This is a genomic window from Microbacterium sp. CnD16-F, from assembly GCF_024124465.1.
GTDB lineage: Bacteria > Actinomycetota > Actinomycetes > Actinomycetales > Microbacteriaceae > Microbacterium > Microbacterium gawkjiense.
In genome coordinates this window covers 1-115343 of the sequence record NZ_JAMXSA010000001.1, presented here as the reverse complement: position 1 = coordinate 115343, position 115343 = coordinate 1, and the positions used below count along the sequence as shown (strand labels likewise).

Annotated in this window: 111 protein-coding genes, 2 tRNA genes, 1 pseudogene and 2 riboswitches (1 of these 116 running past the window's edge); of the genes and pseudogenes, 71 read left to right on the top strand and 43 right to left on the bottom strand. The window is 71.1% G+C overall.

The features are described from left to right. The 3 genes in view from NH287_RS00570 to NH287_RS00560 are tightly spaced (at most 36 nt apart) and all read left to right on the top strand, a layout consistent with a single transcriptional unit that may run on beyond the window. On the top strand, positions 1-699 hold the 3' portion of the coding sequence (locus NH287_RS00570) for a 4-(cytidine 5'-diphospho)-2-C-methyl-D-erythritol kinase (RefSeq protein WP_253034034.1). Its footprint begins 228 nt before the window's first position; only the last 699 of its 927 coding nucleotides appear in the window; its start codon lies off the left edge, out of view; it ends in the stop codon at positions 697-699. Between the two features lie 33 nt (positions 700-732). Further along, the gene (locus tag NH287_RS00565) at positions 733-2043 is read left to right on the top strand and encodes a GNAT family N-acetyltransferase (protein ID WP_253034033.1); all 1311 of its coding nucleotides are present in this window, start codon (positions 733-735) and stop codon (positions 2041-2043) included. Between the two features lie 36 nt (positions 2044-2079). Beyond that, the gene (locus tag NH287_RS00560) at positions 2080-3888 is read left to right on the top strand and encodes an ABC-F family ATP-binding cassette domain-containing protein (RefSeq protein WP_253034032.1); all 1809 of its coding nucleotides are present in this window, start codon (positions 2080-2082) and stop codon (positions 3886-3888) included. Here the strand turns inward: NH287_RS00560 and NH287_RS00555 are convergent, their stop codons facing one another. After that, entirely contained in the window at positions 3889-4803 is a 915-nt protein-coding gene (locus NH287_RS00555; protein WP_253034051.1) for a pseudouridine synthase, read from the bottom strand. It lies immediately after the preceding gene. Between the two features lie 12 nt (positions 4804-4815). Then, positions 4816-5313, bottom strand: a complete 498-nt coding sequence (locus NH287_RS00550; protein WP_253034031.1) for a MarR family winged helix-turn-helix transcriptional regulator — start codon at positions 5311-5313, stop codon at positions 4816-4818. 103 nt (positions 5314-5416) lie between these two features. On the opposite strand from NH287_RS00550, the gene NH287_RS00545 reads away from it, so the two are divergent. The 6 genes from NH287_RS00545 to NH287_RS00520 all read left to right on the top strand — a co-directional run bounded on the left by NH287_RS00545 (position 5417) and on the right by NH287_RS00520 (position 10971). Next, positions 5417-5488: transfer RNA gene (locus NH287_RS00545), tRNA-Gln, on the top strand. A gap of 1 nt (position 5489) precedes the next feature. Further along, positions 5490-6965 (top strand): bifunctional UDP-N-acetylglucosamine diphosphorylase/glucosamine-1-phosphate N-acetyltransferase GlmU, encoded by a 1476-nt coding sequence (gene glmU, locus NH287_RS00540; protein ID WP_253034030.1) that lies wholly within the window; start codon positions 5490-5492, stop codon positions 6963-6965. Then, entirely contained in the window at positions 6937-7974 is a 1038-nt protein-coding gene (locus NH287_RS00535) for a ribose-phosphate diphosphokinase (RefSeq protein WP_253034029.1), read from the top strand. Before glmU ends, NH287_RS00535 begins: the two co-directional genes overlap by 29 nt. A 128-nt stretch (positions 7975-8102) precedes the next feature. Beyond that, positions 8103-8558, top strand: a complete 456-nt coding sequence (locus NH287_RS00530; RefSeq protein ID WP_253034028.1) for an FMN-binding protein — start codon at positions 8103-8105, stop codon at positions 8556-8558. Next, entirely contained in the window at positions 8555-9421 is an 867-nt protein-coding gene (locus tag NH287_RS00525) for an FAD:protein FMN transferase (protein ID WP_253034027.1), read from the top strand. The genes NH287_RS00530 and NH287_RS00525 overlap by 4 nt, the downstream gene beginning before the upstream one ends. After that, complete coding sequence (locus tag NH287_RS00520) at positions 9418-10971, top strand: flavodoxin reductase (protein ID WP_253034026.1); 1554 nt, start codon at positions 9418-9420, stop codon at positions 10969-10971. The genes NH287_RS00525 and NH287_RS00520 overlap by 4 nt, the downstream gene beginning before the upstream one ends. Here NH287_RS00520 and NH287_RS00515 read toward each other — a convergent pair. From NH287_RS00515 to gndA, 4 genes are read right to left on the bottom strand one after another with little or no spacing between them, the layout of a single operon-like run. Continuing rightward, a complete protein-coding gene (locus NH287_RS00515; RefSeq protein ID WP_253034025.1) occupies positions 10965-12434 on the bottom strand; it encodes an ATP-binding protein in 1470 nt (489 codons plus the stop codon). The genes NH287_RS00520 and NH287_RS00515 overlap by 7 nt on opposite strands. Then, positions 12431-13156 carry a response regulator transcription factor gene (locus NH287_RS00510; protein WP_217530405.1) on the bottom strand — a complete coding sequence of 242 codons (726 nt, stop codon included), beginning with the start codon at positions 13154-13156 and terminating at the stop codon, positions 12431-12433. The genes NH287_RS00515 and NH287_RS00510 overlap by 4 nt, the downstream gene beginning before the upstream one ends. A gap of 49 nt (positions 13157-13205) precedes the next feature. Next, positions 13206-13625, bottom strand: a complete 420-nt coding sequence (locus NH287_RS00505) for a VanZ family protein (RefSeq protein ID WP_374209346.1) — start codon at positions 13623-13625, stop codon at positions 13206-13208. Positions 13626-13684: 59 nt separating this feature from the next. Then, complete coding sequence (gene gndA / locus NH287_RS00500) at positions 13685-15274, bottom strand: NADP-dependent phosphogluconate dehydrogenase (protein ID WP_253034024.1); 1590 nt, start codon at positions 15272-15274, stop codon at positions 13685-13687. Between the two features lie 484 nt (positions 15275-15758). Here gndA and NH287_RS00495 point away from each other — a divergent pair, with 484 nt between their 5' ends. The 3 genes from NH287_RS00495 (at position 15759) to NH287_RS00485 (ending at position 17491) form a co-directional block, all read left to right on the top strand. After that, positions 15759-16391, top strand: coding sequence for a 50S ribosomal protein L25/general stress protein Ctc (locus NH287_RS00495; protein ID WP_253034023.1), 633 nt, complete (start codon positions 15759-15761; stop codon positions 16389-16391). A 66-nt stretch (positions 16392-16457) separates the two neighbouring features. Beyond that, positions 16458-17042 carry an aminoacyl-tRNA hydrolase gene (gene pth / locus NH287_RS00490; protein WP_253034022.1) on the top strand — a complete coding sequence of 195 codons (585 nt, stop codon included), beginning with the start codon at positions 16458-16460 and terminating at the stop codon, positions 17040-17042. Positions 17043-17059: 17 nt separating this feature from the next. Next, positions 17060-17491: an SRPBCC domain-containing protein gene (locus NH287_RS00485; RefSeq protein WP_253034021.1), complete on the top strand. Its 432-nt coding sequence runs from the start codon at positions 17060-17062 to the stop codon at positions 17489-17491. Positions 17492-17551: 60 nt separating this feature from the next. Here the strand turns inward: NH287_RS00485 and NH287_RS00480 are convergent. Then, a pseudogene (locus NH287_RS00480) lies at positions 17552-18943 on the bottom strand (DUF222 domain-containing protein). 157 nt (positions 18944-19100) lie between these two features. Between NH287_RS00480 and mfd the strand changes: the two are divergent. Then, positions 19101-22691, top strand: a complete 3591-nt coding sequence (gene mfd, locus NH287_RS00475) for a transcription-repair coupling factor (RefSeq protein WP_253034020.1) — start codon at positions 19101-19103, stop codon at positions 22689-22691. A 69-nt stretch (positions 22692-22760) separates the two neighbouring features. Here mfd and NH287_RS00470 read toward each other — a convergent pair whose 3' ends face one another. Both NH287_RS00470 and NH287_RS00465 read right to left on the bottom strand, forming a co-directional pair. After that, entirely contained in the window at positions 22761-25433 is a 2673-nt protein-coding gene (locus tag NH287_RS00470) for a phosphoenolpyruvate carboxylase (protein ID WP_253034019.1), read from the bottom strand. A gap of 68 nt (positions 25434-25501) precedes the next feature. After that, positions 25502-26938, bottom strand: a complete 1437-nt coding sequence (locus NH287_RS00465; protein ID WP_308210376.1) for a basic amino acid/polyamine antiporter — start codon at positions 26936-26938, stop codon at positions 25502-25504. An 85-nt stretch (positions 26939-27023) separates the two neighbouring features. Between NH287_RS00465 and NH287_RS00460 the strand changes: the two genes are divergently transcribed. The 4 genes from NH287_RS00460 (at position 27024) to NH287_RS00445 (ending at position 30432) form a co-directional block, all read left to right on the top strand. Further along, a complete protein-coding gene (locus tag NH287_RS00460) occupies positions 27024-27677 on the top strand; it encodes a MazG family protein (protein ID WP_253034018.1) in 654 nt (217 codons plus the stop codon). An 83-nt stretch (positions 27678-27760) separates the two neighbouring features. Next, a complete protein-coding gene (locus NH287_RS00455; RefSeq protein WP_253034048.1) occupies positions 27761-29017 on the top strand; it encodes a HisS family protein in 1257 nt (418 codons plus the stop codon). 32 nt (positions 29018-29049) lie between these two features. Then, the gene (locus tag NH287_RS00450) at positions 29050-29502 is read left to right on the top strand and encodes a YdeI/OmpD-associated family protein (RefSeq protein ID WP_253034017.1); all 453 of its coding nucleotides are present in this window, start codon (positions 29050-29052) and stop codon (positions 29500-29502) included. 57 nt (positions 29503-29559) lie between these two features. Beyond that, entirely contained in the window at positions 29560-30432 is an 873-nt protein-coding gene (locus tag NH287_RS00445; RefSeq protein WP_253034016.1) for an SGNH/GDSL hydrolase family protein, read from the top strand. Here the strand turns inward: NH287_RS00445 and NH287_RS00440 are convergent. Beyond that, a complete protein-coding gene (locus NH287_RS00440; RefSeq protein ID WP_253034015.1) occupies positions 30341-31588 on the bottom strand; it encodes an APC family permease in 1248 nt (415 codons plus the stop codon). The genes NH287_RS00445 and NH287_RS00440 overlap by 92 nt on opposite strands. Positions 31589-31650: 62 nt before the next feature. On the opposite strand from NH287_RS00440, the gene NH287_RS00435 reads away from it, so the two are divergent. The 9 genes from NH287_RS00435 to NH287_RS00395 all read left to right on the top strand — a co-directional run bounded on the left by NH287_RS00435 (position 31651) and on the right by NH287_RS00395 (position 39029). Next, positions 31651-32007, top strand: a complete 357-nt coding sequence (locus NH287_RS00435) for a GntR family transcriptional regulator (protein WP_253034014.1) — start codon at positions 31651-31653, stop codon at positions 32005-32007. After that, positions 31997-33007: a DUF1648 domain-containing protein gene (locus tag NH287_RS00430; RefSeq protein ID WP_253034013.1), complete on the top strand. Its 1011-nt coding sequence runs from the start codon at positions 31997-31999 to the stop codon at positions 33005-33007. Before NH287_RS00435 ends, NH287_RS00430 begins: the two co-directional genes overlap by 11 nt. Positions 33008-33015: 8 nt before the next feature. After that, positions 33016-33696, top strand: a complete 681-nt coding sequence (locus NH287_RS00425) for an O-methyltransferase (protein ID WP_253034012.1) — start codon at positions 33016-33018, stop codon at positions 33694-33696. Positions 33697-33790: 94 nt separating this feature from the next. Then, the gene (eno, locus tag NH287_RS00420) at positions 33791-35071 is read left to right on the top strand and encodes a phosphopyruvate hydratase (RefSeq protein WP_217530374.1); all 1281 of its coding nucleotides are present in this window, start codon (positions 33791-33793) and stop codon (positions 35069-35071) included. Between the two features lie 36 nt (positions 35072-35107). Beyond that, positions 35108-35614: a septum formation initiator family protein gene (locus tag NH287_RS00415; protein ID WP_253034011.1), complete on the top strand. Its 507-nt coding sequence runs from the start codon at positions 35108-35110 to the stop codon at positions 35612-35614. Between the two features lie 87 nt (positions 35615-35701). Then, entirely contained in the window at positions 35702-36172 is a 471-nt protein-coding gene (locus tag NH287_RS00410) for a DUF501 domain-containing protein (RefSeq protein ID WP_064001748.1), read from the top strand. Then, positions 36169-37452 (top strand): S8 family serine peptidase, encoded by a 1284-nt coding sequence (locus NH287_RS00405; RefSeq protein ID WP_253034010.1) that lies wholly within the window; start codon positions 36169-36171, stop codon positions 37450-37452. Before NH287_RS00410 ends, NH287_RS00405 begins: the two co-directional genes overlap by 4 nt. 32 nt (positions 37453-37484) lie before the next feature. Further along, entirely contained in the window at positions 37485-38879 is a 1395-nt protein-coding gene (locus NH287_RS00400; protein WP_253034009.1) for an FAD-dependent oxidoreductase, read from the top strand. A gap of 77 nt (positions 38880-38956) precedes the next feature. Continuing rightward, positions 38957-39029 (top strand) — tRNA-Leu (locus NH287_RS00395). On the opposite strand, the gene NH287_RS00390 is transcribed toward NH287_RS00395, so the two are convergent. Then, positions 39000-39839: a hypothetical protein gene (locus tag NH287_RS00390; protein WP_253034008.1), complete on the bottom strand. Its 840-nt coding sequence runs from the start codon at positions 39837-39839 to the stop codon at positions 39000-39002. The two genes, NH287_RS00395 and NH287_RS00390, sit on opposite strands and share 30 nt — an antisense overlap. A 112-nt stretch (positions 39840-39951) precedes the next feature. Between NH287_RS00390 and NH287_RS00385 the strand changes: the two genes are divergently transcribed. Genes NH287_RS00385 through ilvA form a run of 3 tightly spaced genes read left to right on the top strand, consistent with a single transcriptional unit; the run spans position 39952 to position 42990 of the window. After that, positions 39952-40518 (top strand): LemA family protein, encoded by a 567-nt coding sequence (locus tag NH287_RS00385; protein ID WP_064001751.1) that lies wholly within the window; start codon positions 39952-39954, stop codon positions 40516-40518. 40 nt (positions 40519-40558) lie between these two features. Next, entirely contained in the window at positions 40559-41746 is a 1188-nt protein-coding gene (locus NH287_RS00380) for an AI-2E family transporter (RefSeq protein WP_253034007.1), read from the top strand. Beyond that, positions 41743-42990, top strand: coding sequence for a threonine ammonia-lyase (gene ilvA, locus NH287_RS00375; protein WP_253034006.1), 1248 nt, complete (start codon positions 41743-41745; stop codon positions 42988-42990). The genes NH287_RS00380 and ilvA overlap by 4 nt, the downstream gene beginning before the upstream one ends. A gap of 36 nt (positions 42991-43026) precedes the next feature. Here the strand turns inward: ilvA and greA are convergent, their stop codons facing one another. Both greA and NH287_RS00365 read right to left on the bottom strand, forming a co-directional pair. After that, a complete protein-coding gene (gene greA / locus NH287_RS00370; RefSeq protein WP_064001754.1) occupies positions 43027-43506 on the bottom strand; it encodes a transcription elongation factor GreA in 480 nt (159 codons plus the stop codon). Between the two features lie 71 nt (positions 43507-43577). Continuing rightward, positions 43578-43982 (bottom strand): DUF4307 domain-containing protein, encoded by a 405-nt coding sequence (locus NH287_RS00365; RefSeq protein ID WP_253034005.1) that lies wholly within the window; start codon positions 43980-43982, stop codon positions 43578-43580. A 60-nt stretch (positions 43983-44042) separates the two neighbouring features. On the opposite strand from NH287_RS00365, the gene NH287_RS00360 reads away from it, so the two are divergent. Further along, complete coding sequence (locus NH287_RS00360; RefSeq protein ID WP_064001756.1) at positions 44043-44330, top strand: hypothetical protein; 288 nt, start codon at positions 44043-44045, stop codon at positions 44328-44330. On the opposite strand, the gene NH287_RS00355 is transcribed toward NH287_RS00360, so the two are convergent. Further along, positions 44302-45006: a hemolysin III family protein gene (locus tag NH287_RS00355; RefSeq protein ID WP_253034047.1), complete on the bottom strand. Its 705-nt coding sequence runs from the start codon at positions 45004-45006 to the stop codon at positions 44302-44304. The genes NH287_RS00360 and NH287_RS00355 overlap by 29 nt on opposite strands. A gap of 119 nt (positions 45007-45125) precedes the next feature. Here NH287_RS00355 and NH287_RS00350 point away from each other — a divergent pair, with 119 nt between their 5' ends. The 3 genes from NH287_RS00350 to NH287_RS00340 all read left to right on the top strand — a co-directional run bounded on the left by NH287_RS00350 (position 45126) and on the right by NH287_RS00340 (position 48628). Further along, complete coding sequence (locus NH287_RS00350) at positions 45126-45911, top strand: isoprenyl transferase (RefSeq protein ID WP_253034004.1); 786 nt, start codon at positions 45126-45128, stop codon at positions 45909-45911. 34 nt (positions 45912-45945) lie between these two features. Further along, complete coding sequence (locus NH287_RS00345) at positions 45946-47094, top strand: aminotransferase class V-fold PLP-dependent enzyme (RefSeq protein WP_253034003.1); 1149 nt, start codon at positions 45946-45948, stop codon at positions 47092-47094. Between the two features lie 178 nt (positions 47095-47272). Beyond that, complete coding sequence (locus NH287_RS00340) at positions 47273-48628, top strand: PhoH family protein (protein ID WP_253034002.1); 1356 nt, start codon at positions 47273-47275, stop codon at positions 48626-48628. 60 nt (positions 48629-48688) lie between these two features. Here NH287_RS00340 and NH287_RS00335 read toward each other — a convergent pair whose 3' ends face one another. From NH287_RS00335 to xseA, 7 genes are read right to left on the bottom strand one after another with little or no spacing between them, the layout of a single operon-like run. Further along, a complete protein-coding gene (locus NH287_RS00335) occupies positions 48689-49345 on the bottom strand; it encodes a response regulator transcription factor (RefSeq protein ID WP_253034001.1) in 657 nt (218 codons plus the stop codon). After that, positions 49342-50322 carry a HAMP domain-containing sensor histidine kinase gene (locus tag NH287_RS00330; RefSeq protein WP_253034000.1) on the bottom strand — a complete coding sequence of 327 codons (981 nt, stop codon included), beginning with the start codon at positions 50320-50322 and terminating at the stop codon, positions 49342-49344. Before NH287_RS00330 ends, NH287_RS00335 begins: the two co-directional genes overlap by 4 nt. A gap of 10 nt (positions 50323-50332) precedes the next feature. Then, positions 50333-51730, bottom strand: coding sequence for an aspartate ammonia-lyase (locus NH287_RS00325; protein ID WP_253033999.1), 1398 nt, complete (start codon positions 51728-51730; stop codon positions 50333-50335). Between the two features lie 47 nt (positions 51731-51777). Then, entirely contained in the window at positions 51778-52377 is a 600-nt protein-coding gene (locus NH287_RS00320) for a carbonic anhydrase (RefSeq protein WP_253034046.1), read from the bottom strand. Positions 52378-52409: 32 nt separating this feature from the next. Continuing rightward, positions 52410-53033, bottom strand: coding sequence for a DUF4245 domain-containing protein (locus NH287_RS00315; protein WP_253033998.1), 624 nt, complete (start codon positions 53031-53033; stop codon positions 52410-52412). Beyond that, positions 53033-53254 (bottom strand): exodeoxyribonuclease VII small subunit, encoded by a 222-nt coding sequence (locus tag NH287_RS00310; protein ID WP_064001765.1) that lies wholly within the window; start codon positions 53252-53254, stop codon positions 53033-53035. Before NH287_RS00310 ends, NH287_RS00315 begins: the two co-directional genes overlap by 1 nt. Positions 53255-53264: 10 nt before the next feature. Then, entirely contained in the window at positions 53265-54560 is a 1296-nt protein-coding gene (gene xseA / locus NH287_RS00305) for an exodeoxyribonuclease VII large subunit (RefSeq protein WP_217530342.1), read from the bottom strand. A gap of 85 nt (positions 54561-54645) precedes the next feature. On the opposite strand from xseA, the gene NH287_RS00300 reads away from it, so the two are divergent. From NH287_RS00300 to NH287_RS15135, 3 genes are all read left to right on the top strand, one after another. Continuing rightward, entirely contained in the window at positions 54646-55680 is a 1035-nt protein-coding gene (locus NH287_RS00300) for a 4-hydroxy-3-methylbut-2-enyl diphosphate reductase (protein ID WP_217530565.1), read from the top strand. Next, a complete protein-coding gene (locus NH287_RS00295; RefSeq protein WP_253033997.1) occupies positions 55677-56201 on the top strand; it encodes a DUF6264 family protein in 525 nt (174 codons plus the stop codon). The genes NH287_RS00300 and NH287_RS00295 overlap by 4 nt, the downstream gene beginning before the upstream one ends. Positions 56202-56264: 63 nt before the next feature. Further along, on the top strand, positions 56265-58004 hold the full coding sequence (locus tag NH287_RS15135) for a peptidoglycan DD-metalloendopeptidase family protein (RefSeq protein ID WP_308210375.1): 1740 nt from the start codon (positions 56265-56267) through the stop codon (positions 58002-58004). Positions 58005-58065: 61 nt separating this feature from the next. Here NH287_RS15135 and fbaA read toward each other — a convergent pair whose 3' ends face one another. Further along, on the bottom strand, positions 58066-59097 hold the full coding sequence (gene fbaA, locus NH287_RS00285; protein ID WP_217530338.1) for a class II fructose-bisphosphate aldolase: 1032 nt from the start codon (positions 59095-59097) through the stop codon (positions 58066-58068). Between the two features lie 189 nt (positions 59098-59286). Here fbaA and glpX point away from each other — a divergent pair, with 189 nt between their 5' ends. Together glpX and NH287_RS00275 are read left to right on the top strand one after the other, a co-directional pair. Then, positions 59287-60276, top strand: a complete 990-nt coding sequence (gene glpX, locus NH287_RS00280) for a class II fructose-bisphosphatase (protein ID WP_217530336.1) — start codon at positions 59287-59289, stop codon at positions 60274-60276. A 133-nt stretch (positions 60277-60409) separates the two neighbouring features. Continuing rightward, a complete protein-coding gene (locus NH287_RS00275; RefSeq protein ID WP_253033996.1) occupies positions 60410-60691 on the top strand; it encodes a hypothetical protein in 282 nt (93 codons plus the stop codon). A 4-nt stretch (positions 60692-60695) separates the two neighbouring features. On the opposite strand, the gene NH287_RS00270 is transcribed toward NH287_RS00275, so the two are convergent. Together NH287_RS00270 and NH287_RS00265 are read right to left on the bottom strand one after the other, a co-directional pair. Beyond that, entirely contained in the window at positions 60696-61958 is a 1263-nt protein-coding gene (locus NH287_RS00270) for a DNA recombination protein RmuC (RefSeq protein WP_253033995.1), read from the bottom strand. A gap of 57 nt (positions 61959-62015) precedes the next feature. Continuing rightward, complete coding sequence (locus tag NH287_RS00265; protein WP_253033994.1) at positions 62016-62606, bottom strand: 3'-5' exonuclease; 591 nt, start codon at positions 62604-62606, stop codon at positions 62016-62018. Positions 62607-62711: 105 nt separating this feature from the next. Here NH287_RS00265 and ychF point away from each other — a divergent pair, with 105 nt between their 5' ends. Together ychF and NH287_RS00255 are read left to right on the top strand one after the other, a co-directional pair. After that, positions 62712-63785: a redox-regulated ATPase YchF gene (gene ychF, locus NH287_RS00260; protein ID WP_064001774.1), complete on the top strand. Its 1074-nt coding sequence runs from the start codon at positions 62712-62714 to the stop codon at positions 63783-63785. 12 nt (positions 63786-63797) lie between these two features. Next, the gene (locus NH287_RS00255; RefSeq protein ID WP_064001775.1) at positions 63798-64571 is read left to right on the top strand and encodes an alpha/beta fold hydrolase; all 774 of its coding nucleotides are present in this window, start codon (positions 63798-63800) and stop codon (positions 64569-64571) included. Here the strand turns inward: NH287_RS00255 and NH287_RS00250 are convergent, their stop codons facing one another. The 3 genes from NH287_RS00250 to NH287_RS00240 form a co-directional block, all read right to left on the bottom strand. Next, complete coding sequence (locus NH287_RS00250) at positions 64572-64889, bottom strand: helix-turn-helix domain-containing protein (RefSeq protein ID WP_253033993.1); 318 nt, start codon at positions 64887-64889, stop codon at positions 64572-64574. A 165-nt stretch (positions 64890-65054) separates the two neighbouring features. Continuing rightward, positions 65055-65450, bottom strand: a complete 396-nt coding sequence (locus NH287_RS00245; protein WP_253033992.1) for a hypothetical protein — start codon at positions 65448-65450, stop codon at positions 65055-65057. A gap of 93 nt (positions 65451-65543) precedes the next feature. Beyond that, positions 65544-65882, bottom strand: a complete 339-nt coding sequence (locus NH287_RS00240) for an ATP-dependent DNA ligase (RefSeq protein ID WP_253033991.1) — start codon at positions 65880-65882, stop codon at positions 65544-65546. Between the two features lie 128 nt (positions 65883-66010). Here NH287_RS00240 and NH287_RS00235 point away from each other — a divergent pair, with 128 nt between their 5' ends. Next, positions 66011-66931 (top strand): helix-turn-helix domain-containing protein, encoded by a 921-nt coding sequence (locus NH287_RS00235; RefSeq protein ID WP_253033990.1) that lies wholly within the window; start codon positions 66011-66013, stop codon positions 66929-66931. Between the two features lie 10 nt (positions 66932-66941). On the opposite strand, the gene NH287_RS00230 is transcribed toward NH287_RS00235, so the two are convergent. Next, positions 66942-67112, bottom strand: a complete 171-nt coding sequence (locus tag NH287_RS00230) for a hypothetical protein (RefSeq protein WP_253033989.1) — start codon at positions 67110-67112, stop codon at positions 66942-66944. Between the two features lie 138 nt (positions 67113-67250). Here NH287_RS00230 and NH287_RS00225 point away from each other — a divergent pair, with 138 nt between their 5' ends. Beyond that, positions 67251-67802 carry a copper resistance CopC family protein gene (locus NH287_RS00225; protein ID WP_253033988.1) on the top strand — a complete coding sequence of 184 codons (552 nt, stop codon included), beginning with the start codon at positions 67251-67253 and terminating at the stop codon, positions 67800-67802. A 51-nt stretch (positions 67803-67853) separates the two neighbouring features. Here NH287_RS00225 and NH287_RS00220 read toward each other — a convergent pair whose 3' ends face one another. Next, positions 67854-68414 carry a type 1 glutamine amidotransferase domain-containing protein gene (locus tag NH287_RS00220; RefSeq protein WP_253033987.1) on the bottom strand — a complete coding sequence of 187 codons (561 nt, stop codon included), beginning with the start codon at positions 68412-68414 and terminating at the stop codon, positions 67854-67856. Between the two features lie 86 nt (positions 68415-68500). Here NH287_RS00220 and NH287_RS00215 point away from each other — a divergent pair, with 86 nt between their 5' ends. Beyond that, on the top strand, positions 68501-68638 hold the full coding sequence (locus tag NH287_RS00215) for a hypothetical protein (RefSeq protein ID WP_217530317.1): 138 nt from the start codon (positions 68501-68503) through the stop codon (positions 68636-68638). A 37-nt stretch (positions 68639-68675) separates the two neighbouring features. Here the strand turns inward: NH287_RS00215 and NH287_RS00210 are convergent, their stop codons facing one another. Further along, positions 68676-70151 carry an MDR family MFS transporter gene (locus tag NH287_RS00210; RefSeq protein WP_253033986.1) on the bottom strand — a complete coding sequence of 492 codons (1476 nt, stop codon included), beginning with the start codon at positions 70149-70151 and terminating at the stop codon, positions 68676-68678. Between the two features lie 136 nt (positions 70152-70287). Here NH287_RS00210 and NH287_RS00205 point away from each other — a divergent pair, with 136 nt between their 5' ends. Further along, complete coding sequence (locus NH287_RS00205) at positions 70288-72165, top strand: ABC transporter ATP-binding protein (RefSeq protein ID WP_374209345.1); 1878 nt, start codon at positions 70288-70290, stop codon at positions 72163-72165. 19 nt (positions 72166-72184) lie between these two features. Here the strand turns inward: NH287_RS00205 and NH287_RS00200 are convergent, their stop codons facing one another. Genes NH287_RS00200 through NH287_RS00175 form a run of 6 tightly spaced genes read right to left on the bottom strand, consistent with a single transcriptional unit; the run spans position 72185 to position 78707 of the window. After that, positions 72185-73147, bottom strand: coding sequence for a glycosyltransferase family 2 protein (locus NH287_RS00200; RefSeq protein WP_253033984.1), 963 nt, complete (start codon positions 73145-73147; stop codon positions 72185-72187). Next, positions 73147-74286, bottom strand: coding sequence for a cysteine desulfurase family protein (locus NH287_RS00195; protein ID WP_253033983.1), 1140 nt, complete (start codon positions 74284-74286; stop codon positions 73147-73149). Before NH287_RS00195 ends, NH287_RS00200 begins: the two co-directional genes overlap by 1 nt. Before the next feature lies 1 nt (position 74287). Beyond that, positions 74288-75145: a carboxylating nicotinate-nucleotide diphosphorylase gene (nadC, locus tag NH287_RS00190; protein WP_253033982.1), complete on the bottom strand. Its 858-nt coding sequence runs from the start codon at positions 75143-75145 to the stop codon at positions 74288-74290. After that, a complete protein-coding gene (gene nadB, locus NH287_RS00185) occupies positions 75145-76689 on the bottom strand; it encodes an L-aspartate oxidase (RefSeq protein WP_253033981.1) in 1545 nt (514 codons plus the stop codon). Before nadB ends, nadC begins: the two co-directional genes overlap by 1 nt. Then, positions 76686-78014, bottom strand: coding sequence for a quinolinate synthase NadA (nadA, locus tag NH287_RS00180; protein ID WP_253033980.1), 1329 nt, complete (start codon positions 78012-78014; stop codon positions 76686-76688). The genes nadB and nadA overlap by 4 nt, the downstream gene beginning before the upstream one ends. Before the next feature lie 15 nt (positions 78015-78029). Then, entirely contained in the window at positions 78030-78707 is a 678-nt protein-coding gene (locus tag NH287_RS00175) for an NUDIX domain-containing protein (protein WP_253033979.1), read from the bottom strand. 141 nt (positions 78708-78848) lie between these two features. Here NH287_RS00175 and NH287_RS00170 point away from each other — a divergent pair, with 141 nt between their 5' ends. From NH287_RS00170 to gcvP, 5 genes are all read left to right on the top strand, one after another. Then, entirely contained in the window at positions 78849-80021 is a 1173-nt protein-coding gene (locus NH287_RS00170; protein WP_253033978.1) for a MarP family serine protease, read from the top strand. A gap of 65 nt (positions 80022-80086) precedes the next feature. Further along, a riboswitch (glycine riboswitch) is annotated at positions 80087-80172 on the top strand. Continuing rightward, a riboswitch (glycine riboswitch) is annotated at positions 80173-80266 on the top strand. It abuts the riboswitch before it with no gap. Between the two features lie 74 nt (positions 80267-80340). Continuing rightward, positions 80341-81705 carry an L-serine ammonia-lyase gene (locus NH287_RS00165; RefSeq protein ID WP_253033977.1) on the top strand — a complete coding sequence of 455 codons (1365 nt, stop codon included), beginning with the start codon at positions 80341-80343 and terminating at the stop codon, positions 81703-81705. Positions 81706-81716: 11 nt separating this feature from the next. Continuing rightward, on the top strand, positions 81717-82835 hold the full coding sequence (gene gcvT / locus NH287_RS00160; RefSeq protein ID WP_253033976.1) for a glycine cleavage system aminomethyltransferase GcvT: 1119 nt from the start codon (positions 81717-81719) through the stop codon (positions 82833-82835). Then, positions 82832-83212: a glycine cleavage system protein GcvH gene (gene gcvH, locus NH287_RS00155; protein WP_064001792.1), complete on the top strand. Its 381-nt coding sequence runs from the start codon at positions 82832-82834 to the stop codon at positions 83210-83212. The genes gcvT and gcvH overlap by 4 nt, the downstream gene beginning before the upstream one ends. Before the next feature lie 53 nt (positions 83213-83265). Further along, complete coding sequence (gene gcvP, locus NH287_RS00150) at positions 83266-86055, top strand: aminomethyl-transferring glycine dehydrogenase (protein WP_374209344.1); 2790 nt, start codon at positions 83266-83268, stop codon at positions 86053-86055. 50 nt (positions 86056-86105) lie between these two features. Here the strand turns inward: gcvP and NH287_RS00145 are convergent, their stop codons facing one another. Together NH287_RS00145 and NH287_RS00140 are read right to left on the bottom strand one after the other, a co-directional pair. Next, the gene (locus NH287_RS00145) at positions 86106-87128 is read right to left on the bottom strand and encodes a hypothetical protein (protein WP_253033974.1); all 1023 of its coding nucleotides are present in this window, start codon (positions 87126-87128) and stop codon (positions 86106-86108) included. 214 nt (positions 87129-87342) lie between these two features. Next, entirely contained in the window at positions 87343-88140 is a 798-nt protein-coding gene (locus NH287_RS00140) for a CPBP family intramembrane glutamic endopeptidase (protein WP_253033973.1), read from the bottom strand. 195 nt (positions 88141-88335) lie between these two features. Here NH287_RS00140 and NH287_RS00135 point away from each other — a divergent pair, with 195 nt between their 5' ends. The 17 genes from NH287_RS00135 to NH287_RS00055 all read left to right on the top strand — a co-directional run bounded on the left by NH287_RS00135 (position 88336) and on the right by NH287_RS00055 (position 107074). Beyond that, on the top strand, positions 88336-89976 hold the full coding sequence (locus NH287_RS00135; protein ID WP_253033972.1) for an ABC transporter substrate-binding protein: 1641 nt from the start codon (positions 88336-88338) through the stop codon (positions 89974-89976). Positions 89977-90161: 185 nt separating this feature from the next. After that, entirely contained in the window at positions 90162-91091 is a 930-nt protein-coding gene (locus tag NH287_RS00130) for an ABC transporter permease (RefSeq protein ID WP_251580251.1), read from the top strand. Next, the gene (locus tag NH287_RS00125; protein ID WP_253033971.1) at positions 91081-92016 is read left to right on the top strand and encodes an ABC transporter permease; all 936 of its coding nucleotides are present in this window, start codon (positions 91081-91083) and stop codon (positions 92014-92016) included. The genes NH287_RS00130 and NH287_RS00125 overlap by 11 nt, the downstream gene beginning before the upstream one ends. Next, positions 92013-93734 carry an ABC transporter ATP-binding protein gene (locus NH287_RS00120; RefSeq protein ID WP_253033970.1) on the top strand — a complete coding sequence of 574 codons (1722 nt, stop codon included), beginning with the start codon at positions 92013-92015 and terminating at the stop codon, positions 93732-93734. The genes NH287_RS00125 and NH287_RS00120 overlap by 4 nt, the downstream gene beginning before the upstream one ends. Further along, positions 93731-94297: a hypothetical protein gene (locus NH287_RS00115; RefSeq protein ID WP_253033969.1), complete on the top strand. Its 567-nt coding sequence runs from the start codon at positions 93731-93733 to the stop codon at positions 94295-94297. The genes NH287_RS00120 and NH287_RS00115 overlap by 4 nt, the downstream gene beginning before the upstream one ends. A gap of 141 nt (positions 94298-94438) precedes the next feature. After that, the gene (locus NH287_RS00110; RefSeq protein WP_253033968.1) at positions 94439-95422 is read left to right on the top strand and encodes an ABC transporter permease; all 984 of its coding nucleotides are present in this window, start codon (positions 94439-94441) and stop codon (positions 95420-95422) included. Between the two features lie 2 nt (positions 95423-95424). Then, positions 95425-96351 (top strand): ABC transporter permease, encoded by a 927-nt coding sequence (locus tag NH287_RS00105; RefSeq protein ID WP_253033967.1) that lies wholly within the window; start codon positions 95425-95427, stop codon positions 96349-96351. Continuing rightward, positions 96344-98458, top strand: coding sequence for a dipeptide ABC transporter ATP-binding protein (locus NH287_RS00100; RefSeq protein WP_253033966.1), 2115 nt, complete (start codon positions 96344-96346; stop codon positions 98456-98458). Before NH287_RS00105 ends, NH287_RS00100 begins: the two co-directional genes overlap by 8 nt. A gap of 49 nt (positions 98459-98507) precedes the next feature. Next, positions 98508-100196: an ABC transporter family substrate-binding protein gene (locus tag NH287_RS00095; RefSeq protein WP_253033965.1), complete on the top strand. Its 1689-nt coding sequence runs from the start codon at positions 98508-98510 to the stop codon at positions 100194-100196. 141 nt (positions 100197-100337) lie between these two features. Continuing rightward, complete coding sequence (gene typA / locus NH287_RS00090) at positions 100338-102251, top strand: translational GTPase TypA (RefSeq protein ID WP_253033964.1); 1914 nt, start codon at positions 100338-100340, stop codon at positions 102249-102251. Positions 102252-102255: 4 nt separating this feature from the next. Continuing rightward, positions 102256-102960, top strand: a complete 705-nt coding sequence (locus NH287_RS00085) for an AzlC family ABC transporter permease (protein ID WP_253033963.1) — start codon at positions 102256-102258, stop codon at positions 102958-102960. Further along, positions 102957-103271 carry an AzlD domain-containing protein gene (locus NH287_RS00080; protein WP_253033962.1) on the top strand — a complete coding sequence of 105 codons (315 nt, stop codon included), beginning with the start codon at positions 102957-102959 and terminating at the stop codon, positions 103269-103271. Before NH287_RS00085 ends, NH287_RS00080 begins: the two co-directional genes overlap by 4 nt. A gap of 31 nt (positions 103272-103302) precedes the next feature. Next, positions 103303-103689: a DUF6113 family protein gene (locus tag NH287_RS00075; protein WP_217530258.1), complete on the top strand. Its 387-nt coding sequence runs from the start codon at positions 103303-103305 to the stop codon at positions 103687-103689. A gap of 9 nt (positions 103690-103698) precedes the next feature. Next, positions 103699-104019, top strand: coding sequence for a ferredoxin (gene fdxA, locus NH287_RS00070; protein ID WP_064001806.1), 321 nt, complete (start codon positions 103699-103701; stop codon positions 104017-104019). Between the two features lie 6 nt (positions 104020-104025). Beyond that, a complete protein-coding gene (dapC, locus tag NH287_RS00065) occupies positions 104026-105141 on the top strand; it encodes a succinyldiaminopimelate transaminase (RefSeq protein ID WP_253033961.1) in 1116 nt (371 codons plus the stop codon). A 111-nt stretch (positions 105142-105252) separates the two neighbouring features. After that, positions 105253-106548, top strand: a complete 1296-nt coding sequence (locus tag NH287_RS00060; RefSeq protein WP_064001808.1) for a citrate synthase — start codon at positions 105253-105255, stop codon at positions 106546-106548. Positions 106549-106579: 31 nt separating this feature from the next. Beyond that, a complete protein-coding gene (locus NH287_RS00055) occupies positions 106580-107074 on the top strand; it encodes an SHOCT domain-containing protein (RefSeq protein ID WP_253033960.1) in 495 nt (164 codons plus the stop codon). A 4-nt stretch (positions 107075-107078) separates the two neighbouring features. On the opposite strand, the gene dapD is transcribed toward NH287_RS00055, so the two are convergent. Next, positions 107079-108023 (bottom strand): 2,3,4,5-tetrahydropyridine-2,6-dicarboxylate N-succinyltransferase, encoded by a 945-nt coding sequence (gene dapD / locus NH287_RS00050; protein ID WP_253033959.1) that lies wholly within the window; start codon positions 108021-108023, stop codon positions 107079-107081. A gap of 37 nt (positions 108024-108060) precedes the next feature. Here dapD and dapE point away from each other — a divergent pair, with 37 nt between their 5' ends. The 3 genes from dapE (at position 108061) to NH287_RS00035 (ending at position 110585) form a co-directional block, all read left to right on the top strand. Continuing rightward, positions 108061-109137, top strand: coding sequence for a succinyl-diaminopimelate desuccinylase (gene dapE / locus NH287_RS00045; RefSeq protein ID WP_253033958.1), 1077 nt, complete (start codon positions 108061-108063; stop codon positions 109135-109137). Next, complete coding sequence (locus NH287_RS00040; protein ID WP_253033957.1) at positions 109119-110318, top strand: hypothetical protein; 1200 nt, start codon at positions 109119-109121, stop codon at positions 110316-110318. Before dapE ends, NH287_RS00040 begins: the two co-directional genes overlap by 19 nt. Before the next feature lie 93 nt (positions 110319-110411). Then, positions 110412-110585, top strand: a complete 174-nt coding sequence (locus NH287_RS00035) for a DUF3117 domain-containing protein (RefSeq protein WP_064506455.1) — start codon at positions 110412-110414, stop codon at positions 110583-110585. 69 nt (positions 110586-110654) lie between these two features. On the opposite strand, the gene NH287_RS00030 is transcribed toward NH287_RS00035, so the two are convergent. Next, the gene (locus tag NH287_RS00030; RefSeq protein ID WP_253033956.1) at positions 110655-111293 is read right to left on the bottom strand and encodes an O-methyltransferase; all 639 of its coding nucleotides are present in this window, start codon (positions 111291-111293) and stop codon (positions 110655-110657) included. Positions 111294-111368: 75 nt separating this feature from the next. Between NH287_RS00030 and NH287_RS00025 the strand changes: the two genes are divergently transcribed. Continuing rightward, entirely contained in the window at positions 111369-111755 is a 387-nt protein-coding gene (locus NH287_RS00025; protein WP_064001812.1) for a hypothetical protein, read from the top strand. Between the two features lie 20 nt (positions 111756-111775). Here the strand turns inward: NH287_RS00025 and NH287_RS00020 are convergent, their stop codons facing one another. The 3 genes from NH287_RS00020 to NH287_RS00010 are packed head-to-tail and all read right to left on the bottom strand — an operon-like array spanning position 111776 to position 114701. Beyond that, positions 111776-112912: an Mrp/NBP35 family ATP-binding protein gene (locus tag NH287_RS00020; protein WP_253033955.1), complete on the bottom strand. Its 1137-nt coding sequence runs from the start codon at positions 112910-112912 to the stop codon at positions 111776-111778. After that, positions 112909-113439, bottom strand: a complete 531-nt coding sequence (locus NH287_RS00015; protein ID WP_217530247.1) for a DUF1003 domain-containing protein — start codon at positions 113437-113439, stop codon at positions 112909-112911. Before NH287_RS00015 ends, NH287_RS00020 begins: the two co-directional genes overlap by 4 nt. Further along, positions 113439-114701 carry a magnesium transporter MgtE N-terminal domain-containing protein gene (locus NH287_RS00010; protein WP_217530245.1) on the bottom strand — a complete coding sequence of 421 codons (1263 nt, stop codon included), beginning with the start codon at positions 114699-114701 and terminating at the stop codon, positions 113439-113441. The genes NH287_RS00015 and NH287_RS00010 overlap by 1 nt, the downstream gene beginning before the upstream one ends. A gap of 72 nt (positions 114702-114773) precedes the next feature. On the opposite strand from NH287_RS00010, the gene NH287_RS00005 reads away from it, so the two are divergent. Next, on the top strand, positions 114774-115343 hold a 570-nt coding region (locus NH287_RS00005; RefSeq protein WP_253033954.1), incomplete at its 3' end, for a general stress protein.

Below are 115343 nucleotides of genomic sequence, written 5' to 3'. Positions count from 1 at the left end.
CTCGCGCTCCGCGCGGCGCGCGCCGTGACCGAGGCGGTCGGCTGGGAGGGCGGCATCCGTCTGCAGATCCACAAGGGCGTCCCGGTGGCGGGCGGCATGGGCGGAGGGTCGGCGGATGCCGCCGCCGCCCTCGTCGCCGTCAACGAGCTGATCGACGCCGGCCTGTCGACCGCCGAGCTCCACGCGCTCGGCGCGCGACTCGGCGCGGACGTGCCTTTCGCGCTGCTGGGCGGCACCGCCGTCGGCACCGGGCGCGGCGACGAGCTCGCCCCGGCGCTCGGCCGCGGCCGCTTCGCGTGGGTGCTCGTCACCGACGGCGACGGGCTCTCGACCCCCGAGGTCTACGGCACCCTCGACCGGCTGCGCGAGACGGCCGACATCCGCCCCGGGCGCCTCATGCCGGAGGTCGATCCCGCGGTGCTGCGCGCCCTGCGGTCGGGGGATGCCGCGGCCCTGGCGGCCGTCATCCGCAACGACCTGCAGCTCGCCGCCGTGCACCTGCGCCCGGCACTGGCCGAGGTGCTCGACGCGGGCCTGACCGCCGGGGCCCTCGGCGGACTGGTCTCGGGTTCGGGCCCGACGGTCGCGTTCCTCGCGTCCGACGACGCGCACGCGGACGGGATCGCGGCCCACCTGGCCGAGCAGGGGCACACCTCCCACGCGGTCACGGGACCGGTCGCCGGCACGCGGATCCTCTGACGCGCGTCGGCGGCTCCCCGTAGCCTGGGACGCATGACCTCCCTCGGCGACGCCTTCCACTCCGCTCCGCTCGACGAGACCCTCCGCGCGGCGATCGAGGCCGACGGCCTCCGCATCGACCGCGTCGGCGACGACGACCGTGCCGCGTCGGACAGGTGGACGGATGCCGTGGCCCGCGGCTTCCTCGACGGCGAACGCAACGACCTGCAGCGCGGCGAGGCGTTCGCGCGCAGCCGCTACCGTCGCAAGATCGGTGTGTACGACCCCGGCGCCGTCCAGCCCGACGAGCCGGTCACGACGTTCGCGTCGTGGATCGCCGAGCTCACCCTGCCAGGCGGTGCCGCCATCCCGATGTGCGCAATCAGCGCCGTCACCGTCGCGCCCACGCACCGCCGCCGGCGTCTGCTCTCGCGGGTCATGGCGGGGGAGCTGCGCACCGCCGTGGTGCAGGGCGCGCCGATAGCGGGCCTGACGGTGAGCGAGTCGGGCATCTACGGCCGGTTCGGGTTCGCCCCCGCCGCGGCGTCGACCTCGTGGGAGATCCGGACGCGCCGCGCCGGGTGGATCGGTCCCGTCGCACCGGGCCGGCTCGACTACGTCACGCGCGAGCAGGCGAGGGATGCCGCCGCCGCGCTGCACGAGCGCACGCGGTTCGCCTCGCCCGGCGAGATCGCGATGCCGGGCGGGCACTGGGACCGCACATACGGCACGCGGCCCGACGCCGAGAAGGCGGAGCGACTCCGCGCCGTGCAGTACCGCTCGCCGGAGGGCGAGGTCGAGGGTGTCGCGCTGTACTCCGTCAGCGAGAACGACGACGACTGGTCCGCCTCGATCGCGACCGTCCATCAGCTCCTCGCGGTGACGGATGCCGCGTACGCGGGCCTCTGGCGCTTCCTCCTCTCGCTCGATCTCATCGGTACCGTCCGAGCCAGCGAGCTTTCGCTCGACGAGCCGCTCTGGTGGATGATCGCCGACCAGCGCGCCGCCCGCATCACCATCGCGGACCACCACTACCTGCGCATCCTCGACGTCCCGACGGTGCTCGCGGCCCGCGGGTACGACGTCGACGACGTGGTGGCGCTCGAGGTCACCGATCCGCTCGGAATCGCCGACGGCACGTTCGTCCTGTCGGCGGGGGCGGAGCCGGGCGTCGACGTGGTCGACGAGGCGCCCCTCGGCATCCCGCGGGCGACTCTGGGGATCGCAGAGCTGTCGGCGATCCTGCTCGGCGGCGTCTCGCCCGTGACGCTCGCGCGCGCGGGACGCATCGAGACGGACGATCCGCACCGCCTCGCCCGCGTGTTCGCCTCGACCACCACGCCGCGACTGAGCTTCTGGTACTGAGCAAGCACCCACCGCGCGCCGCGTAGCCTGGAGGCGATGGCACATCTTCTCGGGGCCGAGGCCCTGCACCTGGAGTACCCGACCAAGGTCGTCTTCGACGGCGTCTCGCTCGGTGTCGACGAGGGTGACCGCATCGGCATCGTCGGCCGCAACGGCGACGGCAAATCGAGTCTCATGGCGATGCTGGCGGGGCGGCGCGAGCCGGACTCCGGCCGCGTGACGGTGCGCGGCGGGGTGACGATCGGTGTGCTCGAGCAGACCGACGTGCTGCCCGACGACCTCACCGTGGGTCGCGCGGTGGTCGGCGACGGACCCGAGCACGAGTGGGCCGGCGACCCGCGGGTGCGCGACGTCATCGCGGGTCTCCTCTCGGACCTCGACTGGGATGCCGCCATCGGCACGCTCTCGGGCGGTCAGCGCCGTCGTGTCGCCCTCGCGCAGTTGCTCACCGGTGACTGGGACGTCCTGGCGCTCGACGAACCCACGAACCATCTCGACGTCGAGGGCATCGCCTGGCTCGCCGAGCACCTGAAGCGACGGTGGTCGGCGGCCTCGGGTGCGCTCATGGTCGTCACCCACGACCGGTGGTTCCTCGACGAGGTCTGCACGAAGACGTGGGAGGTGCACGACCGCATCGTCGAGCCCTTCGACGGCGGCTACGCGGCCTACATCCTGCAGCGCGTCGAGCGCGACCGGCAGGCCGCCGCGGTCGAGGCGCGCCGGCAGAACCTCGCCCGCAAAGAGCTCGCCTGGCTGCGCCGGGGTGCCCCCGCGCGCACGAGCAAACCGAAGTTCCGCATCGACGCCGCCAACGAGCTCATCGCCGACGTCCCCGAGATCCGCGATCGTGTCTCGCTGCAATCGCTGGCCGTCGCACGGCTCGGCAAGGACGTCGTGGACCTGCTCGACGCGGGGGTCAGCTACGACGGCCGCGAGATCCTGCGCGACGTCGAGTGGCGCATCGCGCCGGGGGAGCGCACCGGCATCCTGGGTGTCAACGGCGCCGGCAAGTCGACGCTCCTGGGGCTCGTCTCCGGTGCCGTCCAGCCGACCGCCGGACGCGTCACGCACGGCAAGACGGTCAAGGTCGCCACCCTCACGCAGCGGATGGACGAGCTCGACCCGCATCTCGACGAGCCCGTCCGCGTCGTCGTCTCGCGCCTGCGGACGACGTACACGTTCGGGGCCGGGTCGAAGGCGCAGGAGCTCACGCCGGGTCAGCTGCTCGAGCGCATGGGCTTCTCGTCGGCTCAGCTCTCCACGCCGGTCAGAGATCTCTCCGGCGGGCAGAAGCGCCGACTCCAGCTCCTCCTGATCCTCCTCGACCAGCCGAACGTCCTCATTCTCGACGAGCCGACGAACGACCTCGACACCGACATGCTCGCCGCCATCGAAGACCTCCTCGACTCGTGGGCCGGCACCCTCATCGTCGTCTCGCACGACCGCTACTTCATGGAGCGCGTCACCGATCAGCAGTACGCCGTCATGGGCGGCACACTCCGGCACCTGCCCGGCGGCATCGAGGAGTACCTGCGCCTGCGCGCCGCCCAGCCGCAGGCGACGGGCGCGGCGCCCACCGCGGGACGTCAGGCGGATGCCGCGGCACCACCGGCATCCGCTCTCAGCGGAGCCGAGCGACGCGCGGCCGAGAAGGAGGCCGCGAGCCTCGAGCGACGTATCGCGAAGCTGAGCGACCAGATCGCGGCGGCGCGCACGGCGCTGGCCGATCACGACCAGGCCGACTACGTCGGGCTCGGCGAGAAGATGCAGCGCATCACCGCCATGGAGGCCGAGGTCGCCGAGGCCGAGGAGCGCTGGTTCGAGCTGAGCGAGCAGCTCGGCTGATCAGGCGGGCGGCGCCTCGCGCAGGCGGAGCCCGGTCGTGAACTCGCGCGGACGGCCCGACAGTGGGTCGACGAAGCGCAGTTCGCGTGCCAGCAGCTGCAGCGGGCGGTCGGGGTCGTCGGGTGCCTCGTCGAGCAGGTCGGGGTAGAACCGGTCGCCGAGGATGCCGAGACCGATCCCGGCGAGGTGCGACCGGAGCTGATGCATGCGCCCGGTCCGGGGATGCAGCCGCAGGTGCGCCCGGTCGGCAGTGACCCGGATCGCCTCGACGCGCGTCTCGGCGTTCGGCTCACGGTCCTCGCGCACGATCGCCCGCAGGCTCCCGCGGGAGCTCGTGAGGTGCGAACGGATGACGAGGGGGAGCTCCGGCATCCCGCCGGCGGGGACGGCGGTGACGGCCTCGTAGACCTTGTCGACGGCCCGGTCGGCGAACAGGGTCTGGTAAGCGCCGCGGGTCGCGGGGCGCACGGAGAACATGACGAGACCGGCGGTGGCACGGTCGAGGCGGTGGATCGGCGTCAGATCCGGGTTATCGAACCGCTGTCGCAGTCGGACGAGCGCCGAATTGCGCAGGAAGCCGCCGCCGGGCGTCGTCGGGAGGAAGTGCGGCTTGTCCACGACGAGCAGATCGTCGTCGAGGTGGCGCACCGTCACCTCGTACGGGATGTCGGGCTCGTCGGGCGGCTCCCGGTAGTACCAGATGAAGTCCTCCGCACCGAGCGGGGTCTCCCGCGTGAGCCGCGTGCCGTCGAAGGCGACCACCTCGCCCCGGTCGAAGCGGCTGAGGAGGATCTCGGGGTCGATGTGCGCGAACCGGCCCGTCACGTAGTCCGCGATGGTCGCCCAGGGCCCGGTCCGCGGCACGCGCAGACGCGTGGGACCGACCCCGTCACGGACGGGAAGGGGTGCGCGCATCGCCATCGCGGATCAGACGTCGAATCCGAGGCTCAGCTTGCGCAGGAGCGCGGCGAGCCGGTCCCGGTCGGCGCGCGAGAGCTGGCCGAGGAGTTCGGCCTCGGCGTCGACGAGGCGGGTGATCGCAGCATCCACCCGATTGCGGCCCTCCTCGGTGAGGGTGACCAGCACGCCGCGGCCGTCACCGGGGTCGGCCGCGCGCACGACGAGGCGGCGGTCGACGAGCCGGTCGATACGGTTGGTCATCGTGCCGCTCGAGACGAGCGTCTGCTGCAGCAACTGCTTGGGGCTGAGGGTGTACGGCTCGCCCGCGCGGCGGAGAGCCGACAGCACGTCCCACTCCCACGGCTCCAGGTCGCTGCGGTGGAAGGCCTCGCGACGGGCGCGGTCGAGGTGGCGCGACAGCCGGTCCACCCGCGAGAGCACCTCGAGCGGCGAGAAGTCCAGATCGGGTCGCTGCGCTATCCAGGCGCTCACGATCCGGTCGACCTCGTCGTGTTCGGGAGCCATCCCCTCATCATCGCAGAGCGGCTGCGGCGCCCGTGTCCGAGGCGGCCGCCCGCACTCGCATGGCAGACTTGTCGGGCGGCCCCCGGACCCCGGAGCGCCGCGGTCCGCCGTGGTGTAATGGCAGCACGACAGCCTTTGGAGCTGTGAGGTCTAGGTTCGAGTCCTGGCGGCGGAGCATGACCGAGAACTCGTTGGACTCCGGCCTCGCCGTCGTCATCCTCGCCGCCGGGCAGGGGACGCGGATGAAGTCCTCACTCCCGAAGGTGCTGCACCGCATCAGCGGCCGTCCGCTCGTCGGACACGTGCTGGACACCGCGCGCGACCTCGCCCCGGCGCACGTCGTCGTGGTCGTCCGTCACGAGCGCGACCAGGTCGCGGCGGCCGTCCTCGGTGTCGCTCCCGAGGTCGTCGTGGTCGACCAGGACGAGATCCCCGGCACCGGCCGCGCCGTCGAGATCGCCCTCGACGCCCTCGTCGGCTTCGAGGGCGACGTCCTGGTGCTGAGCGGAGACTGCCCCCTCGCCGACGCCGACACCCTCGGTGCCTTCGTGTCCGAGCACCGCACCGCGCAGGCCGACGCGACCCTCATGACCGCCGTCGTCGACGATCCCACCGGGTACGGCCGCATCATCCGCGAGAGCGACGGCAGCGTGGCGCGCATCGTCGAGCAGAAGGATGCCTCGCCCGATGAAGCAGCCGTCAGCGAGGTCAACGCGGGGATGTACGTCTTCGCCGCCGCCTCGCTCCGCGAGCACCTGCCGCAGGTGGGGACGGCGAACGCGCAGAACGAGAAGTACCTCACCGACACCGTCGCGCTGCTGCGCCGCGCGGGGCGGCGGGTCGCGGCATCCGTCGCGAAGGACCCGACCGTCACCTACGGCGTGAATGACCGCGTGCAGCTGTCCGAGGTGGGCCGACTGCTGAACGCGCGGACCGTCCGTCGCTGGCAGCTCGCGGGGGTCACCGTCCTCGATCCCGCCACGACGTGGATCGACGTCACGGCGACCCTCGCGCCCGACGTGACCGTCCTCCCCAACACCCACATCCTGCGCGCGACGAGCATCGCCGAGGGCGCGACCGTCGGCCCCGACACGAGCCTCGTCGACTGCGAGGTCGGGCGCGGCGCGACCGTCACCCGCACCGACGCGACCCTCGCCGTCATCGGCGCGGAGGCGACCGTGGGACCCTTCGCTTACGTCCGGCCCGGCACCGAGCTGGGGGAGCGCGGCAAGATCGGCACGTTCGTCGAGACGAAGAACTCCACGATCGGCGAGGGCAGCAAGGTCCCGCACCTCTCGTACGTCGGCGACACGACGATCGGCCGCAACGTCAACCTCGGCGCGGGCGCCATCACCGCCAACTACGACGACCTCACGAAGCACCGCACCGAGATCGCCGACGAGGTGCACGCCGGCTCGCACAACGTGTTCGTCGCGCCCGTTAGGATCGGTGAAGGCGCGAAGACGGGTGCGGGAGCCGTGATCCGCAAGGATGTTCCGGCCGGCGCCCTCGCGCTCAGCATCGCCCCCCAGCGGAACGTCGCCGGGTGGGTCGAGAACAATCGACCGGGAACGGGAGCGGCAGAAGCCGCCGCTCGCGCCCGGTCCGCACAGGAAGCTGGCGATGGGTCGCAAGAAGCAGCAGACGGTTGACCTCGATACCGAGCGCGGGATCGCCCCGGGCCTGGTGGCCAAGACCAAGAAGCGGCTCGTCGTCGCCTCGGGTCGCTCCCACGAGGAGCTCTCCGCCGAGGTCGCCACAGCGCTCGGCACCCAGCTCGTGCCGACCGAGCACCGCACGTTCGCCTCGGGGGAGATCCTCACGCGCTTCGAGGTGTCGATCCGCGGCTGCGACTTCTTCCTGATCCAGAGCTTCGGGCCGCCGGTCAACGAGTGGCTGATGGAGACGCTCATCATGCTGGATGCCGCCAAGCGCGCATCCGCAAAGCGGATCACCGTCGTCGCGCCGTACTTCCCCTACTCCCGTCAGGACAAGAAGGGTCGCGGGCGTGAGCCGATCAGCGCCCGCCTCGTCGCCGACCTGTTCAAGACGGCCGGCGCCGACCGCGTCATGAGCGTCGACCTGCACGCCGCGCAGATCCAGGGCTTCTTCGACGGTCCCGTCGACCACCTGTTCGCCAAGCCCGTGCTGCTGGAGTACTTCCAGAACACGCTGTCGGCCGAGGACCGCGCCAAGCTCACGGTCGTCTCGCCTGACACCGGCCGCGTGCGCGTCGCCGACACCTGGTCCGATAGCCTGGGCGCACCGCTCGCCATCATCCACAAGCGGCGCGACCCGAACGTCGCCAACCAGGTCACGGTCAACGAGATCGTCGGTCAGGTCGAGGGCCGGGTCTGCCTGCTCGTCGACGACATGATTGACACCGGCGGCACGATCGTCAAGGCGGCCCAGGCGCTCAAGGCCAACGGGGCGGAGCGTGTCATCGTCGCGGCGACGCACGCGATCTTCAGCGACCCCGCCGCCGAGCGGCTGCAGGACCCCTCGATCGATGAGGTGGTCGTCACCGACACCGTACCGCTGCCCCCCGAGAAGCGCTTCCCGGCCCTCACGATCCTCCCGATCGCGCCGCTGCTGGCCCGCGCCATCCGCGAGGTCTTCGAGGACGGTTCGGTCACGAGCATGTTCGACGGCGCCGCCTGAGGAACGACTCCCTTCAGTTCGCAGGAGATCCATAGACTCCTGCAAGGATCGCCCTCTCGGGGCCCGCTTTCCTGAGTTCATCGCTCCGCGCCCTCGACCGGGCGGGCACGACAGAAGGAGGACCTCTCATGATCCGCACCACCGCCGTACCCCGACCGATCCGCGTCGGCGCCGCCGCCGCATCCGTCGCAGGGCTCGCCCTGCTGGCCGGGTGCGCCGGCCAGACGACCGATGAGGGGACGTCCTCGCAGCCGCCGGCCTCGGCCGACGCGGGCTCGTCCTCCGGGACGTACACCGACGGCACGTACACGGCCGAGGGAACCTACCAGACGCCCGAGACCGTCGAGAAGATCAGCGTCACGCTGACGCTCGAGTCGAACACGGTCACCGCCGTCGAGGTGACCGGCGACCCGCAGGCCCGCGAGACCGAGCAGTACCAGAGCGAGTTCATCGGCGGCATCAAGGACGAGGTCGTCGGGAAGAACCTCGACGACCTGTCCGTCGACCGGGTGGGCGGCTCGTCCCTCACCAGCGGCGGCTTCAACGCGGCGGTGGCCGAGATCCGGACCGAAGCCGCATCATGACCTCCGCCGGCCCGCTCGTCCACTCGTGGACGTTCGAGGCGATCGGCACCGTCTGGCGGATCGACACCGCCGACCCCCTGGATGATGGCGTCCGTGAGGAGATCACGGACGCCATCGCCGTGTTCGACGGCGAGTGGTCCCGCTTCCGCGTGGACTCGCTCGTGCGGCGGCTGGGAAAGAGCGGCGGCATGGTCCCCGCGCCCGCCGACGCCGGGCCGATGCTCGACGCCTACGACGCGCTCGATTCCGCCACCTCGGGCGCCGTGAACCCGCTCGTCGGGGAGAGCCTCGCGCGCCGCGGGTACGACGCCGAATACTCCCTGGTCGACCGGGGCGCCGTCGCTGCGCCGCAGGACTGGCGGGCGATCGTGGACTGGTCGGACGCCGTCCTCCGCCTGGCGGAGCCCGCCGTCCTCGACGTGGGTGCCCTCGGGAAGGGACGCCTCGTCGACCTCGTCATTGCCAGGATCCCCGAAGGCGTCGCCGTCGTCGATGCGGGCGGCGACATCGCGGTCCGCGGCGCGACCCAGCGGATCGCGCTGGAGCACCCCTACGACACGTCCCGCGCGATCGGGGTGTGGCAGGTGACGGATGCCGCCCTCTGCGCCTCGGCGGTCAACCGCCGCGCGTGGGGCGACGGGCTGCATCACGTCCTCGACGCGCGCACCGGTGAGCCGGTGCGCGCCCACGCCGCGACCTGGGCGGTGGCGTCCGATGCCATGACGGCGGATGCGGTCGCGACGGCGTTGTTCTTCGACGGCGGTCCCCGGCTGGCCGCAGAATGGGGAGTCGCCTGGGTGCGCATGCGCACCGACGGCTCCGTCGAATGGTCCCCCCGATGCGAAGCGGAGTTGTTCTCGTGATCTCATCCCTCAGTGCCGCCTGGAGTCGCGTGTTCGGCGTCCTCGGCAGGTTGTCCATGTACCGCCTCGTGCTCTTCGCGCTCTCGGCGCTGGCCGTGATCACCCTGGCGGTGTCCCTCGCGGGCGGGGTGTCGGTGGCCCCGCTGGAGTTCGTCGTCACGCTCGCCGTGCTGGCCCTCTCGATCGCCCTCGTCGACGCCGTCGCCCAGCGCATCGTCCGCCGACCGTGGCGGATCGAATCCGCCCTCATCACGGCGCTGATCCTCGTGTTCGTCCTGCGCCCCACCCTCGAGCCGCTGCCGCTCGTCGGCGTCGCCGTCGCAGGCGCTCTCGCCTCGGCATCCAAGTACGTGCTCGCCTGGCAGGGTCGGCACATCTTCAATCCGGCCGCGGTCGGCGCGACGGCCCTCACGATCATCAGCATCTGGGCGCCCGACCTCGGGTCGGCGGCGTGGTGGGTCGGCAACCCGCTGCTCGCCCTGCCGGTACTGCTCCTCGGGCTGGTCGTGCTCGTGCGCACCGAGAAGGTGCGGGTCATCGGCCTGTTCCTCGTCGTCGCGGTCGCGGTCGCGCTGGTGCGCACGATCGTGCAGGCCCAGTCGGCGGGGTTCGCCCTCGACCCGGGGATGACGTTCTCGGCGATCGTCCTGTCATCGCCGTTCCTGTTCCTCGGCGCGTTCATGCTCTCGGAGCCGCTCACCCTGCCGCCGCGCCGCTGGCAGCAGTTCGTCGTGGCGGCCGTCGTCGGTGTGCTCGCCGGGTGGCCGATCTCCCTCGGCGAGATCACCCTCGGCCAGGAGCGCGCTCTCCTCGTCGGGAACCTCGTCGCCTTCGTCTTCGCGATGCGTACGGCCGTGCGGCTGACGATCGTCGAACGCACCCCGCTCACACCGAGCGTGCGCGAGTACAGCTTCCGCGCCGAGCGCCCGGTCCGCTTCGCCCCGGGGCAGTACCTCGAGCTCGAGGTTCCCCACGCGCACCCCGACTCCCGAGGGACCCGGCGCGAGTTCAGCATCCTCTCGTCCCCGGCCGAGCTGCCGCTCGTGAAGATCGCGATGCGCGAAGGATCGCAGTCCAGCTACAAGAAGGCGCTCGCCACGGTCGAGCCCGGCGACGAACTCGCGATCACGGGGATCTGGGGCGACTTCGTCCTGCCGCGCCGCGCCGACGCGCCCGTGCTGATGGTGGCGGCGGGCATCGGCGTGACCCCGTTCGTGTCCCAGCTGCGTCACCTGCGCCTCACGCAGGAGCGACGCGACGTCATCTTCGTCTACGTCGCCTCGGCCAGCGAGGAACTCGCGTTCCGGGACGACCTCGAGGCCGCCGGCATCCCGGTCATCGTCGTCACGCGCGACGAACCCGCGGACCTTCCGGTGGGCTGGACGTGGGCGGGCGGTTCGCGTCTCGACGCCGACGGGCTGTTGCGCCTGGTTCCCGACATCGACCGCCGTCACGCCTACGTGTCGGGCCCGCCGGCGCTGATCGCGACCCTCACCCCGGCCCTCGAGCGGGCGAAGTCGATCACGACGGACGCGTTCAGCGGTTACTGAGCGGGGGAGTCGGGGCGGGCGGGCATCCGCACCTCGAAGGTCGTCGAGCCGGGATCGGAGGCCACGGCGATACGGCCGCCGTGGCCCTCGACGATCGCCTTGACGATCGAGAGCCCGAGCCCCGTGCCGCCGGTCTGGCGCGCGCGGGACGAGTCGGCGCGAGAGAACCGCTCGAACAGGTCGCCGACGACGGTGGGGTCGATGCCGGGCCCGTCGTCGTGGATGCGCAGGACCGCGTCGCCGTCCTCCGACGCCACGGTCGTCGTCACGCGGGTGCCGGCGGGGGTGTGGACCCGCGCGTTGGCGAGCAGGTTCGCCGCCACCTGGTGCAGCCGTCCGGCGTCGCCGGCGACGATGACGGGCTCGTCGGGCACCTCCAGCACCCACTCGTGGTCGGTACCGGCCACCCGCGCGTCCGAGACGGCTTCCACAGCGAGGCGGGTGAGATCGACGGCGCTGTAGACGAGCTCGGTGCCCTCGTCGAGGCGAGCGAGCAGCAGCAGATCCTCGACGAGGGCCGTCATGCGCAGCGACTGCGCCTGGATGCGTTCCAGCGACTCCCGGGTGGTGTCGGCGACGACACCGGCGGCCGTGTTCCCGCTCGCTTCGGCGTGACGGATGCCGCGCAGCGAGAGCTCGGAATACCCCCGGATCGAGGCGAGGGGAGTGCGCAGTTCGTGGCTCGCATCCGCGACGAACGCGCGCATGCGCTCCTCGTTGCGCTGGCGCGCGGCGAGGGAGGTCTCCACGTGGTCGAGCAGGGTGTTCAGGGCGTGCCCCACCTGACCGACTTCGGTGTGGGTGTCGGTGTCCTCGTCGGGAACGCGCTCGGTGATCGTGACGGCACCCTCCGCCAGGGGCTGCGCCGCGACCCGAGAGGCGGTCGATGCGACGGAGCGCAGGGGTGCGAGGGCGCTGCGGATCAGGAGCGCGATGACCGCGGCGAGCACGAGCAGGCCGCCGGTGGTGAGGAGGGCGACGGTGGTGACGATGCGGGCGCTGACGCTCGTGACCTCCGAGGTCGGCAGCCCGAAGATGCTGGAGTACGGGCCGATCCGCAGCCGGTAGTCCCCGAGACCCGCAACCGTGGCGTCGGCCCAGTCGTTGCCGTCCGGGGCGCTGATCTGGATGTCGCGGGTGTCGAGGGTCCGGACGCCGCCCTCCGCATCGATGTACGCGGCGGTGGGGCCTGCGAGGTTGTTCACGACCAGCAGGGTGCCCCGCTCCGGGCGGGGGCTCGCTTCGAGGATCTGGTCGGCGCGGTGGGTGTAGTCGAGTGCGATCGAGTCCTGCACCCCGGTGACCTTCGCGTCGAGGTTCTCACGCAGGATCGACTCGAGCACCGTACCGGTGCCGAGTCCGACGGTGATGAGGATGACCGAAACGAACGACACGACCGCCGTGATCAGCCGCGCCTGCAGGCTCCAGCGGTGCCGACGGCGACGACGGGACGTCGTGCTCACTGGCTCGCTTTGATCATGTAGCCGACGCCGCGGACCGTGTGGATGAGCGGATCCTTGCCGGCGTCGATCTTCTTGCGCAGGTAGGAGATGTAGAGCTCGACGACGCTCGAGCGGCCGCCGAAGTCGTAGTTCCAGACGCGGTCGAGGATCTGCGCCTTCGAGAGCACGCGGCGCTGGTTGCGCATGAGGTAGCGCAGCAGCTCGAACTCGGTCGCGGTGAGCTCGATCTCGTCGTCGCCGCGGAAGACCTCGTGCGAGTCCTCGTTGAGCGTGAGGTCGCCGACGCGCAGGATCGGGTCGGCGGCGCCGGCGGATGCCCCGGCGCGGCGCATCAGCCCCCGCAGCCGCGCGACGACCTCCTCGAGGCTGAACGGCTTCGTCACGTAGTCGTCACCACCGGCGGTGAGCCCGGCGACACGGTCGCTGACGGAGTCCTTCGCGGTGAGGAAGAGCACCGGCACGTCGTCGCCGCCCTGGCGCAGACGCTGCAGCACTGACATCCCGTCGAGGTCGGGCATCATGATGTCGAGCACCATCGCATCGGGGGCGAACTCCCGCGCGGCGGTCAGGGCGTCGAAGCCGGAACCGGCGGTACGCACCTCCCAGCCCTCCATCCGTAGGGCCATCGAGAGCAGGTCGGTCAGCATCTGCTCGTCGTCGACGACGAGGACGCGCAGGGGGGAGCCGTCGGGGCGCTGGAGTACAGGGGCAGGCATGGTCATGACTCCATTCTCATGACCTTCCTATGACCGCGCTATGCCCCGGCTTCGGTCATGCTCGATATTCCTGCTGCCGCCGCGGATGCGGCGGCGACAGCAGGAAGGCGAGCAGCAGCATGAGGCACATCCCGATGACGGCGCCCAGCGTGTTGGCGATCACGTCACGGACGTCGGCGACGCGGGAGTCGAGCAGGAGCGCCTGCAGGGTCTCGATCGCCGCACTGGCGAGCGCCCCCAGGATGGGCGCCAGCCACCAGCCGCGCACGCCGAACCACAGCACCGCGATCACCCCGAGGGGGACGAACATCGCGACGTTCGCGCCGAACTCGACGCGGTCGAACGTGATCCAGGCCGTCGAGGGACGCTCGGCGAACCACTCCAGCAGCCGGTTCAGTCCCGACGCGATGTCGGAACCATACGGCGCCGCGCGCAGCGTCAGCCAGCCGACCAGCCATGCGTAGAGGGCGGTCAGGACGGCGAGGACGATGCGCGCGGCGGCCCGGTGGACACGCAGCGCGGTGTCGCTGCGGCTCAGTGGGTGTCCTCGGCTTCGACTTCGCTGCGGTCGCCGGACCAGAGGGTGTGGAAGGTGCCGTCCTTGTCGATGCGCTTGTAGGTGTGGGCGCCGAAGAAGTCGCGCTGTCCCTGGATGAGTGCGGCGGGCAGGCGGTCGGCGCGCAGGCCGTCGTAGTAGGCGAGGGAGGAGCTGAAGGCGGGGGCGGGGATGCCGGCGGATGCCGAGATGCGGACGACCTCGCGCCAGGCGTCCTGCGTGCGGCCGAGGGCTTCGACGAAGTACGGGGCGGTGAGGAGGACGGGGAGGTCCGCTTCGGCGTCGTAGGCGTCGGCGATGCGGTTGAGGAACTGGGCGCGGATGATGCAGCCGCCGCGCCAGATCTTGCTGACGGCGCCGAGGTCGATGTTCCAGCCGTACTGGGCGGCACCGGCGCGGATCTCGTCGAAGCCCTGGCTGTACGCGACGATCTTCGAGGCGTAGAGGGCCAGGCGCACCTGCTCGATGAACGCGTCGGCGTTGGTGACGGTGAAGTCCTCGGGGGAGGGGCCGGGCAGGCCGCCGGCCACGTCGCGCTGCTCGCGGTGGCTGGAGAGCGAGCGGGCGAAGGTGGCTTCGGCGATGCCGGAGACGGGGACGCCGAGGTCGAGGGCGGTCTGCACGGTCCAGGCTCCGGTGCCCTTGGCGCCGGCCTGGTCGACGATGACGTCGACGAGGGGCTTGCCGGTGGCGGCATCCGTCTGGCGGAGCACCTCGGCGGTGATCTCGATCAGGTAGGACTCGAGCTCGCCGGTGTTCCACTCGGCGAAGATGTCGGCGATCTCGGCGGGTGTCTTGCCGGTGCCGCGGCGGATGAGGTCGTACGCCTCGGCGATCAGCTGCATGTCGGCGTACTCGATGCCGTTGTGCACCATCTTGACGAAGTGTCCGGCGCCGTCGTGGCCGATGTGGGTGACGCACGGCTCGCCCTCGGCGACCGCGGCGATGGACTTCAGGATGGGGCCGAGGGTGACCCACGCCTCGTCGGGGCCGCCGGGCATGAGGGACGGACCGTTGAGGGCGCCCTCCTCGCCGCCGGAGACACCCATGCCGACGAAGTTGTAGCCCGCCTCGGAGACGGCCTTCTCGCGGCGGATCGTGTCGGTGAACAGGCTGTTGCCGCCGTCGATGATGATGTCTCCGGGCTCGAGTACGCGCATGAGCTCGTCGATGACGGCATCCGTCGGCTTGCCGGCCTTGACCATGATGATCGCGGTGCGCGGCTTCTGCAGCGACGCGGCGAACTCCTCGTAGGTGAACGCGGGCACGAACTCGGCCTCGGGGTGCGCCTCGAGCAGCTCGTCGGTCTTCGACCGCGACCGGTTGAACACCGCGACCGTGTTGCCCTCACGCGACGCGAGGTTGCGGGCCAGGTTCGAGCCCATCACCGCGAGACCGACGACACCGATGTTCGCCGGACCCTGCGCAGAGCCGGTCGACGCCGACTCGGGGTGGGTGGGACGGTCGACCTCTTCGGGCTGCGGAGCCCCCTCGTGCTGCTGCGTCGCCTCGTGCGGAGCCTGATCCTGATCCGTCGAGGGGCCAGTGGGAGAGGGGGTCGACGACATACGGGGCTCCAGGTCTACGTGAGGTGTGAGCGGAATGGGGTGGGTGCCGGTGACCGGCGGTCCCCTCCGGTCACTGTATCCGCTGGACCGAGAGGGGCGATCGCGTGTGACGCGGTCAGTCCTTGTAGCTGCGACCCATCGAGAAGAAGGCGCCGACGACGCAGACGGCGGTGGCCGCGCTCAGAGCTCCGACGAACCAGAGCAGTGCGTGCGACATCCATCCGTAGTCCATGGGTCCTCCGTGTCTCGGGGGTGAGGGGCTGAGATTCCATCGTATCCGGCGCGCTGATAGACTCGACTCGAACTTCGGCGAGGGATGCGGCGCATCCGTGATCGACGCGGTGAAGCAGGCTTCGCGGCTTTCCTCACGCGCATGCGTTCGAGTCGAACCACAGACCACGTCTGGGCCGCATCGGCCCGGGTGCAGACGAGGCCGTACCGGCCCCGATTGACTGGGCCGTGATGGCCCGCAAGGAGAACACTCATGTCGACTGAGACCGACACCAAGGTCGTCGCCGAGCTGCGCGAGCAGTTCGGTAAGGGCTTCGCCCGCCGTCTGCGCGCGGCCGGCAAGATCCCCGCTGTCATCTACGGCCACGGCACGGACCCCGTGCACGTCGCGCTTCCGGGCCACCAGGTCTCGCTGCTCATCCGTCGCGCCAACGCGCTGCTCGAGCTCGAGATCGCCGGCAAGCAGCAGCTCACGCTGGTCAAGGATGTCCAGAAGGACCCCGTGCACCAGATCATCGAGCACATCGACCTCCTCGTCGTGAAGAAGGGCGAGAAGATCCAGGTCGACGTCCCCGTCTCCGTCGTCGGCGAGCCGTTCCCCGGCACGATCGCGACGCTCGAGAACACGACCGTTGCGCTCGAGGTCGAGGCCACCCACATCCCGCAGAACATCGAGGTCTCGGTCGAGGGCCTCGAGGACGGCACCCACATCACCGCCGGTGAGCTCACGCTGCCCCGCGGTGCCACGCTGGTGACCGAGGCCGACACGCTCGTCGTCGGTGTCGCGCTGCCGCCGGCTCCCGTCGAGGACGGGGCGGAGGAGTCCGAGGAGGGCGCCGAGGCCGAGGGCGACGAGGCGCCTGCCGCCGAGGAATCCGCCGAGTAAGACGAACACGTTCGAAGCCCGTCGCCGCTGTTGCTGCGACGGGCTTCGTCGTCGGAAGGGACGGTCATGGCCGACACCTGGTTGATCGTGGGGCTCGGGAACCCGGGACCGCGCTATGAGGCGACGCGACACAACGTCGGGCAGATGGTGATCGACGAGCTCGCGCGGCGGCGTTCCGAGACGCTGCGCTCGCACAAGGCGAACGCGCGGGTCGCCGAGACGTGGCTGCGGCCCGGGGGGCCGAAGCTGGTGCTCGCCAAGCCCAACTCGTTCATGAACGTATCGGGTGGTCCGGTGTCGGCGCTCGCGGCCTTCTACGGCGTGCCTGCGGAGCGGGTCGTGATCGTGCATGACGAGCTGGACATCCCCTTCGACTCCCTCAAACTGAAGGTCGGCGGCGGTCACGGCGGGCACAACGGCGTCCGTGACGTCGCGAAGGCGCTCGGCACGCCGGAGTTCCCGCGGGTGCGGGTCGGCATCGGGCGTCCGCCGGGGCGTCAGGACCCCGCCGATTGGGTGCTCGATCCGTTCGGCGCCGCGGAACGCCCGAACCTCCCGATCGCGATCGCGGATGCGGCGGATGCCGTGGAGCAGCTCGTCGAGGAGGGGCTGCTCGCCGCGCAGCAGCGTCACCACGCTCCGCGCGCCTGACGGTCACGTGTGTTCACGTGGTTCGCGATTCGGTGACGGCGGCGACGGACATCCGTGCGTCTGTGGAGGATGTCTGGCGATGCCTCACCGTCGGTCGGAGCGCATGGTGGCCTGAAATGCGCTTCGACGCGGTTGTCGGTTCGCTGCTCGTGGAAACGTGGGTCGAGGACGGGCGTCAGGCCACTGCGGAGGGAACGATCACGCAGTGTGCGCAACCGCACCTTCTCGGCTTCTGCTGGACCGAAAGTGGGTGGGAAGGCTCTCTCGACGTCGTGATCGAACTCGTCGGTCATGGTGATTCGACGTCGGTGAGACTGACCGAATCGGGATTATCGCGCGTGGGGACCCCGCACTCGCTGCCGTCGGAACACGAGGCGGGGTGGCGGTATCACCTGGCGCGGCTCAAGCGTGCGAGCGAAGCTCGCGCGATCGACGTTGAGGTTCCGTGAGCGCGACCGGCGATGCAATCCCGGGGACGTCGCTGATGGCGGCTCGCCGCGGCGCGAACCTCAAAAGGGTGCGGGTCCCGCGGGCGGGTGGGGCGGTGGCGCGGCAGGGGTGAAGGCGACGGCCGGGGTGGGGGCGTCTTCGCGGTAGGTCCTGCCGAGGGGTGAGGTCCATTCGAGGACGCCACCCCCCAGTTGTCGGACCCTCCAGGCGGTGAACTGCTTCATGGAGTGATGCCTCTGGCACAGGTGGGCGAGGTTCGACAGTTCGGTTCGTCCGCCGAGGGCGTGGTCGTGGGTGTGATCGACTTCGCAGCGGATGGCTGCGACGCGGCATCCGGGGAACCGGCAGTGCTGGTCGCGGGCTTGCAGGAATCGTCGCATCCCGGACGGGACACGGTACGAATCGGTTGCGACCGTGACCCCGGTGGTCGGGTCGTGAAACAGGCGCTCCCACATCCCAGCGCCGCCGGCGAGTGTGCGCGCGGTCGCGGGATCGATGGCGGACCGGCCGGCGAGGTCGCAGGGCCCGTCGTCTTCGCCGGTGAGGGTGGCGGCGGGCAGGAGCACCTGCACGTGGGCGCGGATCGCTCCGAGGGGTCCCGCGGTGGTGTCGCGGGTGTCGTCGAGGGCGGGTGTTCCGGCGAGGAGGAGGTCTGCGAACACGTCAGCGCGGACCTGGTCGGTGGAGCGCTGGTCGGTGGCGATGATCGCGGCGGCGGCGGCGTCGTCGTCGCGATCGCCGTCAGTGTCGCCGTCGCTGGCGGCTTCCCCGAACGCGACACCCGCACAGCCGCGCGCAGCGATGCGTTCGTCGCGGGTGTCGATGATCGCGCGTGCCTGCTGCGTGAGCCGGTCGTGGATCCCTTCGGCGATCACCGTCGGGACGGTTGCGACGACGTCGCTCATCCCGTCTCGTCCCGGGACGATCCGCACGCACCTGCCAGCGGCGGCTTCCTCGTGCCGTTCCGCGAACGAGCGCGGGTGCATCCGGTGGGCGAGGATCTCGAGCTCGCCTCGCACCCGGTTGGGGGTGTCTCGCTCGCATCGGCTGATCGCGACCTGTTCGAACTCGGTCCACATTTCCGCCGGCAGGCTCGTTCCGGTTTCGACGATCGCGATCGCATGCCCGCGGACGATCCGTCCCTGCTCCCATGCCTCGACCGTCGCCGGGAACCCTTCGATCAACGTCCGCGCCTCACCGATCCGCCGCTGCACGGTGCGATCGGTGACCCGCATCACCCCGCCGACCTCCGCCGCGATCGACCGCAACGCCATGTCGTGCACCTGCACGCGCGCGTTGCGTTGCGCGGTCTGCGCCTCGGCGAGACGGCCGGCGGTGGCCAGTATCCGCAGCTCCGCAATCTGAGCGGACGCCACCTAGCGTGCCACCCTCGCGACGTCGTCGACGATCGCCCTCAGCGTGGCGGTGAGGTCGTCTTCGAAGGGGAACATTTGTTCTATTCTAGGTCTTGTTCGGGCGATGATCAAGTAGTATCTTCGAACTAATGACCGTTTCTGCTCGACCGAAGGGGAACCCATGTTCGATCCCACGCCGCACCGCGACCGCCTCGCCGACCCCGGTGTCCGACGGGCCGCGTAGACTTCCCCGGTGACAATTCCCGGGATCGTGCGCGCCCTCGAACAGGCTGACAGCTTCCGGGAGGCCCTCGACGGCGCCGGATCGGACGTCGACTTCTCGGCCGTGACGGGTCTTGACGCTCCGCTGCTCGCCGGACTCCTCGAGCGACGCGCCGCGTCGGGACGGCCTCCCGTCCTGCTGCTCGTCGCCCCCACGGGGCGGCGCGCCGAGAGCATCGGCGCGGCCCTGCAGTGCCTCCTGCCCGACGCCGTCGTCCGGCACCTCCCGGCATGGGAGACCCTGCCGCACGAGCGTCTCAGCCCCAGCGCTGAGACCGTCGGCCGGCGGCTGAGCGTCCTCCGCGACGCGGCCGACTGGGACGGTCGCACCCCCCTCGTGGTCACGGCGTCCGTCCGTGGCGCGCTGCAGCCGATCGCGGCGGGATTGACGGATGCCGGTGTCGTCCGGCTCGAGCTCGGATCACGCGGGCAGGAGCTCGACGACATCGTCCACCGACTCGTCGACCTCGCCTACCACCGGGTCGACATGGTTTCGCGACGAGGCGAGTTCGCCGTCCGCGGCGGCATCCTCGACGTGTTCCCGCCCGTCGCCGACCACCCCTACCGGGTGGACTTCTTCGGCGACGAGATCGATCAGATCCGCGCCTTCTCCGTCGCCGATCAGCGCTCCCTGCCTGGCGAGGTGCGCGAGGTGACCCTGCTCCCGAGCCGGGAGCTCCTCCTCACCGACGCCGTCCGCGATCGGGCCGCCGCCCTGCGGGATCGGATGCCGGGACTCGGCACCATGCTCGAGAAGATGAGCCAGGGCATCCCGGTCGAGGGCATGGAGTCGCTGCTGCCCGCCGTCGCCGACGCCGTCCTGCCCCTCGTGGACTACCTGCCCGAGGGCGCCGCCGTGGCCGTCGTCGACCCCGAGCGCGCCGTCACCCGCGCCATGACGCTCGCCGAGACGAACCGCGAGTTCCTCGAAGCCGCGTGGAGCGCGGCGACCGCCGGCGCCGAGAGCCCCGTCGACCTCGGCGCGGGCGACTTCCTCACCCTGCCCGAGCTGCGTGAGGCTTCGTCCTCCCGTCGCGGCGTGTGGTGGACGCTCAGCACCTTCGATTCGGGGGCGTCGGATGCCGCCGCCGAGGGCCTCGTCGAGCGTGCGGATGCGGCGGTTCGGATCCCCGCCTCAGCCGTCCCCTCGTTCCAGGGGAACATCGACGGCGCGACGGAGCACATCGGCAACCTGCTGAGCGCGGGCTGGCGCGTCGTGGTCGCGGCATCCGGAACCGGCCTCGTCGACCGCTCGCGCGACGTCCTCGCCGAACGCGGACTCGCCGCACGCGCGGTCGACGCGGTGACCGACGTCCCCGATGCGGGGATCGCGGTCGCGACCGTCGCGACCCTCGAAGCAGGATTCCTCTTCGCCGACGCCAAGCTCGCCGTCTTCACCGAGAGCGACTTCTACGGACGCACGATCGGCGCCGACTCGCGCGTCGTCAAGAAGCTCGCCTCGCGTCGACGCAACGTCGTCGACCCGCTGCAGCTGAAGGCCGGCGACCACGTCGTCCACTCGACCCACGGCATCGGCCGGTTCGTCGAGCTCGTGCAGCGGGAAGTCTCCTCGGGCGGTCGCAACGCGGTCAAGAGCAAGCGCGAGTACCTCGTGCTCGAGTACGCGCCGTCCAAGCGCGGACACCCGGGCGACAAACTCTTCGTGCCGACCGACCAGCTCGATCTGCTCTCGCGGTACGTCGGCGGCGAGGCGCCGCAGCTGTCGAAGATGGGCGGCTCGGATTGGGCCGCCGCCAAGGGCAAGGCCCGCCGCGCCGTCCGCGACATCGCCGTCGAGCTCGTGAAGCTGTACTCGGCGCGGATGGCGTCGAAGGGGTACGCGTTCGGTCCCGACACCCCGTGGCAGCGAGAGCTCGAAGAGGCGTTCCCGTTCGCGGAGACCCCCGACCAGCTGCAGACGATCGACGAGATCAAGGCCGACATGGAGAAGCCGATCCCCATGGACCGCCTGCTCTCGGGCGACGTCGGCTTCGGCAAGACCGAGGTCGCCGTGCGCGCCGCGTTCAAGGCGATCCAGGAGGGCAAGCAGGTCGCGATGCTCGTGCCGACCACCCTCCTCGCCAAGCAGCACCTCGAGACGTTCACGGAGCGCTTCGCCGGCTTCCCCGTCAAGGTCCGGCCGCTGTCGCGGTTCCAGACGGCGAAGGAGGCGAAGGACACGCTCGCGGGCCTCGCCGACGGCACCGTCGACATGGTCATCGGCACCCACCGCATCCTCACCGAGAAGGTCGTGTTCAAGGACCTCGGCCTCATGATCATCGACGAGGAGCAACGGTTCGGCGTCGAGCACAAGGATGCGCTGAAGAAGCTCAAGACCAACGTCGACATCCTCGCCATGAGCGCGACGCCCATCCCGCGCACGCTCGAGATGGCGGTCACCGGCATCCGCGAGATGTCGACGCTCGCGACGCCGCCCGAGGAGCGGCATCCGATCCTCACCTACGTCGGTCCTCGCAGCGACAAGCAGATCGCCGCCGCCATCCGACGCGAGCTGCTGCGCGAGGGACAGGTGTTCTTCGTGCACAACCGGGTCTCATCGATCCAGCGGGTCGCGGCGCAGCTCGCCGAGCTCGTCCCCGAGGCGCGCATCGTCGTCGCCCACGGGCAGATGGGGGAGCACGCCCTCGAGCAGGTCGTCGACGACTTCTGGGAGCGCCGCGCCGACGTGCTCGTCTCGACGACGATCATCGAGACGGGCCTCGACATCTCGAACGCGAACACGATCATCATCGACCGCGCCGACAAGTACGGCCTGTCGCAGTTGCACCAGCTACGCGGCCGCGTCGGACGTGCCCGCGAGCGCGCGTACGCCTACTTCCTCTACGACGAGAACAAGCCCCTGAGCGAGACCGCCGCCGACCGCCTCGAGACGATCGCCGTCAACAACGACCTCGGCTCGGGCATGCAGGTCGCCCTCAAGGACCTCGAGATCCGCGGCGCGGGCAACCTCCTCGGCGCCGAGCAGGCGGGGCACATCGCCGGCGTCGGATTCGACCTGTACCTGCGGATGATCGGCGAGGCGGTCGCGACCTTCCGCGGCGAGGACACCGAGGGGCCGACCGAGCTCCGGCTCGAGCTCCCCGTGCAGGCGCGCATCCCCGAGTCGTACATCGACAGCGAGCGGCTGCGCCTCGAGGCGTACCAGAAGCTGTCGGCCGCGGCATCCGTCACCGCGGCGGACGACGCCATCGACCTCGTGCTCGAGGAGCTCACCGACCGCTACGGTGCACCGCCCGCAGAGGTCGAGGGCCTCATCTCGATCGCGCGGCTGCGTCGCCGCGCCGCGCAGTCGGGCCTGTCGGACGTTGTCGCGATGGGACCGAACCTCCGCATCGCGCCGGCGCACATCCCGGACTCGATCCGGGTCCGGCTGCAGCGCCTGCATCCCAAGGCCAAGGTCGTCTCGGGCGGCGAGGCGATGGTCGTCCCGTTACCGACCGCCGGGGGCGAGCCGCTCGCCGACGCCGACCTCATCGCGTGGACGGCGCAGCTGCTCGATCAGATCTTCCCGCTCCCGGTCGCCGAGACCGCGGACGCCTGAGACGACGCGTCCCGCCCGCGACGGTGGACCGTCAGGGGCGTGACGCGCCGTGTCGAGGGATGCCGGGGCTCACCCGGTGTTCTGCAGTCCGGCGGCGACCCCCGAGACCGACAGCAGCAGCAGCCGCTGCAGGTCGGGGTCGACCTGGCCGCCCGCCTGCGTCTCGCGGAGTCCGCGCAGCGCGCGCAGCTGCAGGAGCGAGAGCGCGTCGACGTACGGGCTCCGCATCTTCACCGCGCGCCCCAGCACGGGGCGGTTGGACAGCAGCTCGGTGCCGCCGGTGAGGCGCACGATCCAGTCGCGGGTGAGGGTCATCTCGTCGCGGACGAGGGCGGCGAGGTCGTCGCGGTCGCCGAGCTCGAGATAGTGACGGGCGATGCGGTCGTCGGTCTTGGCGAGGCTCATGGCGACGTTGTCGATGAGGGTCCGGAACAGCGGCCACTCCTCGTACGCGCCCCGCAGCGTGGCCTCGTCGCCGACGGCGTCCAGCGCCGTCCCGAGACCGAACCAGCCGGCGAGGTTGATGCGGGCCTGCGTCCACGCGAACACCCACGGGATCGCCCGCAGGTCGGCGAGGGACTCCACCGACAGGCCGCGGCGCGCCGGACGCGAGCCGAGCGCGAGCAGCCCGATCTCCTCCATGGGGGTCACCTGGGCGAACCACGGCGCGAAACCGGGCGCCTTCACGAGGGAGAAGAACCGCTCGCGCGAGGCCGCGTCCATCGTCGCCGCGACCGAGGCGTAGCGCTCGGCCGCGGACCGGTTGCGGTCCTCGATCGAGGGGGCCGAGGCGAGGAGGGTCGCGGCGGCGACCTGGTCGATGTGGCGCATCGCGATCGCGGGGTCGCCGTAGCGGGCGAAGATGACCTCGCCCTGCTCGGTGAGCTTGAAGCGGCCGTCGACGGAGTGGGGCGGCTGCGCGAGGATCGCGGAGTTCGCCGGTCCGCCGCCGCGCCCGAGGGCGCCGCCGCGGCCGTGGAACAGGGTCAATTCGATGCGCTGCTCGACCGCCCACGCCGAGATCTCCGCCTGCGCCTCGTACAGTGCGAGGTTGGCGGCGACGGGGCCGACGTCCTTCGACGAATCGGAGTAGCCGAGCATGACCTCGAGCCGGCGACCGGTCGCCTCGAGCCGGGACGCGAACGCCGGGTGGTCGACGATCTCGGCGAGGATCCCGGGGGCGGCCTGCAGGTCCGCGAACGTCTCGAACAGCGGGATGACGTCGAGCACCGGGGGAGTGCCGTCGGGACCCACGGCGTGCCGGGCGAGGGTGTGGACGGCGGCGAGGTCGTCGGCGGACTGCGTGAACGAGACGATGTAGCGGCCCGCGGCCCGCGGCCCGTACCGGTCCTGCAGGAACGCGATGGTGCGGAAGACCTCGAGCACCTCCTCGGTCAGCTCCGAGCGCGCACCGCCCGCTTCGAGCTCGGCGAGCACCTTGGCGTGCACGGCCGAGTGCTGGCGCACCTCGAGCTCGGTGAGGTGGAACCCGAAGGTCTCGACCTGCCAGATGAGGTGCTGCAGGTGTCCGTAGGCCTGACGGGGAGCGCGCGCCGCGACGAGGGAATCCTGCAGGACCCGCAGGTCGGCGAGCAGGTGTTCGGGATCGCGGTAGGCGAGGTCCGCGTTGCGGGTGCGCGTCGCGGCGATCTTGCGGGCGAGCAGCAGCATGATGCGGCGGTAGGGCTCGTTGGGGGAGCGCTTCGCGATCTCGGCCGCCGCCTCCTCGTCGGCATCCTTCAGCCGCTGCCACAGTGCGAGCAGCTCCGGCGTGGGCGGGGTGGACTCGGCGTCGAGGGTCAGCGTGCGGCCCACCCGGTTCGCGGTGTGCTCGAGTCCGAGCAGGACGTGCTCGCTCGCGATCGCGGCGGCCTTGCGGGTCGTCTTGGCGGTCACGAACGGGTTGCCGTCGCGGTCGCCGCCGACCCAGGAGCCGATGCGCATGAAGGGGCGCACGAGGGGCGGGCGGGCCCCGGCATCCTCCCCCTGCAGGACGTCGTCGATGCGGCGGTAGACGTGCGGGATCGACGTGTACAGCGTCTCGTCGAAGATCGCCATGACGGCGCGCACCTCGTCGGTCGGCGACGGCTTCTCGGCGCGCAGCGGCGCGGTGCGCCAAAGGGTGTCGACTTCTTCGAGCATGCGACGCTCGGCGCGGCGGCGGTCGGGGCTGTCGGCCTCCGCGGCATCCCGTTCGCGCAGCAGATCGGCGAGGCGACGGATGCTGTTCGACACCGCACGGCGTCGCGCCTCGGTCGGGTGCGCCGTGAAGACGGGGTGGAAGCGCAGACCCTGCAGCCGTTCGAGGGCGCCCTCCCGCCCGATCTCCTCGGACAGCCGCCGGTACGCCGAGACGATCGAGTCGCCCGCGTCGCGAGTGTCGCCGCGACCGCTGCGCTCGCGGAGAACTCGCACGCGCTGGTGCTCCTCGGCGAGGTTCACGAGGTGGAAGTAGCAGGTGAAGGCGCGGGCGACCTCCTCGGCGCGCTCCAGAGTGAAGGCGTCCGCGATGGATGCCGCGCGCGCGAACGCCTCGGGGGTCGGGTCGGTGTACGCCTGGATCGTCGCGACGCGCAGTCGCTCGACGTCCTCGAACAGACCGGGCGAACCGCTCTCGCGCAGCACGCGCCCGAGCAGCGCGCCGAGCGTGCGCACATCGGCGCGCATCCGTTCGGGGATCTCCTGCTCGGCTTCGTAACGTCCGACGAGGTCGATGGCTTCGGTGGGGGTCGGTTCGTGCACCGTTTCACGTTAGCGAGGATTGCGAGCGACATTTTCCGCGTGACGGTGGATGCCGGTGCCCGCTACCGTCACACGGCGATGACGCCCTGCGCGATGAGCACGACGGCGACGACCGCGCCGATGGCGGCGAGACCGAAGAGCACCGCTTCGGCAGGAGTGAACACACGCGCGCGCTGCTGGCGTCGGCCGATGACGAAGAGGATCGTGCCGGGGACGATGATGACCAGGCACAGCAGCAGGTACGTCGCCCCCGCCGCCCACAGCAGGTACAGCGTGTAGAGCGTCGCGAGCACCGCGACAATCCCATCGCCGAGACGACCCCGGCGACCGTCCTGCACGGCGAGCTTGAGCGCGAACGCGGCGGAGAGGAAGAACGGGATGAGGGCCAGCGCGCTCGTGAGCTCGAGCGCCGCGTCGAAGGCGTTCTGCGCGAACAGGACGACCACGAGCATCGCCTGTGCGAGGAGGGACGAGAGGGTGAGGGCGCCGGTGGGGGTGTCCTTGGCGTTGGTGCGCTGCAGGAACCGGGGCAGGTCGCCGGCGCGCGCCGCCGACAGCAGCACCTCGGCGGCCATGAGGGTCCAGGCGAGGTAGGCGCCGAGCACCGCGACGACGAGCGCGACCCCGATGAACGCGGCCCCCCAGCCGCCCACGGCGGCCTCGAGCACGCCGCCCATCGACGGCTGGCGGAGCCCCGCGATCTCCGCACGCGGGATGACACCGTACGAGACCACCGTGACCGAGGCGAAGACGGCGAGCACGCTCAGGAAGCCGAGGACGGTGGCGCGTCCGACATCCGATCGGCGTCGCGCGTGCCGCGAGTTGACGGTCGCCCCCTCGATCCCGATGAAGACGAACACCGTCACGAGCATCGTCGTCCGGATCTGCTCGCCGAGACCGGTGCCCGGGTCGCCCGACCCGTTCGCGGCGAACACGGCGGGATCGAAGACCGTGAGGCAGAGCACGACGAACACGACGATGGGCACCGTCTTCGCGATCGTGACGATCCGGTTGAGCGCCGCAGCCTCGCGGACGCCCCGACGGATGAGGACGTAGAAGAGCCAGATGCCGGCGGAGGAGATCGCCACCGCGAGCGGCGTGTTGCCCTCGCCGAGCGCGGGGAAGACGGCGCCCAGGGTGCCGGTGATGAAGACCCAGTAGAAGACGTTGCCGACGCAGGCGCTCGCCCAGTAGCCGAACGCGGCGAAGTAGCCGACGTAGTTGCCGAACCCCTCCTTCGCGTAGCTGAAGATGCCCGCGTCGAGGTCGGGCCTGCGGACCGCGAGCCGCTGGAAGACGAGCGCGAGCATGAACATGCCGCCGCCGGCGATCGCCCAGGCGATCAGCGTGCCCGCGACCCCGGTCGATTCCGCGAAGGTCGCCGGGAGGGAGAACACCCCCGCGCCGATCATGGAGCCGACGACGAACGTGCTGAGTGTCAGGAGGGAGACGTGGGTCGCCTGCGCGGGTGCGGTGGGACCCGAGGCGGTGGGAGCGGGGGTCACCGTCCCACCCTACGCGCGGCGGTCCGCCGGGCCATCGCCGCGGGCGATCACCCCGGCCCGCGGCATCCCTCGTATCGTGTCCGTCATGACGGACGAGCCCCGCGAACCCCGCCGCGACCACCTGCGGGAGGCAGCGGAGACGATGCGCGCCGTGCGGGACCGGTGCGTCTGGACCCAGCGGATCGACCACGCCGACCTCGTGCCCTACCTGCAGGAGGAGGCCGCCGAGCTCGTCGACGCGGTCGAAGCGGGCACCCGCGCCGATCTCAAGGAGGAGCTCGGCGACCTGCTGTGGCAGGTGCTCTTCCATGCCGAGATCGCCTCGCGCGACGAGACGGATCCGTTCGACATCGACGACGTCGCCGCGGCGCTCGCCGAGAAGATGATCCGTCGCCACCCGCACGTGTTCGGCGCCGCCGTCGCGACGACACCCGACGAGGTGCTGATCCACTGGAACGCGGCGAAGGCGGCCGAGAAGCGCACGCGCACGAGCGTCCTCGACGGGGTGTCGATGCACATGCCCTCGCTCGCCCTCGCGCAGAAGATGCTCGGGAAGGCTGCCCAGGTCGGGGTGACACCGCCGCCACCGACGCCGTCGCCCTCCGACGAGGCGGAGCTGGGCGAGGCGCTGCTGGCGCTGGTCGCGCAGGCGAGGGAGGCCGGCTGGGATGCCGAGCGCGCCCTGCGGCAGCGTCTGCGCGCGCTCGCCGAGGACGTCCGCGCGGCCGAGTCCCGCTGAGTCGCCCCGGGGCCTGCAGGCGCGGCCGCGGGAGCGCGGTCTGAGAGACTAGGACCGTGCCCTCCGTGAATCCGCCGCGCGGCATGCGCGACTTCCTCCCCGCCGACAAAGCCCGCCGCGAGCGGGTGCTCGCCGTCATCCGCGACCGCTACCGGGCGCACGGGTTCGACGAGATCGAGACCCCCGTCGTCGAGGACTACGAGCGGCTCCACGCGGGGATCGGCGGCGACAACGAGAAGCTCGCCTTCAACGTCCTGCGTCGCGGGCTCGACGCCGAGGCCATCCGCGCGGCCGCCGACGACCCGGCGGCCCTGTCCGACCTGGGGCTGCGCTACGACCTCACCGTGCCGCTGGCGCGGTTCTACGCGACCAACCGTGCACAGCTGCCGTCCGTGTTCCGCGCGATCCAGATCGCGCCGGTGTGGCGCGCGGAGCGGCCCCAGAAGGGGCGGTACCGCCAGTTCGTGCAGTGCGACATCGACATCATCGGCGACGCGACGGCCCGGGCCGAGGTCGAGCTGCTGACGGCGAGCCTCGACGTCCTCGAGGCGCTCGGTCTCGAGGGCGGCACGATCCGCATCAACGACCGCCGCGCCCTCGACGCGATGCTCGCCGCCTTCGGGTTCGCCGAGGCGGACCGCGCCGGCGTCCTCATCACGATCGACAAGCTCGACAAGGTGGGGCCGGCCGGCGTGGTCGCCGAGCTGCGGGACCGCGGCGCCGACGAAGGCGCCGTCACCGAGTTCGAGGCGTTCCTGAACCGTCCGCAGACGCGCGAGTACCTGCCCTTCGGCGAGGCGCAGATCCGCAAGGCGCTCCCCGAGGGTGTCTCGGACGAGATCGTCGGCCACCTGGTCGGCATCGGCGACGCGGTCGCCGCCGCGCGGGGGACCACCGACGTGCCCCTGCACTTCGACCCGTTCCTCGTGCGCGGCATGGGCTACTACACCGGCACGATCTACGAGCTCGCGCATCCCTCGGTCTCCTACTCGCTCGGCGGCGGTGGCCGGTACGACGGCATGATCGGCCGCTTCCTCGGCCAGGACGTGCCGGCGGTGGGCTTCTCCATCGGGTTCGAGCGGATCGTGGACCTCGTCGGAGCGGGGGAGGATGCCGCATCCGCTGCCGTCGTCCTCATCGCCGACCGCGACGTCCCCCTCGCCGAGCTCGCCGGCCACAAGGCGTTCTTCGTCGCGCAGGGCGCGCGGGTGCGCCTCGAGCAGCGGACGAAGAACCTCAAGGGGCTGTTGGAGCGGTCCGCCGCCGACGGGTACACGTCCTTCGGCACCGTGTCCGCAGGCGCGCCGTCCGCGTCGATCGAGCTGCGTCCGCTCGGCTGACGGCGCTGCGCGGCGCTGCTAGCGTTCCGCGCATGACGCTCACACTCCGCACCGTGCTGCCGAAGAACGGCCCCGCCACCGCGATCGAGTTGACAGACGAACAGGTCGAGGCCCTCGGCGGCGGCAAGCGGGCCGCGGTCCGGGTGACGATCGCGGGGCGCAGCGCGCGCCTGCGTCTCGGTGTGATGGGCGGGCGCAACCTGATCGGTATGTCGAAGGCGGCGCGCGCCGAGCTGGGCGTCGAGATCGGGGACGCGGTCGAGGCGACCATCGATCTCGACACCGACGAGCGGGAAGTCGACGTTCCGGACGACCTCGCGGCCGCCCTCGACGCGGAACCGCAGGTGCGCGCCGCGTTCGATGCGCTCGCGCCGTCGCGCCGCAAGGAGGTCGCTCGTTCCGTCGTCGACGCGAAGAAGTCGGAGACCCGCGAGAAACGGATCGCCGCCGCGGTGGACTCCCTCCGTTCGCCCGCCAGCACCTGACCGCGCACGTCACCGCGACGTCGCCCGTCGTTCACCGGGGCGGTGTGGGATGCGGTGGTGCCACGTTCAGCTCGGACTCCGTTCCCCGTCGCCGTTGCCGCCGCTCTCGGGGTTGTCGGCGCCGTCGTCCTCGGCACCCGGGTCGCGCTCGCGCGGCAGGCGGCGATCGCGCGGCGGCGGATCGGCAAGCCGCTCGGTGACGCCGCCCCGACCGCGGACCGGGTCTGGCGGGCCGGACTCGGGGGCACGCCGCTCGAGCTCCTGCTGCTCGGCGATTCGATCGCGGCGGGTCTCGGGGCGCAGCACCGCAAGGAGACCCTCGGGGGACGCCTCGCGAAAGGTCTCGCGGGGGAGCTCGACCGGCCCGTGCGGCTGCGGACGGGGGCGGTCGTCGGTGCGGAATCGGCCGACCTCGCCGGCCAGATCGACGCGCTCCCGGCGGACTACCGTGCGGATGTCGCCGTCATCATCGTCGGCGGCAACGACGTGACGCACCGGGTGCCGGTCGCCGTGGCGGCGGCCCACCTCGCGGAGGCGATCCGCCGACTGCGTGCCGTCGGCACCGCCGTCGTGGTCGGCACGTGCCCCGACCTGGGCACCCTCCGCGCGGTGCCGCAGCCGCTGCGCAGCATCGGCTCCCGTGCGTCGCAGCAGCTCGCCACGGCTCAGGCCGACCGGGCGCGCGCCGAGGGCGCCGGCGTGGTGTCGCTGCGTCGCGCGGTCGGTCCGTTCTTCCGCATCGACCCCGACGGCATGTTCAGCCTCGATCGGTTCCACCCGAGCGCGCTGGGCTACCGGCGAACGGCCGAGGCGCTCCTGCCCGTCGTGCGCGACGCGATCACGCGCGGCGGCGCAGACGCAGCAACCGGTAGCCGCATCCCGCCAGCAGCACCCCGACCCCGATCGGCACCGACGGCCACGGCAGGGTGACGACGAGGACGACGCACCCGACGCCGCCGACGAGCTGCAGGAATCGCGGGTACCGGCGGGCCGTGCCCCGCTGGCGGAACGCAGCGAGGTTGGCGACCGCGTAGTAGAGCAGCACGCCGAACGACGAGAAGCCGATTGCGCCCCGGATGTCGCCGAGCGCGATGACGGCGACGACGATCAGGACGACCGCGACCTCGGCGTTCCGCGGCACCCGGTGATGCTCGTCCACGGCGGCGAGGATCCGGGGAAGGTCTCCCTCCCGCGCCATCGCGAAGGCGGTCCGTCCGACGCCGGCGATGAGGGCGAGCAGGGCGCCGAGGGATGCCGCGGCGGCACCGATCCGGACGACCGGAGCCGCGGCATCCCACCCTGCGGCCTCGACAGTGGCCACGAGCGGCGCGGTGGACGCGGCGAGCCCGTCGGGTCCGAGGGTGCGGAGGGCGACGACACCGATGACCGCGTACACGACGAGGGCGCCGCAGAAGGCGAGCACGACCGCCCGGGGGATCGTGCGGGCGGGGTCGCGCACCTCCTCGCCGAGGGTGGCGATGCGGGCGTAGCCGGCGAACGCGAAGAACAGCAGGCCCGCCGCCTGCAGGATGCCGAGGGGGGCGGAGCCGGCGATCCCGTCACCCCAGAGGGGACCGGGCGCGCTCGGTGCCGTGAAGCCCGCCACGGCGACGACGGTCAGCGCGATCAGCACGACCGTGACGAGCACGCGTGTCAGCTGAGCCGTCCGCGTGATCCCGAAGAGGTTCACGGCGCCGAGCGCGAGGGCGGCGCCGGCGGCGACGGGTCGTTCCCACCCCGCGGGCGCGATGTAGGCCGCGAAGGTCAGCGCCATCGCGGCGCAACTGGCCGTCTTCCCGATGACGAAGCCCCAGCCGGCGAGGAAGCCCCACCACGGCCCCAGTTCCGCGCGCCCGTAGGCGTACACGCCGCCGGAGGTCGGATGGACGGCCGCGAGCTGCGCGGTCGAGGTCGCGTTGCCGAACGCGATGACGGCGGCCAGCGCCAGTCCGACGAGCAGCCCGGGGCCGGCGACGGCCGCCGCAGGCGGGAAGGCGGCGAAGACGCCCGCGCCGATCATCGAGCCGAGACCGATGACCACGGCGTCGCCGAGACCGAGGCGGCGCGCCAGAGCAGGGGAGGACACGGCGCGAGCGTACCGGATTGGGGCGACCACCCAACTAATTATAGTTGCGCTATAATTACCGTATGTTGATCCGGGTCGACCCACAGAGCACCGTTCCGCTGTTCGCGCAGATCGCGGCCGGGCTCCGCGCCGAGATCACCGGCGGCCGTCTCGGGGCAGGGGAGCGACTCCCCGCCGCACGCGAAGTCGCCGAGGCGCTGCAGGTGAACCTCCACACGGTGCTGCACGCCTATCAGGACCTCCGCGACGAAGGTCTCATCGACCTCCGCCGCGGCCGCGGCGCCGTGGTCACCCCGGCCGGGGCCGCCCTCGCGGGCCTGCGAGCCGAGATCGCGGCCCTGGTCGACAAATCCCGTGCCCTGGGCGTCTCGCCCGACACCCTGTCCGCTCTCGTCAAGGAGGCTGCTCGTGACCACTGACACCCTGACCGTCGTCCGCGGCCGGTTCACCCTCGTCGCCCTGCTGCTCCCCGCCGTGGTGATCCTCGTCGCGGTCGTCGCGCAGGTGCTGCTCCTTCCGGCGGTGCCGGCGGTCGTCGCGACCCACTGGGGGTGGACGGGGGAGCCCGACGGCTTCGCGCCCGCCTGGACCGTCCCGCTCGTCACCGCGATCCTCGGCCTCGGGCTTCCCGCGACCCTCTTCGGAGCCAGCGTGGGCGGGCTGCGCCGCGGCGACCACGGCTTCGCCTACCGCCTCCTGGGAGCCGTCGCGTTCGGACTCGCCGTGCTCATCGGTGGCCTCGGCGTCGCGACCCTCGGCATCCAGGTCGGAAGGACGGATGCGGACGCCGCTCTTCCCGTGCTGCTCCTGCCGGGCGTGCTCCTCGCCGCCGCTGCCGCGGGATGGATCGGGTGGGCCGTGCAACCCCGCGTCCCGTGGCGTCCGACCCCGACGATGCCGGCCGCCGAGGTGCCGGTCCGCGCGGGGGAGCGGGTTGTCTGGATGCAGGGGGTCACCCTCGCCCGCGGGGGAGCCGTAGTCCTGTGGATCGCGTTCGCGATCGGATGCCTCGCCGTCCTGCCCGTCGTCTTCTTCGGCGACCTCGTGACGGCGATCATCTCCGGTCTGGTCGTCGTCGTGCTGTTCGTCGTCGTCGCCACGACCCTGCGCTTCCACGTGCGCGTCGACCCGGACGGCCTGACCGCCGTCTCCGCGGCGGGATGGCCGCGTGTGCACGTCCCGACGCAGGACATCGTCTCGGCGGAGGTCGTCCAGGTCTCGCCGTTCGGGGAGTTCGGCGGGTGGGGCATCCGCTGGCCCGGCGGCGGGCGTCAGGGCGTCGTGCTGCGCGCGGGCGAGGGGCTCCTGGTGCGCCGCCGCGACGGCCGCACCCTCACGGTCACCGTCGACGACGCCGCGACCGCGGCGGGCCTGCTGAGCGCCTATGCCGCGTTGACGCCGGCGCGCCGGGGCGATTGAGTGGCGGCATGGCGCATCCACACCCGTACGATCCGGTCCCCGCTCGCTGGAACGACGTCGACGACTACCTGACGTCGACCCTCGTCGCCCGCGACGACGCGCTCGCCGCCTCGATCGCCTCGCTCGCCGAGGAGGGGCTCCCCGAGATCGAGGTCGCGCCGCTGTCGGGAAAGCTGCTGCACCTCCTCGCGCGCATGACGGGGGCGCGGCGCGTGCTCGAGATCGGGACCCTCGGCGCCTACTCGACCATCTGGCTCGCCCGCGCGCTCCCCGCCGAGGGGCGCGTCGTCTCGATCGAGGCCGAGCCCCACAACGCCGCCGTGGCCCGACGCAACCTCGAGCGCGCCGGGGTCGCTGACCGGGTGGAGGTGCGCGAGGGGCGCGGGGCGGACGTCCTGCCGGCCCTCGAGGGCGGCGAGCCGTTCGACCTCGTCTTCATCGACGCCGACAAGGAGTCGAACACCCTCTACCTCGACTGGGCAGCGCGCCTCGGCCGCCCCGGCACGGTGGTCGTCGTCGACAACGTCGTCCGCTCCGGGCATGTGGTGGAGACGGATGCCGGGGCCCAGGTCGACGGCGTCCGCGCCGGTCTCGCGATGCTCCGCGACGACCCCCGGTTCGAGGCCACCGCGCTGCAGACCCTCGACCGCAAGGGGTGGGACGGCATCGCGATCGCGCTCGTCGTGTGACGGCGGGTCCTGTGCGGCATCCCGCGCCTCACTAGACTCGGGGGCGGACCGACGACGCTCCCGTTCCATCCTCCACAAGCAAGGAGAAACCCCCGTGGCATTGATCGAGGCAGTAGGCGCACGCGAGATCCTGGACTCGCGCGGCAACCCGACCGTCGAGGTGGAGGTCCTGCTCGACGACGGCATCGTCCAGCGCGCAGCCGTCCCCTCCGGCGCATCCACCGGCGCCTTCGAGGCGTACGAGCTCCGTGACGGTGACAAGAGCCGGTACGGCGGCAAGGGCGTCCTCAAGGCCGTGAACGCCGTCATCGACGAGCTCGGCCCCGCCATCGAGGGCCTCGAGGCCAGCGAGCAGCGCCTCATCGACGAGGTCCTGATCCAGACCGACGGCACCGAGAACAAGTCGCGCACGGGTGCGAACGCCATCCTCGGCGTCTCGCTGGCCGTCGCGAAGGCCGCCGCCGACAGCGCCGACCTGCCGCTGTACCGCTACCTCGGCGGACCGAACGCGCGCGTCCTTCCCGTTCCGCTGTTCAACGTCATCAACGGCGGCGAGCACGCCGACAACGGCATCGACATGCAGGAGTTCTTCCTCGCCCCGATCGGCGCCGAGAGCTTCTCCGAGTCGCTGCGCTGGGGCGCCGAGGTCTACCAGGTCCTGAAGAAGGAGCTGCAGGCCGCCGGCTACGCGACGGGCCTGGGTGACGAGGGCGGGTTCGCCCCCGACCTCCCCAGCAACCGCGAGGGCCTCGACTTCCTCGTCAAGGCGATCGAGAAGGCCGGCTTCACCCCCGGTTCCCAGATCGCCCTGGGCCTCGACGTGGCCGCGACCGAGTTCTTCAACGACGGCGTCTACCGCCTCGAGAACAAGGACTGGACCGCCGAGCAGCTCACCGACTACTACGCCGACCTGGTCGACTCGTTCCCCATCGTGACGATCGAGGACGCCCTCGCCGAGGACGACTGGGAGAACTGGACCGCCCTCACCGAGCGCCTGGGCAAGAAGGTGCAGCTCGTCGGCGACGACCTCTTCGTCACCAACCCGCAGCGCCTGGCCGACGGCATCAAGCGCGGAGCGGCGAACTCGCTCCTGGTCAAGGTGAACCAGATCGGCACGCTCAGCGAGACGCTCGACGCGATCGACGTCGCGCACCGCGCAGGCTACACCACGATGCTCTCGCACCGCTCGGGTGAGACCGAGGACACGACGATCGCCGACCTCGCCGTCGCCGTCAACTCGGGTCAGATCAAGTCGGGCGCGCCCGCTCGGAGCGAGCGTGTCGCGAAGTACAATCAGCTTCTGCGCATCGAGGAAGACCTGGGCGAGGCTGCGGAGTTCATCGGCGCCGCCGCGTTCCCGCGTTTCACCGCCTGACGCGCACCGCACAGACACCGACGAGAAGGGGGAGCCGTGGACCGACCATCGGCTCCCCCTTCCCGTGCGTCCCGGACCCCGCGCGGCGCGGAACGCACGCCCCGATCGGGTCGACGCGTCGACGTCCGCGACTGGGTCGGCGGCATCCGGATGTCGGGGTTCATGGGGATCATGCTCGGGCTCGTCGTGCTCGCGGCGTTCGTCCTCGTCCCGACGATCGGCACCTACGTCGACCAGCGGCAGCAGATCGCGGCCCTCACCCACGACGTCCAGGCGACGAAGGACGAGATCACCCAGCTGACGAGCGAGCGCGAACGCTGGCGCGACGAGGCCTACATCGTCGCCCAGGCCCGCGAGCGGCTGTACTATCGGCGGCCCGGCGAGGTCGTGTACCTCGTCGCGGACGACCTCCCCACCGACCTGATCGAGCCCGCGCAGCGCCCCGTCAGCGATGACGTCCAGGAGACGCAGCGCGATTGGATGACGCAGTTCCTGCGCTCCGTCACCGAGGCGGGACTCGCAGGGACCGTGGCCCCGGGCTGACGCCCAGCTCTCACGCGCGTCGCCCGGTACCCTTGACCGGTGCCTCATCCGACACTCTCGCCCGCGTCAGCCGCCGATCACGACACCATGCGTGAGCAGCTGGGGCGCCCCATGCGCGGCGTGATCGGCATCGCGGCGCGATGCGTCTGCGGTAATCCGACGGTGGTGGCCACCGAACCGCGGCTGCCCGACGGCACCCCGTTCCCGACGTTCTACTACCTGACCCATCCGGGGGCGACGGCCGCCATGTCGGCCCTCGAGGCGACCCAGGTGATGCGGGAGCTGAACGACGACCTCGCCGCCGACGAGGACCTCGCGGCGTCCTACGCCCGCGCCCACGACGCCTATCTCGCCGACCGCGAGGTGCACGGTGCCGTCCCCGAGATCGCCGGCGTGTCCGCGGGCGGGATGCCGACCCGCGTGAAGTGCCTGCACGCCCTCGCCGCGCACTCCCTCGCCGCCGGTCCCGGAGTGAACCCGATCGGCGACATCGCCCTCGCGCGCGGGTCGTGGTCGCCGCAGCGGTGCACCTGCGCGACGCCGAGGGTGACCGGATGAGGGGAGTCCGCGCCCTTCTCGCCGCCGCGGTCGTCGCCGTCACGGCGGTGCTCACGGCGGCCGCGCCCGCCCCGTCGCCGACGCCCCCGCCGGTCGATCCGGTGCGGAACATGGAGTACTGGCTGAAGGAGTACGGGATCTCCGAGGCTTGGAAGACGACCAAGGGCGCCGGGACGACGATCGCCGTCATCGACACGGGCATCGGCAAAGGGCCGAAGGAACTCGACGGCGCCGTCGTCGGAGGAGCCGACTTCTCAGGGGTGGGGAAGGCCGACGGCCGCACGCCCGTGGGAGACAGCGACCGTAACCACGGCAGTTGGGTCGCGTCTCTCGCCGCAGGCCGGGGGACGGCGGCCGACAAGGGCATGATCGGGGTGGCCCCGGAGGCCGACCTGCTGTCGCTCTCGATCGGCTTCGGGAGCTCGGCGAGCGTCCCGTTCGTCGATCAGGTCGCCGAGGCGATCCGGTGGGCGGTCGATCACGGCGCCGACGTCATCAACCTCTCGTTCACGACGAACACCCTCGATTGGGACCGGTCGTGGGACGACGCCTTCCTCTACGCATTCGACCACGACGTCGTGGTCGTCGTCGCCGCCGGCAACCGCGAGAGCGGCACCGAGGAGGTCGGCGCCCCCGCGACGATCCCGGGCGTCCTGACGGTCGGCGGGGTGGACCGGGAGGGGCGAGCGAGTCGAACGGCCTCGACGCAGGGCATCGTCATCGGCATCTCCGCGCCGAGCGAGGAGCTGCTGGGTGTCTCCGCGAACGGCGACCTCGTCATCTGGGACGGTACGAGCGGCGCGGCCCCCATCGTCGCCGGTGTCGCCGCCCTGGTGCGGTCCGCACACCCCGACCTGGATGCCGCGAACGTGATCAAGCGGATCATCGCCACCGCGACGCCGAGCGAGCGCGCGAAGAAGGTGCCCGACCCGCTCTACGGGTACGGCCTCATCAACGCCGCCAAGGCGGTCTCCGCTCCGGTGGCGAAGGTCTCGGCGAACCCGATGGGCGACCTCCGCGAGTGGATCCGGCTCTACCGTCGAGCCGAATCGACCCCGCAGACGAGCCCGACCCCGACCCCCTACACGGTGGCACCGCTGCCCGAGGCTGAGCCGCCGAGTTCGGCCGCATCGCCGCTCCTGCCGAGCAGCGATTCGCTGCGCTACGGGACGGTGCCGCTGATCGTGGTCAGCCTGGGGACTATACTGATCGTGCTCGGGGTCACCGCTGCTGCCCGGCGCATCCGATCGGCGCGCACCCCGCGACCGCCGAGCCGTTGAATCAAGGAGTTCTTCCGACTGTGACTACCACTGTGCCCAAGATCCTGGTCGTCGGAGGCGGCTACGCCGGTTTCTACACTGCGTGGAAGCTCGAGAAGCACCTCCGCAAGGGTGAGGCCGAGGTCACGATCGTCGACCCGCTCCCGTACATGACGTACCAGCCGTTCCTCCCCGAGGTCGCGGCGGGCGGCATCGAGGCCCGCCACGTCGTGGTCGGTCTGCGTCGCCACCTGAAGCGCACGCGCATCGTCATCGCCAAGGTCACCGGCATCGACCACGCCAGCAAGACGGCGACGATCACGCCCGAGGTCGGCGAGCCGTGGCAGGAGCAGTACGACCAGATCGTCGTGACCGCCGGCGCCGTTTCGCGCACCTTCCCGATCCCCGGCATCGCCGAGAACGCGATCGGCCTGAAGACGATCGAAGAGGCCGTCGCGATCCGCGACCGCATCCTCACGAACTTCGACCGGGCCGCGAACCTGCCTCCCGGGCCGGAGCGCGACCGTCTGCTGACCGTCGTCGTCGTCGGCGGTGGCTTCGCCGGCATCGAGGTGTTCGCCGAGACGCGCGCCTTCGCGAGTGCGCTGCTGAAGGACTACCCGACGATCTCGTTCGAGGAGACGCACTTCCACCTCATCGAGGCGATGGGGCGCATCATGCCCGAGGTGTCGCTCAAGACGAGCGAGTGGGTCCTCAAGGACCTCGCCAAGCGCGGCGCCAACGTCCACCTCGACACCCAGGTCAAGGGCGCCGTCGATGGGAATGTCGAGCTCTCGACGGGCCAGGTCATCCCGACCGATGTGATCATCTGGACCGCCGGTGTCATGGCGAACCCCACCGTCGTCCGCGGCAGCGACCTGCCCGTCGAGGAGCGGGGCCGTCTGCGCACGCGCGCCGACCTGCGGGTGGGCACGCCCGAGGAGGTCGTCGAGGGCGCCTGGGCCGCCGGTGATGTCTCCGCCGTCCCGGACCTCTCCGGCGGCGGTGTCGGCGGGTTCTGCGTCCCGAACGCCCAGCACGCGGTTCGTCAGGGCAAGCTGCTCGCGAAGAACATCGTGGCCGTCCTCCGGGGCGAGGAGCCCAAGGAGTACTTCCACAAGAACCTCGGCGCGGTCGCCGGGCTCGGCCTCTACAACGGCGTCTTCCAGTCCGGCAAGATCGCCATCAAGGGCTTCTTCGCCTGGATCGCGCACCGCGGTTACCACGGTCTCGCCATGCCGACCTTCGAGCGCAAGTTCCGCGTCGTCGGCGACTGGTGGCAGAACTTCTGGCTCGGCCGCGACAACGTCTCGATGGAGACGCTGCAGAACCCCCGGTACGTCTTCGAGGAGTTCGCTGCGCGTCCGCGTCCGGCCGCCCCCGAGACCCCCGCGATCGACCCGAAGACGGTCGCCGCGGAGAAGACCGGCAAGGTCGCCGCGAGCTGACCGACAGCGTTCCCGCGACCCCCGTTCCGGCCTCGGCCGGCGGGGGTCGCGTCGTGTCGGGGATACGCTGACGGGAGGCCCCCGTAGCCCAATGGCAGAGGCAGGCGACTTAAAATCGCTTCAGTCTGGGTTCGAGTCCCAGCGGGGGTACGACGCCGGCACGATGCTGGGCGGATCTGCATCCCCCCATCGTTCGATGGTCTGCGCGGTCCAGTACACGGCGAACGCGCCCAGGGCGACCGCTTCGCCGATCAGCACGCCCACCGTGTCCGGGTTCGCGATCGCCGCGCCGACCGTCGTGACGAGGGCCGCCGCGATGACGATGGACACCGCGAGGTAGACGCGGCGATATCCCGCCGCAGGGGGATCCTCGCCGAAGGACGTCACCCAGGGGATCGCCGCGAACATCGCGAAGAAGCAGACCGTGGCGACCAGGTGAAGGTTGATTCCACCGGGAAACGGGAACACAGCCGCAGGGCCCGGGGCGAATGCGAGGGTCGCGAGAGCGATGACGACCGCGGACGCGGTGCCTCCGACGATCGCCACCCGTCGCCAGGCCAGGTCCCCGCGTGCCGCCAGGACGATGCCCAGGGCGACGAGGATCGTCACCATCGTCAGGTACACGCCGACCCCGTTCCGGACGGTGGGCAGGACCTCCGACGGGACGGACGGCTCACCGCGGTAGCCGGTGGGGACGATGGCGATCAGCGGGGCGAACACAGCGGCGATGTCGAGGAGCATGGACTCCGTGTCGCGGCCAGAGAGGACCAGCAGTGCGACGCCGGCAGCGGTCAGCGCGCCGACGAAGACGCCGCCCGCGGGGGAGTAGTAGTAGTCGCTGATGGACGGGAGGGGCTGCCCGCCGCTGCGTATCAGCTCGATGAGGACGGATGCCGCCAGGGCCACGACGATGCCGACGAGGGCGAGTCGGAGGTACCGATGCGTGCGCAGACCCGTCACCCCACCGACACTACAAGTCGCACCCCGTGTGCAACGCCTGGGAAGTGCGGCCGGGCGCCCGCATCCACCGGGTCGGCCTCGTTAGGATGATCAGGCTATCGATCGGAGACTCATGGAAATCCTCATCCCGGTCCTCGTCGTCGTCGCCCTCCTCGTCATCGTCGGCGTCTACCTCTGGGCCACCTACAACTCGCTCGTCGCCCTGAACGTGCGGGTCGATGAGGCGTGGAGCGACATCACGGTGCAGCTCAAGCGCCGCGCGGACCTCTTGCCCAACCTGATCGAGACCGTCAAGGGCTACGCCGCGCACGAGAAGGCGGTCTTCGAGAACGTCACTCAGGCGCGTGCCGAGACCCTGACCGCGACCACCCCCGCCGATGCGGGCGTCGCCGAAGGCCACATGCAGCAGGCGCTGAAGTCGCTGTTCGCGGTCGCCGAGGCCTACCCGCAGCTCCAGGCGAGCCAGAACTTCCTGCAGCTGCAGCAGGCCGTGGTCGACACCGAGGACAAGATCCAGGCGTCCCGCCGGTTCTACAACGGCGGCGTCCGCGAGCTGAACACGAAGATCAAGGTCTTCCCGAACAACCTCTTCGCCCGGCGGCTCGGATTCGGCGAGCGGGAGTTCTTCGAGGTGGTCGACGGCGCGGCGATCGCCGAGCCGCCGCGGATCCAGTTCTGACGCGCCGCGTCGCCCGGGGCGCACGTCCTAGGATGGCCCAGTGAGCGGCACCGACGACAAGCACCGGAACGGGTTCTTCGACGCGCTCCGCGCGCGCACCGTCTCCACCGAGGTGTCCCAGACGGTTCCGCGGGGTCTCAAGATCGCGACCGCCTACGCCTGGCGTTTCCTCGTCCTCGCCGCGGCGATCGCGGTGCTCGTGTGGATCGTCATCCAGCTGCGCCTGCTCATCATCCCGCTGCTGGCGGCGATCCTCATCACAGCCCTCGTGTGGCCGTTGTTCTCGTGGCTGCTGCAGCGGCGGTTGCCGCGCTGGCTCGCCCTGATCCTCACCCTGCTGTTGACCATCGCCGTCGTCGTCGGGTTGCTGTGGATCGCCATCTGGCAGATCACGCGGGATGCCGCATCCGTCCGAGACCGCACCGTCCAGGGCATCGCCCAGTTCCGCGACTACCTCATCGAGGGCCCGCTGCATCTGACGGGCGGGCAGATCGACGACGCCGTGCGGCAGGCCTTCGGCATCCTTCAGGAGCAGGCCCAGCTGCTGTGGTCGGGGGCCCTCGCCATCGGCTCTACCCTCGGCCACGTCGCCACCGGCATCCTGCTGACGCTCTTCATCCTCATCTGCACCCTCGCGGACGGCGGCGGGATCTGGCGGTGGACGGTACGGCTATTCCCGACGCGCGCCCGCGCCGCGGTCGACGGGGCCGGCCGGGCGGGATGGCGCACGGTCATCAACTACGCGCGGACCCAGCTCCTGGTCGCGACGATCGACGCCATCGGCATCGGGCTCGGTGCCGCGCTCCTCGGGGTGCCGCTGGCGGCCCCCATCGGCGTGCTCGTCTTCCTGGGCGCCTTCGTGCCGTTCGTCGGCGCGGTCCTGACAGGCGCCCTGGCCGTGTTCCTCGCCCTCGTCTACAACGGACCCTGGATCGCCCTGTGGATGCTCGTCATCGTCCTCGGCGTGCAGCAGCTGGAAGGCCACGTCCTGCAGCCGCTGCTCATGGGCTCGGCGGTCAAGGTGCACCCGCTCGCGGTCGTGCTCGCCGTCGCCGGCGGGGCGATGGTCGCGGGGATCGCCGGCGCGGTGTTCGCCGTGCCGCTGGCCGCCTTCTTCAACGTCGTCTGGCTCTACCTCTCGCGGCGCGGGTGGGAGCAACCGGTGGACCCCGGTCCCGACGACCTCATCTGGAGTACCGTGCCGCGACGCAGGAGGATGACCGCGTGACCGATCAGGCGAAGATCGCCGCCCCGACCCTGGCCGAGTTCGAGACCGCCGCGACCGAACTCGCCGGCGTCGTCTCGCGGACGCCCGTCGAGGACTCGGAGTTCCTCTCGGGCGTGCTGGGCGCGCCCGTGCACCTCAAGCTCGAGAACCTGCAGCGCACCGGGTCGTTCAAGATCCGCGGGGCGACCTACCGGCTGTCGCGCCTGACGGCGGAGGAGCGCTCGCGCGGCGTCGTCGCGGCCTCAGCGGGGAACCACGCGCAGGGTGTCGCACTCGGTGCGCAGACCCTCGGCATCCCCGCGACGATCTTCATGCCGCTCGGCGTCCCCGTCCCCAAGCTCCTCGCCACGCGGGGGTACGGCGCCGACGTCATCCTCGAGGGCGCGACGGTCGAGACCCCGCTCCGCCTCGCGCAGGAGTTCGCCGAGCGGACCGGTGCGGTCTTCATCCCGCCCTACGACAACCACGACATCATCATCGGCCAGGGCACCCTCGGGCTCGAGCTCATGGACGAGATCCCGGGCCTGGAGACCATCGTCGTCGGCATCGGCGGCGGGGGACTGGCGGCGGGAGTCGCCGCCGCCGCGAAGGCCCGCGCCGCGGCGGAGGGTCGCGCGATCCGCATCATCGGTGTGCAGGCCGAGAACTCCGCGGGCTACCCCGGCTCGCTCCTCGCGGGGCGCCCGATCGACGCCGAGCACACCTCGCCGACCATCGCCGACGGCATCGCCGTCAAGCGGCCCGGCGCGATCCCGTTCGACATCATCCGCGACCTCATCGACGAGGTCGTCACCGTCAGCGACGACGACATCGCGCGGGCGATCCTCGTGCTCATCGAACGCGCGAAGCAGGTCGTCGAGCCCGCCGGCGCCGTGGGTGTCGCCGCGATCCTCACCGGCAAGGTGACCGCGTCGGGTCCCACGGCGGCGATCCTCTCGGGCGGCAACATCGACCCGCTGCTGCTGCAGCGCGTCGTCGCGCACGGGCTCGCGGCATCCGGACGGTACATGACGCTGCAGATCCCGCTGCCCGACCGTCCCGGTCAGCTGGCGCGGGTGTCGGAGCTGCTGTCGGTGGTCGGGGCGAACGTCATCGAGGTCCTGCACACCCGCCACGGACAGGGACTGCAGATCAGCGAGGTCATCCTGCAGCTGAGCGTCGAGACGCGCGGCGAGGAGCACCGCGCGCAGGTCCTCGCGATCCTGCAGGACGCCGGCTACGCCCCGACGGTCGTCCCGAACTGAGCGTGCCGGCGCACCCGGGTCATCGACCCGCCCGCGTCACTGACCCGAGTAGGTCTCGACCTTGACGACCTCGACGGTGATCTCGCGCCCGTTGGGAGCGGTGTAGCTCGTCTTCTCGCCTTCGCGCAGGCCCATGATGGCCTCGCCCAGGGGGGAGGCCTCGCTGTAGACGTCGAGCTCGCTGTTCGCGCCGATCTCGCGGTTGCCGAGCAGGAACACCTCTTCGCCGCCGGCGACGATCGCGGTGACGACGGTGCCCGACTGTACGGTGCCGTCGGACTCGGGGGCGACGCCGACCTTGGCGTCCTTCAGCAGCTGCTGGAGGGTCCGGATGCGGGCCTCCTGCTTGCCCTGCTCGTCCTTGGCCGCGTGGTAGCCGCCGTTCTCCTTGAGGTCGCCCTCTTCGCGGGCGGCCTCGATGCGCTTGGCGATCTCCTCGCGGCCCGTCGTCGAGAGCTCCTCGAGCTCGGCGGCGAGGCGGTCGTAGGCCTCCTGGGTCAGGAACGTCTCGGACACGTGATCTCCCGGTGCGGTCGATGGGTAAGCCAAACGCCCCGGCAAGTCACCGGGGCGCGAGAACCTTCAGCTTAGATGATCCAGCAGGAGCGGACAAAACCCGTGGTGGGGCGCGCGGTGGTCGGGATCCGCTCCGTGATGATGCGGGAGTGATCCTCGGATGCCGGGACCTCCACGACTGAGAAGCCGACGATCCCGTGCTCGGCGTCCTGCGCCTCCAGCGAGCAGGCGACCGCCGTGCCGGGATTCACGGTCACCTGCACGCGGACCTCGACGGTGCGGTCGTCGACGAGGGTGAAGCCCGTCGTGTCGGCGTCGACGGAGTTGACGGCGTTCGAGACGGTCGTCCACCCCAGCAGCCCCGTCGCGGCGACAGCGATGACCCCGATGACCACCCAGGTCCACCGACGCGACGCCGCGGAACGCGTGCGGCCGTACCGATCCGCCAGCTTTCGGTCGACGTCGGTCAGGGTCATGCGGCATCCGTTCTAGGCTGGGATTCCAGGCTATTCGCTCTGGCTGAGGAATGAGGTCACATGCCGGATCTGCGATGGCTCGCCGTCTCGCCGAGTCCCACCCCGACGACGCCCCCGCCGGAGGCGGTGACCCCCGGTGTCGCCGGGTTCATCGCGATCGCGATCGTGGCCGTGGTCATCGTGCTCCTCGCGATCGACATGCTCCGCCGCATCCGTCGTGCGCAGTACCGCTCCGACGTCAACGAGATGCTCGACGCGGAGGAAGCGGCCGCACGCGGCGAGGGCCCCGGGGACGACCCCGGCGCCGCGCCGGGCGACGTCAGCCCGGAAGACCCAGCGAAGGGCTGAGGGGCTCCAGCGAGATCAACAGGCACGCGCTCCAGTGGCACAGGAACGCGAGCACCGTGCAGACGTGGAAGATCTCGTGGAACCCGAAGTGCCCCGGCCACGGGTTCGGGCGCTTCATCGCGTACACGACCGCGCCGCCGGTGTAGAGCAAGCCACCGACGATCACGAGCACCATCATCGCCACGCTCGCCCGCAGCAGGTCGCCGAGGTACATGACGGCGGCCCAGCCGAGCAGCAGGTAGAGGGCGACGTAGAGCCAGCGGGGCGCGTGGATCCAGAACACCCGGAAGAGGATGCCGAGAAGGGCACCCGACCACACCAGGACGAGCAGCAGCGTGCCCTGCCCGGGGGCGAGGGCGAGCGTCGCGATCGGCGTGTACGTGCCCGCGATCAGCAGCAGGATGTTCGCGTGGTCGATGCGCTTGAGGACGACTTTGGTCCGCGGCCCCCAATCGAACCGGTGGTACAGCGCCGAATTGCCGAACAGCAGAAGCGACGTGACCATGAACACGGCCGCCGCCCACTTCGCCGGAGCCCCCTGCGCGAGCGCGATCAGGACCACGCCCGCGGCGATCGCGACGGGGAAGGTTCCGGCGTGGATCCAGCCGCGCCAGGTCGGTCGGACCTCCACCCGGGCATCGACCGCACCGGCTTCGAGGAGGGGGAGCTGAGGCATCTCGGCGCCGCCGTCGGCATCGTTTCGGGTCACGCGACGAGCCTACGCTCGCCGCCATGCGCGAGGCTGAATACGCGCCCCTGCTCACCGCGATCGGCGGGCCGGAGTAGCGTAGCCGTGTGACCCGCGCCTCCTCGACTCAAGGACGGGGTCTGCTGTACCGCCTGTACAGCTCGAGGCTGCGTCGGGAGATCGACGCGGGCACCGTGCCGCATCACGTCGCGATGATGATCGACGGCAACCGTCGGTGGGCGCGTCAGCTCGGGTACACCACCGTCTCGCACGGCCATCGCGCGGGCGCCGCCAAGATGCACGAGTTCCTCCGCTGGTGCGACGAGCTCGGCATCCAGGTCGTCTCGCTGTACCTGCTCTCCACCGACAACCTCGTCAAACGGGATTCGCAGGAGCTCACCGATCTGATCGAGATCATCGCGGACCTCGCCGAGACGCTCTCGCACGAGCCGGGCTGGCGGGTCAAGCACGTCGGACGCGCCGAGGTGCTGCCGCCCGTACTGGCGGACGGTCTCCGGACGGCGGAGGATCGCACCCGCGAGAACACCGGCCTGCACGTCAACCTCGCCGTCGGGTACGGCGGGCGCGGCGAGATCGTGGATGCCGTCCGCAGCATCATCTCGAAGCATCAGGAGAAGGGCGGCTCCCTCGAGGAGCTCGCCGAGAGCCTGACACCCGAACAGATCGGCGAGCACCTCTACACCGGCGGGCAGCCCGATCCCGATCTCGTCATCCGGACCTCCGGCGAGCAGCGGCTCAGCGACTTCCTGCTCTGGCAGTCGGCGCACAGCGAGTTCTACTTCGTCGAAGCCCTGGGGCCCGACCTCCGCGAGGTCGACTTCCTGCGCGCGATCCGCGACTTCGGCGACCGCGATCGGCGCTTCGGCAGCTGAGGCGCACCCCCGGCATCCGTGGGAAAATCGGTCGGTGAGCGATCTCGAGTCCTACCTGTCCGGTTTCGACGTCGAACCCGGCTACCTCAACTGGGCCTCCTTCGGGCCCCCGTCGGCCGCGGTGCGGGAGGAAGCGCGTGCCGACGAGGAGGCTTCGGCCACCGGCCGTCCGTCCGGCATCCACCTCATCGCCGGCCATGTCGACGAGGCCCGCGCGCTCGTGGCCGAGGTGCTCGCGGCGGACGTCGATGAGGTCACCCTCGCGCCGTCCACGACGGACGCCCTGTTCCACGCGATGTTCGGCCTGTCGGGGACGGTCGTCCTCTCGCCGAACGAGTACCCGTCGATCCCCGTCGCGGCCCGCCGCGCCGCCGACATCCGGGGCGCCCTCACGGTCCGCGAGCTCGATCCCGCGATCGCGAGCGTGACCCCCGACGCCGTGCGCGACGCGCTCACCGACGAGGTCACGGCGGTGGCCGTCAGCCTCGTCGACTACCGGACCGGGTACCTCGCCGACCTGCCCGCCCTGAGGGAGGTCGTGGGCGACCGACTGCTCATCGTCGACGCGATCCAGGGGTTCGGCGTCGTCGACGTCGACTGGGCGGCGGCCGACGTCGTCGCCGGGCACGGGTACAAGTGGGTCCGCGCCGGCCGCGGGACGGGCTTCGCGCGGTTCTCGGCCCGCGCCCGGGAACGCATCGCCCCGGTGCTCGCGGGTGTCGCCGGCACCGACGCGGAACTCGGCGACCTCGAGGTGGGTCCGCCCAGGGCGGGCGCCGCCGCCTACGCCGTCTCGCGTCCGGACCCGCAGGCGGCGGGTCGCCTGAGCGCCGCCCTGCGCGAGATGACGGATGCCGGCATCCCGGCCGTCGCGGGGCTCGTCGCCGAGAACGCGCGACGGGTCATGGCGATCGCGGACGCGCACGGCATCCCGGTCCTCACCGATCGCGACCGGCACGCCGGGATCGTGGCGTTGGCCCCCGAGCCGGGGCGCGCGGGGGTCATCGCCGCCGAACTCGCCAACGCGGGTGTCATCGCGACCGTGCGGGACGGGCTCATCCGGGTCTCCCCGCACGCCGGCACCTCCGACGCCGCCTTCGACCTCCTCGAGGGCGCTCTCGCCGCCTCCCAGTCGGGTCCGATCGTCTCCCCGCCCGCCGCCGTGCTGCCGCTGCTCGGCTGACACGGAGAGTTCACGCATCCGACACATCCGGCGGCGTGTCGCGGCGCCGCCGTGTCGCTCGGGGCGCCTACGTTCATCCCAACGGGCAAAGCGCCTGTTCGAGTCGGCCTCTCACGACTCGTGACCCCAGGTCGACTCGTGACTGCCGGGTGGGTTCCACCCGGGGCGGGAGTGGGTTGTGGCCACACGAGCACCTGAGAAGCAGCAGCACCAGGACGGGACCGCGGACGCGGCCCAGGACCAGGATCTCCGCACGTACGTGCTGGACACCTCCGTCCTGCTGAGCGATCCGCGCGCGCTGTTCCGCTTCGCCGAGCATTCCGTCGTGCTGCCGGTCGTCGTCGTCACGGAGCTCGAGCGCAAGCGTCACGATCCCGAGATCGGCTACTTCGCCCGCCAGGCTCTCCGCCACCTCGACGAGTTGCGGGTCGAACACGGCCGACTCGACTTCCCCGTGCCGGTCGGCGCCGGCGGGACGCTCCGCGTGGAGCTCACGAACACCGACCCCACCGTCCTCCCCGCGGGGATGCGGCTGGGCGACAACGACACCCGCATCCTCTCCGTCGCGATGCACCTGAGCCAGGAGGGTCAGGCGGTCACGGTCGTCTCGAAGGACCTCCCGATGCGGGTGAAGGCCGCCTCGCTCGGTCTGCACGCCGAGGAGTACCTGGCCGAACAGGCCGTCGACTCGGGATGGACCGGTATCGCCTCGATCGACCTGTCGGGCGACGAGGTCAGCGACCTCTACGACAGCGAGGTGGGTGTCAGCGAGGACGTGCGCGGGCTCCCCGTCAACACCGGTCTCGTCATCCACTCCGAGCGCGGCTCCGCCCTCGGCCGGGTCACCGGCGACGGCTCCTACCGCCTCGTCCGGGGGGATCGCGACGTCTTCGGCTTGCACGGGCGTTCCGCCGAGCAGCGCATCGCGATCGACCTCCTGCTCGACCCGGAGGTCGGGATCGTCTCGCTGGGCGGCCGAGCGGGTACCGGCAAGTCGGCCCTCGCCCTGTGCGCGGGACTGGAATCGGTGCTCGAGAAGCAGCAGCAGAAGAAGATCATCGTCTTCCGGCCGCTGTTCGCGGTGGGCGGTCAGGAGCTCGGTTACCTGCCCGGCGACCAGCAGGAGAAGATGAACCCGTGGGGGCAGGCGGTGTTCGACACCCTCGGGTCCGTCGTCACCGGCAACGTCCTCGAAGAGGTCGTGGCGCGGGGGATGCTCGAGGTCATGCCGCTCACGCACATCCGCGGTCGGTCGCTCCACGATGCGTTCGTCATCGTCGACGAGGCCCAGTCGCTCGAGCGCAACGTCCTGCTGACGGTCCTCAGCCGCATCGGCCAGAACTCGCGCGTCGTCCTCACCCACGACGTGGGGCAGCGCGACAACCTGCGGGTCGGCCGTCACGACGGCATCGCGTCGGTCATCGAGACCCTCAAGGGCCACGACCTGTTCGGCCACGTGACCCTCGTGCGGTCGGAGCGCTCGGCGATCGCCGCACTCGTCACCGACCTGTTGGAGGCCGGCGAGCTGAGCTGACCCCGTCCGTACCGGCGACGCCCCCGACAGATCGGCCGGGGGCGTCGCCGTGTCCGTCGCTCACTCCCAGCGGTAGCCCTCGCCCCGGACCGTCACGATGTGGTCGGCCCCGAGCTTCGCACGGAGGTAGCGCACGTAGACGTCGACGACGTTCGAGCCCGGGTCGAAGTCGAGACCCCAGACACGGCTCAGCAGCACCTCGCGCGTGAGGACGTCGCCGGGGTTGCGCAGGAACTGCTCGGCGAGGGCGAACTCGCGGGACGACAGCTCGACGTCCCGTCCGTCGACGGTGGCCCGCCGGCCGAGGATGTCGAGCATCACGCCGCCGCGCGTCAGGGTGGTCGGCGCGCTCGCGGCGCTGTCGCGCAGGCGCGAGCGGACGCGCGCCATGAGCTCGGCGACCGCGAACGGCTTGGGGACGTAGTCGCTGGCCCCGGCATCCAACCCCTCGATCGTGTCGCTCGTGCCGCTGCGGGCCGTCAGCATGATCACCGGTGTCGTGTCGCCCGAGCCGCGCAGCTCGCGGAGGACGTCGAAACCGTCCATCGTCGGCAGCCCGACGTCGAGGACGATGAGGTCGACCTCGCCCGCCAGCGCGATCTCGAGGGCTTCGGGGCCGTCGTCGGCTCCCACGGCCTCGTAGCCCTCGGCGTGCACGGCGCGCGAGACGAGCGAGACGATGTGCGGTTCGTCGTCGACGATCAGGATGCGGGTCATTCAGTGGCCTCTCGCTGCAGGAGGACGTCGCCGGCGCGGATCGGGGACGGCAGGGCGCCCCGGGTGCCGGTCGGGATCTCCAGGGTGAACGTAGCACCGCCGCCGGGGGTGTCCGCCACGGCGCAGTGCCCGCCGTGCGCCTTCGCGATCGCATCGACGATCGCGAGTCCCAGTCCGGAACCGCCGACGTGGCGCTTGCCGGTGCCGCGGTCGAAGCGGCGGAAGATGCGGTGACGGACGGCCGGGGGGATGCCGGGGCCGTGATCGCGCACCCAGAGCTGCGCGCCGCCGGCGTGAACGGCGCTGCCGATCTCGATCGCGGTGCCGGCGGGGGAGTACTTGGTCGCGTTGTCGGCCAGCTGCAGCCACGCCTGCAGCAGGCGGTCGCCGTCGGCGCGGATGACCCCGTCCGCGCACTGCTCGACGCGCCACGCGTGATCGCCGATGACCCCGACCATCTCGAAGACCCGCTGCGTGAGGGCGGCCAGGTCGACGTCCCCCGTCGACACCTGCCCGCCCTCGACCGCGGCCAGCACGTCGATGTCGCCGATGAGGCGTGTCATGCGATCCAGCTCCGCCATCCCGAGGGAGCGGATCGCCTCGACGTCGTCGGGGTCGGCGGCATCCATCATCTCGAGGTGACCGCGCACGATCGTGATGGGCGTCTTCAGCTCGTGACGCACGTCGTCGAGCAGGCGTCGCTGGTTCTCGAACGCCCCCTCGACCGTGTCACCCGAGGGGAGGGATGCCGCGCCCCGCCGTTCGAGCACGGCCCAGCCCACGACGCCGACGCCCGCAAGGGCGGGGACGGCGGTCGCGCCCCACACGAGCGCGGTCCAGCCGGCTGCCTGCGGGGCGGTGAGCAGGACGACCACGAACGCCGCCGCACCCACGCCGACGAGGCCCGCCGCGGCGACCGCGAGAAGGATCCCGAGTCCCGGCGTGCCCTGTCGCGGTGGTGCGGCGGCGCTGTTCACGCTCCGATTATCAACCAGGGTGGGTCATCGAGAGGAGGTCGAGCTTCTCGTCGAGCTGCTGCTCGGTGAGCTCGCCCCGCTCGACGTACCCGAGCTCGATCACCGCGTCGCGCACCGTGATCCCCTTGGCGACCGAGTGCTTCGCGATCTTCGCGGCAGCCTCGTAGCCGATGAGCTTGTTGAGCGGGGTCACGATCGACGGCGACATGCCGGCGTAGGCCGCTGCGCGCTCCTCGTTCGCCACGAGACCCGACACGGTCTTGTCGGCGAGGACCCGCATCGCGTTGGAGAGCAGTCGGATCGACTCGAGCAGGGCCGTGCCCATGACGGGGATCGCGACGTTCAGTTCGAAGGACCCGGATGCCCCGGCCCAGGCGACCGTCGCATCGTTGCCGATGACGCGGGCGGCGACCATGAGGGTCGCCTCCGGGACGACCGGGTTGACCTTGCCCGGCATGATCGACGAGCCCGGCTGGAGGTCGGGGATGTGGAGCTCGCCGAGACCGGTGTTCGGCCCCGATCCCATCCAGCGGATGTCGTTGTTGATCTTCGTCAGCGAGACGGCGATGGTGCGCAGGGCACCCGAGGCCTCGACGAGCCCGTCGCGGTTGGCCTGCGCCTCGAAGTGGTCCTTCGCCTCGGTGATCGGCAGTTCGGTCTCGGCCGCGAGCAGCGCGATGACCTTCTGCGGGAACCCGAGGGGCGTGTTGATGCCGGTGCCGACGGCGGTGCCGCCGAGCGGGACCTCGCCGACGCGGGGGAGGACCGACTGCACGCGCTCGATGCCAAGACGCATCTGACGCGCGTACCCGCCGAACTCCTGGCCGAGCGTGACCGGGGTGGCGTCCATCAGGTGGGTGCGGCCGCTCTTGACGACGCTCTTCCACGCCTCGGCCTTCTCCTCGAGCGCCACGGCGAGGTGGTCGAGGGCGGGGATGAGGTCGTCGATCAGGGCCTGCGTGACGGCGATGTGGACCGACGTGGGGAACACGTCGTTCGACGACTGCGAGGCGTTGACGTGGTCGTTGGGGTGGACGGGAGCGCCGAGCTTGCGGGTCGCGAGGGTGGCGAGCACCTCGTTCATGTTCATGTTCGAGGAGGTGCCCGAGCCGGTCTGGTACGTGTCCACCGGGAAGTGCTCGTCGTACGCGCCGGTGACGACCTCGTCCGCCGCCCAGGCGATCGCGTCGGCGATGGCGCCGTCGAGGGTGCCGAGCTCCTTGTTGGCGAGCGCGGCCGCCTTCTTGATGCGTGCCAGGGCCGCGATCTGCGTCGACTCGAGGCCGGAGCCCGAGATCGGGAAGTTCTCCACCGCGCGCTGGGTCTGCGCGGCGTAGAGCGCGTCCTTCGGAACACGCACCTCGCCCATCGTGTCGCGCTCGATGCGGTACTCGGTCGGCTCAGTCATGGTCGTTCACGTCCTCGTTTCAGTGACTGTCGTGCGGGGTGTTGAGCTCAGGCGACGTCGCCCACGACGACGTCGGGGATCGCCGTGCCGTCGGCGAGGCGGTAGTTGGCGCCGACGATCGCGACGCGACCCTCCGCGACGGCCTCGCTGATGAGCTCGGACGAGCGCAGGATGCCGGCGACGGTGTCGCGGAGGTGCTCGCGGCCGACCTCTTCGGCATCCACCGTCTGCGCCGTGGCGCCCTCGTGGGCGGTGAGCACGCGTCGGACGGCCGGGACGATGGGGGCCACCTGTCGCCAGATGTTCGCGGGCAGGGCGGGCGCATCCGCCGCGGTCGAGTCGATGGCCGCGCGCACGGCGCCGCACTCGTCGTGGCCGAGGACGACGATGAGCGGGACGTTCAGCACGGCGACGGCGTACTCGAGGCTGCCGATGACCGAGTCGGAGACGACCTGGCCGGCGTTGCGGATGACGAACAGGTCACCGAGGCCTTCGTCGAAGATGATCTCGGCGGCCAGTCGCGAGTCGGAGCAGCCGAACAGGGCAGCGGTCGGACGCTGCGTGTGTGCGAGTTCGTGACGGCGTTCGGCGTCCTGCCGGGGATGCCGCGGCTCACCGGCGACGAATCTCCGGTTGCCCTCCAGCATGGCCGTCCAGACGTCTGCGGGGGTCGTCGTGCTCAACGGAGCTCCTCTCTCAGGGTGCGGATCTGGTCGCCCAGGCTCGCGGCGACGGTCTCGGCGGCGCCGCGGTCCGTGGAGGCGGCCAGGCCGATGACGACGGTGTCGGTGCCCGCCGTGGTGGCGAGGGCGTAGTCGATGGTGTCGACGGCGCTGGGGAGGTCGTAGACGTCCCACTCGATGCCGTCGATCGTGGTCGTCCCAGTCGGGGCGTAGCCGCCGAGCTCCCGCGAGACCCAGCCCTCCGGCGGGGCGAAGGCCTGCGTCACCTCGACGTAGCCGGTCGACGGCGCGTAGACGACGCGCCATTCGCCGCCCTCGACCTTCGCGGAGTTCGCGCGCCACTCGTCGGGCGCGCTGGGGACGATCACACCGTGCCCGGCGGTCCGCTCCGCCTCTGCGGCGGCGACGGGGACGTCGGCTTCGGGGATGTCGGCGGGGGTGCCGCGGGGGACCCCGAGGTAGACGACGGCCATGATGCCGACGCACACGATGAGCGCGGCGATGAGGTTGCGGAAGGTCTTGCTCGAGCGGTAGCGCTCGGAGGCCGCGGCTTTGCGCGCGGCGGTCTCCTCGGGTGTCTCGGGTCGGCCGAGCTCGGCGACGATGCGGGGCCGGGCCATCAGGGCGCCGTTCCGCCGTCGGGACGCGCCTCGTCGAGGCGTCGCTTCGCGCCGAGCAGCCATTCCTCGCAGCGCGCGGCGAGGGCCTCGCCGCGGGTCCAGAGGGCGAGCGACTCCTCGAGGGTGGGGGAGCCTTGCTCCAGCTGCGCGACCACCTGCACGAGTTCGTCGCGGGCCTGCTCGAAGGAGAGGGTCGACACATCCCCGGCGTCGGTCGTCATGGCCTCCATCCTAGTTCGCGGGTGACGGGCCTTCCGCCCCGGCCTCCGGCACCTCGCCGGACGAGCGCGCCGCGAAGGAGCCGCGACCGACGGTGACGACGACGTCCGTGCCGACGGGGGCCTGTGCGGCGTCGCGGACGATGGCGCCGCCCGGCAGGTGCGCGATCGCGTACCCGCGGTCGAGGGTCGCACCGGGGGAGAGGGCGCGCAGCGACGCCCGCAGCTCCGCCGTCGTGCGGGCCGCGGCATCCCATCGCCGTCGCATGACGTCACGCCCGCGCGACGACAGCGCCACGACCTCCTGGGCTCGACCGGTGAGCATCGACTCCGGGTCTCGCAGCACGGGACGCGAGCGCAGCTGAGCGAGCGCCGCGATGTCGTGCGAGACGCGCTGGGTCAGCCGCGTGCGGGCGCGGCTGCGGAGCTGCTGGACGAGCGCGCGCTGCTCGGACACGTCGGGCACGACGCGCTTGGCCGCGTCGGTCGGGGTCGACGCACGCAGGTCGGCGACCTCGTCGAGGAGCGGATGGTCGTTCTCATGTCCGATCGCCGAGACGACGGGGGTGGATGCCGCGGCCACCGCGCGGACCAGGCGCTCATCGCTGAACCCCAGCAGCGACTGCGGGTCGCCGCCGCCGCGGGCGATGATGATGACGTCGACCTCAGGATCGGCGTCGAGGGTGCGGAGGGCGGCGAGGGTCTCGGGGACGCAGCGGTCGCCCTGGACGGCGGCGTACACGGTGCGGAAGACGACGTGCGGCCAGCGCAGCTCGGCGTTGCGGTGCACGTCCTTCTCGGCGTCGCTGCGCTCGCCCGTGATCAGTCCGATCACGTGGGGGAGGAAGGGGAGGGGCTTCTTGCGTGCGGGATCGAACAGTCCCTCGGCCCGGAGCGTGGCGCGGAGGCGTTCGAGCCGCTCGAGCTGGTCGCCGAGGCCCGTGTGGCGCATCGACGAGACCGTGAAGGTGAAATCTCCGGTCTTCGTGAAGTAGTCCGCCTTGACGCAGGCGATCACGCGGTCGCCGATCTTCAGGTCGTCGGGGGTGCGCTGCAGCGTCGAGGACCACATCCGGAACGAGAGCATGCCGTCGCCGGCGGCATCCTTCAGGCGTCCGAAGACGTGACCGCCCCGCAGGTTCCAGGCCGTGATCTCGCCCTCGACCCAGACCGACCCCCACTTCTGGACGAAGTCGCGGATGGTCTCGTTCAGTCGGGAGACCGAGGTCGGCGTGTCGGGGGAGGAGTCCCGCGGGTGCACGGCGTCCGGCGGCGGGACGGCGCCCGGCTCGGTCTGGAAAGTCGTCACGGACACCCATCTTGCTGCACACGTCCCCCACCCAGCCGGGGCTTCGTACAATCGAGGGGTGACCTCACCTGCCGTTTCGCTGCCGATGCCCCGAATCCCGGGAGCCCGCGGGCGGCTCGTCGACCTCCCCGTCCAGGGCTCCAAGCGCGTCCTCCTCGCCGCTCCGCGCGGCTACTGCGCGGGCGTGGACCGCGCCGTCATCGCGGTGGAGAAGGCGCTCGAGCGCTACGGCGCGCCCGTCTACGTGCGCAAGCAGATCGTCCACAACATCCACGTCGTGACCGAACTCGAGTCGATGGGCGCGATCTTCGTCGACGAGGTCGACGAGGTGCCCGAGGGCGCGCACGTCGTCTTCAGCGCGCACGGCGTCTCGCCCGCGGTCGTGAACGCCGCCGCCGACCGTGGACTGCAGGCCATCGACGCGACCTGCCCGCTCGTCACCAAGGTGCACCGCGAGGCCGTGCGGTTCGCGCGCGACGACTTCGAGATCCTCCTCATCGGGCACGACGGTCACGAAGAGGTCGAGGGGACCGCCGGTGAGGCGCCGGACCACGTCACCGTCGTGAACTCGCCCGAAGAGGCCGACACCGTCGAGGTGAAGGACCCCGACAAGGTCGTGTGGCTCTCGCAGACGACGCTGTCGGTGGACGAGACGATGGACACGGTCCGCCGCCTCCGCGAGCGGTTCCCCAACCTCCAGGACCCGCCCTCCGACGACATCTGCTACGCGACGCAGAACCGTCAGGTCGCGATCAAGAAGGTCGCGAAGGATGCCGACCTCGTCATCGTCGTGGGCTCGGCCAACTCGTCCAACAGCGTCCGGCTCGTCGAGGTCGCCCTCGAGTACGGCGCGAAGGCGGCGTACCGCGTCGACTACGCCCACGAGATCAAGCAGGAGTGGCTCGACGGCGTCGAGACCGTCGGTGTCACCTCGGGCGCCTCGGTCCCGGAGGTGCTCGTGACCGAGGTCCTCGAGGACCTCGCCGGCGCGGGGTACCGGGATGTCGCCGAGGTGAAGACGGCGGAGGAGGACCTCATGTTCTCGCTGCCGAAGGAACTCCGTCAGGACCGCTCCGGCCGCACCGACGACCGTGCCCTCGGGGGGCGGACCCGCCCGTGAGCGACGACCCCCGACCGCGACCGCAGTACGGGGAGTACGCGACGCCCGAGCAGCAGCGCGCCGCGATCCGGCAGCCGGAGCCGGAACCGGCGGCACCCGTCGACCCGCCGCATCCGCCCACCGCCCCGGCGACGACCGTGGCGGCCCGTCCGACGCGGATGGCGGACCGCATCATCACCGTGGCGCTCCTGGCCTACGGCCTCGTGACCGTCATCGGTGCGATCCCGCAACTCGTGGACTTCACGTCGTTCGCGAAGACTTGGATGGAGGTCGCCGGCGTCAACGGCGAGTTCACCAACACGGCCCAGGGCGCGCTGTGGGGCGGGGTCGGCGCGACCGTCTTCGCGGTGGGCTGGATTCTCACCGCGGGGTTGTCGTGGTGGTCGCTCGCGAAGGCCCGCGCGAGCTGGTGGATCCCGCTCGTCGGCGCCATCGTCACGTTCGTGATCGTGAGCGTCTGCCTCGTGATCCCGATCTTCGGCGACCCGGGCCTCGTGCGGGGCCTCGCGCTCGGTTCCTAGCACCTGGTAGTTTTAGGGCTGCTGCGGGTGTTCCCTCGCGTGCGTCATCTCGGGAGGGGAATCGTGACCGGCACACCCCGGAGGATCGCCTCCACCGCCGTCGCTCTGGCCGCGACGATCGGTCTGCTTCTGGCCGGCGGGCCCGCCACGGCGGCATCTAATCCCGCAGCGACCCTCGCCGCGGCGACCCCCTCGCCGACCGCCGCGGCGCTGACCGCGGGCACGGTGGCCGTCACCGGAACCCCCGCCGTCGGGGCGAAGCTCACGGCGACCGTCGTCGGGTTCGGCCCCGCTCCCGTCACCGTCGCGTACCAGTGGATGCGCGGGGGAGCCGTGCTTCCCGGCGCCACGGGGGCGACGTACACCCCCGCGGCCGCCGATGCCGGCGCGACGCTGTCGGTCCGCGTGACCGTTGCCAAGACCGGGTACACGTCCCTCGTGCGCACGAGCGCGGGGGTGGTCGTGGCGCGCCTTCTGACGCCGCCGTCCGCCGTCACGATCTCGGGCGCGGGCACCGTCGGCGCCACGCTGACGGCGGCCCCCGGCACCTGGGCTCCCGCGGGGACCGCACTCGCGTATCAGTGGCTCCGCGGCGGCGCCCCGATCGCGGGAGCGACGGCGCGCACGTATCGCCTGGTCGGAGCGGATGCCGGTACCACCGTCGCGGTGCGCGTCACCGGCACGAAGACGGGCTACACCCCGGCCGTTCGCACGTCCGCCGGGATCGGCGTGCTCGCCCCCTTCACGTCGACACCGAAGCCGACCATCACCGGGACGGCCGCAGCGGGCAGGACGCTGACCGTGAGTCCGGGTTCGTGGCGACCGGCGCCCGACCAGCTTCGGGTGCAGTGGCGGGTCGACGGCGGAGCGATCGAGGGCGCCACCGGGACGAGCTGGGAGGTCCCGACGTGGGCCGCCGGCCGCTCGGTCAGCGTCTCGGTGACCGCCGTCAAGAAGAATCATCGGAGCGTCACGACGACCTCGGCGGGCAAAGCCGTGGCCCTCTCGCTCGGGTCCGTGATGACCCCCGGGACGACCCTCCGTCCGGGCGTGCTGCTCACCTCACCCGACGGTCGCTACACGTTCGGGCTGCGCGGCGACGGCAACGTGGCGCTCACGCGTGACTACGCCCTCGTGAGGAGTGCGCGGACGACCGGCACCTTCGACGCCAGCCTCCTCTTCTCGGGCGACGGGGAGCTGCTCCTGCTCGACGAGCGCGGCGTCTCGGTGTGGTCGTCCCAGACCGCCGGGCTCGAGGCGAGGGCCGCGATCCTCGGCAACGACGGGGTGCTCCGGCTCGTCGACGGCGACGGCGACGACGTCTGGACGAGCGCGGCGATGTCCGCCCAGCCCGACGCGACGGCCGCCGGGCCGTCGGTGCCCGGCCGCTACGGGTGGGCGTACCCGCTGCGCCCCTCGGGTACCTTCACGACCTACTCGGGCCACAGCGGCGACGACATCGCCGCGCCCACCGGGACGCCCGTCTACGCGATGCGGGGCGGGACCGTCTCGGTCCGCGAGGTGTGGATCCGGACCGGCTGCCCCTCCTGGGCGTCCAACACCACGAAACAGAAAGAGGTCGTCGTGACCTCGACGGTCGACGGGATGCGGCTCGAGCAGGTGTACGCCCACCTCAGCGCCTTCTCGGTGAAGACGGGTCAGACCGTCGCCGCCGGACAGCGGATCGGGTCCGTCGGTTCCACGGGGTGTTCGACCGGCCCCCACCTGCACACCGCCTTCACCGTCGACGGGGTGCGCTACGCCCTGTACCCGCGTGACGTCCTGGGCACCGCCCGGTACTGAGCCCGGCGACACGAAACCCCGGTCCGTGCGGACCGGGGTTTCGTCGTGGGGGCCGCTCTGCTCAGACGCCGAGCGACTTGCCGGCCGAGCCGAGCTGCTGCGTCGCGGCGACGACACGCTCGGCCATCGCGGACTCGGCGACCTTGCCCCAGGCGCGCGGGTCGTACAGCTTCTTGTTGCCGACCTCGCCGTCGAGCTTCAGGACGCCCTCGTAGTTCGACAGCATGTAACCGGCGACCGAGCGCGTGAAGGCGTACTGGGTGTCGGTGTCGATGTTCATCTTCACGACGCCGTTGCTCACCGCGAGGGCGATCTCCTCGTCGGACGAGCCGCTGCCGCCGTGGAAGACGAGGTCGAGCGGCTTCGGGCCGGTGCCGAAGTGCGCGGCGATGCCCTCCTGGATCTCGCCCAGGAGCTCGGGGCGGAGCTTCACGCCGCCCGGCTTGTACACGCCGTGGACGTTGCCGAAGGTCAGCGCCGAGATGTAGCGGCCGTTCTCGCCGAGGCCGAGCGCCTCGACGGCCTTCGTCACGTCGGCGACGGTCGTGTACAGGGCGTCGTTCGAGCCCTCGTGCGCGACACCGTCCTCCTCGCCGCCGACGACGCCGACCTCGATCTCGAGGATGGCGTTGATGTTCTTCATGCGCGGGAGCAGGTCCTGCGCGATCTGGATGTTCTCGTCCAGCGGCACGGCCGATCCGTCCCACATGTGCGACTGGAAGATCGGGTTGCGTCCGGCCTTGACCTCGGCCTCGGAGGCCTCGATGAGGGGGAGGACGAAGCCGGGGAGGGCGTCCTTCGGGCAGTGGTCGGTGTGGAGGGCGACGGTGATCGGGTAGTTCTTCGCGACCTCGGTGACGTACTTGGCGAAGGCCAGGGCGCCGGTGGCGCGGCCCTTGACCGTGTGGCCGGCGAAGTAGTCGGCACCGCCGGTGGTGACCTGGAGGATACCGTCGGAGCCGGCCTCGGTCAGGCCCTGGAGGACCGCGTTGATGGTCTGCGAGCTCGAGACGTTGATCGCGGGGTAGGCGAATCCGCCTGCCTTCGCGCGATCCAGCATGTCGGCGTACTGGTCAGGGGTGGCGACGGGCATGTGAGCTCCTCGGGACGGGGTGTGGATTCAGGCCAACTCTATCGAAGGGTCGGCATCCGCTCCGGTTCGGGGTCAGCCTGCGTATCGCGCGGGGCCGGTCTCTTCACCGATGGAAAGATTCGGCATTCCTTCGTGTCCGTCACTACGGAATCCGCGGGGCACGAGGGAGGCCGGGCCTAGGCTGAGCCCATGGTGAGCCTGACTGCCGACATGAGTCCGCTGCATCCCGACCGCAACCTCGCGCTGGAGCTGGTCCGCGCGACGGAGGCTGCCGCGATCCGCTCCGTCCCGTTCATCGGGCGCGGCAAGAAGGAGCTCGCAGACGGCGCGGCCGTCGACGCCATGCGCGCCTTCCTCACGACGGTGAACTTCGACGGCGTCATCGTCATCGGCGAGGGCGAGAAGGACAACGCCCCCATGCTCTTCAACGGCGAGCGTGTCGGCACCGGGCGCGGACCGCAGTGCGACATCGCCGTCGACCCCATCGACGGCACGACGCTCACCGCAGAGGGGCGCAACAACGCCCTGTCGGTCATCGCCGTGGCCGATCGCGGAGCGATGCTCGACGCCTCGACGGTCTTCTACATGGACAAGATCGTGACCGGCCCCGCCGGCGTCGGGGTGGTCGACATCCGTCTGCCGATCGCCGAGAACATCCGCCGCCTCGCGAAGGCGCTCGACAAGCCCGTCGACGAACTCGTCGTCTCGGTCCTGAACCGGCCGCGCCACGCGAAGCTCATCGAGGAGATCCGCGAGGCCGGCGCCGGCACGCGACTGATGAGCGACGGCGACGTCGCCGGCGGCATCAACGCGGCACGTCACAACGCCCGCACCGACATGTGCGTCGGCATCGGCGGCAGCCCGGAAGGCATCGTCACGGCCTGCGCGATCAAGGCGCTCGGGGGTCACATCCAAGGACGGCTGTGGGCTCGTGACGACGACGAGAAGCAGCGGGGCATCGACGCGGGACTCCGGCTCGACGACCACGTGTACGAAGCGGACGACCTCGTCCGAGGGAACAACACCCTCTTCGTCGCGACTGGCGTCACCAACGGCGAACTGGTCGCGGGGGTGCGTCGGGTGGGCGACTTCGTCTACACCGAGAGCGTGGTCCTGCGGGGGGCCTCGGGCACGCTTCGGCGGATCTCTTCGGAGCACCTCACCTCGAAGTGGCTGTGATCCGGTCGGTCGCCGAGACCTCGTAGCGGACACGCGCGCTGAGCGTCAACCCAGGACCCGGCACGACCCCTCTGGCACAATGGTCGATGGTGTCAGCTGTCCCCGGCACTCGCCACCGCCCCCAGGAGTTCACATGTCGACCGCATCCAGTGACCCGCGCACGGGCCAGCTCTCGCTCACGGGTCACCTCCCCGTCACCCCGACGGGCCAGATCCCGATCGTGGGTCAGGCGACCGGTGGTGTGCGTCCCGTGACAGCACCGATCGCCGTGGCCGACGACCCGGCCCGCCGTCCCGACGTCCTCCTGCGCCGTCGCATGCCCCCCGGGCACGAAGTGAACGCGTGGTGGCTCATCGGCGCGTTCCTCGCCGTGTCCATCGGCGTCGTGGGTCTCATGACCTTCTTCCCCTCCTGAGCGCTCAGTCGCTCGCGACGCGTCCGCGCAGCTCGCCGAGATCGGCCGCCTGCTCTCGATCCTCGAGCAGTTCGGGAGCCGTGAGTCGGCGTGTCGTCGACTCGATCGTGGTCGGCGACGGCAGCTCCTCGAGCTGCGTGTCGTCGATCCCCGGGAACCGTCGGGCGCTCACCAGGACGCGGGTCTCGAGGGACCCGGCGAACCGGTTGTAGCTGTCGACGGTGCGCTCGATCGCGCGCCGGAGGTCGTCGGCGTGACCGGCGAGCGAGCCGAGCCGGTGGTACAGCTCGTTGCCGAGATCGAACAGCCGGCGCGCCTCGGTGGACACGTCCTGCTGCGTCCACGTGTAGGCGACGGTCTTGAGGACCGCCCACAGGTTCACGGGGGAGGCGAGGGCGACCCGCCGACCGAACGCGTACTCGAGGAGGGCCGGGTCCTCCTCCAGGGCGGCGGCGAGCAGCGACTCGCTCGGGATGAAGCAGACGACGAATTCGGGGCTCGACGGCATCCCGGCCCAGTACTTCTTCTTCGCGAGGGCGTCGATGTGGCCGCGCACGGCGGCGACGTGTCGGGCGAGGAGCCTGCTGCGCCGCGCGGCCTCCTCGCCGACGGCGGTCACGGGGATGGCGCTGGCCTCGAGGTAGGCGTCGAACGGCGCCTTGGCGTCGACCGCCAACGCCTTGTCGCCGGGGAGCCGGACGATCATGTCGGGGCGGCCGGCCCCGGCATCCGTGGAGATCGAGGTCTGCGTGTCGAAGTCGACGTAACGCGTGAGACCCGCGGACTCGACGATGCGGCGCAGGTGCGTCTCGCCCCACACACCGCGCGCGCCGTTGGAGCGCAGGGCTCCGGCGAGCGACTCGGTCGTGGCCCGCAGCGCCTCGTCGGACTCCTGGGCGCGGCGCAGCTGCTCGGCCAGCGACCCGAACTGCTCCTGCCGGTCGCGCTCGAGGTGATCGACCTTCTGCTGCATCGCGGCGAGGGTCTCCTGCACGGGGGCGAGCGCGCGCAGCACCGTCTGCTCGCGGCGTTCCCGCTCGTCGCGCGCGGCCTGCTCGGCGTGGATGCGGGCCGTCACGTCGCGGTGGAGCGAACGCTGCTGGTCGAGCTGGACCTGCAGGGCATCGCGCGCCGCCTCGGCCGCCGAGGCCTGCGCCTGGAGCGCGCCCCGCCGCCCGGCTTCACGAGCCGAGACGACCGCGCCCGCGGCGACGGCGCCGGCGAGGAGGCAGAGCACGGCGAGTACGACGGAGAAGACGGCATCCATGTCCGTCATGGTGCCCCAGGCCTCCGACATCCGTCGTCGCCGCGCGGGCGAGGGGTCTCAGGCGGCGGTGGCGGGAACGGCGGAGGGGATCTGCGGGATGCGGACGCCCAGGAGCATCGCGAGCTCGACGAGGTCGCCGGCCCCGGCGCGGGCCGCTGCGTCGATGACGATCTGCGCGCACGCGAGCGCGTCGGCGGTGGCGTCGTGGTGGGCGAAGTCGAGGTGGCCGGCGGCCGCCGCGACGAACGGGAGCCGGTACGACGGGAGGTCGTACGTCTTGCGCGCGACGTGCAGGCTGCAGAGGTAGCGGGCCTCCGGCGGGACGTGACCGGTGACCTCGCATGCGGTGCGGAGGACCCGCATGTCGAAGCCGGCGTTGTGGGCGACGAGGATGTCGTCGCCGACGAAATCGAGCAGGCGCGGCAGCTGCTCCGTCCAGGTGGGGGCCGTCACGACATCGGACTCGCGGATCCCGTGGATGCCGACGTTGACCTCGAAGAAGCGGTCGTGGCCGACCGGGGGGCGGATGAGCCACCCCTCTGAGGCGACAACGCGACCACCCCGGACCCGGGCCACTCCCACGGCGCACGCCGAGGCATTGGAGGGATTCGCCGTCTCGAAGTCGATCGCGGTGAAGTCCAAGGGCATGCCCTCACCTTCGCCGCCGGGAGGGCCGCCCCGGCGGAGGCGCGCCGCCGGGAACCGGGACCGGCGGGCGGGGCGCCGCGCGCACGCCGCGTAGAGTGGATGCCCGTGGCTCTCACCATCGGAATCGTCGGACTGCCCAACGTCGGCAAGTCCACCCTCTTCAACGCCCTCACCAAGAACGACGTGCTCGCGGCGAACTACCCGTTCGCGACGATCGAGCCGAACGTCGGCGTGGTGAACCTGCCGGACCCCCGGCTCGACACCCTCGCGGAGATCTTCTCGTCCGAGCGCATCCTGCCCGCGACCGTGTCGTTCGTCGACATCGCCGGCATCGTGCGCGGTGCGAGCGAGGGCGAGGGCCTCGGCAACAAGTTCCTCGCGAACATCCGCGAGGCCGACGCGATCGCCCAGGTGGTCCGCGGGTTCGCCGACGACGACGTCGTCCACGTCGACGGGGCCGTGAACCCGAAGAACGACATGGAGACGATCAACGCCGAGCTCCAGCTCGCCGACCTCGAGACCCTCGAGAAGGCGATCGTGCGCTACGAGAAGGAGGTGCGCGGCAAAAAGCTCGACCCCTCGGTCCTCGAGACGGCGAAGGCCGCGCAGGAGGCGCTGCAGCGCGGCGAGCTCCTCTCGGCATCCGGGATCGATCTCTCGCCCATCCGCGAACTCGGCCTGCTCAGCGCCAAGCCGTTCATCTTCGTCTTCAACGTCGACGAGGCCGTGTTGACGGATGCCGCCCGCAAGGCGGAACTCGCCGCGCTGGTCGCGCCCGCCCAGGCCGTCTTCCTCGACGCGAAGATCGAGTCCGAGCTCGCCGAGCTCGACCCGGAGGATGCTGCGGAACTGCTCGCCTCGACCGGGCAGGACGAGTCGGGCCTGGACCAGCTCGCCCGGGTCGGGTTCGACACCCTCGGGCTGCAGACCTACCTGACGGCCGGCCCCAAGGAGGCCCGCGCCTGGACGATCGGCAAGGGATGGAAGGCGCCGCAGGCCGCCGGCGTCATCCACACCGACTTCGAGAAGGGCTTCATCAAGGCCGAAGTCATCTCGTTCGAGGATCTCGTCGCGACGGGCTCGGTCCAGGAGGCGCGGGCGAAGGGCAAGGCGCGCCTCGAGGGCAAGGACTACGTCATGCAGGACGGCGACGTCGTCGAGTTCCGCTTCAACAACTGAAGGACCTCTCCCATGTCACAGATCCAGCGCCAGGTGTTCGACGCCGAGGCTCGTGCCATCCCGTTCATCGATGAGGGGGAGGGTCCCGCCCTCGTCCTCATACCCGCTCAGGGCCTCGACGTGGCTTACCTCGGCGGGCTCGCGAGCATCCTCGAGGAGGAGGGGTTCCGGATCGTCCGCATCGGTTCGCGGCGCCCCGGCCCCGCTGCGGTGTCGATGCACGACCTGGCGCAGGACGTCATCGACGTCCTCGACCACCTCGGGATCGCCGCGGCGTGGATCGGCGGGCACGCGTTCGGCGGCGCGGTCGCGCGGACGGTCGCCCTCGACCACCCCGGCCGGGTCAGCGGAGTCCTGCTCCTCGGCGTCGAATCGACGCGTCCGCTCGAAGACGACGCCGCCCGCGCCCTCCAGACCGCGTTCGCCACGCCCGTCGAGGCCCCCGACGCGGATGCCGTCCGCACCCTCGTCGGCCCCGGGATCGACACCGCGCTGGCCTGGGACGTGTTCGCCCGCTCGCGCGACCTCGAGGTCGAGGACCTGCAGAGCGGAGCCCTCGCCTCCACCCCGGTCGCGGACTGGGCGACCCTCGCGGCATCCCTTCCGATCCTCATCATCCAGGGCGCCGACGACGCGATCACACCGCCGGCGAACGGCGACGATCTGCAGGCGACCGCGGCCGACCGCACGAGCGTCGTGCGGCTGCCCGGTGCCGGCCACCTCTTCCCCATGACCCACCCGGGGGAGACGGCCTTCCAGATCGAGGATTACCTCGGCTGGGACTGATCAGCGGGAGCGCCGCAGCGTCTCGCTGGGCTGCTCGCCGAACTCCGCGCGGTAGTGCTGCGCGAAGCGCGGCAGGTGGGCGAAGCCCCAGCGCCGGGCGACGTCGGCGACCGTCGTCTGCGGCGGTTCCGCGGCGACCAGTTCCGCCCGGACGGCGGCGAGACGTGCGCTCCGCACGTACGCGGCCGGTGTGGTGTCGAGCACGCGCGCGAAGGCGTTCTGCAGCCCTCGCACGCTGAGGCGCGCGGCCCGCGCGATGTCGCCGACGCTGAGGGGGTCGGCCAGGTGCACGTCGATGAACGCGGTCGCCCGGCCCACGGCATCCGTTCCGGCGCGGGTGTCGGGCCGGTCCGCGACCGATCGGATGTCGAACGCGTGCTGCGTCGCGGCGAAGACCGCATCGACGGCGGCCTGACGGATGAGGGGGTTGTGCAGCAGCTCGGGATCGTCGAAGACACGGGTGACGTGGTCGATCGTGAGGTCTCAGTGCCGTTGCAGTTCGGGGGAGAGGGCGTGGGTCGCACCGAAGTGCAGTGCGGACTCGTCGTGACCGGTGAAGGCGCCGAGGGCGGGTAGATCCACGCTGACGATGTCGGCCGTCACCTTGCGCGACCACGACTCGGCTCGCCCGGGCCGCAGCAGGAACGGCCGGCCCGCGTCGACCTCCTCGCCGTTGGTGACGGTGCGGAGGTCGCCCTCCCGGCGCCGAGCGATCGCGACCGCGCCGGTGATGGCGGACTCGACGTGCAGGTGGGTGTCGATGCCGAACGAGGTCAGCAGGAGGCGGTCGTCACCGACGATCCGCTGCCGGAGGGCGAGGGGGGAGCCGATGTCGCGGACGGCGATCCGGGTACTCAGCTGCGCCACGGCGCTCTGCACTCATGCGGCGTCGCTCGCGACGATGGTCTGGTCGCGGACCTTCGGATCGACCTCAACGCCCATGCCGGATTCTCCTGACGAGCCGGCGCCGGATCACCCGATCCGCTCCGATGACCCTACCCCGGCCGCGGCGCTTCCCTGCGGCTCGGGCACGAGGTAGAGGCCGGAGGGGGAGTTCGCGACGTAGCTGAGCGCGTCGAGCCAGGCGGGGTTGAGGCTCGGCTGCCGGCTTCCGAAGTATTGGAAGGTCAGGTCGGCGCCCGGGTGGAGCCAGACGACCTGTCGGCCGTCGCCGAGGCTCTGGTCGTTGCGCCACATGAACGTGAACGACTCGCCTCGGCGCAGTTTGGTCGTGATGACCACCTGCAGGTGGGCGAGCACCCGGTCCTCGAAATCGACACGGATGCGTTCGTTGTAGATGAACTTTCCCACGGTGCTCCTTCTGCGGCGGTGTAGCCATTATGCGCACGGATATCCGTTTTGCGCAGGTCGACCCCGCCGGCCCGGAGACCGCGGGGGGATCATAGGATGAGACGCGGGCACCGGTGTGAGGAGACCCCATGACCGTGCTCGAGGAGCACTTCCGTTCCGCGGATCTCGGCGAGACCGAGTCGTACATCCGGCGCAGCTACGGCAACGTCCAGCTCGACGCCGACGACCTCGTCTTCGAGGAATCGAGCACCGGCGACGAGCAGTTCGGTCTCCGACGGCTGCACGTGAAGGGCAGCTACAGCGCGTCGTGCGAGCTCGAGGCCGTCATCGTCGTGCGGAGCGACGACCGCTACGAATGGGAGGTCGACGGCGTCCGGGGCACCGCCGAGGCTCCCGTGCTGTTCCAGCCGGGGACACTGGACTGCCGGCTCCAGGACGCCCGGGTCCGTGTCGTCGCGCTCCCCGTCGAGGTCCTGACGGACGTTGCGCGGACCGTGTACAACGACGACACCCTGACGCTGCGATTCGGCGGTACCGCCCCGTCCACTCCGGCTCTCTCCCGGGCGTGGCGCTCCGTGGCGGCGCTGGCGTTCGACACCGAAGCCCTCCTCGGCAACGACCTCGTGCGCGCCTCCGTCTTCCGCTCGCTCGCGGTCACCACCCTCGAAACGTTCGCCGCCGTCGAGGATGCCCGCGTCCGGCGCGAGACGATCGCGCAGCAGCAGGCCGCCTACCGGATGGCGGTGGCCTTCCTCGAGGACCACGCCTCGCTGCCGATCACGATCGACGACGCCGCCGCTGCGGCGGGTGTCGGCTCGGCGGCGCTGGACCGCGCGTTCCGCGCCCACTCCGTTCCGGGACGCACCCCCGCAGAGCACCTGACGGCGGTCCGGCTGGATGCCGCGCACGCCGACATCCTGCGCGCCCCGCTCGACGGGACGGTGACCGTCGCCGAGATCGCCTCACGCTGGGGGTTCACCGAGACGGGGCTCACCCGTCACCACCTGCGGAGCTACGGGACGACGCCCCACGAGCTCCTCGGGCTCTGACGCGCGCGGGTCAGTCCTCGTCGGCCTCGGGTTGACCCGGTCCCGGCCCGGGGCGGGCGACCGCGTCGTCGGCGATGTCGATGCGCGTCACCCCGTCGTGCTCGCTCACCCGGACGTCGTACTCGGCACTCGGCGCGCCACGGTCCTCGGGCTTGTCGACTCCTGCGGTGTCGTCGGTCATCGCCGGTCCTCTCGTCGTGTCGTCCGTGAACGCTACCCCGCAGCCCGTCGCGTCGTGCCCGCCTTGCGCCGGACGGGGCCGGTCGCTAGCGCCGGTCGCACAGACCTCCCGCAGGGCCGGACGCGGGAGAATCGAGGCATGCGCGTCCTCTCGTCCCTCCCCGCCTCCGTGCGCGCCGCTCTCGCCGGCATCGTCGTCGCTCTGGCGGCGGTCCTGACCGTCGCGAACCCCGCCGCAGCGCACGACGAGCTCGTCGGGAGCTCCCCGGCCGCCGGCGCCGATCTGGCCGAGGCGCCCGCGGAGATCACCCTCACGTACTCGGCCGCCATCATGACCGAGGGGGCGACGGTCGCGGTCTTCGACGCGGCGGGGCGCGACTGGGCGGAGGGCGATCCGACCATCGACACCAACACCCTCACGATGGCGCTCGACGGGGAGCTGCCGGCCGCCGGCTACGTCGTCGAGTGGCGTGTCGTCTCCAGCGACGGGCACCCCATCAGCGGGACCATCCCGTTCATGGTCGGCGGCGGCGCCCCCATCACCTCCGACGACGTCGCCGGTGAGGCCCTCCCGGGCGACGACGGTGCGCTGCTTCCCGTCGTCGTGGGCTCGGTGATCGCGGTCGCCGTGATCGCCGTCGTCGTCGGCATCGTCCTCTCCCGTCGCCGGACCCGGTCGGACGAGAGCTGAGACGACGGATGCCGCACCCCGCGCGCCTGCGGGGGTGCGGCATCCGGTGGGTCAGACGGTCTGCGCCGCGTGACGTCCTTCGGCGATCTCCTCGACGAGCTTGGCGTCGAACGCCGGCAGGTCGTCGGGGGTGCGGCTCGACACGAGGCCGGCGTCGACGACCACCTCCTCGTCCTGCCACGTCGCCCCGGCGTTGACGAGGTCGGTGCGCAGGCTCGGGTAGCTCGTCAGGGTTCGCCCGCCCAGGACGTCGGCCTCCACGAGCAGCCAGGCGGCGTGGCAGATCGCGCCGACCGGCTTGTGCTGCGCGAAGAAGTCGCGCGCGAAGCGGACGGCGGCCGCGTCCAGGCGCAGGTCGTCCGCGTTCACGACACCGCCCGGGAGGACGAGGGCGTCGAAGTCCGCGGCCTCCGCCTCCTCGGTCGTCACATCGACCCGCTGCTCGTGCCCGTTCTTACCGGTGATGCTCCCGGCGTCGGGGGAGACGAGCACGGCGGTGGCGCCGGCATCCGTCACCGCCTGCCAGGGCGAGGTCAGTTCGCTGTCTTCGAATCCGTCGGTCGCGACGAACGCGACACGCTTTCCGCTGAGGGTTCCGTCGGTGCTGCTCATGGCCCGCACGTTACGCCGCGGCCCGCGCCGGTGGCGGGCCCTTGACCGCGGCCCCGCCCGCGTTTATGCGGCGTAGGCTGATCGACATGGCGATGTCGAACCTGCCGACCCCGAACCTGCAGCCCGTCCCCACGACGACCGATGCCGCCGACGAGAAGCCGTCGCTCCAGATCCTCGATCAGGGCGCCGCGTGCTGCGGCGGCGGCAGCTGCAGCATCGACTGACCGCTCCCGCACCGGCGGCGTCAAGGCGCGGCGGGGATCAGTGCGCCGCGGCGGGGAGATCGACATCGCCCTCTGCGGGCTTGCGGACGAACAGGGCGAGGGCGACCGCCGCTGTGGCGACGATCGCACCGACGAGGAACGCCGCGTGGATGCCGTCGGCCTTGGCGATGACCTCGTCGCTGCCCTCGGCGATGGCGCCGGCCGTGACCACGGTCATGATCGCGACGAACACGGCGGTGCCGGCGGCGCCGGCGACCTGCTGCAGCGTGCCCACCGTCGCCGAACCGTAGGGGTAGAACCGGCGGGGGAGCGAGCCGAGCGCGGACGTCATGAGCGGGGTGAACGTGAGTCCGAGCCCCAGGCTCAGCGTGAGGTGCACCGCGATGACGAAGGCGACACCGGTGTCCGGACCGAAGAACGTCATGCCCCACAGGGCCGCGGCGGCCAGCAGCATCCCCGGGATCACGAGGGGGGTCGGTCCGAAGCGGTCGAACGCGTTGCCGACGAACGGCGCCATCGCGCCCATGAGGATGCCGCCGGGGAGCAGCACGAGCCCCACCCCGAGCACGTCCAGGCCGAGGACCTGCTGGAGGTAGATGGGGAGCAGGATGATCGAGCCGAACAGCGCCATGAACACGATGACGACGAGCACGATCGCGAGCGAGAAGGCCGGCGTCTGGAACGTACGGAGATCGAGGAGGGCGCTGTCGGTCTTCTGCAGGTGGAGCTGGCGCAGGACGAAGAGGACGAGGGATGCGGCGCCGACGGCGAGCGGGATCCAGACGGGCACGGGGGTGTGACCGGATGCCGATTCGCCGATCGCGCTGAAGCCGTAGATCAGCCCACCGAAGCCGAAGGCCGACAGGGGCACCGAGAGCAGATCGAAGCGCGCATCGGGTCGCGTCGTGGTGACGTTCTTGACCCACACCGCTCCGAGCGCCAGGGCGAGGAGGGCGATGGGCAGCATGACCCAGAAGATCGCGTGCCAGGTCAGCGTCGACAGGATGACGCCGGAGACGGTCGGGCCGATCGCCGGCGCGACCGCGATGACCACGGAGATGAGACCCATCATCCGTCCGCGGTGCGACGGCGGGACGATGTTGAGGACCGTCGTGAACAGGAGCGGCAGCATGATCGCGGTGCCGCTGGCCTGCACGATGCGGCCCACGAGGAGGAAGCCGAAGCCGGGGGCGAGGGCGGCGATGAGCGTGCCGGCGGCGAACAGGCTCATCGCGGCGAAGAAGACGGAGCGCAGCGGGAAGCGCTCGAGCAGGAAGCCGGTCAACGGGATGACGACAGCCATCGTCAGCAGGAAGCCGGTGGTCAGCCACTGACCCGTGGCGACGGTGATGTCCAGGTCCGCGACGATGTCGGTCAGTGCGACCGACATGGTCGTCTCGTTCAGGATGACGACGAATGCGGCGACGACGAGCAGCGCGATGACCGGACCGGTTCTGGCGGGTCGCGAATCGGTCGGGACGACGGGAGTGGAAGCGGTGTCCGAAAGGGGCACGGGGATCCTTCGAGTGGGCGGGATGCGGCGGAGGTGCCGGGCCCGGGCGAGCCGTTCAGCTTAACGGATGCTGTGAGCCGGGCATTCCCGCGCCGGCGCCGCGACCCCGGCGCGGGGTTATGGTGACGGGATGAGCATGGGCGGACCCGGAGGCGGGCGGGGCGGGTTCCGTGCGGTCGACGAGGAGGCCCAGCGCCGCCGCAACGCGTCGGCCCCCGAGGTCCCCGACCTCGGCCGCCGCGTCGCCGCGCTGTTCCGGCCGTACCGCCGCCGGCTCGCGGTGACGGCGGTCCTCGTCGTCGCGGGTGCGGCGGTCGGCGTCATCCCGCCCCTTCTCGTGCAGCGGATCTTCGACGACGCGCTCTTCCCCGTCGACGGTTCGTCGCCGCGGCTCGGCCTGCTCGGTGTCCTCGTCCTCTCGATGATCGCGCTGTTCGTGCTCGGCGCGGGGCTCGGCATCGCGCAGACGTGGCTCACCTCGACCGTCGGCAACCGCGTCACGGGGGACCTGCGGGTGCGGATGTTCGAGCACCTGCAGGCCATGGACCTCGGCTTCTTCACCCGCACGAAGACGGGCGTCATCCAGTCCCGTCTGCAGAACGACGTCGGCGGCGTCTCGGGCGTGCTCACCAACACGGTGACGAGCATCCTCGGCAACACCGTCACGGTGATCTCGGCGCTCGTCGCGATGGTGCTGATCGACTGGCGGTTGACCCTCATCGCCGTCGTGATGATGCCGATCCTCGTGCTCGTCCAGCGCCGGGTGGGCCAGGTGCGGGCGCGCATCGCGGGGCAGACGCAGGAGTCCCTCTCCGAGCTCAGCGCGATCACGCAGGAGACCCTGAGCGTCTCCGGCATCCTGCTGTCGAAGTCGTTCAACCGCCAGCGCGCAGAGTCCGAGCGGTACGCCGCCGAGAACCGCACGCAGATCGGCCTGCAAGTGCGGCAGGCGATGAGCGGTCAGGGCTTCTTCGCCGTCGTGCAGATCATCATGTCCTCGGTGCCCGCCGTCATCTACCTCGTCGCGGGCCTCTTCATCTCGGGCGACGGCCCCGCGATCACGGCCGGTGCGGTCGTAGCCTTCACGACGGTGCAGGCGCGCCTGCTGATGCCCCTCATGGGCCTCATGCGCGTGGCGCTGGACGTCCAGACCTCGCGCGCCCTGTTCGCCCGCATCTTCGAATACCTCGACCTGCGCCCCGCGATCACGGACCGCCCCGACGCGATCGACGTGACGGCGGCGCCGGGTCCGCTCGGACGGATCGAGTTCCGCGACGTGTCCTTCCGATACCCGGATGCCGGTCCGCAGAGCCCCGCGACGCTCGACGGCGTGTCCTTCGTCGCCGAGCCGGGCCAGCACGTCGCGTTCGTGGGACCGTCTGGGGCCGGCAAGACGACGATCCTCTACCTCGCCCCACGCCTGTACGAGCCGGCGGCGGGCACGGTGCTGTTCGCCGGTGCCGACGTCCGCACCCTCACGCACGCCTCGATCATCGACCGGATCGGGATCGTGTCGCAGGAGACGTACCTCTTCCACGCCTCGATCCGCGACAATCTGCGTTACGCCCGGCCGGAGGCGACGGATGCCGAGATCGAGGCCGCGTGCGTCGCCGCCAACATCCACCACGTCATCGCGGGTTTCGAAGACGGGTACGACACGATCGTGGGCGAGCGCGGGTACCGGCTCTCGGGCGGGGAGAAGCAGCGGATCGCCATCGCGCGCGTGCTGCTCAAGGACCCGCCCGTGCTGCTCCTCGACGAGGCGACCTCGGCGCTCGACACGGTCTCGGAACGCGTCGTGCAGGAGGCGATCGACGAGGCGGCGCGGGGGCGCACCACCCTGTCGATCGCGCACCGGCTCTCGACGGTCGTCGCCGCGGACGTCATCCACGTCGTGAGCGGCGGGCGCATCGTCGAGTCCGGCACGCACGCCGAGCTCCTCGCTCTCGGCGGTCTCTACGCGGAGCTCGCCGCCCAGCAGATCGCGGCGGGGCGCATCGAGGGCGCGGTCTGATCCGCACCGCGCCCGCGCGTCACCAGGCGAGGGCGGCGGCCCGGAGCGCGGCGGAGTCCTCGTCGAGAGGGATGCCGTCGCGCTCGGCGCGCTCGGTGAGTCCACGGGTGAACGCGCCGAGGAGCTTCCGGTAGGCGTCATCGGGGTGGTGTTCGGCGATCCTCACGAGGGCGGGGACGTCCATTCCGAGGATGAGGCGCACCCGTGACCGGGCGGCGGCGGTGCGCCCGGCGGCATCGAGGACCGCGAGGCCGCCGCTCATGCCGTCGAGGTAGTCCTGCAGGACGGGGACCGCGTGACGGAGCTGCGTGATCGAGGTGCCGTCGGCGCGCTCGCGCCAGTGGACGACGACGTCGGGGATCACGTCGATGCCGTGGGCCGCGCTGTAGAGCTGCTGGGCGACGACCTGGTCCTCGTAGGCCTTGTCCTCCGTGAACCGCAGGCCCTCGCGGTGCCACAGGTCCAGGCGGCTCACCTTCGACCACGCGACGATGTTGCCCGAGACGTCGGGGTGTTCCGCCAGGCTCGTGCCGCGCCGGGCGGGGGAGGTCGAGGCGGCGACCCACGGCTGCACGACCCCGGGGGCGTAGCGACCCGCGGCATCCGCTCGCAGTCGGACGTACGCGCCGACGGCGACCTCGCTGCCGGAGGCCTCGAGGCTCCCCACGAGGATCTCGAGCGCGCGAGGGGTCATCACGTCGTCGGCGTCGAAGAAGCCGACGAGCGGGGTGTCGACGAGCTCGAGCGCCTCGTTGCGCGATGCGCCGAGGCCACGGGCCACCTCGTGGCGCACCAGGCGGAAGCGAGGATCCGCCGCCGCGGCGGCCGCGAAGGCCTCGGCCGTCCGGTCCCGCGAGGCATCGTCGACGAGGATCGCGCGGAAGTCGCCGCGGGTCTGTGCGCGGAGGGAGGCGAGGGCTTCGTCCACGAAGGCGCCGACATCGCGGCCGGGCACGATGACGGTGACGGTCGGGGAGCTCATCACCGCGATCGTACCGCCGCGACGGAGGCCGCGACCGCGTCGGCGATCCGGGTCGGGTCGCCCGCGGCGTGGTGGCCGAAACTGAACCGCACGGACGACTGGGCGACCTCGGGGGCGATCCCGAGGGCGACGAGGACGTGCGACGGTTCGTCGCTGCCCGCCGCGCAGGCCGAGCCGCTCGAGGAGACCACGCCGCGGCGTTCGAGTTCGAGGAGCACGGCCTCGCCGCTCACCCCCGCGAACGTGAAGCTCGCGGTGCCGGGGAGGCGACGGGTCGGATGCCCCGTGGGGACCGCTTCGGGGACGAGCGCCTGCACGCGGGCGACAAAGGCGTCCCGGAGGACGGTGACCCGGGCGGCGGCGGCGTCGCGCTCGCGTTCGGCGAGTTCGAGCGCGAGGGCGAACCCGACCGCGCCGGCGACGTTCTGCGTGCCGCTGCGCCGATCGCGTTCCTGACCGCCGCCGTGGAGGACGGGCTCCAGGGGGATGCGGCCCCGTATGGCGAGGACGCCGACCCCCTGGGGTGCGCCGATCTTGTGGCCCGCCAGCGACAGGGCGTCGGCGCCGGTCCCCGACAGCGGGAGCCATCCCGCCGCCTGCACCGCGTCGAGGTGGAAGGGGATGCGGCTGCCCGCCGTGACGGCGGCCAGGGCTGCGGCATCCTGCACCGTGCCGATCTCGTTGTTGGCGTACCCCACCGACACGAGGACCGTGTCGTCCTGCAGCGCGCCGGCGAGGACCGCGGGGTCCAGCACGCCGTGCGGGTCGACCGGTAGGCGGGTCGCCCGTACGCCGTGGACGCGTTCGAGGTGGTCGACCGAGGCGAGGACGGACTCGTGCTCGATCGCGGTGGTGACGACGTGGCCGGGGCGTCCGTGACGCAGGAGGGCGGCGACGGCGACCCCCTTGATCGCGAGGTTGTTCGCCTCCGTCGCCCCGGACGTGAAGACCACGTCCCCCGGACGCATGCCGAGCACCGCGGCCACCCGCCGCCGCGCGTCCTCGAGCGCACCCGCGGCATCCTCCCCGACGGTGTGGTGGCTCGACGGATTGCCGAACCGGTCGCCCAGGAAGGGCAGCATCGCCTCGCGCACCTCGGCGCGCACCGGGCCGGAGGCGGCGTGGTCGAGGTAGAGCACGTCAGGCCTCGTCGATGCGGACGTCGAGCCCCAGGTCGAGCGCGCGCGCCGAATGGGTGAGGGCGCCGACGGAGATGACGTCCACGCCGGTCTCCGCGATCGCGCGGACCGTGTCGAGCGACACGCCGCCCGACGCCTCGACCGTCGCGCGTCCGGCGACCTGGGCGACACCGGTCCGCAGGTCGGCGAGCGAGAAGTTGTCGAGCATGATCGTGCCGATACCGGCGGCGAGCACGGCCTCGATCTGGTCGAGGCGGTCGACCTCCACCTCGAGGTGCGTCGTGTGGGGCAGCCGCGTCTTCGCGTCGCGGAGGGCGTCGGCCACCGACATCCCGGAGCGCACCAGGACGGCGAGGTGGTTGTCCTTGGCCATGACGGCATCCGACAGCGAGTACCGGTGGTTTGCGCCGCCGCCGCTGCGGACCGCGTGGCGTTCGAACGCCCGCAGGCCCGGCGTCGTCTTGCGCGTGTCGGCGATGCGCACACCGGTGCCGGCGACCGCGTCGACGTAACGCGCCGTGAGGGTGGCGACCCCCGACATCCGCTGGGCGAAGTTCAGGCCGATGCGCTCCGCGGTGAGCACCGCGCGGGCGGGCCCGGTGACGACCGCGAGGACGTCGCCGGGGGCGAACCGGGTCCCGTCGGCGGCGCGCACGTCGACGGCCACGCGCGCATCGGTCAGGGCGAAGGCCGCTGCGAAGACCTCACCGCCGCTGAACACGCCGGACTCGCGCGCGACGAGCTCCGCCGTCGCGGTCGCGGATGCCGGGATGAGCGCCTCGCTCGTGAGGTCGCCCCACGGCGCATCCTCGGCGAGGGCGGCGCGGACGGTCGTCTCGATGACGGCGGGGGAGAGCATCAGGCAGCGCCTTCCAGGTCGGTGCGGGCGGTCGGTGCGGCGAGGGCGGCGGGATCGTCGGTGCGCAGGTGGGACCCGACGGATCCGGTGCGTGCGGTCGCCGCGGCGACGACGAGCTGCGCGACCTGCAGAAGGTTCGCGTCCTCGTGAGCGCGGACCGTGGCCGGTGCCGGCGTCTCCGCCCGCCACGCGGCAAGGGTGCGGGCCGCGCGCATCAGCCCCGTGCGGTCGCGGGATACCCCGGCATCCGCCCACATCACGTCCTGCAGTGCACGCCGGGAGAACGGCGGATGCGGGATGCCGGCGGTCGCCGGCTCGACGACGGGCGATGCGGGCGCTCCCGTGGGCACGGGCCAGGGGCGCCCCGCGTCGGTCGCCGCGGCGGTCCCGGCGCGAGCGCCGAACACGGCGCCTTCGAGCAGCGAGTTCGAGGCGAGCCGGTTGGCGCCGTGGACCCCGGTGCGGGCGACCTCGCCGACCGCGTAGAGACCCGGGACGTCGGTGCGGCCGTCGAGATCGGTCACGACCCCGCCCATGAGGTAGTGCGCGGCCGGGGTGACGGGGATCGGCTCGCGGGCCCAATCGAGGCCGCGCGCGCGGACCGCGGCGTCGATCGTCGGGAAGCGCGCCGCGAGGAACGCCGCGCGGCGGTCGGGGTCGCTGCTGTAGAGGCCGGCCGCGTCGAGGAGGACGGGCCGGCCGCCCTGACGCGCCATCGCGGCGGCGATCGCCCGCGTGACGACGTCGCGTGGACCGAGCTCCCCGTCCGGGTGCGCCTCGAGCGCGAAGCGCCGGCCGGCCTCGTCGCGGAGGACGGCGCCCTCGCCGCGGACGGCCTCCGAGACGAGGAACGCCTCGCCGACGGCGAGCACGGTCGGGTGGAACTGCACGAACTCCAGGTCGCGCACCGCGGCGCCGGCGCGCGCCGCCAGCGCGATGCCGTCCCCCGTCGCGACGATCGGGTTCGTGGAGTGTGCGAAGAGCTCGCCCGCTCCGCCCGTGGCGAGGATCACGGCATCCGCCTCGATCCGCTCGCCGCCGTGGAGCTCCACTCCCGCGACCCGACCGTCCTCGCGCACGAGCTCCGTCACGAACGCGTGCTCGCGGACGCTCACCCGGCTCGCACGCACCCGGGCGACCAGAACGCGCTCGATCTCGGCGCCGGTCGCGTCGCCGCCCGCGTGCAGGATGCGGGGGAAGGAGTGCGCGCCCTCGAGCCCGCCCCGCAGGGTTCCCGACTCGTCGCGATCGAAGTCGACACCGGCCGCGATCAGCTCGCGGATGCGGTCGGGACCCTCCTCGACCAGGACGGCGACCGCGCTCGGGTCGGCGAGGCCGGCTCCCGCGACGAGGGTGTCGCGCGCGTGGTCGGCGGTGCGGTCGGCGGGGGCGAGCGCACCGGCGATGCCGCCCTGCGCGTAGCGGGTGTTCGCCTCGGTCAGTGCCGCCTTCGTCACGAGGGTGACCCGGCAGCCGGCGGCCTCGGCGTGCAGGGCCGCGGTGAGGCCCGCGATCCCCGAACCGACGACGACGACCGTGGTCACGGCTTGGCCGCCAGCATCCGCTCGAGCGCGACCCGCGCAGGAACCGCGACGTCCGACGGGACCTGGATGCGGTTGCGCACCTCGCCGGCCACGAGGCCCTCGAGCACCCACGCGAGGTATCCCGGGTGGATGCGGTACATCGTCGAGCACGGGCAGACGACGGGGTCGAGGCAGAAGATCTCGTGCTGCGGGAACTGGGCCGCGAGGCGCTGGACGAGGTTGATCTCCGTGCCGATCGCGAACGTCGTCGGTTCGGTCGCGGCGGCGATGGCCTTGCGGATGTAGTCCGTGGACCCCGCCTCGTCGGCGGCGTCGACGACGTCCATCGGGCACTCGGGGTGGACGATCACGCGGACGCCGGGGTGCTCCGCGCGCGCCTGGGCAATCTGGTCGACGGTGAAACGGCGGTGCACCGAGCAGAACCCGTGCCAGAGGATGACCCGGGCGTCCTCGAGATCGGCCTCGGTCGATCCGCCGAGGGGCTTGCGCGGATTCCACATCGGCATCCGCTCGAGCGGGACCCCCATCGCCTTCGCGGTGTTGCGCCCCAGATGCTGGTCGGGGAAGAAGAGGACCCGCCGGCCGCGGGCGAACGCCCACTCCAGCACCGTGCGGGCGTTCGAGGACGTGCAGACGATTCCGCCGTGACGACCGACGAAGCCCTTGATCGCCGCGGAGGAGTTCATGTAGGTCACCGGGACGACGGGGAGCAGCCCCTCGGCATCCGGCGTGTCCATGTCGCCGTAGACGTCGGCGAGCTGCTCCCAGCACTCCTCGACCTGGTCGATGTCGGCCATGTCGGCCATCGAGCAGCCCGCGGCCAGGTTCGGGAGGATGACCGACTGCTCGGGACGGGAGAGTAGGTCGGCGGTCTCGGCCATGAAGTGGACGCCGCAGAAGACGATCGCCTCCGCCTCGGGGTGTTCGAGGGCGGCGTTGGCCAGCTGGAACGAGTCGCCGACGTAGTCCGCGTGGGTGACGACCTCTTCGCGCTGGTAGAAGTGCCCGAGCACCACGACGCGGTCGCCGAGCGTCGCCTTGGCGGCGACGATCCGTGCGGCGAGCTCCTCCTCGCCGGCCTCGCGGTACTCGGCGGGGAGCTCGCCCTGGCGAGGAGCCCCGGTCGGGATGACGTCGCCCATCGACGAGCCCGGCCCGTACCCGGGGCGGGTGTCGAAGGTCCAGGGGCCTGCGGCGAGGTCGGTGGTGCAGGTCTCGGTCGTCAGCTCTCCGGCGACGATCGCCTGGATCTCGTGGTCGACGCTGGGATCCACGGGCCTGGGGTCCACGGGGCGGGGCTGGAGGGTGACGGGGGTGGCGCTCATGTCGGTTCGGGTCCTTCACTGCGGGAGCGGGCCGCGATCGGCCAGCTCGACGTCCTGGTTGTAGCGGTACAGCCGCGCGGGCCGGTGGCTGCCCGTGCGGAAGTCGTCGGTAGGGATGAGGGTGCCCGACCCCTCGACCTGCCGCCGGAAGTTGGCGGGGTCGAGCCGGCGACCGAGGATCGCCTCGTACACCTCGCGCAGTTCGGCGAGGGTGAACCGGTCGGGCAGGAAGCCGTGCGCGATGCGGCTGTAGCCCACCTTGTTGCGCAGGCGCCAGAGGGCGTAGTCGACGATGTGGTTGTGGTCGAACGCGAGCGCCGGAAGGGCGGTCGCGTCGAACCACGCCACGTTGTGCTGCTCGGTCGCCCGGGCGATGTCCTCGCGGACGAGCGCCCAGTAGACGATCGACACGACGCGCCCGGGGGAGCGGCCGACGTCGCCGAACGCGTAGAGCTGCTCGAGGTAGCTGGGCGCGAGACCCGTCGTCTCGGCGAGGGTGCGCGACGCGGTGGCCTCGAGGTTCTCCGCGGGATCGACCCAGCCGCCCGGAAGCGCCCACTGACCCTCGTGGGGATCGCGGGTGCGTCGCACGAGGGGGAGCTCGATGCGCGCGTCGTCGGCCTCGCGCCGCAACCGGAAGATGACGGTCGAGACGGCGACGCCGATGGAGGGAGGGGAGGTTGTTCTTGTCATAGTGACCTTAACTGCCGACGTCGATCTTAGAGTCGACATGACCAGAACCGCAACACGAACCGATTTCCCAGCAGCGGCGGCCTACGCTGATCGGGAGGAACCGCCGGCTCTCCCGGGCGGACTCGTCAAGGGAGGCCCGCCGTGCTCGTCGTCGACATCATCGTCGTGCTCGTGCTCATCGCCGCGCTGTTCGGCGGACTCCTGCGGGGTCTCGTGGCCACCGCCGGCACGCTCGTCGGCATCGTTCTCGGCGCCGTCGTCGCCGTGTGGCTCACCCCCGTCATCGCGCCCGCCTTCACGGGCTGGGAGTACCGCAGCCTCGTGCTGGCGATCATCGCCCTCGGCATCGTGGCCCTCCTCGCCGCGCTCGGGACGGCCGTCGGCAGACGCCTCCGCCGCGGCGTCGACCGCGCGCGGCTCGCCCCGCTCGACCGCATCCTCGGCGGCGTCGTGAACACCGCCGCGGCCGCCGTCGTGCTGCTGCTCACGAGCGGCGCGATCGTCGGCTCCGGGATGCCGGTGGTCGCCCCCGCCGTCGCTTCGTCCCGCGTCCTGGGCGCCCTCGACGCCCTCACCCCGCCGGCGGTGGATTCCGCGCTCGCCGAGTTCCGCGGCTTCATCGTCGACGAGGGCATCCCGCGCGTCGGGGAGCTCCTGGCGCCCGAGGTGGAGCCGACGGCGCCCCCCGTCTCGCTGGACGATCCCGCGCTCGAGCGGGCCGCGGCATCCGTCGCCCGCATCAGCGGCAACGCCTACGCGTGCGGTGCGTCGCTCACCGGGTCGGGGTTCGTCGCCGCGCCCGATCTCGTCGTCACGAACGCCCACGTCGTCGCCGGTGTCGACGAGCCGCTGGTCGAACTGCCGGGACGGGATGCCGAGGAGGGCCGCATCGTCTACTTCGACCCCATCGACGACCTCGCCGTCATCAGCGTCGACGGCCTCGACGCGGCACCGCTCGAGATCGTCGACCCGGTCGCGGCGGGGACCCCCGTCGCGGTCCAGGGCTACCCGCTGGGCGGTCCCTTCACGAGCAGTGCCGCCTACGTCCTCTCGGTCGGCAGCGCCGTCGTCTCCGACATCTACGAGGACAGCTCGCAGCCGCGCGAGATCTACGCCCTCGAGGCGAACGTGCGTCCGGGCAACTCGGGCGGTCCCCTCCTCACCGAGGACGGCGAGGTGGCGGGTGTGGTCTTCGCCCGCGGCCAGGATGACGCGACCCGCGGGTACGCCATGACGACCGCCGAACTGCGCCCCGCGCTCCAGGTCTCGCCGGGCGACGCGACCGTCTCCTCCGGCGCCTGCACGACGGACTGACCGGGCCGTATCGGCGCGGCGGGCCCCGGTGATAGGCTCGCGCTCACAACCGCACACCGGACCATCGCGTCTGCTCGGGAGAAGCCCTCGTGGCTGCCGAAGGAGCAATCCCTCCCCGGAATCTCTCAGGCCCCCGTACCGAGCCGACATGGTCACTCTGAAAAGCGGCACCCTCGTGGTGCCCGCCGACGGGGCAAGCGGGCATCGCCCGCGAAATCTCTCAGGCCGATGACAGAGGGGGAGGAACTCACCCGCATCCCGCTGCGCCGTCAGGAGTTCCGTTGTTCCCCTCACCTCACCCCTCCGCCGGGTCGACACGATGTCCCTGAGCATCGGCGTCTTCGACCTGTTCACCGTGGGCATCGGGCCGTCGAGCTCGCACACGGTGGGTCCGATGCGCGCGGCCGCCGACTTCGTCTCGCGCATCGACGCGGACCGCGCCGCGCGGGTGCGGGAAGACCTGTACGGCTCTCTCGCGGCGACGGGACGTGGCCACGGCACGCTGACCGCCGTGCTGCTGGGACTCGAGGGGCTGCAGCCGGAGGAGGTCCTCCCGGCCGAAGTCGAGGAGCGCACTGCCGCGATCGCCGAGGCGCGTCGCGTCCGGCTGGGCGGCACGGGCGACGTGCCGCTGTGCGAGGACGACATCGTCCTGCACCCGCTGACAATCCTGCCCGCGCACACGAACGGACTGCGGCTGCAGGCGTGGGACGAGGACGATGTGCTCCTCGACGAGGCCGTCTACTACTCGATCGGCGGCGGGTTCATCGTCCGCGACGGCGAGGCTGCCGGCACGGCGGATGCGGCGCCCGTGCCGTTCCCGTTCGAGACGGCGGCGGAGCTCCTGGCCCACTGCGAGCGCGAGGGCTTTTCGATGGCCGAGGTCCAGCGGCGCAACGAGCGGGTCTCCCGCACCGACGACGACATCGTCTCCGGCATCCTCCACCTCGCCGACGTCATGGTCGACAGCGTCGCCTCCGGGGCGGCGCGCGAGGGGATGCTGCCGGGCGGCCTGCGCGTGCCGCGGCGGGCTCCGGCCTGGCACGCGCGCCTGCGGCGCGACGACCCGACCGGCGACGATCCCGCGCTCTGGCAGGAATGGGTCAACTTCGTGGCCCTCGCCGTCAACGAGGAGAACGCGTCCGGCGGACGGATCGTCACGGCCCCCACGAACGGCGCGGCGGGCATCATCCCCGCCGTGCTCCACTACGCGACCCACTACGCCGCGCCGGCGCGCCCCCGCGAAGAGGTCGTCGTGCCGTTCCTGCTGACGGCCGCCGCGATCGGCGTCCTCTACAAGGCGCGCGCCTCGATCTCGGGCGCCGAGGTCGGCTGCCAGGGGGAGGTCGGGTCCGCGTCGTCGATGGCGGCTGCCGGACTCGCCGAGGTCCTCGGCGGAACGCCCCGGCAGGTCGAGAACGCCGCCGAGATCGCAATGGAGCACAACCTCGGCCTCACGTGCGACCCGATCGGCGGTCTCGTGCAGATCCCGTGCATCGAACGTAACGCGATCGCCGCGGCGAAGGCGATCAACGCCGCCAAGATGGCGCTGTGGGGCGACGGCACCCACCGCGTGTCGCTCGACGAGGTCATCGTGACCATGCGCGAGACGGGGCGGGACATGAGCAGCAAGTACAAGGAGACGGCGCTCGGCGGCCTCGCGGTCAGCGTCGTGGAATGTTGAGCGGAGACGGCATGACCGAGACCACGACCGAGCCGCGGCGATCGCCGCTGCACGAGCTGCACGAGCGGCTCGGCGCGTCCTTCACCGACTTCGGCGGCTGGCTCATGCCCGTCCGCTACACGTCGGACCTCGCCGAGCACCACGCGGTGCGCCGTGCGGCGGGGATCTTCGACATCTCGCACATGGCCGAGTTCCGCATCGAAGGGACGGATGCCGCGGCGTTCCTCGACCGCGCGTTGGCCGGCCGCCTGTCGACGATGAAGGTCGGCAAGGCGAAGTACTCCCTCGTCCTCGCCGCCGACGGCGGCATCGTCGACGACGTCATCGTGTACCGCATCGCCGACGGCGAGTTCCTCGTCATCTCCAACGCCGGCAATCGCGCCGAGGTCGCGGCCGCGTTCGCCGCCGTCGCGGCGGGCGACACGCGCATCGACGACATCACCGACCGGATGTCGCTCATCGCCGTGCAGGGCCCGGCGGCCCGCGGCATCCTCGAGTCGACCGCGGGCGTCGAGGGCGTCGAACCGGCGCTCGCGGACATGACCTACTACTCGTGGGCGCGGGGCTCGTTCCAGGGCCGCAGCCTGTTCGTCGCGCGCACCGGGTACACCGGTGAGGACGGCTTCGAGCTCATGGTGCCGAACGAGGTCGCCGAGGGCCTGTGGGAGGCCGTCACCGACGCAGGCCGCGACGCGGGGCTCGTCCCCGCCGGGCTCGCCGCGCGCGACACGCTCCGCCTCGAAGCGGGGATGCCGCTCTACGGCCACGAGCTCTCGCGCGACATCGTGCCGGCACAGGCGGGGCTCGGCCGCGTCGTCGCCGCCGACAAGGAGGACTTCGTCGGCAGGGACGGCCTCGCCGCCCGCGACCTCGGCGAGGCGCCCGTCCTCGTCGGGCTCGTCGCCGACGGCCGCCGCGCCGGCCGTGCCGGCTACGCCGTGCTCGCGGGCGACGACATCGTCGGCGAGATCACCTCGGGAGCCCTCAGCCCGACCCTCGGCCATCCCGTCGCGATGGCCCTCGTCCACCCCTCGGCATCCGCTGAGGGCACCGCCCTGACCATCGACGTCCGGGGGACCCGCATCCCCGCGACCGTCACCGCCCTGCCCTTCTACCGGAGACAGAAATGACCGACCTGACCGCCCTGTCCTACACCGCCGAGCACGAGTGGATCGCCTTCGACGGCGACGTCGCGACCGTCGGGATCACCGACTACGCCGCCGAGAAGCTCGGTGACGTCGTCTTCGTCGAGCTGCCCGCCGTCGGCACGACCGTCACCGCGGGCGAGACCTGCGGCGAGATCGAGTCGACGAAGTCGGTGGGCGAGCTCTACGCCCCGCTGACCGGCGAGGTCGTCGAGATCAACGACGCCGTCGTGGACGACCCGTCCTCGGTCAACGCCGGCGCGTTCGACGCGTGGCTCGTCAAGATCCGCGTGGACGGCGCGCCCACGGGCGACCTCCTCGACCGCGACGCCTACGTCGCGCTGACGGGCGGCGAGGCGTGAGCTCGGCCTTCCGCGATCGCCACATCGGCACCGACTCGGCCGCGCAGGCCGAGATGCTCCGTGTCCTCGGGCGTCCGTCCGTCGACGACCTCATGGGCACCGCCGTCCCCGACGCGATCCAGGTCGCCGAGCGCGAGAGCATCATCCCGCCCGCCGCGACCGAGGCCGAGGCCCTCGCCGAGCTCCGCGACCTCGCGTCGCAGAACCGCTCGGCGCGAGCGATGATCGGCCTCGGCTACTACGACACGCTGACGCCGTCCGTCATCCAGCGGAACGTCCTGGAGAACCCGTCCTGGTACACGGCGTACACCCCCTACCAGCCCGAAATCTCGCAGGGCCGGCTCGAGGCGCTCATCAACTTCCAGACGATGGTGACCGACCTCACCGGGCTCGCGACGGCGAACGCGTCGATGCTCGACGAGTCGACCGCCGTCGTCGAGGGGATGCTGGTGGCCCGCCGGGCCTCGAAGTCCGCATCGAACGTGTTCCTCGTCGACGCGGACGCCCTGCCGCAGACCAAGGCGCTGCTGCACCACCGCGCGGCCGCCGTCGGCGTCGAGATCGTCGAGACCGATTTCGCGGAGGTCCCCGAGGCCTTCGGTGCGTTCGTCCAGTACCCGGGCGCGACCGGGCGGGTCTGGGATCCCTCCGAGATCATCGCCGCCGTGCAGGCGCACAAGGGTCTCGTCGTCGTCGCGGCCGACCTGCTCGCTCTGACGCTGCTGCGTTCGCCCGGCTCGATGGGCGCCGACGTCGCCGTCGGCACGACGCAGCGCTTCGGCGTGCCGATGGGCTTCGGCGGTCCGCACGCCGGGTACATGGCGGTGCGCGCGGGGCTCGAGCGTCAGCTGCCCGGCCGTCTCGTCGGCGTGTCGATGGATGCGTCGGGAGCGCCGGCGTACCGACTCTCGCTGCAGACCCGCGAGCAGCACATCCGCCGCGAGAAGGCGACCTCCAACATCTGCACCGCGCAGGTGCTGCTGGCCGTCATGGCGTCGATGTACGCCGTCTACCACGGCCCCGACGGGCTGAAGCGGATCGCCGAGGAGACGACCGCCAAGGCGTCGCTGCTGCGCGACTGGCTCGTCCAGGCCGGCGCCGACGTGCTCCACGACGCCTTCTTCGACACCCTCGTGGTCCGCACTCCGGGCGGCGCTGAGGACGTCATCGCCGATGCGCGTCGCCGGGGCTACCAGCTCTGGTTCCGCGACAGCGATTCGGTCGGGGTCTCCGTCGACGAGACGACGACCGTCGCCGACCTGCAGGCCGTGGCATCCGTCTTCGGCGTCGACTCGTCGAAGGTGTTCGTGCCGCTGCGCGACCGGAACGCCCACCTGCCGGAGGCGCTCCGCCGCACGGACGACTATCTGACGCATCCGGTGTTCACGACGCACCGGTCCGAGACCGCCATGATGCGCTACCTCAAGCAGCTCGCCGACCGCGACTACGCGCTCGACCGCGGAATGATCCCGCTCGGCTCGTGCACGATGAAGCTCAACGCGGCGACCGAGATGGCGGCCGTCTCATGGCCCGAGTTCGCCCGGGTGCACCCGTTCGCCCCGGCGGACGACGTCGCCGGCTACCTCGTCATGATCGAGCAGCTCGAGGCGTGGCTGGCGGAGGTCACCGGGTACGACGCGGTCTCGCTGCAGCCGAACGCCGGCTCGCAGGGCGAACTCGCGGGCCTGCTCGCCATCCGCGGCTACCACCACTCCCGCGGCGACGTGCACCGGGACGTCTGCCTCATCCCGTCGTCCGCGCACGGCACCAATGCGGCATCCGCCGTCCTCGCCGGGATGCGGGTCGTCGTCGTCGCGTGCGACGAGGCCGGCAACGTCGACCTGGCCGATCTGCGCGCCAAGGTGGCCGCGCACGCCGACAACCTCGCCGCGCTCATGATCACCTACCCGTCGACGCACGGCGTCTACGAGCACGACGTCATGGACATCACCGGCGCCGTCCACGCCGCCGGCGGTCAGGTGTACGTCGACGGCGCGAACCTCAACGCGCTGCTCGGGTTCGCCCGCTTCGGCGATCTCGGCGGCGACGTCTCGCACCTGAACCTGCACAAGACGTTCGCCATCCCGCACGGCGGCGGCGGGCCCGGCGTCGGTCCGGTGGCGGCGAAGGCGCACCTCGCGCCGTTCCTGCCCTCGCACCCGATGGCGCAGCGCGCCGAGCACGCCGGCGGACACGTCTTCGACGGCGGTCCGGTGTCGGCGGCGCCCTACGGGTCGGCATCCATCCTGCCGATCTCGTGGGCGTACGTGCGCATGATGGGCGCCGAGGGGCTCCGGCAGGCGACCGCCGCGGCGGTGCTGGCGGCGAACTACGTCGCGCGGCGGCTCGAGGGGCACTACCCGGTGCTGTACGCGGGGGAGGGCGGACTCGTCGCGCACGAGTGCATCCTCGACCTGCGCCCGCTCAAGAAGGCCACCGGCATCACGGTCGATGACGTCGCCAAGCGGCTCATCGACTACGGCTTCCACGCGCCGACGATGTCGTTCCCGGTGGCGGGAACGCTCATGGTCGAGCCGACCGAGTCCGAGGACCTCGCCGAGCTCGACCGGTTCGTCGAGGCCATGATCGCGATCCGGGCCGAAGCGGATGCGGTGGCCGCGGGGGAGTGGCCGGCGAACGACAACCCGCTGGTGAACGCGCCGCACTCGGCGGCATCCGTCATCACCAGCGAGTGGGCGCACCCGTACCCGCGCGAGACCGCCGTGTACCCCGTGCCCGGCATCGTGCGCACCAAGTACTGGCCGCCCGTCCGTCGCATCGACAACGCCTACGGCGACCGCAACCTCGTCTGCGCCTGCCCGCCGATCGAGGCCTTCGCCTGACCCCCGCGCCCATTTCCGCGAGACTGCACACGGCCGTCGAGACAGCGGGTTCAGACCCCGATCTCGGCGCGCGTGTGCAGTCTCGCGGCGGGGTGGCGAGAGCCGAGGGCGGTCCGGGCGGTCGCGAGGCGGTACGCGTCGGGAAGCGCGACGCGCGTGACGCCCGCGCCGCGCAGGATGCCGTCCAGCGCATCGGGGTCGGCGACATCGGACCATCCCCAGTGCACGACCGATCGGATGCCTCTTGACCGAAGGCGGTGGTCCCGCTCGCGGCGCGCGCGCAACAACGACCCGGGGTCGCCGAATCGGCCGTCGTACTTCAGGTCGCCGTCCGCCTCGCCGGCGACTCCCGCTCCCGGCCACCAGAAGTCGGTGCGGTCGGTCGCGCCCTGCCCGCTCCACTCGGTCTGCAGCTCGGGTTCCTCGTAGCCGAGCAGCTCGATGATCGCCCGGCTCGCGGACTCGAGCGTCGACTCCGCATCCGCGCGGGCACGATGCAGGGGCCACCGGGCGATGCGGCGCCCCCGCGAACTCGGTCGATGCTCGTTCTGTTCGACGAGCGACTCGACGGATGCCGCCGGGTCCAGCCGCAGCGCGGCGTCCGCCGCGATGAGCCCCACCACCACGTGCCGAGCCCGCGCGAGGTCGACGGCGCAGTCCGCGGGTGCGACCGCGGCGAACCCGCCCAGGTCGACGACGTCCCGCGCTCCCGTCGTCGTGTGCATCCGGAGGCCGGCGTGCAGGCGCGAGGTGCGGGTCGGGTCGCCGAGAGCGTGGACCACGCCGGGGTCGCCGAGCACCGGCATCCCCCAGATCGCCGCGGCCGACTCGTGGCTCAGCACCAGCCCCGGGTGCGTGAGGAGTGTCGCGTGGATGCGCGCGAGGTACCTGTCCCACGGAGCGAGCCGTCGCCACAACCCCGCCGGCGCGTACACCCCGCGCACGACGGACACGAGCTCGCCGCGAGCCGCGACGCGCGCGGCGTGCGGAACGTCCCGCGCCCGCAGGAGCGGCACGGGGCAGGCGACGGGCGCGGGACGGACGAAGGGCAGGGGGCGGGCGATCGCGGGCATACCCCTGATGCTCCAGACCCGCCCCCGGCACCGCCCCTCTTGCGCTCCACCCCGTGGACACCCCGCCCGCCGCGCCCGCGGTGGAGGAACCGCCCCGCCTCACCGATCCCCCCCCGGGACTGCACCCGACGCGCGAGACAGCTGCGCCGCGCCGCCGTCTCGGCCCGCCCGTGCAGTCTCGCGGAAAAAAGACCCAGGCCCGGGATGCCGCGCGTCAGCCGCCGGGCGGGCCGAACACCCCGGGCCACCACGCGGCGGCGAGCGGGTACCCGACGAAGGCGATGATGTCGATGAGCACGTGCGCGACGACGAGCGGCATGACGCGGCCCCAGCGGGAGTACACCCAGCCGAACACGACGCCCATGGCCATGTTGCCGATCAGGGGACCGAACCCCTGGTATGCGTGGTAACAGCCGCGCAGCACCGCGGTGGACAGGATGATCGTCCAGGTGTTCCAGCCGAGCAGGCGCAGGCGGTCGAACAGGTAGCCGACCATGATGACCTCCTCGAGCAGCCCCGCCCGGAGGGCGGCGAGCAGCAGCAGGGGCACGGTCCACCAGGACGAGTCCAGCGGCGAGGCATCCACCTGCACGGTGATCCCGAGTTCGCGCCCGACGGCGTAGAGCACGAGGCCCGGGACGCCGATCACGAGCACGAGCAGCACGCCGCCGCCGAGGCCCCGGCCGAATCGCTCGAACGTCAGGCCGATCTTCGCGAAGCCCGACCGGGCGGGCTCCCAGAGCAGGTAGATCGCGAGCGCGACCGGGGCGAAACCGAACAGCGCCGACAGGAACTGCGAGATGACATCCCACACCTCCGACGGCGCGGCGCCCGGGTTGAGCGAGGTCTGCTGGTCACTCAGGGGTGCACGGGCCAGCGCCTCGATCAGCGAGAGCACGGAGTACACCGCGGAGCGCCCCAGCGAGAGCGAGAGGACGATGACGATCTCCCACCACAGGCGTGCCCGCCGCCGCGGAGAGGAATCCGTGGGGAGGTCCGTGAACGCTGCCATCCGGTCAGAATGGCACGACTTCGTATGAGTGGGATGCCGGTGGGCCCACCGATCAGACTGCTTCATCGACGGCTTCTCAAGTAAAGGCTGTGTAACGGTCTTGTGGGAGATTTGTCGCATTGCGCTCAAGCTGCTTAGTGTGCTTCTCATCACGCCTGGGTCGCGAAGCCTCGACCCGGGCTTTCATTAGGTCTCATGGAGGACACTTTGAAGCGCAACAAGATCGGCGTCGCGGGCCTCGCCCTGCTCGGCGCCACCAGCCTGGTTCTCGCCGGCTGCGCCAGCTCCGGCGGCGGCACCGGTACCGAGACCGAGGGCACCGGCGGTTCGACGGATGCGGTCATCACGACCAACGGGTCCGAGCCCCAGAACCCGCTCATCCCCACCAACACCAACGAGACCGGTGGTGGCAAGGTCGTCGACTCGATCTTCGCGGGGCTCATCTCCTACGAGGCCGACGGCTCGGTCGTCAACGACGTCGCTGAAGAGATCACCACGGACTCGCCCACGCAGCTCACCGTCAAGATCCGCAAGGGCCTGACGTTCACGAACGGTGAAGAGGTCACGGCCGACAACTTCATCAAGGCGTGGAACTACGGCGCCCTGCTGTCGAACGCACAGAACGCCTCGTACTTCTTCGAGGACATCGAGGGCTTCAGCTACGAGGAGGACTCGGAGCTGACCGGTCTGAAGCAGGTCGACGACCACACCTTCACCATCACGCTGAACAAGCCGGCATCCGACTTCGCGCAGCGTCTCGGTTACTCGGCGTTCTTCCCGCTCCCCGACGTCGCGTTCGAGGACATGAAGGCGTTCGGCGAGAACCCGATCGGCAACGGCCCGTACAAGCTGGCCGAGGAGGGCGCGTGGCAGCACGACGTCCGCATCGACCTGGTCCCGAACGAGGACTACGACGGTCCTCGCAAGGCGAAGAACGGCGGTCTCGACATCGTCTTCTACGCGACGCAGGACGCCGCGTACCAGGACCTTCAGGCCGGCAACCTCGACGTGCTCGACGCCATCCCGGACAGCGCGCTCGAGACCTACGAGTCCGACCTCGACGGCCGCGCGGTCAACCAGCCCGCCGCCATCTTCCAGTCGCTGACGATCCCCGAGTGGCTCGACGGTTTCCAGACCGATGAAGAGGGCAAGCTGCGCCGCGCCGCGATCTCGCACGCGATCAACCGCGACCAGATCACCGACGTCATCTTCAAGGGCACCCGCACCCCCGCCAAGGACTTCACCTCGCCCGTCATCGACGGCTGGAGCGACTCGGTCCCCGGCAATGAGGTCCTGGAGTACGACCCCGAGCTCGCCAAGGAGCTGTGGGACCAGGCCAACGCGATTCAGCCCTACAGCGGCGAGGACTTCACGATCGCCTACAACGCCGACGGTGGCCACCAGACCTGGGTCGACGCGGTCGCGAACTCGATCTCGGGCACGCTCGGCATCACCGCGGTGGGCCAGCCCTTCCCGGACTTCGCGAGCTACCTCGACGCCCGTGACAACGAGAAGGTCGGTGCGTTCCGCGCCGGTTGGCAGGCCGACTACCCCGGTCTGTACAACTTCCTCGGCCCGCTCTACGCGACCGGGGCCGGCTCGAACGACGGCAAGTACTCGGACAAGGCGTTCGACGACCTGCTGGCCAAGGGCATCAGCGAGACGGACGAGGCCGCGCGCAACGCGACCCTTCTCGAGGCGCAGTCGGTCCTGTTCGAGGACCTCCCGGCCCTCCCGCTGTGGTATTCCAACGTGAACGGCGGCTGGGCCGACGGCGTCCAGAACGTCGAGTTCGGCTGGAACTCGGTGCCGCTCTACTACGAGATCACCAAGTAACCCGCACACAGCATCACCTCGCACGAGGCGGTGACGGTCACCCGTCACCGCCTCGTGGCGTGACCCGCCTGTCTCACTGTTCTCACAGGGGGCGGGCGGAGGATGGATGAACAGGGGCGCCGCAGAGCGGGGCCCTTCTTCGTGCGTCAGCACTGATACGTCTTTTCCCTGAAAGGGGGCCGAGGGTGGCCTATTACATCCTCCGACGGATCCTTCAGGTCATTCCGGTCTTCATCGGCGCGACCCTGTTGATCTACTACATGGTCTTCGGACTCCCGGGCGACCCGATCGCCGCACTGTTCGGCGACAAGCAGCCGCCGCAGGCGGTCATCGACGCGATCCGCGACCAGTACAAGTTGAACGAGCCGTTCATCGTCCAGTACGCGAACTACCTCGGCGGCGTCCTCCGCCTCGACTTCGGGAACACCTTCTCCGGTCAGAGCGTCAACGACGTCCTCGCGCGGACCATCCCGGTCACCATGCGCCTGGCCATCATGTCCGTCGCGATCGCCTTCGTGCTCGCCCTGGTCATCGGTGCGCTGTCTGCGGTGTGGAAGGGCTCGATCTTCGACAACGGCGCCCTCGTGACGGCGCTGATCTTCATCGCCATCCCGATCTTCGTCCTCTGCTTCCTCGCGCAGTACTTCCTGGGCGTGCAGCTCGGCTGGTTCAAGCCGACCGTCGGCGGTCAGAACGACTGGGGCGACCTGTGGCTGCCCGCGATCGTCCTCGGTCTCAGCATCTACGCGTCGAGCATGCGTCTTACGCGTGCGTCCATGATCGAGTCGCTCGGGCAGGACTGGGTCCGCACCGCCTACTCGAAGGGCCTGCCGCGTCGCCGGGTCATCCCCGTCCATGTGCTCCGCAACTCGATGATCCCCATGGTGACCGACACGGCGACCCAGTTCGGTGTCCTCATGGTCGGCGCCACCGTGACGGAGGGCATCTTCAACGTCCCCGGCGTCGGCAACACCCTCTTCAACGCGATCATCCGCCACGAGACCCCGACGGTCGTCTCCTTCGTCACGATCTTCGTCGTCATCTACGTGCTGGTGAACCTGGCCGTCGACCTCCTGTACGGCCTGCTCGACCCGAGGATCCGCTATGTCAAGTAATTCCACGCACTATGTGGCGCCGACCCGCACCGAGACGGTGGTGGTCGACCAGCTGCGCCTGTCCGAGAAGAAGAGCAACCTCTGGCTGGATGCCTGGCGCGACCTGCGTCGCCGTCCGACGTTCTGGATCTCGATCGCCTTCTCGCTGCTGATCGTCGTCATGGCGGTCGCGCCGAACCTCTTCACCTCCGTCGCCCCGTCGGGCGGCGCGTGCGACCTCGCGAAGAGCAACGGCGGACCGGAGGCGGGCCACCCCTTGGGGTTCACCTACCTCGGCTGCGACATCTGGTCGCGCGTCGTCCACGGCACGGGGGTGTCGATGTCGGTGGGTGTCCTGGCGACCGTGATCTCGACGGTCATCGGTCTCATCATGGGCACCCTGGCCGGCTTCTACGGCGGATTCCTCGACTCGCTGCTCTCGCGCGTCGGTGACGTCTTCTTCACGATCCCCTACATCGTTGCGGCGGTCGTGGTCATGTCGGTCCTCGCCGAGTACAAGAACGTCTTCGTCCTCGCGCTCGCGATCGGTGGATTCTCGTGGGCGAGCACGGCTCGCATTGCACGCGCCGAGGTCCTCCGGGTGAAGCAGTCCGACTACGTGACGGCATCCATCTCCATCGGTCTGTCGCGCTTCCGGACACTGCTCAGCCACGTCATCCCGAACGCGATGGCTCCCGTGATCGTCGTCACGACGCTCGGCCTCGGCACCGCGATCGTCGCGGAGGCGACCCTGTCCTTCCTCGGTGTCGGCCTCGGCGGTGTGTCGTGGGGTGCGGATATCAGCCAGGCGCAGTCCTCCATCCGCACGGCGCCGTTCGCCCTGCTGTGGCCGTCGCTCGCTCTGACGATCTCGGTCCTCGCCTTCATCACCCTCGGCGAGCTCCTGCGTGACGCCGTCGACCCGAAGTCGAGGGCCCAGCGATGAGCGCCACCGAGAACCCGTCGAGCCGCGCTTCGCTGCGCGGCAGCCACAAGGAGAGCGTCGTGTCGCAACCCCTTCTCCAGATCCGCGACCTGAAGGTCGCCTTCTCGAACGGCAAGAAGGAGCGCCAGGTCCTCCACGGGGTCGACCTCGACGTCTTCGCGGGAGAGACCGTCGCCATCGTCGGCGAGTCCGGTTCGGGTAAGTCGACGACGGCCGCTGCCGTCATCGACCTGCTCCCCGGCACCGGCAAGGTGACGAGCGGATCGATCATGCTCGGCGGCGTCGACCTGACGAAGGCGAGCCGTCGCGACATGGAGTCGATCCGCGGTCGCGACATCGGCTACGTCCCGCAGGACCCGATGTCGAACCTCAACCCGGTCTGGTCGATCGGCTTCCAGGTCGAGGAGGCCGTGCGCGCCAACGGTCTCGCCTCCAGCCGCAGGCAGGCGCGTCAGCGCGCGATCGAGGTGCTCAAGCAGGCCGGGCTCGCCGATGCGGAACGGCGCATGCACCAGTTCCCGCATCAGTTCTCGGGTGGGATGCGGCAGCGCGCCCTCATCGGCATCGGTCTCGCGGCCGACCCGAAGCTCCTGATCGCCGACGAGCCCACCAGCGCGCTCGACGTGACGGTGCAGCGGGTCATCCTCGATCACCTCGCCTCTCTCACCCGTGAGAAGGGCACCTCCGTCCTCTTCATCACGCACGACCTCGGACTCGCGGCGGAGCGCGCCGACCGGATCGTCGTGATGAACCAGGGTGAGATCGTCGAAGCGGGGCCGAGCCGCGTCATCCTCGAGAACCCCCAGCACCCCTACACCCAGCGGTTGGTGGCCGCCGCCCCGAGCCTTGCGTCGCAGCGCATCCAGGCTGTCGCCGAACGGCGCGGCGTGGAGCACCACGACGAGGTCGTCGATGCGAAGCCCGTCGTGGAGGTGCGCGATCTCGTCAAGGAGTACAAGATCCGCTCGGGCGGCTTCCGCAGCGAGCCGTTCCGCGCGGTGGACGGTGTCTCCTTCCAGATCCCGCGGGGTAAGACGCTCGCCCTCGTCGGGGAGTCGGGGTCGGGCAAGTCGACCGTGGCGAAGATGGTGCTCCAGCTCGAGCAGCCGACGAGCGGCGCCGTGATCGTCGACGGTGCCGACACCTCGGGCATGAACCGCAAGGAGGTCTTCGCCCTCCGCAGTCGCATGCAGCCGGTCTTCCAGGACCCGTACGGGTCGCTCGACCCGCTCCGCAGCATCGGTGCGCTGATCGCCGAGCCGCTTCGTGTGCACGGCGTGGGTGACGAGAAGTCCCGACGCGACCGCGTCTTCGAGCTGCTCGAGCAGGTGTCGCTTCCGCGCGAGGTCGCATGGCGCTACCCGAACGAGCTCTCGGGCGGTCAGCGTCAGCGCATCGCGATCGCGCGAGCCCTCGCCCTGAAGCCGTCGATCGTCGTCCTCGACGAGGCGGTGTCGGCGCTCGACGTGCTCGTGCAGGACCAGATCCTGCGCCTGCTGGCGGAGCTGCAGTCCGAGCTCGACCTGACCTACCTGTTCATCACCCACGACCTCGCCGTCGTCCGGGTCGCGGCGGACCTCGTGTGCGTCATGGAGCAGGGCCGTGTCGTCGAGCAGGGCACGGTGGACGAGATCTTCGCCTCGCCGACGCAGGAGTACACCCGGCGTCTCCTCGACGCGATCCCCGGTGCGGACATCCCGCTCGGGGGGCGTGCGTGACGAACCACACCGAGGGCGGGGGAGGCGAGCGCGATGCTCGCTTCCTCCGCCCTCGGGTGTTCCGCGCCTCCTCGACCCTCTTGTCCTTCTGGGTGGTCGTCGCGATGCTCGCCTTCTTCCTAGGGGATGCGGCGGTGCGGGGGAGCTGGCTCTTCCTGGCGAAGTGGACCGCCCCGCTCCTGCTGATCGGCTGGGGGGCGTGGCTGCTCTTCTGGCGGTCGCAGGTGCGTGCCGACCGTGACGGCACCGTGGTGATCAACGCGCTACGCATCCACGATCTGCCGTGGTCTTCGGTCGAGGAGGTCGTGCAGTCCGCGCAGCTGCGTGTCGTCCTCGTCGGCGGCCGGCGCATCGACTGCTGGGGCGGACCGTTCCCCCCGCGCCGACGGATGACGCGGACGCCCGAGCCGTCGGCGGATGCGGCGCTGGTCATGGAAGCGCTGCGCGAGGCGGCGACGCCCTCCGAGCGTGTCGCGACCTCGCACTGGGACGTCCCCGCGCTCCTCGTGGGAGTCGCCCTCGCGGCCCTCACGATCGCCTCTGTGACACTTGTGCATCCGTGAAGTAAAGATCGTGAAACGAACTGTTCACCGTTTCGACGGATCTGTGGGCATGTTTGTTAGCGTTGTGCGGGCGGGGCAGCGAAGCCCCGTTAGGCAAGGCGTCCTCGACGCCGGAACGGTCGGAGAGGACACCCGAGACGCGTGACGTTGTATCTGATCAGGAGAATCCTGAATTACGCGATCCTCACCCTCGTAGCGACCTCGATGGCCTACGTGCTCGCGAGCATCGGACTGGTCCCCGAACGCCGGTTCCTTCAGCGGAACCCTCCGGTGCCGCAGTCGACCATCGACGGGATCCTGGACCGTTGGGGTGTCAATCCCGAGGACCCGTTGCTGCTCCGGCTCTTCCGCTGGCTCGGCAACCTCTTCACGCAGGGATCCCTCGGTCTGACCACCGGTAATCAGCCCGTCGTCGAGCAGATCTTCACGCGTGCGGGAGTCAGTCTGCAGCTGCTCCTGGTGGGCTCGATCATCGGAGCGATCCTCGGCGTGATCCTCGGCGTGTGGGGCGCCGTGCGCCAGTACCGGACGAGCGACCGCATCGTCACTGCAGCGTCCTACCTGCTCTTCGCGACGCCGACGGTCGTCATGGCCATCCTGCTCATGATCCTCGCCACCTATTTCAACCAGGCGGCGGGATCGCAGATCATCCGGTTCACGGGTCAGTACTCGCCGGGCATCCCGAACGAGTTCTGGCCGCAGCTGGGGGATCGGCTCTCACACCTCCTGCTGCCCACCCTGGTCCTCATCCTCGGCGCCGCCGCATCGTACAGCCGGTACCAGCGCAGCGCGATGCTCGACGTGCTCGGTGCTGACTACATCCGGACTGCGCGGTCGAAGGGCCGCACGCGCGGGTCGGCTCTGGTCCGGCACGGTGTGCGCGTCGCCCTCATCCCCATGTCGACGTTCTTCGCGTACAGCTTCGGCACCCTCGTCGCGGGGGCGACGATGCTCGAGATCATGTTCGGCTGGCACGGGATGGGCGAGCTGACGATCCAGGCGGTGCAGCAGGACGACGTGAACGCGGTCGCCGGCTCGACGATGTTCGTCGCCGTCCTCATCCTCTGCTCGTCGACCCTCTCCGAAATCTTGTACGCCGCCCTCGACCCGCGCGTGCGGAGGTAATCATGGTCATCCCTCTCGAACAATCCGCCGAGGTCGCCGAGCTCTCGGTCTCCGCCGACCAGAAGCCTCGCAAGCCGCTCACCCGTTCACGCCTGGTTTGGCAGCGGCTGCGCTCGTCGAAGCAGTTCTGGATCGGCTCCACCGTGCTCGTGGCGATCATCCTGTGGGCGGTGATCGGGCCGCTCGTCTGGCCGATCTCGCACACGACGCGCGACTATTTCTCCCTCAACCAGGGGCCGAGCCCGGCGCACCCGTTCGGCACCGACACCCTCGGCTACGACCTGTTCGCTCAGACGATGGCCGGTCTGCGCATCTCGCTGATCGTCGGATTCGTCGCCGGTCCGCTCGCGACGCTCATCGCCGGTTTCGTCGGCGCCATCGCCGGCTACGTCGGCGGCTGGAGCGACAAGGTCATCGCCTGGTTCATCGACCTGCTGCTCGTGCTGCCCGCCTTCTTCATCCTGGTGCTACTGTTCCCCTTCTTCCGGGAGTCCGGCTGGATCGTCATGACCTTCTTCCTCGCCCTGTTCGGCTGGATGATCATGGCGCAGGTGATCCGTTCGCAGACACGGTCGCTGCGCGAGCGTGAGTTCGTGAAGGCCGCGCGGTACATGGGCTTCGGCACGTGGTCCGTCGTCACCCGCCACGTCGTCCCGAACGTCGCCTCGCTGCTCATCATCGACGCGACGTTGGGTGTGGGCGCGATGATCCTCGCCGAGACGAGCCTCAGCTTCTTCGGGTTCGGTGTGCAGGCGCCCGAGGTGTCCCTCGGCACGCTGATCGCCGCCGGCAACACGGCGGCCGCGACCCGCCCCTGGCTGTTCGTCTTCCCCGCCGGCACGCTCGTCGTCCTGCTGTTGAGCCTGAGTCTCGTCGGCGACGCTCTGCGCGACGCCATCGATCCCACGTCTGGAGCCAACCGTGGTTGACGAACTGCTGCGTTCGGTCGAGGAGTCCGCTCGCGACAAGGGACGCCCGATCCTCGAGGTTCGGAATCTGTCGGTGACCTTCCCCCAGCGCGACGGGTCGCCCGTGCGCGCCGTGCGCGATGTGAGCTACACGATCCACGAGGGCGAGTTCCTCGGCATCGTGGGGGAGTCCGGGTCCGGAAAGTCGGTGTCCTCTTTGGCCGTCATGGGTCTCCTGCCCGACACGGCGCAGGTCGAGGGGGAGATCCTGTTCCAGGGACAGAACCTCCTCACCCTCGACGACCGGCGACTCTCCGGCATCCGCGGCCGCGAACTGGCGATCATCTTCCAGGATCCGCTGTCTGCGCTGACCCCCGTCTACACCGTGGGCGACCAGATCGCCGAGGCGCTGCGCCTGCACGACTCCGCCCTCAGCAAGCAGGCGGCCGCGGCGCGCGCCGTCGAACTGCTGAAGATCGTCGGCATCCCCGATGCCCCACGTCGAGCCAAGGCGTTCCCGCACGAGTTCTCCGGCGGCATGCGTCAGCGGGCGATGATCGCCATCGCGATCGCCAACAACCCGCGCCTGATCATCGCGGACGAGCCGACGACCGCCCTCGACGTCACGATCCAGGCGCAGATCCTGGAAGTCCTCGAGGAGGCGAAGCGCATCACGGGCGCAGCCGTGTCGCTCATCACCCACGACCTCGGTGTCGTGGCCGGTCATGCCGACAACGTCGGCGTGATGTACGCCGGCAAGATGGTCGAGTACGGCAGCGTCGAAACCATCTTCCGCGAGCCGGTCATGCCGTACACGGTCGGTCTGCTCCGGTCCGTTCCGAACATCCGCACCGCGGGGACCGAACGACTCGTTCCGCTCGAGGGGCGTCCGCCGTCCCTCGCATCGCTTCCGAAGGGCTGCCCCTTCGCGGCGCGCTGCCCCGCCGCGATCGCGGTGTGCCATGATGTCGAGCCCGAACTCGTCCCCGCCGGGCGTGCGGTCGGTCAGTCGGCCGCCTGCCACCGCTCCGATGAGCTGGCGGAGGGGACGCTGCGGCGCTCCGAGATCTTCCCCCGTCCCGAGCCCTTGCCGGCCGAGGTCGTGGCGGAGACCACAGAGGCGCCCATCGTCGAGGTACGCGACCTGAAGCGGCACTTCCCGCTCTACCGCGGCGGCGTGTTCCGTCGCCGGGTGGGCGACGTCAAGGCCGTCGACGGCGTCTCCTTCGACCTGCGGGAGGGTCGCGTACTTGCCCTGGTGGGGGAGTCCGGATGCGGCAAGACGACCACCATCCTCGAGATGATGGAGCTCACCGCGCCGCAGGGGGGACGGATCACGTTCGACGGCAAGGACGTCGCGTCGCTCACCCGCAGGGGTCGACGCGACCTGCGACGCGACATCCAGATCGTCTTCCAGGATCCCGCCGCCGCCGTGGACCCGCGCCTTCCGATCGGCGAGGTCATCGCCGAGCCGCTCCTCGTGCACGACGTCCCCAAGGCGCAGCGCGACGAGCGCGTCGTCGAGCTCCTCGAACTCGTGGGGCTCGATCCCGCGATGGCCGATCGCTACCCGCACGAGTTCTCCGGCGGTCAGCGTCAGCGCATCGGCATCGCGCGAGCACTCGCGACGAACCCGAAGGTGCTCGTCCTCGATGAGCCCGTCTCGGCCCTCGACGTGTCGATCCAGGCAGGTGTCATCAACCTGCTGCAGGACCTGCGCGACCGCCTGGGCCTGTCGATGGTCTTCGTCGCACACGACCTGGCGGTGGTCCGTCAGCTGGCCGACGACGTGTCGGTCATGTACCTGGGTCGGATCGTCGAGTCCGGCCCGATCGCCGAGGTCTTCAGCAACCCCCGGCATCCGTACACCCAGGCGCTCATGTCGGCGGCTCCCATCCCGGACCCGCACATCGAGCGCACCCGGGAGCGCGTGCTGCTGGACGGCGACCTGCCGAGCCCGGCCGTCGAGATCCAGGGATGCCGCTTCCGCACTCGGTGCCCGCTGTTCCGACTCCTCCCCGAAGAGGACCAGCGGCTCTGCCTGGGGGAGTACCCCGAGCTGGCGCGGCACGGCCGCGTCGAGGTCTCCTGCCACCACGTCGATAAGAACGTCCTCGTCGTCACCTGACCCCTGAACTCCGTCCTTTCCGGCGGACCCAAGAAGAAAGTAGATGCACATGATCCGTAAGACAGCACTTGCGGGTCTTGCTGTGCTCAGCGCGGGAGCTCTCATGCTCACCGCCTGTGCTGGCGGGACCACGTCGTCGCCGTCGCCGTCCTCCTCGGCGTCGCCCGAATCGCTCCCCCTGGTCGGTTACGAGGAGGTGTCCTACGGCGACCTCACCGACGGCGGCAACCTCAACCTGTCCGTCACCAGCAGCCCGACCGATGAGGGCAGCTGGAACCCGAATCACGCCCTGGCGGCCAACGTCGACGTGCAGAAGCTCCTCGAGCCGACGCTCTCCTCGATGTGGGTCATCGCCGAGGACGGCAGCTGGACGGCGAACCCCGACTACGCGACCTCGATCGAACTCACGAGCGAGGAACCGCAGGTCGTCACCGTCAAGCTGAACGAGAGCGCCGTCTGGCCCGACGGCAGCCCGATCACGGCCGAGGACTACGCCGCGACCTACGCGGCTGCCGGCGGCGCGGAGGAGGGCTACGAGGTCGTCCCGTCGTCGGTCTTCGACGCGATCGACTCCGTCGACGTCGTGAGCGACTTCGAGTACACGGTCTCCTTCACGGGTGCGTACGCCGACTGGCCGAGCCTGTTCAGCACCCCGGTCCTCCCCGCTGACATCGCGAACGACAAGGAGGCCTTCAACAGCGGCTTCGCCTCCGAGGCCGTTCCCTCCGCGGGTCCCTACGTCGTCGACGAGATCGACAACAGCGCGAAGATCTTCAAGCTGGTTCCGAACCCGAACTGGTGGGGCGCCAACGCTCCGAAGCTCGACAGCATCACCTTCAAGGTGATCGCGCAGGAGACGCTCCCGCAGGCGTACGCCAACGACGAGATCGACTCGATCGAGATCCAGACTCCCGACGCCCTCGAGACCGCCAGCGGCAAGGAAGGCGCCGTCGTCGGTCGCTCGGGTGGCGTCACCTGGTCGCACCTGACCTTCAACGCGACCGCCGCGCCGTTCGACGACGTCAACGTCCGCAAGGCCGTCGGCATGGCGATCGACCGCGAGCTGATCGCGCGCGTCGCCAACGAGCCGCTGGGCGCCCCGGCTACCACGCTCGGCGACTGGATCTTCATGCCCGGTCAGGCCGGCTACAGCGACGTCTTCGGTGAGGTCATCGGCAGCGACACCGACGCGGCGGAGAGCCTGCTCGAGGAGGCCGGCTGGACCAAGGGCGACGACGGCTGGACGAAGGACGGCGAGACCCTCACCTTCGCGATCACCGTCCCCGCGGGTACGCAGTCGAACATCAACCGCGCGCTCGGTGTCCAGGACTCCCTGGCTCGCATCGGTGTCGAGGTCACGCTCAACGAGGTCCCGAGCGAGAACTACTTCACCAACATCGACGCCGGTGACTTCCAGGCGGTGACGTTCGGTTGGCAGGGCACCCTGTTCCCGATCTCGTCCGCTGAGACGATCTACACCCCCGCTGACTCCCCGCAGAACTACGCGGGCGTCACGGACGACCGTCTCGCCGGCCTCTGGGAGCAGGCGAACGCCGAGCTCGACGAGGACGCGCGTCTGGGCATCGCCAAGGAGATCAACGAAGTGATCGCCGACTTCCTGCCGAGCGTTCCGATCTACCCCTACCCGGAGGTCGTCGCGACCGACGAGGGCCTCGCGAACTACGGCACCGCCACGTTCAAGAACACGGACTGGACCCTGGTCGGCTACACCGAGTGATCTGAGCATCGCTCACCTGCATCACCTGAACACCGGCGGGGCGGGGACCGAAAGGTCCTCGCCCCGTCGGCGTGTCACGGGCTGCGGTAAAGTGGACTGCCGGCATCCCGGCATCATCCCTCTCTGCAAGGAACTCCCTTCATGGCGCACGCCCTCCGTCCTGACCTCCGTAACGTCGCGATCGTCGCGCACGTCGACCACGGCAAGACGACGCTCGTCGACGCCATGCTCCGCCAGACCGGCTCGTTCGGCGAGCACGCGCACGTCGAAGAGCGCGCGATGGATTCGAACGACCTCGAGCGTGAGAAGGGGATCACGATCCTCGCCAAGAACACGGCGATCACGTACAACGGCATCCACACCGAGCAGCCGATCACGATCAACGTCATCGACACCCCCGGTCACGCCGACTTCGGCGGCGAGGTCGAGCGCGGCCTGTCGATGGTGGACGGCGTCGTCCTACTGGTGGATGCCTCCGAGGGCCCGCTGCCGCAGACCCGGTTCGTCCTGCGCAAGGCGCTCGAGGCCAAGCTCCCCGTCATCCTCCTGGTCAACAAGACCGACCGTCCCGACGCCCGCATCGCGGAGGTCGAGGAAGAGGCGCACGACCTGCTGCTGGGTCTCGCCTCCGACCTGCAGGACGACGTGCCCGACCTCGACGTCGACGCGCTGCTCGACGTCCCCGTCGTCTACGCCTCGGGACGCGCCGGCGCCGCCTCGCGCACGCGCCCGGACAACGGCTCGCTGCCCGACAACGACGACCTCGAGCCGCTGTTCGAGGCGATCCTCGAGCACGTGCCCGCGCCGTCGTACGACGACGAGGCTCCGCTGCAGGCGTGGGTCACGAACCTTGACTCCTCGCCGTTCCTCGGCCGTCTCGCCCTCCTGCGCGTCTTCAACGGCACGCTCAAGAAGGGGCAGACCGTCGCCTGGGTGCGCGCGGACGGCACGACGAGCAACGCCCGCATCACCGAGCTGCTCATGACCCGCGCGCTCGAGCGCTACCCCGCCGAGTCCGCCGGCCCCGGCGACATCGTCGCGATCGCGGGCTTCGAGAACATCACGATCGGTGAGACCATCGCCGACCCCGAGGACATCCGTCCCCTCCCGGCCATCACGGTCGACGACCCCGCCATCTCGATGACGATCGGCACCAACACCTCGCCGCTCATGGGCAAGGTCAAGGGGCACAAGCTCACCGCCCGCATGGTGAAGGACCGCCTCGACCGCGAGCTCATCGGCAACGTGTCGCTGAAGGTCGTCGACATCGGCCAGCCCGACGCGTGGGAGGTGCAGGGCCGTGGTGAGCTCGCGCTGGCGATCCTCGTCGAGAACATGCGCCGCGAGGGTTTCGAGCTCACCGTCGGCAAGCCGCAGGTGGTCACCCGGCGCGACGAGAACGGCAAGCTCACCGAGCCGTTCGAGCACCTCACGATCGACGCGCCCGAGGAGCACCTCGGCGCCATCACGCAGCTGATGGCCGGCCGCAAGGGCCGCATGGAGACGATGACCAACCACGGCACCGGCTGGGTGCGTATGGAGTTCATCGTCCCCTCGCGCGGACTCATCGGCTTCCGCAGCGAGTTCCTCACCATCACGCGCGGCACCGGCATCGCGAACGCGATCTCGCACGGCTACGACGAGTGGGCGGGCGCGATCTCGACCCGTCAGAACGGCTCGATCGTCGCCGACCGTGCCGGCGTCGTCACGCCGTTCGCGATGATCGCTCTCCAGGAGCGCATGTCGTTCTTCGTGCAGCCCACCGAGGAGGTCTACGAGGGCATGGTCATCGGCGAGAACTCGCGCGCCGACGACATGGACGTCAACATCACGAAGGAGAAGAAGCTCACGAACATGCGTTCGTCGACCTCGGACTCCTTCGAGTCGATGACGCCGCCGCGCGTGCTCACCCTCGAGGAGAGCCTCGAGTTCGCCCGCGATGACGAATGCGTCGAGGTCACGCCCGAGAAGGTGCGCATCCGCAAGGTCGTCCTCGACGCGACCGAGCGCGGCCGCGCCGCCTCGCGCCTGAAGCGCCAGGACGCCGGTTCCTGACGCGGTGACGGGGGAGGAGCAGCCCACCCGACGGGCGTGGCGCGACTCCCTGGGGGTGGTCCTCGCGACCAGCGCCTATGGGGTGTCTTTCGGCGCCCTCGCGGTCGCCTCGGGTCTGGACGTGTGGCAGACCTGCGTCCTCAGCCTGTTCATGTTCACCGGTGGATCGCAGTTCGCCTTCGTCGGTGTGATCGGCGGGGGAGGCCTCCCGGGCGCGGCGATCGCGTCGGCGGGGCTGCTCGGCATGCGCAACGTCGCCTACGGACTGCGCATGTCGCCGGTCGTGGGTACGGGCTTCTGGCGGCGTGCCGCGGCATCCCATTTCACGATCGACGAATCGACGGCGGTCGCGCTGGCGCAGACGGATGCCGGTGCCCGCCGCATCGGCTTCTGGGTGACCGGCATCGGCATCTACCTCGGCTGGAACCTCACGACACTCGCGGGAGCGGTGCTGGGAGACGTCCTCGGCGACGTCCGGACCTACGGATTGGATGCCGCGGCCGCAGCCGCGTTCCTCGCACTGCTCTGGCCGCGTCTGCGCCGGCGTCAGGCGATGGCGGTGGGGGCGGCGGCGGCCGTCGTCGCGGCGATCTCGACCCCGCTGCTCATGCCGGGGCTTCCCGTCCTCGTCGCCGCGGTCGTCGCACTCGTCGTCGGCTGGACGAACTGGCTCGGCGCCCGCGAGACCACCACGGAGGCCGCGTCATGACCCTGTGGCACGCCATCCTGCTCGCCTCGATCGTCTGCGTCGCGCTGAAGACCGTGGGGTATCTCGTGCCGCCGGCGTGGTTCGACGCGCCGCGCCCGTCGCGGACGATCGACCTGCTCACCGTCGCCCTGCTCGCCGCTCTCGTCGTCGTGCAGACCCTCGGTGCGGGCCAGGCGGTGGTCGTCGATGCGCGGCTGCCCGCCGTCCTCGTGGCCGCGGGCCTGCTCGTGATCCGTGCGCCGTTCCTCGTGGTCGTGGCCGCGGCCGCCGCCACCGCGGCGCTCCTGCGCCTGTGGGGCTGGGCGGCGTGAGCGCCGCAGGGTGCGCGCCTAGACTGTGGTGGTGAACGCCCTGCTCGCCCGCGTCGCCACGTGGATCCTCGCCGCCGTCATCGGCGTCGTCTACGGCGTGGCCGGCACCATCGGTCAGGCGGCGGTGTGGGGTGTGGTCCCCGTCGGCCTGCTGGTCGCCTCTCTCGGTTTCATCGCCCTGCTGGTCGCCGTCCGCATCCTCACGGGGGAGCGCGCGTCGGCTCTGGCCTGCGGCCTCGGTGCGATGGTCGCGACCCTGCTGTTCGCCAACGAGGGACCCGGCGGCTCGGTCGTCGTGCCCGCCCCGCCCGAGGACGCGGCGATCACACCCGGCCTGATCTGGACTTTCCTGGTGCCGCTCGTGGCCGCGCTCGTCGTCGCGTGGCCGTCGGCATCCCGCCTTCGTTCCACGAACTAGACTCGTCCTGTGACGTATGTGATCGCTCTCCCGTGCGTGGATGTCAAAGACCGTGCCTGCATCGACGAGTGCCCCGTCGACTGCATCTACGAGGGTGAACGGTCCCTCTACATCCACCCCGACGAGTGCGTCGACTGCGGTGCGTGCGAGCCGGTCTGCCCGGTCGAGGCGATCTACTACGAGGACGACCTCCCCGCCGAGTGGCAGGACTACTACACCGCCAACGTCGAGTTCTTCGAGGACATCGGCTCGCCCGGCGGTGCCGCGAAGGTCGGTGTGATCGCGAAGGACCACCCCGTCATCGCGGGTCTTCCGCCGCAGGCGCACTGAGCGGCCATGAGCGTCCGCGACCTCGCCGACTACCCGTGGGACGCCGTCGCACCGTACGCCGCGCGCGCACGGCAGCATCCTGACGGCATCGTCGACCTCTCCATCGGCTCTCCGGTCGACCCGACGCCCGGCGTCGTGGCGGACGCCCTGCGGCGTGCGACCGATGCGCACGCCTACCCGCAGACCGTCGGCACCCCGGCGCTGCGCGAAGCGATCGCCGCCTGGTACGCGCGGCGCCGCGGCGTCCCCGGCCTGACTCCCGCGCACGTGATCCCCACGGTCGGCTCGAAGGAGCTCGTCGCGCTCCTGCCGCTGCTCCTCGGGCTCGGCCCCGGCGACACCGTCGTGCACCCCCGCGCCGCCTACCCGTCGTACGAAGTCGGTGCCCGCCTCGTCGGCGCGACCGCGCTCGCCTCGGACGATCCGGGCGAATGGCCCGAGACGACCCGCCTGGTGTGGCTCAACTCTCCCGGCAACCCCGACGGCCGCGTGCTGGGCGTCGACGAGCTCCGCCGCGCCGTGCGTCGCGCGCGCGAGCTGGGTGCCGTCCTGGCCTCGGACGAGTGCTACGCCGAGCTGGGCTGGGACGGACCGTGGGCGGATGCCGCGGTGCCGAGCGTCCTCGATCCGCGCGTCACCGAGGGCGACCTCACCGCGCTCCTGTCGGTCTACTCGCTCAGCAAGCAGTCCAACCTCGCCGGGTACCGCGCCGCGTTCCTGGCGGGCGACACGGATCTGGTGGCGGGGCTTGTGACGGCGCGCAAGCACCTGGGGCTCATGGTCCCGGGTCCCGTGCAGGACGCGATGGTCGCCGCCCTCGAGGACGACGCGCACGTCGAGCACCAGCGCGCGCTGTACCGTGCGCGGCGCGACGTGCTGAAGCCCGCCGTCGAGGCGGCCGGGTTCCGGATCGACCACAGCGAGGGCGGCCTGTATCTCTGGGCGACGGCGGGGGAGGACGCGTGGACGTCGCTCGGCCGGCTCGCCGAGCTCGGCATCCTGGCCGGTCCCGGGCACTTCTACGGCGCGCATCACCCGCAGCACGTGCGCTTCTCGCTCACCGCGACCGACGAGCGCATCGCCGCCGCGGCGCGGCGACTGACAGCATCCGCGGGATCGTAGCGTTTCGTAGGTTTCCTCTCACGGATGCCGCGATCCGTTGGGCGGGTCAGGAGAGGCGCCATCTCCCCGTTAGGCTGTAGAGACCGCTCCCGACGACCGCAAGGAGGCTTCGTGACCAACGCGGACACCCCTCAGAAGGCCACCGTGACCATCGGTGACACGACCGCGGAGCTCCCGCTCGTCGCCGGAAGCGAAGGGGTGCCGAGCGTCGACTTCTCGACGTTCACGAAGCAGACCGGGCACACCTCGCTCGACTACGGCTTCGTGAACACCGCCTCGACGAAGTCCGCGATCACGTACATCGACGGTGACCAGGGCATCCTGCGGTACCGCGGATACCCGATCGAGCAGCTCGCACAGCACAGCACCTACCTCGAGGTCGCCTGGCTCCTCATCTACGGCGAGCTTCCCACGGCGGACGAGCTGGCCGGCTGGGACGAGAAGATCCGGCGCCACACGCTCCTGCACGAGGACCTCAAGCACTTCTTCTCAGCTCTGCCGCATACCGCGCACCCGATGTCGGTTCTCTCGGCCGCGACGGCCGCGCTCTCGACCTACTACGAGGGCCAGAGCGACCCGCACAACCCGGAGCACGTCGAGCTCAACACGATCCGCATGCTCGCGAAGCTCCCCGTGATCGCGGCGTACGCGCACAAGAAGAGCATCGGGCACGCGTTCCTCTACCCCGACAACTCGCTGAGCTTCGTCGACAACTTCCTCAAGCTGAACTTCGGCAACAACGCCGAGCCCTACGAGATCAACCCGGTCATGTCGCGGGCGCTCGAGCGGCTGCTCATCCTGCACGAGGACCACGAGCAGAACGCATCGACCTCGACCGTGCGGCTCGTCGGGTCGACCGGGGCCAACCAGTTCTCGTCGATCTCGGCCGGCATCAACGCGCTCTACGGGCCGCTCCACGGCGGCGCGAACGAGGCGGTCCTCGACATGCTCGCGCGCATCCGTGACTCGGGCGAGAGCGTGCAGCGCTTCGTCGAGCGGGTGAAGAACAAGGAAGACGGCGTCAAGCTCATGGGCTTCGGGCACCGCGTCTACAAGAACTACGACCCGCGCGCGAAGCTCGTCAAGGAATCCGCCGACGAGGTCCTCCGCGAACTCGGCGTCGAGGACCCGCTCCTCGCCCTCGCCAACGAGCTCGAGGAGATCGCGCTCAACGACGACTACTTCAAGGAGCGTCGCCTCTACCCGAACGTCGACTTCTACACCGGCGTCATCTACAAGGCGATGGGCTTCCCGACACGGATGTTCACGCCCCTGTTCGCGATCGGTCGGCTTCCCGGCTGGCTCGCGCACTGGCGCGAGATGCAGAACGACCCGCAGACCAAGATCGGTCGCCCGCAGCAGCTCTACACGGGAGCGACGGAGCGGGACTACCCCGTTTCCCGCTGACGCACGCCCCGCACCCCGCTAGGGTGTGCCCATGGGGTGGATGCCGGGGGTAGGACTGACCTTCGACGATTCGGGTTTCGTCGACGACAGCGGGTACATCGATGACGGGGTGATCGGCGTGCCGCCGGGCATGGACGACGGCGGGTTCATGGATCCCACCGGCATGGACGGGATGGCGTCGGGGTTCTCGGCCGTCTTCGGCCTGGTCCTGGTGCTCGGCATCGTCGGGGCGGTCTTCGGGCTCGTCATCCGCGCGCGGAAGTACCGCATCCTGAGCGACGCGGGGATCGACCCGCTGACCGTGGATGCGCAGATCGCCGCCAAGGTGCTGCGCAGCGACGCGCTCGCGCCCGCGGCATTCGAGCCGGCGGTCGCGACACCGCCTGCCGCGCCGACCACTGCCGCGCCGACCCCTTCCGTGCCGACGATGGAGCAGCGCCTGATCGAACTCGACGGTCTCCGGGCGCGCGGCATCATCAGCGACGAGGAGCACCGCGAGGCGCGCGCCGCCGTCCTGAAGGGCTGACCCCTCAGGCGTGCAGGTCGGCGTTGAGGGTGACCCCGACGCCCTCGCGACGCACGGCCTCGACGGCGCCCGTGAGCGAGTTGCGCCGGAACAGGATGCCGCTCCGCCCCGACAGTTCGGCGGCCTTCGCCGTCGGGACAGTGCCGTCGGCCCGCGGCGTCTCGCCGACGAGGACGACCTTGGTCCCGCCGGTCAGGTAGAGACCCGCTTCGACGATGCAGTCGTCGCCGAGGGAGATTCCGATGCCGGCGTTCGCGCCCAGCAGGGTGCGGCGACCGATCGAGACCCGGTGGCTGCCGCCGCCCGAGAGCGTGCCCATGATCGACGCGCCGCCGCCGATGTCGCTGCCGTCGCCGACGACGACACCCTGCGAGATGCGTCCCTCGACCATCGAGGCACCGAGCGTCCCGGCGTTGAAGTTGACGAACCCCTCGTGCATCACCGTGGTCCCCGGCGCGAGGTGCGCCCCGAGCCGGACGCGCGAGGCGTCGGCGATGCGCACGCCCGAGGGGACGACGTAGTCGGTGAGCCGCGGGAACTTGTCGATCCCGGCGACCTGGATGCCGGCGCGCTGCAGCGTCGGGCGCAGACGGGTGAGATCCTGCGGGTGCATCGGTCCGGCGCTCGTCCACGCGACGTTCGGCAGATGCCCGAAGATACCGGTGAGGTCGAGCTCGTTCGGGGCGACGAGGCGGTGCGAGAGCGCGTGCAGGCGGAGGTAGGCGTCGGACGTGCCCGCGGGCGGCGCGTCGAGGTCGATCTCGACGACGACGACACCGACGGTGACGGCGCGCCGCTCGTCGTCGCCGACGTGGGCGGCGAGGTCGGTCGTGTCCACCTCGGCGGGTGCCCGGCCGACAGCCGGTGCGGGGTACCAGGTGTCGAGGACGGTGCCGTCCTCGCTCGTCGTCGCCAGACCGATGCCCCAGACCCACCGTGCGTCACTCATGGTTCCAGGCTATCGGGCCGTCGTTAGACTCGACGTCATGCCCCGGCTCGACCTCCGCTCCACAGCTGTCGACCTGACACGGACCATCTGCGACATCCCGAGCGTGTCGGATGACGAGACCGTCCTCGCGGACGCGATCTTCGAGGCCGTCTCGGAGCTGCCGCACCTCGAGGTCCACCGCGAAGGCGACACGATCGTCGCGCGCACCCGCCTCGGGCGCGCGCAGCGTGTCGCGATCGCCGGGCACATCGACACGGTCCCCATCAACGGCAACGTCCCGACCCGCGACATCGAGGTCGACGGCGAGCCGTACCTCTGGGGCCGCGGCACCGTCGACATGAAGGCCGGTGTCGCCGTCCAGCTGAAACTGGCCGCCGAGCTCACCGATCCCCGTGTCGACATCACCTGGATGTGGTACGACCACGAGGAGGTCGCCGCCGACCTCAACGGGTTGAACCGGCTCGCGGCATCCCGTCCCGACCTCTTCGCGGCGGACTTCGCCATCCTCGGCGAACCTTCCGACGGGCAGGTGGAGGGCGGCTGCAACGGCACCCTCCGCGCGGTCGTGCGCACCTCCGGCGTGCGCGCGCACAGCGCCCGTGCGTGGGTCGGCGAGAACGCGATCCACAAGGCCGCTCCGATCCTCGCCCGGCTCGCGGAGTACCGGCCGCGCGAGATCGAGGTCGACGGACTGCTCTACCGTGAGGGCCTCAACGCCGTCGCGATCCGCGGCGGCATCGCCGGCAACGTCATCCCCGACGCCTGCGAGGTCGACGTCAACTTCCGCTTCGCTCCGAGCCGGGATGCCGCCGCCGCCGAGGCGCACGTGCGCGACGTCCTGGCGGGATTCGAGGTCGAGATCGTGGACCTGTCCGAGGGGGCCCGGCCAGGGCTCGAGGCGCCGCTCGCGCGGGAGTTCGTCGCGGCGGTCGGCGCGGTGCCGAAGCCGAAGTACGGCTGGACCGACGTCGCGCGGTTCTCGGCGATGGGCGTTCCCGCGGTCAACTACGGCCCGGGCGATCCGCACCTGGCCCATCACGACGAGGAGCGCGTGCCGATCGCGCAGATCGAGGACGTCGAGCGGGGCCTGCGGGCATGGCTGAGCGGCGACTGAGGTCCGCAGCCTCCGTCGCCGGCACCGTCGCCGCCGTCTACCTCTCGGCACGCCTCGTCACGACCCTGTTCTTCTGGGCCGCGGCGAGCCTCTCCGGACCCACCTCGCGCTTCGGCGCGGACGCCACCATCCCGTCGCTCGCGATGGGATGGGACGCCCAGTGGTACTGGGTGATCGCCGATCGCGGCTACCCGTCCGAGCTCCCGGTGAACGGCACCGGGCAGGTGACCGAGAACGCGTGGGCGTTCATGCCGCTGTTCCCCGTGCTCGCCCGGACGCTGGGCGGCGTCCTCGGAGGCTACCCGGCGGGAGCGGTGGTGCTGGCGCTCGTGGCCGGGTACGCGGCATCCGTGGTGCTCTTCGTGCTGCTGCGCGGACGCCTCGGCGAGACGGCGTCGCTCTGGGCGGTGGTGCTCTTCGCCAACGGTCCGCTCGCCGCCCTGTTCCAGATGGGGTACGCCGAGTCGCTCCTGCTGGTCTGGCTGTTCCTCGCGCTGTGGGCGCTCCAGCGCCGGCGGTTCGGCTGGATCTATGCGCTCGTCGTCCTGATGGGCTTCACCCGGCCGGGGGTGCTCGCGTTCGCCCTGCTGCTGGGCCTCTACGGGATCCATCGGTGGATGCGGCGGCGCGTCGATCCGCTGCCGACCCCGCACATCGTCCACATCATCGCCCTGGGCGCCCTCGCGACGATCGTGGGATTCGCCTGGCAGGTCATCGCCGGTGTCGCGACGGGGGATCCCTCCGCGTACCTCGAGACCGAGCTCGCCTGGCGGCGAAGCTGGGTCGGCTCCGAGGAGCAGTTCGTCCCCTTCGCCGGTTTCGTGCAGGCATCCTCGCTCTGGTTCGGCATCTGGGGGCTGCCGCCGATGCTCGGACCGATCGCCCTCGCCGTCCTGGTCCTGGGGGCCGCCGCGCTCCTCGTGCGGGCGCCCCAGGTGCGCCGTCTCGGGCCCGAGATCCGGCTGTGGGGCGCGAGTTACCTCGTCTACCTGCTCGCGGTGTTCTTCCCGCAGTCGAGCGTGTTCCGGCTGCTGCTGCCCCTCACGCCCGTGGTCGCCGCCGTGGCGGTCCCGCCCTCACGATGGTGGCGGATCGGGATGCTGGTGCTGTGCCTCGGCGGGCAGTGGCTGTGGATCCACGAGATGCTCGCGCTCGGCGACACGTTCTACCGGATTCCGTGACGATAAGCGTCCGCTGACAGGCGCGCGCGCCGAAGGCGATCAGCCCATTGAGTAGACTAATGGGGAAGGCCGAAGACGAAAGGGAGCCCCACAATGGCAGCCATGAAGCCGCGCACCGGAGACGGACCTATGGAGGCCGTCAAGGAAGGCCGCCTCATCATCGTGCGTGTTCCACTCGAGGGGGGCGGTCGACTGGTCGTCTCGGTGAACGACGACGAGGCGAAGGAACTCCACAGTGTTCTCAGCGGGGTCGTCGGCGCCGCCTGACCCCGACTCGATGCGAAAGGCCGGTCCCCGTGGGGACCGGCCTTTCGGCGTATCCGGCGTGCGCCGGGATCAGCCCGCGTCGGCGACGGTCGTCAGCTGCAGGAGTCCCTCGCCGGCGATCGAGAGGGCCCCGAGGACCGCCGGGGAGGCCTGGGTCTCCTGGATCAGCGAGCGATACGCCGTCTCGAGGGGGCCGCGACGGACCGGGTCGGCGACGGCGCCGCCGGCCAGGACCCGCGGGACGAGCACCGTTCCGCCCGCCCGGGCGAGCCGGAGGCCGTGCTCGACGTACTCGATGACGCCGTCCGGGTCCGCGTCGATGAGGACGATGTCGTAGGAGGCCTCGTTCATCCGCGGCAGGACCTCGGCGGCGCGGCCCGTGATGAAGCGCGCGCGGGCGGCGGGGACGCGGGCGTCGGTGAACGCCTTCCGCGCCACGGCGAGGTGCTCGGGCTCCTTGTCGATCGTCGTGAGTGTCGCGCGGGGGGACCCGTGCAGCAGCCACAGCCCCGAGACGCCGCCGCCGGTGCCGATCTCGACGATGTTCAGCGCGCGGCTCGCCGCGGCGATCACCGCGCACTGCGCGCCCACCTCGGGACTGATCGGATTCGCGCCGATCTCGAGGGCGTGCGCTCGCGCCCGGGCGATGGCGTCGGGTTCGACCGTCGCCTCGGCAGCGAACCTGCGGACCGCCTCGTGATCTCCCATGTGGTGAACCTCCTCCGCCCAGCCTAGGCGGGCCCGCATGCCGCAACCCTCAGGCGCACGGGTAACCTGGGAAGCATGTCGAACGGGCTCGATCTGGAGAAGATCCTCCTCATCGCGCTCATCGCCGCACTCCTGCTGGGGCCCGAGCGCCTGCCGGGTTACGCGGCCTCCCTCGCACGTCTGACGCGCCGCGTCCGCGACTGGCTGGACGGCGCGCGGACCCGCGTCAAGGAGGAGATGGGGGACGACTTCGACGAGATCGAGTGGCGCAAGCTCGATCCGCGGCAGTACGACCCCCGGCGCATCATCCGCGAGGCGCTCATCGACGACGCGCCCGTGAAGCCCGTCGCCGCCGGGGCGGCGGCGATGACCGCGGTCGCGGCGCCTCCGGCACCCGAGGTCACGACGGCGGTCGATGCGGTCGATGCGGGCGTCGTCCCGTTCGACTCCGAAGCCACCTGACCGGCGGCATCCGTCTCTCCTCAGGCGGGGGAGACGGGGAGGGCGCGACCGGCGAGCGAGGAGCGCGTCGAGACGAGGGTGTCGGCGACCGCCGAGATCGCACGCGCCGCGGGATCACCGGGATCGGCGAGGACGACCGGTTCGCCCTCGTCTCCGCCGCGGCGGAGGGCGGGGCTGAGGGGCACCGAGCCGAGGAGCGGCACCACAGCGTCGTCGGTCGAGAGCGCGGCGGCGACCGCCGCCCCGCCGCCGGCGCCGAACACGTCGACGAGGGTGCCGTCGGGAAGGGCGAAGGCCGCCATGTTCTCGATGACGCCGACGATGCGCTGGCCCGTCTGACGGGCCACGACGCCGCTGCGGACGGCGACGTCGGCCGCGGCCGCCTGCGGCGTCGTCACCACGAGGACCTCGGCATGCGGAAGGAGCTGACCCACGGAGATCGCCACGTCGCCGGTCCCCGGGGGCATGTCGATGAGGAGCACGTCGAGGTCGCCGAAGTGCACGTCGGTGAGGAACTGCTGCACGGTGCGGTGCAACATCGGCCCGCGCCAGGCGACGGCGGGGGAGGAGCCCTCCGGGAGGAACATCCCGATCGAGATCGTCTTCACGCCGTGGGCGACCGGCGGCAGCATGAGGTCGTCGAGGCGGGTCGGCTGCGGCGGGCGGCCGTCCTCGCCGACGAGGCCGAGCAGTCCCGGGATCGAGAAGCCGTGCACGTCCGCGTCGATCAGCCCGACGGCCAACCCTCGCGTCGCCAGGGCGACGGCGAGGTTCGCCGTGAGGGTGGACTTGCCCACACCGCCCTTGCCGCTCGTGACCGCGATGACACGGGTCAGCGCGTCGGCGGTGAACGGCATGCGACGCGCGCCGCGGATCCGCTCGACGAGGGCCGAGCGCTCCGCCGCCGTCATGACGCCTACGTCGACGCGGACGTCGTCGACGCCCGGGACGGATGCCGCGGCATCCCGCACGTCCCGCTCGATGCGGTCCGCGGCGGGGCATCCGACGATCGTCAGGGCGATGCCGACGTGCGCGGTTCCCTCGTCGAGGGTGATCTCCCGCACCATGTCGAGCTCGCCGATCGGACGCCGCAGCTCCGGGTCGACGACGGCGGACACGGCACGGCGGACGTCGTCGGCCGTCGCGGGGGTGCTCACGAGGAGCGGGCGTCGTCGCCCGGCCGGTCGCGCTCGTCGAGACGCTCGATGAGGGCCTTGAGCTCCTGGCGGAGCACGTCGCGGCTGATCATCTCGTCCTGCATGTCGGTGAGCGCCATCCGCAGGGCCACGACCTCGCGGGCGAGGTACTCGGTGTCGGCGAGGTTGCGCTCGGCCCGCTGTCGGTCCTGCTCGATCTGCACGCGGTCCCGGTCGTCCTGGCGGTTCTGGGCGAGGAGGATGAGGGGAGCGGCGTACGAGGCCTGGAGCGACAGCATGAGCGTCAGGGCGGTGAACCCGAGCGCCGCGTCGTCGAAGCGCAGTCCCTCGGGCGCGGCGGTGTTCCAGACGATCCAGGCGACGCAGAAGAGCGTCAGGATGAGCAGGAACGCGGGGGTCCCCATCGCCCGGGCGATCCACTCCGTGAACCGACCGAAGCGGTCGCGGGAAGGCTGCGGGGTGCGGCTGAGCACGCTCGTGCGCCGCCCGCGGGGCGCCTCGAACCCGGACTTCGGCGCGCGTGCCATCATCGCCGCACCTCCGGACCCTGTCGCGGCGCGTCCTGCGATCGCCAGTCGTCGGGCAGCAGGTAGTCGATCACGTCGTCGACCGTGACCGTGCCGACGAGGTGGCGGGCCTGATCGACGACGGGCAGCGAGACGAGGTTGTAGCTCGCGAGGAGACGGGCCACCTCGGCGGCGCTGGCCGAGACGGTGACGGGCTCGACGGTGTCGTCGATGATGGCGCCCAGCCGCTCGTGCGGCGGGTAGCGCAGCATCCGCTGGAAGTGCACGACACCCAGCAGGCGCCCCGTCGGGGTCTCGTAGGGCGGCAGGGTCACGAAGACGGCGGCCGCGAGGGCGGGGTGCAGTTCGTGGCGGCGGATGAGGGCGAGCGCCTCGGCGACGGTCGCGTCGGCGGACAGCACGATCGGTTCGCTGGTCATGAGACCGCCCGCGGTGTCGGGGCCGTGCTCGAGGAGGGCGCGGACGTCCTCGGCCTCCTCGGGCTCCATGAGGTCCAGCAGCTGTCCGGCGCGGGCATCCGACAGCTGACCCAGCACGTCGGCCGCATCGTCCGGTTCCATCGCGTCGAGGATGTCGGCGGCGCGCTCGTCGCCGAGGGCTTCGAGGATGTGCACCTGCTCGTCCTCGGGCATCTCCTCGAGGGCGTCGGCGAGACGGTCGTCGGGGAGCTCCTCCGCCACCTCGAGCAGGCGCTCCTCGGGGAGGTCGAGGAGCGTGTTGGCGAGGTCGGCGGGCTTGAGCTCGGAGTACGAGGCGACCAGGAGCTCGGCGGACTGCGTCTGTCCCGCGACCTGCTCGTCGCGCACGTCGTTCCACTGCGCGAAGGTCGTCGGCCCCTTGGCGAACGGCGACGCGCTGGTCTTGGGGCGGCGCAGGAACAACTGCCCCACCTGCCAGTCGCCCAGGCGGTCGCGCTCGATGGCGACATCCTCGATCACGGCGGAGCCCGACCCGTCGGTGAGGTGCACGTTGCGGCCGATGAGCTCCGTCATGACACGCACCTCGCCGCCGCGCTGCTCGAAGCGGCGGACGTTGATGAGGCCGGTCGTGATGACCTGGCCGCTGGCGATCGAGGTGACCCGTCCGATGGACAGGAACACGTTGCGTCGGCCGGGGATCTCGACCACGAGCCCGACCACTCTCGGGGGGTCGTCCTTGCGGTAGATCACGACCACATCGCGGACCTTCCCCAGCCGGTCGCCCGCGGGGTCGAAGACGGCGCACCCGGTCAGGCGCGCGACGAAGACCCGTTGCGTACTCACCCGACCAGCGTAGTCGGCGGATCCCTCGCGCTCCCTGCACCCACGCAAAGGCTCGCGTGGGAGACTGAGGCCATGAGCATGATGGGTGGGGCCCCGAAGGAACACGGTGCGACGGTCGCGGAGTACTCGTCGTACGAGTCGGCGCAGAAGTCGGTGTCGACCCTCATCGGCGCGGACGTCCCGGCGCAGGACATCGCGATCGTCGGCCGCGGGCTGCGCTCGGTCGAACGCGTCACCGGTCGGCTGGGATACGCGACCGCGGCTCGGTCCGGCGCGATCAACGGCGTCCTGCTCGGTCTGCTGTTCGCCGCGATCTTCGTGCTCGGCAGCCCCGGCGCCGCGCTGCAGTTGTTCGTCGGCGTGATGCTCGTGGGCATCGCGCTCGGCATGCTCATGAGCATCATCAGCTACTCGATCCTGCGCCGTCGTCGCGACTTCACCTCGGTGACCCAGGTCATCGCCGACCACTACGACGTGACGGTGCTGCCCCGCAGCTTCGGCCGCGCCAAGGAACTGCTCGGCGCCGCGGCGGCCCCGACCGCCCCGCCGGTGCCGCCGACCGACATGACGGCGCCCCCGCGCTACGGCGAGCGTGTCGACCCGGCCGCTCCCGTCCCCGCGGCGGGGGAGCGCGTCGACCCC

Coding starts and splice junctions, on each gene's coding strand:
- NH287_RS00565 (WP_253034033.1), top strand. CDS start 733: ATGACCTCCCTCGGCGACGCCTTCCACTCCGCTCCGCTCGACGAGACC.
- NH287_RS00560 (WP_253034032.1), top strand. CDS start 2,080: ATGGCACATCTTCTCGGGGCCGAGGCCCTGCACCTGGAGTACCCGACC.
- NH287_RS00555 (WP_253034051.1), bottom strand. CDS start 4,803: ATGCGCGCACCCCTTCCCGTCCGTGACGGGGTCGGTCCCACGCGTCTG.
- NH287_RS00550 (WP_253034031.1), bottom strand. CDS start 5,313: ATGGCTCCCGAACACGACGAGGTCGACCGGATCGTGAGCGCCTGGATA.
- glmU (WP_253034030.1), top strand. CDS start 5,490: ATGACCGAGAACTCGTTGGACTCCGGCCTCGCCGTCGTCATCCTCGCC.
- NH287_RS00535 (WP_253034029.1), top strand. CDS start 6,937: ATGGGTCGCAAGAAGCAGCAGACGGTTGACCTCGATACCGAGCGCGGG.
- NH287_RS00530 (WP_253034028.1), top strand. CDS start 8,103: ATGATCCGCACCACCGCCGTACCCCGACCGATCCGCGTCGGCGCCGCC.
- NH287_RS00525 (WP_253034027.1), top strand. CDS start 8,555: ATGACCTCCGCCGGCCCGCTCGTCCACTCGTGGACGTTCGAGGCGATC.
- NH287_RS00510 (WP_217530405.1), bottom strand. CDS start 13,156: ATGACCATGCCTGCCCCTGTACTCCAGCGCCCCGACGGCTCCCCCCTG.
- gndA (WP_253034024.1), bottom strand. CDS start 15,274: ATGTCGTCGACCCCCTCTCCCACTGGCCCCTCGACGGATCAGGATCAG.
- NH287_RS00495 (WP_253034023.1), top strand. CDS start 15,759: ATGTCGACTGAGACCGACACCAAGGTCGTCGCCGAGCTGCGCGAGCAG.
- pth (WP_253034022.1), top strand. CDS start 16,458: ATGGCCGACACCTGGTTGATCGTGGGGCTCGGGAACCCGGGACCGCGC.
- NH287_RS00460 (WP_253034018.1), top strand. CDS start 27,024: ATGACGGACGAGCCCCGCGAACCCCGCCGCGACCACCTGCGGGAGGCA.
- NH287_RS00455 (WP_253034048.1), top strand. CDS start 27,761: ATGCGCGACTTCCTCCCCGCCGACAAAGCCCGCCGCGAGCGGGTGCTC.
- NH287_RS00450 (WP_253034017.1), top strand. CDS start 29,050: ATGACGCTCACACTCCGCACCGTGCTGCCGAAGAACGGCCCCGCCACC.
- NH287_RS00435 (WP_253034014.1), top strand. CDS start 31,651: ATGTTGATCCGGGTCGACCCACAGAGCACCGTTCCGCTGTTCGCGCAG.
- NH287_RS00425 (WP_253034012.1), top strand. CDS start 33,016: ATGGCGCATCCACACCCGTACGATCCGGTCCCCGCTCGCTGGAACGAC.
- NH287_RS00410 (WP_064001748.1), top strand. CDS start 35,702: ATGCGTGAGCAGCTGGGGCGCCCCATGCGCGGCGTGATCGGCATCGCG.
- NH287_RS00405 (WP_253034010.1), top strand. CDS start 36,169: ATGAGGGGAGTCCGCGCCCTTCTCGCCGCCGCGGTCGTCGCCGTCACG.
- NH287_RS00385 (WP_064001751.1), top strand. CDS start 39,952: ATGGAAATCCTCATCCCGGTCCTCGTCGTCGTCGCCCTCCTCGTCATC.
- NH287_RS00365 (WP_253034005.1), bottom strand. CDS start 43,982: ATGACCCTGACCGACGTCGACCGAAAGCTGGCGGATCGGTACGGCCGC.
- NH287_RS00360 (WP_064001756.1), top strand. CDS start 44,043: ATGCCGGATCTGCGATGGCTCGCCGTCTCGCCGAGTCCCACCCCGACG.
- NH287_RS00355 (WP_253034047.1), bottom strand. CDS start 45,006: ATGCCTCAGCTCCCCCTCCTCGAAGCCGGTGCGGTCGATGCCCGGGTG.
- NH287_RS00335 (WP_253034001.1), bottom strand. CDS start 49,345: ATGACCCGCATCCTGATCGTCGACGACGAACCGCACATCGTCTCGCTC.
- NH287_RS00325 (WP_253033999.1), bottom strand. CDS start 51,730: ATGACTGAGCCGACCGAGTACCGCATCGAGCGCGACACGATGGGCGAG.
- NH287_RS00320 (WP_253034046.1), bottom strand. CDS start 52,377: ATGCTGGAGGGCAACCGGAGATTCGTCGCCGGTGAGCCGCGGCATCCC.
- NH287_RS00315 (WP_253033998.1), bottom strand. CDS start 53,033: ATGGCCCGGCCCCGCATCGTCGCCGAGCTCGGCCGACCCGAGACACCC.
- NH287_RS00310 (WP_064001765.1), bottom strand. CDS start 53,254: ATGACGACCGACGCCGGGGATGTGTCGACCCTCTCCTTCGAGCAGGCC.
- NH287_RS00300 (WP_217530565.1), top strand. CDS start 54,646: ATGCCCCGAATCCCGGGAGCCCGCGGGCGGCTCGTCGACCTCCCCGTC.
- fbaA (WP_217530338.1), bottom strand. CDS start 59,097: ATGCCCGTCGCCACCCCTGACCAGTACGCCGACATGCTGGATCGCGCG.
- glpX (WP_217530336.1), top strand. CDS start 59,287: ATGGTGAGCCTGACTGCCGACATGAGTCCGCTGCATCCCGACCGCAAC.
- NH287_RS00275 (WP_253033996.1), top strand. CDS start 60,410: ATGTCGACCGCATCCAGTGACCCGCGCACGGGCCAGCTCTCGCTCACG.
- NH287_RS00270 (WP_253033995.1), bottom strand. CDS start 61,958: ATGGATGCCGTCTTCTCCGTCGTACTCGCCGTGCTCTGCCTCCTCGCC.
- NH287_RS00265 (WP_253033994.1), bottom strand. CDS start 62,606: ATGCCCTTGGACTTCACCGCGATCGACTTCGAGACGGCGAATCCCTCC.
- NH287_RS00255 (WP_064001775.1), top strand. CDS start 63,798: ATGTCACAGATCCAGCGCCAGGTGTTCGACGCCGAGGCTCGTGCCATC.
- NH287_RS00235 (WP_253033990.1), top strand. CDS start 66,011: ATGACCGTGCTCGAGGAGCACTTCCGTTCCGCGGATCTCGGCGAGACC.
- NH287_RS00230 (WP_253033989.1), bottom strand. CDS start 67,112: ATGACCGACGACACCGCAGGAGTCGACAAGCCCGAGGACCGTGGCGCG.
- NH287_RS00225 (WP_253033988.1), top strand. CDS start 67,251: ATGCGCGTCCTCTCGTCCCTCCCCGCCTCCGTGCGCGCCGCTCTCGCC.
- NH287_RS00220 (WP_253033987.1), bottom strand. CDS start 68,414: ATGAGCAGCACCGACGGAACCCTCAGCGGAAAGCGTGTCGCGTTCGTC.
- NH287_RS00215 (WP_217530317.1), top strand. CDS start 68,501: ATGGCGATGTCGAACCTGCCGACCCCGAACCTGCAGCCCGTCCCCACG.
- NH287_RS00205 (WP_374209345.1), top strand. CDS start 70,288: ATGGGCGGACCCGGAGGCGGGCGGGGCGGGTTCCGTGCGGTCGACGAG.
- NH287_RS00200 (WP_253033984.1), bottom strand. CDS start 73,147: ATGAGCTCCCCGACCGTCACCGTCATCGTGCCCGGCCGCGATGTCGGC.
- nadC (WP_253033982.1), bottom strand. CDS start 75,145: ATGCTCTCCCCCGCCGTCATCGAGACGACCGTCCGCGCCGCCCTCGCC.
- nadA (WP_253033980.1), bottom strand. CDS start 78,014: ATGAGCGCCACCCCCGTCACCCTCCAGCCCCGCCCCGTGGACCCCAGG.
- NH287_RS00175 (WP_253033979.1), bottom strand. CDS start 78,707: ATGACAAGAACAACCTCCCCTCCCTCCATCGGCGTCGCCGTCTCGACC.
- NH287_RS00165 (WP_253033977.1), top strand. CDS start 80,341: ATGTCCCTGAGCATCGGCGTCTTCGACCTGTTCACCGTGGGCATCGGG.
- gcvT (WP_253033976.1), top strand. CDS start 81,717: ATGACCGAGACCACGACCGAGCCGCGGCGATCGCCGCTGCACGAGCTG.
- gcvH (WP_064001792.1), top strand. CDS start 82,832: ATGACCGACCTGACCGCCCTGTCCTACACCGCCGAGCACGAGTGGATC.
- gcvP (WP_374209344.1), top strand. CDS start 83,266: ATGCTCCGTGTCCTCGGGCGTCCGTCCGTCGACGACCTCATGGGCACC.
- NH287_RS00145 (WP_253033974.1), bottom strand. CDS start 87,128: ATGCCCGCGATCGCCCGCCCCCTGCCCTTCGTCCGTCCCGCGCCCGTC.
- NH287_RS00140 (WP_253033973.1), bottom strand. CDS start 88,140: ATGGCAGCGTTCACGGACCTCCCCACGGATTCCTCTCCGCGGCGGCGG.
- NH287_RS00135 (WP_253033972.1), top strand. CDS start 88,336: ATGGAGGACACTTTGAAGCGCAACAAGATCGGCGTCGCGGGCCTCGCC.
- NH287_RS00125 (WP_253033971.1), top strand. CDS start 91,081: ATGTCAAGTAATTCCACGCACTATGTGGCGCCGACCCGCACCGAGACG.
- NH287_RS00120 (WP_253033970.1), top strand. CDS start 92,013: ATGAGCGCCACCGAGAACCCGTCGAGCCGCGCTTCGCTGCGCGGCAGC.
- NH287_RS00105 (WP_253033967.1), top strand. CDS start 95,425: ATGGTCATCCCTCTCGAACAATCCGCCGAGGTCGCCGAGCTCTCGGTC.
- NH287_RS00095 (WP_253033965.1), top strand. CDS start 98,508: ATGATCCGTAAGACAGCACTTGCGGGTCTTGCTGTGCTCAGCGCGGGA.
- typA (WP_253033964.1), top strand. CDS start 100,338: ATGGCGCACGCCCTCCGTCCTGACCTCCGTAACGTCGCGATCGTCGCG.
- NH287_RS00080 (WP_253033962.1), top strand. CDS start 102,957: ATGACCCTGTGGCACGCCATCCTGCTCGCCTCGATCGTCTGCGTCGCG.
- dapC (WP_253033961.1), top strand. CDS start 104,026: ATGAGCGTCCGCGACCTCGCCGACTACCCGTGGGACGCCGTCGCACCG.
- NH287_RS00055 (WP_253033960.1), top strand. CDS start 106,580: ATGGGGTGGATGCCGGGGGTAGGACTGACCTTCGACGATTCGGGTTTC.
- dapD (WP_253033959.1), bottom strand. CDS start 108,023: ATGAGTGACGCACGGTGGGTCTGGGGCATCGGTCTGGCGACGACGAGC.
- dapE (WP_253033958.1), top strand. CDS start 108,061: ATGCCCCGGCTCGACCTCCGCTCCACAGCTGTCGACCTGACACGGACC.
- NH287_RS00040 (WP_253033957.1), top strand. CDS start 109,119: ATGGCTGAGCGGCGACTGAGGTCCGCAGCCTCCGTCGCCGGCACCGTC.
- NH287_RS00035 (WP_064506455.1), top strand. CDS start 110,412: ATGGCAGCCATGAAGCCGCGCACCGGAGACGGACCTATGGAGGCCGTC.
- NH287_RS00030 (WP_253033956.1), bottom strand. CDS start 111,293: ATGGGAGATCACGAGGCGGTCCGCAGGTTCGCTGCCGAGGCGACGGTC.
- NH287_RS00025 (WP_064001812.1), top strand. CDS start 111,369: ATGTCGAACGGGCTCGATCTGGAGAAGATCCTCCTCATCGCGCTCATC.
- NH287_RS00015 (WP_217530247.1), bottom strand. CDS start 113,439: ATGGCACGCGCGCCGAAGTCCGGGTTCGAGGCGCCCCGCGGGCGGCGC.